We start from the raw sequence: 112,249 nt of genomic DNA, 5'->3' as shown, positions 1-112,249 counted from the left end.
CCGAACTGAAGACCACCTGGATCAAGCTGCGCTGATCCTGACCATTCCAGCCACCTATGTCTCCCCCGCCGAAGCCCGGCGGGGGCAATGGAGTAGCCATGCGCGATCCCCGCTTCGATATACTATTCGAGCCCGTGAAAATCGGTCCGCATATCGCCAGGAACCGTTTCTACCAGACACCGCACTGCAACGGAATGGGCAACCTGCGGCCGCAGGCACATGCCAGGATGCGGGGAATCAAGGCCGAAGGCGGATGGGCGGTCGTAAATACCGAACATTGCTCTGTTCACCCCACCGGTGACCTGATGCCGGAAGTGCTGCAAATGCTGTGGGACGACGGGGATATCCCGCCCCTCGCGCTGATGTGTGATGCGGTTCACGAGCACGGCTCTCTCGCTGGGGTGCAACTGGCCTATCCTGCCAATTACAATGGCAATCGCCTGACCCGGGAGGTGCCATTGGGGCCGATGGACCGCCCCGTCAGCGGCTATCATCCCGTCCAGGTTCGCGCGATGGACAAGAGCGATATCCGCAATCTGCGGGACTGGTGGAAGGCGGCAGCCATCCGGGCCCGCAAGGCTGGCTTCGACATCATCAATGTCGATTCGAATTTCTCGACCATCGCCTTTCAGTTTCTTTCCCCGCGCAACCAGCGTAGCGATGAATATGGTGGCAGTCTTGCGAACCGGGTGCGCTTGCTGAAGGAGCTGATTGAGGTTTCACGCGAGGGTGCCGGCGAGGGAGTGGCGATCTCGGTCCGCCTGATTGTGGATGAGCTGTTTGGTGACCAAGGCCTTCGCGTCGCCGATGAGGGGATCGAGGCGATCTCGATGCTGGCCGAACTGCCCGATCTCTGGGACCTGGTGGTCGGAACCTGGGCCGACGACTCCCCCACCTCGCGCTTTGCCCCCGAAAACGACCACGAGCCGTTCATGCTGGGTATCAAGAGCGTGACCACCAAGCCGGTGATCGGTGTCGGCCGCTTTACCTCTCCCGATACGATGGCCAGCCTCGTGCGCCGAGGCGTCCTGGATATGATCGGCGCGGCGCGTCCGTCGATTGCGGATCCGTTCCTTCCCAAGAAAATCGAGGAAGGACGCTATGAGGATATCCGCGAGTGCATTGGTTGCAACATCTGTGTCTCCAGCCACTTCGCGATGGTGAATTTGCGATGCACGCAGAACCCGACGATCGGAGACGAATGGCGACGTGGCTGGCACCCAGAACGCATCGGACCGGCGAAATCCGAGAAATCCGTTCTGATCGTCGGAGGAGGGCCGGCAGGGCTGGAATGTGCCCGCGCCTTGGGACAGCGCGGCTATCGAGTGACGCTGGCCGAGAGCGAAAAGCGGCTGGGAGGGCGGGTGACGCTGGAAGCTGAATTGCCCTGCCTGCGCGAATGGCTGCGGGTCCGCGACTGGCGCGTGACCCAGATCGGTAAGATGCCAAATGTTGACGTTTATCTGTCCAGCGAATTGAGCGCCGAGGATATCCTCGAGTTCGAGGCCGATCAGGTCGTGCTGGCAACCGGATCGTCTTGGCGCAAGGACGGCATTGGCCGGGCCTCACATCGGCCTCTGCCGCTCTCTTCCCTGATGCCGCTCTACACGCCGGACGACATCATGCGCGGCCGCTGCCCGCCGCCAGGCGATGTGCTCGTTTATGACGATGACCATTATTACATGGGTGCGGTGATTGCCGAAAAGCTGGCCTATGAGGGGGCGCAGGTAACGCTCGTAACACCCGCAGCGGATATCTCAGCATTCACCCTCAACACGCTGGAGAATATCCGAACGGTTCGCCGTCTTCAGGGACTGGGTGTGCGGATGGTGACTCACACCGGCTTGAACGGCACCGATGGCGACAAGGCCACGTTGTATGACGTCCGTACTGGTGTCGAAACCATCCTTGACACGGACGCGGTTGTGCTTGTCACAGCGCGCCAGCCGCATGGCGGCCTTTTCGCTGAACTCTCAGACATGTCGGGCGGACCGGCGGTCTCCCGTATCGGTGATTGCGAGGCGCCAGCTGCCATTTTCCAGGCCGTCTGGTCCGGCCGCCGCTTTGCTGAAGAGTTCGAGGTCGGAGCCACGTTCCGGCGCGAGCGGATAGATCTGGCACCGTCTTCTTCCTTTGACCTCGTCCCGTGAAAGGCTGACCAAACATGTTCGAAACCTCGAAATCCGCTACACTTTATGATCGCGCAAAAAAGGTGATGCCAGGGGGAAATACCCGTCACACCGTTTTTCGCCAGCCTCATCAGGTTTACGCCCTGCGAGGCCACGGTTGCCGCATCACAGACATCGACGGAGATGATCGTATAGATGCGGTCGGCAATTTTACTGCGCTGATCCATGGCTATGGCAGCGAACGTATCCGCGAAGCTGCACGGCGCCAGATTGACGCGGGTCCGTGCTTCGGAATGGCTACCGAGGGTGAGATCAGGCTTTCCGAGATGCTTTGCGAGCGCCTGCCGTCGGTCGAGCTTTTGCGCTATACGAACTCCGGAACCGAGGCCGTGATGAACGCGATCAAGGTGGCGCGAGCCTTCACCGGGCGTTCGAGATTCGCCAAATGCGAGGGGGCCTATCACGGCACCTACGACCCGGCTGAAACCAGCCAGGAAGCCCGCCCGGAATCCTGGGGTGAGATTGACAATCCGGCCTCCGTGCCGACCGCAAAAGGTACGCCACAAGGCGTGCTGGACGATGTGGTCGTCATACCTTTCAACAACACGCCCGTTGCCGAAGCGATCCTCCGGGCAAAGGGCAATTCCCTGGCGGCAGTTCTGGTCGACGTGATGCCGAATCGTGCCGGTCTCGTGCCGGCTAAGCCTGAATTTCTTCAGATGCTGCGCCGCGTGACGCGCGAACTCGGCGCACTTCTGATCCTGGACGAGGTTATCACCTTCCGGTTGGGCTATCATGGTGCGCAAGGGCGGTTCGGTGTAGATCCCGATCTCACCACCTTAGGGAAGGTGATCGGTGGCGGGTTCCCCATCGGCGCGATCGGAGGGCGGCGGGAAGTCATGTCCGTCTTCGACCCGACAATAGGCAGCCCGGCTGTGCCGCATGGCGGAACCTTCAGCGCCAATCCCATGTCCATGATGGCCGGCATCGCGGCACTGGAAGACCTGACGCCAGTTTCGTTTGAACATCTCGAAAGCCTTGGCGAACTTTTCGATGCAGGTATCGGCGACTGTTTCCGCCGCCATGGCATTGAAGGCCAGGTGACGGGACTAGGCTCGCTGCGCCGCATGCACCTGAGCAATGCCGAACTGACCGATTTCCGCTCGACCTTCGCCGCAGGGGACGGACCGAAGCGTGTAGCAGCCTTGGCCCGTTCCTTGTTCGACGAGGGCGTGATCATTGCAGCAAACGGCCTGATGGCCTTTTCGACAGCCATGACGCCCGATGACATCCAGGAAATTATCGATGCCTTTGACCGGGCGTTGCCCAAGGCATTTTCGAAGGAGTGACAGCCATGAGACAACAAGTTGAGGTCACCGGCCACTGGGGTGCCGCCATCGGTTATTCGCGGGCGGTGCGCGCAGGCAATTTGGTGGTGGTATCCGGCACTGCAGCTTCGGGGCCGGACGGAGCGATGTATCCTGGAGATGCCGAGGCGCAGACCCGCGAGGTTCTTTCGCGGATCGGAGCCGCGCTAACGGAGGTCGGTGCGTCTTTGGCTGACGTAATCGAAACGCGGGTGTTTCTGAAGCGCATGGAGGATTGGGACGCCGTTGGACGTGCTCATGGTGCAGTGTTCGGGGATATCCGTCCGGCGACGACGCTGCTGCAGGCGGGTGCCCTGATTGCCGATGACCTGCTGGTCGAGATTGCGGCAACGGCTGTTATCGACAGCTGATCGACAATTTGCGGATCAGTCGGGAAGATTGGGAGAGAGGTGATGGACAAGATTGTAGCGAATTTGGCCGACGCAGTTTCCGGTATCGAGGATGGCATGACGGTGATGATCGGCGGTTTCGGCGGCGCGGGGTCACCCCTTGAATTGATCCATGCGCTGATTGACCGCTTTCGGGCGACCGGGCATCCGGGTGAGCTGACCGTGGTGAACAATAACGCAGGCAACGCGCATCTCGGCCTTGCTGCGCTGATCGAAGTGGGGATGGTTCGCAAGATGATCTGTTCGTTCCCCCGCTCAGCTGACGCAAGCGTGTTCAATACTGCCTGGCGCGAGGGCAGGGTGGAGCTTGAACTCGTCCCGCAGGGCACGCTGGCCGAACGCATTCGCGCGGGGGGTGCGGGTATTCCTGCCTTCTACACTCCAACCGGAGTCGGCACCGATCTGGCGCGCGACAAGCCGGTCGCCGAGTTCGAGAAACGCGTCTACCTGCAGGAGCGCTGGCTGAAGGCCGATGTCGCGCTGATCAAGGCAGATATGGCGGACCGCCATGGTAACCTGACTTTTCGGATGGCCGCACGCAACTTCAGCCCATTGATGTGCATGGCTGCGGCCGAGACTATTGTTCAGGCGAGGCGTATTGTGGCCCCTGGAGGCATCGATCCCGAGGCCGTCGTCACGCCGGGAATCTTCGTTCAGAAGGTCGTCGATCTTTCCAGGCCTCATCAGGAAGAGGACCTGGTGCGCGCAGGTGCTGCCTACCCATTGGAGAACTGAACCATGGACAAACTGACAAACAACCAGATCGCCTGGCGTGCGGCACAGGACATTGCCGATGGTGCTTACGTCAACCTCGGCATCGGGTTTCCCGAGATGGTGGCTCGATACCAGCCTCCTGGACGCGAGGCGATCTTTCACACCGAGAACGGGATCCTGAATTTTGGCGAGGCTCCTGCAGCCGGAGAGGAGGACTGGGATCTCATCAACGCCGGGAAGAAGGCGGTGACCCTTAAACCCGGTGCTTCGTTCTTTCACCATGCCGACAGCTTCGCAATGGTTCGCGGCGGTCATCTGGATGTGGCAATTCTTGGCGCCTATGAAGTCGCCGCGAATGGCGATCTCGCGAACTGGTCTACCGGGCCAAAGCATGTTCCGGCGGTGGGCGGCGCGATGGATCTGGTTCATGGCGCGAAGCAGGTCGCCGTGATCAGCGATCACGTGACCAAGGACGGCCGGCCAAAGCTGGTCGAGACCTGCACTTTGCCGTTAACCGGGTTAGGCTGTGTGACCCGCGTCTACACGTCGCTGGCAGTCGTGGACATACGGGAAGGGCATTTTGTGCTGCGCGAGAAATTGACCACGGTTTCCCTTGACGAACTGCAAGCTCTGACCGGCGCACGGTTGCATCTGGATGGTCCAGTTGATGACCTGATGGTCCCGGAGTTGCCATGACCGACACCTTCATCCGCGATTACAATCTCGAAGTTGTCAACATCTAGCCCCTGCCGGGTCGATTTCCAGTAGGTCGATGAGGAACATCTTAGCGATACCTCCAAGATCGAGATCAGCCGCATCGGGCCTTGCCTGGTATGGACTTAGGACGAACGGCATCTGCCTGTTCTGCAGCGCCGCACCCCTGCAACGGACTGCTATTTCCCGCAGGTGCTGTGATTTCAATTGCCTGACAGCCAGGGCGCGGTGAGTAAGGCAATTAGCCCTCCGCTGAAGTGTCAAATCTATCTCCCATTGCCCTCCGCTCAATCCGCGTACCCTGGCCCGCTGGCGTAAGTGGATTGGCGTGAAAAGTGTGGAAAGGCTGCTCAGGAAAACCATCGACGCTGGGCAGCAGGCCGGCGTGATTGATGAAGGCAACACGAGGCGCGTGGCGGTTGTGGAAAAGGCCTTCACTCAGTTCATTCCCTGCCTGGCCATGGGAGAGCCACAGCAATCGAAACCTGTGGATTACGCGCACACACTTGTTTCCAGCAGCATTTACGGCACTATTATTCCTGTCGGCTTGTTTAACCGGAGTGCCGACAAGAATGACAATCAATGATCGCAATTTCCTGCAGCGCGGGCATCTCGATGCCGCGCCTGTTTTTCCCGCCTTTCCCAACACGATCCCATCTCGCAAGGACCATGATCCTTCCCAGACCGTTGTGGTCGGTGACTGCCTTGATCTCCTGCGCAAGATCGAAGCAAACAGTATTGATGCCGTGGTCACCTCCCCGCCATATAATATTGGCATCAGGTATCGCACGTATCACGACAGCAAGCCTCGTTCCGAATATATGGAATGGATGGAAGAAATTGCCTCGCAGATTACGCGGGTGCTGGCGGATGACGGATCAGTCTTTATCAATCTCGGTGCGGGGCCGGATCCGTGGATTTCGTCGGATGTCGCGGCGGAGTTTCGAAAGCACCTGATGCTGCAGAATCGGATTTCATGGGTCAAGAATATCAGTATCGGAGAGAAATCGATCGGCCATTTCAAACCGGTCAACAGCCAGCGATATCTGAACCGCACTCACGAAGAGATCTTCCATTTTACGAAGCGTGGCGATGTGAAAATTGATCGTCTCGCTGTCGGCGTACCCTACCAGGACAAGAGTAATATTGACCGCTGGAGACATGCGAGATCGGACAGGAGATGCGCTGGAAACTCCTGGTACATTCCTTACGAGACGGTTCGCAGCAGGGCCGGAAAGTTCAATCATCCCGCAGCTTTTCCCGTCGGCCTTCCGCTGCGATGCCTTCGCATGCACGGCAAGGCAGGTGTCGTTCTGGATCCATTCGTGGGGTCAGGCACCACGCTGGTCGCGGCCCAGATACTTGGCTGGCACGGGATAGGCATCGAGATTGATGAAGCCTACGCTGAGCTTGCCAACGCGCGACTTGATGAGCTGCAGGACCCCTGATCCGAGTCTTTCATTTTCAAGCTCAAGACGTTCCTGCTTGGCAGAATTAAGCCTCTGTCCACCCCAAGGGCTTCGAAAACTGCCCGGGTCTGGAAAAACGAAGTAGGTCCCGCACCACCACATACGGGCTATCTCGCTGCCAGCATCCTGTTTGAATCTCAGACCTGATCCACCCCCAAAATCTTGCAAGCAGTCGAATTAAAGACCTCGCGCCGGTCGGCGCGAGGCAAGTCCAACAGGGAGGTGGTCAAAATGACCAAGGATAGTTTGGTCGGCGCATATGTCATGGTCAAGGCGAGCAGACATCTATCGCCACCAAAGGAGTAATCTTGTTCGAATGACGGCATTTCGGCTCGCGACGCTCAGAATCATGGAAAGACGGGCGATTTGGGTAAATTATGGCCGAACCGCTGAAGGCGCCGCAAGGAAAGCAATCCCATCCGGCATCGATCTTCGGAATGGCGCAGGTATCTCGGACAGATGAAATCCGAGATGCATTCCGCATCTATGGCATCCGTTCCCACCTTCGCCACTGTGATGATCTGCTTCTATCGCTCATCCGTGTCGGCATGGGATAAGATGATCGTGAGAGAGAGGAGGCGCATCATTTCCATGGTCGCCATGTCCGACCTAGTTTAGGCTGGGTCAAGGTGGCGGATGTTCAGGAGGAACGTTGGCCGCGAGAACCGGAAGAGAGATTGGACCCGTAGGGAACCGATAGAGCATGCTGCTTGAGATCCTGATCGTTTTTACCATGACGCTTGTTAATGGCGTTCTGGCCATGTCCGAGCTTGCCGTCGTCTCTTCGCGCACTGCGCGTCTCAAGGTCATGGCCGATAATGGCAGCCGCGGGGCCGGGATCGCCATGCGCCTTGCGGCGGACCCCGGCAGGTTCCTGTCCAGCGTGCAGATCGGCATCACCCTGGTCGGTATCCTGTCCGGGGCCTTTTCGGGGGCGACGCTCGGCGTGCGCTTGGCCGATGCCCTGACTGCGGCCGGGTTGAGCGTCGCCCTGGCACAGACCATCGGTGTCGGGGGTGTTGTGGTCGCGATCACCTATCTATCGCTGGTGTTCGGGGAATTGGTGCCCAAGCAGATCGCGCTTCGTGCCCCCGAAAGCGCGGCCGCGCGGATCGCGCCGCTTCTTCAAGCCATCTCGATTGCCGCCGCGCCGGTGGTTTGGCTGCTCGACAAATCTGGCAAGATCGTGCTTGCGCTTCTCGGTCAGTCCGGCACCCCGGATAACGGCGTGACGGATGAGGAGATCAGGCTGGTTCTGTCGGAGGCCCGCACCGCCGGCGTGATGGAAGTGGCCGAAACCGAGATGATCGCCGGGGTAATGCGGATTGCCGACCGCACGGCGCGGGGGCTGATGGTGCCGAGGCACGAGGTCGAACTCGTGGATATAGCGGATGATCCGGCGGCCGTGGTCGCGCGCTTTCGGGAAACGGATCATTCGCGTCTTCCGGTGCGAGGTGGCGGTCCCGACGATATTGTCGGTGTCGTCAAGTCCCGCGATTTCCTTGATGCCGGAGCATCCGGTGTAGCGCCGGAACTGCGCGATCTGATCGTCGAAGCGCCGGTGGTTCGCGACGGGATGGCTGCGCTTGATGTGCTCGAGATGCTACGCAAGACCCCTGCGCATATGGTTCTCGTATATGACGAATACGGTCATTTCGAGGGAATCATCACCCCGATGGACGTACTCGAGGCAATTGTCGGTGAATTCCACGAGGGCGAAGGAGCCGAAGCGAAGATCGTTTCCCGCGAGGACGGCAGCCTTCTGGTGGCAGGTTGGACCCCCGTCGATGAATTCGCGGAACGAATAGGATTGTTGCTCGACGGGGATCGCGACTACGCGACGGTGGCTGGCCTCGTGTTGGAAAAGCTGGGGATGTTGCCGCAACCGGGCGAACATTTCGAGCTTGGCGGCTGGCGGATCGAGGTTGTGGATGTGGACGGGCGCCGGATCGACAAACTCCTCGTGCAGCGTAAGAATATGTGAGATCGGGCCTTGAAGCGCGAACTCTTTCGGGAAGTCGGTCCGGTTGCGGCTTTTGTGACATGGTTGCCAGCGATCTTCACAATCCCAAGTTTTGGGTGGTTGCCAATCGGCCACGATGCTGACCCCATTCATACGGTTCTTCAGCATATCCGATGTCCGGATGTCCATCAGAACGCGGGATTTCGCCGAGTCAGCGAAGAAAGGGCGGGTAGTTGCGCAGACCAGAAAAGCGCTGGCCAACAGAGATCGCATGAAATTCTCGTTCGATAGTGTATCGCGATTTCATGTCCGGCAATTTCCCGGAATGCAGTGTCGACGAAACCAGCAATGATCTCCGGGATGTGTTGGCGAGATTATAAAGTATCCTTGGACTCGCCATCGTCTTCGGCGTTTCGTTGAAGATAGGAGGGTAGGGGGGTGACCAAACTGCGCATGTCATAGCGGGTAAGGCGGATTTGGACTGATAGTGTTGCATCCGATATGTCTGCTCAAAAGAAAACAGGGTGGGCGGATAGTATGACTCCGCTGCAATTGCTCGGGTCATGCCTCAGCAAAGCGAAAGCAAGTCGTTTACTGGCCGAATCAGAGCTTTCCTGCCAGCCCGGCGAAGGCATATGGAACTGACTATTCACCTTTTCCAGCGGGGTAGGGCCTTACAATCGGAAGGGCTCAGGTCACGCATTCGGATGAGAATAGCCCAGAACCTCTGCTGAGCTGTCCACATCGCAGATATGCCGCCGGTCGCTGTCCCATGCTTCGACTTTCGCCACGCCCCCTGTCTCGGAAAGCCAACGAGAGGCGACGGAGCTGGCGGGACGCCGAACATGTGCGGCGATGACGGCGGTGCATGCGGCCTCCTGCCGGTCGCGCAGGATCGCCGGTGATTCAGCCTCGACGCATGCCGAGAGTTGGGCGAGGAAAAGGATTGGCAGGAGAATGCGCATGATGATCTCCGGATGTGGGGGTGAGATGACCCTAACACCGAAGGTATATTTCTGGCAAAACCCGCTTTGAACGGCGGTCTGATCCTGATCGGGACGCTGGTGACGAAGCAAGGATATTCGCAACGCCCATTTCGGGTGTAAACATGTCAACATATTCTGGGCATCTCCATGCCCCAGCTCCGCATAATGTGCAGCTTCAGATCGACTAACTCGGGATCTACTGTTCAGATCTACGCCAGGCACGGAGCGAGGGTGCATTTCGGAGATGTTCAGCAGATCATGCAGCAACTGCAAACAAGCGAAAGGATTGGCAAATGAAAATCATCCGCCCGGGGCAAACGCCCTCCGGTGCTGGCCCGGCTGACTGGTTTACCGGTCCTGTCCGTATCGATCCGTTGTTCTCGGCGGAGGCTCCGGGCCGTACCAGTGGCGCTCATGTGACATTCGAGCCGGGCGCGCGCACGGCATGGCACACCCATCCGGCCGGTCAGACTTTGATCGTGACCTTTGGCTGTGGCCGCGTCCAGCGTGAGGGCGGGCCGGTCGAGAAAATTCGCGCCGGTGATGTCGTCTGGTTTGCGGCCGGGGAAAAGCACTGGCACGGCGCCGCTCCCGACACCGCCATGAGCCATATCGCAATACAGGAATCCATCGACGGATCACCTGTTACGTGGATGGAGAAAGTCACGGACGCCGATTACTTAAATTGACGACAGCTTGGCTGAATACGCATTTCCTGATCACTGACCTGTTCCGAAACCCCATCCCGAAAGGGCCATCATGTATTTCCTGCTTTCCAACCCCTGGCTCCCTATCATCATCTTCCTGGTGATCCTCCTGCTCCCATCGATGATTGTCATCACCAGTCAGCAAAACGTCCGGCTGATCGAGACCTTCGGGAAATTCAGCTCGGTTCGTCAGGCGGGGCTTTCTTTCAAGCTGCCCTGGCCCATCCAGTCCGCCACGAGCAATTTTTCGATGCGCGTCCGCGAGATCGGCGAAGACGTGGGCGTGAAAAGCTCGGACAACGCGTTCGTGGTCGTTCCGATCCGTGTCCAGTTCGCGGTGAAGGAGGGCGGCGCGCAGGATGCCTTCTACCGTCTCGATGACCCGGAAACCCAGATCCGCTCATATGTCGTGAACCAGGTTCGTGCCACAGCCTCGAGCATGACATTCGATGATCTGTTCAAGTCCCGTGACGCGTTCGAAACGGATGTGGAGCAAACTCTCGCTGCCCGGATGGGCGAGTTCGGCTTCAAGATCGAGAACGTCCTCGTGGATGACCCGCAGCCCTCGACCGAGCTTCGGGAAGCCTTCGACCGGGTGATCGCCGCCCAACGCCTGAAAGACGCCGCGACGAATGAAGGCGAGGCGCTGCGGATCAAATCCGTTGCCGCGGCGAATGCCGAGGGAGAATCCCTGCGCATCAAGGGTGAGGCCTATGCCAAGTTCCGCAATATCATTGCGGAAGGGAATGCCGAGGCTTTGAAAAAATTCACGGCCACCACGGGCCTGACAGACAAGGACGCGCTGGATTTCTTCACCTCCGTGAACGAGATGGAGGCCGTAACGACTGCCGCCGAAGCCGGGGGAAATATCGTTTTCGTCGCCGGGAACACGAAGAGCGGAGTCGAACACGCGCTGCTCGGCGCCATGGCGCAAATCAAGCAGAATGAAGGCTGATAACACTTAATCCATTAGCCTGATCTCAGACTCCACATCACCCGCAGCTTTGGACTCCCGTTACCGGATCCGGCTCATCGCACACCGTGGTTGGCACCGGATCATCTTCTCCCATGCAGCCTGCAAGCAGCAGGCATACGAGGATGGCGGTGATCTTTGTCATATGTGTTTCATACCCATTTCTGATTTTCGCCTATGGAACCGTGTTGATACCAACCTGATCGGCCCAATCCGATTGATCCGGTTTAACTGTTTGATCAAGCGATAAATCGCTTCTTCAATTCCACGGGCGGTATCATACAGTTGGAACGGCGCCCAAACACGCGATAACGATTTCTTGCCAACCAGCTGTATATCTTTTCCTTGAATGGCAGGTATCGCAATAGCCTGCCCAGATGCAGCCAGCTGATGGGGAGTCGTCTGATGGTCTCGGCGAAACCATCGAAGCCTGTGAACGCTTCACCGTCAGCGATCACGAGCTGCGCTGTAAACTCAGTGGAAGGCAAACCGTAATGCTTGAAGAACTCCTTCCCAAGCTCAGATTGACCGCTAACAAAACGAACGCGGTCGAATTTGTCACGTTTTGCCACCATTTTAGCGCCACCCGAGCAGAGCACACAAACGCCATCGTAAACGAAGAGAAGCCTGTCTTCCGGAAACTTGCCGACGAGGCGTTCATTGCTTCGGTAATGAAATTTCGGGAAATTCAGCTTTGATAGAGGAATACGCTCTTCGCTGCTTGGTGTGCTTGTCACAAAAGGCCTCCAGATCAGTTCAGGAGTTGGTTGATCTCTGTTGCTCTTGCTTGGGCAGCTTGCCATCTAACTGCTATACGCATTTTCTTGCCATTGAATGCCAATAGAGCGGTTGGTGCTGCGTCGCGTCAATCTGATATTTCCCAATTCTATGTTGACGCGGACGGGAAGAACGCCACATCGAACGATCCTGCCAAGTTCTCTCTCGGACTGGTCATTCATTTTGCAGACACATCGGCGGTGGCGGTCGGCAGTCCACGTTTGAAGGCGGAGACACGTCTAAGGGCAGGGTTGAACCAGGCGCAACCGGATGGATCATCGCACCAGGGATCGTGGGTGTTACATCATCCCGACCCATTTCTCCCAGACAAGTCATCAGCCTGATCGATCGATTTGCGCGTCTCGGCCGTCAAATGAATGTCCTGAGCGGCCGGGAGATGGCCAAGCCGAGCCGAAGGCACCTCTTAAACGGAACCCCGCTGAGCCTTTGTGTCGAGCCTAGCTGCTCCTTTCAATACCCTGGAATTGGGATGGCAAACATGGCAATTGGAAGGTGACGGGGCTCAGGTTGTTCGGTAGACAAGACGCGCCTTGGTGAAATCTCGCCGTCGAAGGTCTTCGCGTTTGATCCAGACGTGATAGAGCCCGTCGAAATCATTGTAAGGCGTGTCGTAATCGCCGAGCTGGATCAGGTGAACCCATTGTTCCGCCAGGGGTTCGATGGCCCGCGCGGCAGGTAGGAACGCGTCGCCGTAAGGCAGTTCAATACCGGCATCATCGGCTGCCAGTTCAATTGCCATATCGCCTTGTATGTTTTCCGGCCAACCACCCAATTGGATTGCGCTTCCAAGGCTGAAACGGTCACTGTCCAGCCATTCGTCATGCGGCAATGGTTTGGTGATGTCGTAATGAAGTAGAAACGGAGAGGAGCCTGAGTCCGGCAATGTGTATGTGGGCACGGGATCGAGGAGCGCCGATGGCAGCCGATCCTTGAACTCCTCCATGGAACCGAAAAGGGGATAGCCGATCTCTGGAGGTTCCCGCCGCACAAGCATCGTCTTTTCGGCTGTGACATGCAGAAGCCGGAAGACGGCATTCCCGCTTGATTCATGACCATACCAAGGCCGGAATACGAGGTCGTAAAAGAGCAGGAATATTCCTTCCGTTGGAATGTCGGGATCCATATCGCCTCCCGTTGCGGCACAGGCCACAAGATCGACTTGCGCCATGAAGGTGAGTGGCGCAGCTGCTGATGCGAGGGGCGCTTTCAGAGACAACTCGCCTTCCAGATAATCGCTGGGGTTTTCTGCGAGCATTTTACGCAGCTGTGCCACCTCTCTCATTCCGACTTCGGTTGCCTCCCGAAAAGGCCAGCCCATACCCCGCGGCATATCAGGAGCACCACCAATCTTGCTGGTGCCTGTTGGTATGTTGCTGTCTTCCATTACCGTTGACGGGAAGGCCATGGCGGGTTTGGCCAGTTTGAGAAGCATTTGTCGATCTGCGCCGGAGACACCACGAGATGCCAGTGATGCATCCAGATCTAGCAGCGTGGGAAACGCACCGTCATGCTTCATCGGTCTTTCCTGCGATAATGATCTTGATGAACTGAACCTGGCTAGAAAGCCTGCCGAACCAAGAGTGGTTAGCAAATGTCGTCGACTGAAGGTCGAAAGAGCTGGAGCAATGTTGTTGTTACCTTCCATATTGTTGATTCTCTGACGTTCAATCCGTCAAGATTTCCGCGGGCATGAAACGGACGAAATGGATAATCCGGCTGTCGAGGTCCAACCTGATATTCACGGTCAGTTCGGGAAAGAGACCGTCATAGGTCAGGAAAAACCCACCGAGGAATTCCATGCTTGATGTCGGTTCGCCCAGTAGCGCGACAACCTCGTCTTGCATCATGTCCAACCGGAGTCCCAGGGGGAGGTTGCCCGTGATTGGCCCGATCCCCTCTTCAAAACGCGAGTTCTGAACCGTCACGTCCTCCAGGATCAGTGACCCCTCACTACGGGGCGGGCCATAGCTATGCTGATAGGCTGTGGTGAATTGCAGTATGACCGCGCCTTTATCTGCCTCAACTTGTCTCAAGGTAAAGTCGTCGCCGTCCTCAGGCAGCTTCTCGATACCGGCGTCGAGAAGCAACCTCTCCAGACTAGGGTGATCCGACGAATGCCCGATCAGCTTGATGGCGTTATCGATGTTGAGTGCCATGCGGGCTCCCCTGTTAATCGATTTCTTGTGGCACGTTATAGCTGACACATCGTATGGATTGCGTGTCCTCGATGTAGTTGACGACCAGTTCGAGGTCACCCAAGTCCCAGACATCGGCCGCAGCATCTTCAACGGTCATCTCTACCGTCACTCGCTCCCGAACTTCCTGTCTTGTCATGTCGAACTGGATGCCGAATGGTTTTGCTCCTGCATAGGGCTGCCCGCTGGCCGGAATGTTCCAGAAAATCACCTCAGTGATTAGCCAGGGGCCTTTCCCGATGCTATAGTGGATGTACGCCTCTCTGGCGCCGACATCTTCGAACCCAAGCTGAACTCCCTGATTCATGTCGCCCCATATCCGTAGCTCGGCCACCCCCTTGGGATGTTTCTGAAAATCCGCCTCCGTGATTCCCAGAGCATCAAAGAGTGCCTGTCCTTCGCGGGATATATGCGTTTTGCCAATGGCCTTCGCAAAGATTTCAGGATTGGGAAAATATTGGGTTCGGTCTCCATTGCCGTTGGGAACATAGACGCTACTGCCGGTGTCCGGGAAAACCATGCGCACCGGCATCACTAGAATAGCCTGTCCGGCTTTCGCCGCCTCGCGCTTCCTTTCTGGCGTCCAATCCGTCGCGTTCATTACCAGGGCGACTTCGGATAGGGTGGACAGGTTGAGTGTGACATGGTTCAGTTCAGGAAATAGGGCGTGCAGCTTTGGTGTCGCGTTGGTGACCCGGCTGCGGATATGGCTCTCACCGTGATGGCGTGAATTATGCCATGCCGTTTCCGCCACGACGGGCAGGTTGCCCGCTCCGATCATCACCAATAAGCCAGCTATCATGATCCTTGTATTCATTATCCGCGTTTCTATGTCAGCGCGACGGAGATGAGAGAACAGGGCGGTCCTGATCTTTCAAGGACGCAAAGTTCTTCTTTCCACGGTCCCGTAGCCTTCCTCTCCGAAAACGAAGGCTGGCAGGCCGACGCCCTCGAGCTGTTGCCACAGTGCCTCGATCCACTCCATGCATGTATCCACGATGGCATCGTTCACAGAAAACTCCGGTTCATCTGGATCAAACATGGGAACATCGGGTTGCATGCGGCCATCGACACATCGGATTTCAAACAGTGACCGATACGGCGCTATTGCCTTGTTGAGCACATAGATATCCGGACCATCCAGATGAACCATGACGTCAAAGAAACCTTCCCCGTCCTGACCCGGATGAACTCCGACCAAAAGCTGTCGAGTCTTTTCTGGAAGTGATTGCTTGATGGCATGGAGCTTTTCCAAAGCTGAGGATGTATGCGTTAGCAAGATGCTCCCGAGCACAACTTTGTAGTCGGCTTCCGTCAGCGGCTCAGCCATTGTCATCCCCAACCCCTGTTCTCATCGTCCGCGTTCCTCGCCTTATCCAAAGCAGGGTGGCCTTGATCCCGATGCCAACGATCACTGCGATGGTAAACGCGGCCACCAGCCAATCGACAAAAGCCGCACCCGGTTGATAGTTCGGCGGCGTTGTGGCTGCCTCGAAGCAGAACCATGTTACCAAGCCGAGCAGTATCACGGCTGCGACCGTGAACGACTTCCAGCCCGGCATCCACATCAACAGCGCGAATGGCGCCACGACGAACACGAAAACGAGTACAATCAGAACATCCATATGAGAAATATCAGTTGCTCAAGTGTCTAGCTAAGGCGGTAATTACATAATGATATTGAACCGGTCCCTTCTCCACGTCTCCGGGGCAATGCCATCTGACCCAAAGAACGGGACATCACTCCAGGTCATCATGGCCTACGCCAACAAGATGGTCCAGTTCCGATCTGGAAGTAACGCATGAAGGCTTGGCGTGCGGGTGTGCCAAAAGTCGCGACGAACTCGCACGCGAGGAAGGCTTCCGAAACGATGCCGACAGGGCTGCAGGAGGTGCTGTGTTGGCTCAGAATGCAGCCAGGATGCTCGAGGATACTGACGCTGTAACCCCGAAGTGATAGGTCGCTTGGTAAAATGCACGGTTTGAAAGGCTAGGCGGCGTCTGCATTTAAGCGAGCCATGCCATAGCGCAGGCGAGATCGACGAAAGCCTTGAATGAGGAGATGGTCTTTTCGCAGCGCAGGGCGATCCTCCGGAACCGTTTGATCCGATTGAAGAAACATTCAACCAAATGGCGCTCCTTATACAGCACCCAGTCAATCGGGCGATCTTCACGCCGGGTTGGATTGCGCTTGATATGCGCCACCGCACCGAGGTCATTTGCAATGAAATCGCGAAGATAATCGGCATCATAAGCGGCATCCATGATGACATGGCCCACGTCAGACAGCCCGTCGATCAAGCCTTGCGCCTGCGGGCAATCGCCCCATTGTCCGGGCGTAATGGTGAACCGGACCGGCAGGCCCAAGGCATCCACGGCCGCATGGACCTTTGTGGTCAGGCCGCCTCTGGAGCGGCCAATACCGGCAGCTTCAAGCCCCCTTTTTGAGAAGTCGCATCGGCATGCGCTTTACAGATCGTCGCATCCACCAGCACATACTCGAAATCCGGGTCTTTGCGTAAGGCTTTGAAAAGATTCTCCCACACACCCGCCAGGGTCCAGCGGCGGAAACGCGAATGCACCGTGCGCCAGTTACCGAGTTCGGGCGGCAGATCGCGCCAGGGCGTGGCTCCCCGTGCCAGCCAGAGGATGGCGTCGACGAAAAGCCGGTTGTCGGCACCCGTGCGGCCACGATCACCCTTCTTGCCGGGAACCAATGGCTCAATGATCGCCCATTGTGCGTCACTCAAAGTTCGTCTGCTCAAGATCGCCTCCTGTTTTCGATCTTGAATCAGACAGTTGAAAAATTGGGAAGCCACTGAATGCAGACGACGCCTAAGGGAATGAACAGGATTTTTGCGATTTTCGCATTGTTAGCGGCCACCGGGGCGGCGATTGCAGATGAAGCCAAGCCCCCCATTCGCGCCAATTCTGTTCAGGAATGTCTGGAACTGCAATGCACCGAACTGTCCATCTATCCATATGAGATGGATAATCTCAATGGGATCGAGACGTTGGCGAGTCTGGAAGGGTTGTCGGTACTCAGTATCAGCTCGTCCAAAATCACTGACATATCAATGATCGGCAGCCTCAAGAACCTGGAATTCCTGAATCTCTCCTATACCGGCGTTGATGACATTTCGGTCGTCAGCCAGCTTCCGAAGCTGGAGAGATTACATCTCTCGAATACCTCGTTATCCGACTTTGAAGCGTTGCGGGATCATCCGACACTGCGCGATATTCGGGCAGATGGCGTGAAGATAGATGATCTTTCCCCGCTTTCGACATTGCCCAGGCTCGAAGAATTGCTCATGACGAACCCCAAGCTTTCCGATCTGACGGCATTGGAAAATGTGGGCACGCTTCAAAGCGTCTACTTCTTGCCATCCTCGATTGAGGATATTAGCCCGCTTGCCAATCTACCAAATTTAAGAACGGTTTATATCTGCAGTCACGAATTAACGGATCTGTCTCCCATCGCCTCTGCACCTATGTTGTCGGACCTGACCCTGTCCTGTAGCGCGCTCGAAGATATTTCGGGAATCGATGGAATGTCCAGCTTGACCCGTATTGATTTTTCGGGCGCGGGTCTGACATCGGTGCCGGAAACGCTTGCCCTGCCGTCCCTTGAGGTGGCCATTCTGGACGGCACGGGCATCGAGAACATTGATTTTCTGAGAAACAGTCCAAATCTGCAAGCCCTGTTTATCTCCGGCACGAAAGTCGACGATCTGGCAGCTGTCATGAAACATGAAGACCTGTATGACTTGAGAATTGATGCTGAAGCATCAACGTTAATGGCTGATCAGATCGAAACACTGCAGGCGCGTGGTGTTCAGGTGACTGCCCAGCCATGACCGCGCCTTGCCCATATCTGGCGATTAGCCTGACACCCTTTCCGCCCATCGTCGCCAATTTTCTGTCAGTCTTGCCCAAATTTGCCGGGGAGATCTATATAATACTGGCTTCCCAGATGTGCCGGTGAAGCCGGAATTTCTGGATGCCTGATCGCGCATGCTTCTCCTGATTGGTGGCCTGACAAAATCACCGCCCTTGCCCCAGCCTATGAGCGTGAGATTCTGTGTCGGATACTTCTGGGGCCACCACTCGGCTGGATGCTGCGCGATATCGCGATGCCTGACCTGGCATTGTCGCGTATCGCCGCTGCGATACAGTGGATCCGCGAACATGTTTCCAGACCACTGCGCGTAAAGGCTCTGGCTAGAATGGCGGTGAAATGTTAACGCGCCACTTGCAACATTGCTCCCCTATACCATATTCTGTGTCGATAGGTCGTAGGTGGAGCCGATCTAGTGACTCCGGAAAGTATAGCCTGGCCGTGCAAGGAGTTGCAATGATGGGCAGCAACGATGGAACAAAGAAGCTGACGGAACCTAAAAGTAAGGGTTGGAAAAAAGCCGCGCGTGGGGCGCTGCAAGCAGCCGGGGCAGTTCCATTCGCCGGAGGCTTGTTCTCAGCTGCTGCTGGATTTTGGTCCGAGCAAGAACAGGGTCGCCTTAATGAGTTCCTTAAGCAGTGGATTAAGATGCTTGAGGACGAACTGCGTGAGAAGCAGCAGACGATTGCGCAGATCGCAGCTAGGTTAAATCTACAGGACGAGGAGATCGCGACTCGCGTGCGCTCAGATGAGTATCAGGCACTGGTCAAGAAGGCATTCCGAGACTGGGCTGGAACCGAAAGCCAGAAGAAACAAAAATACGTGAGAAACATCTTGACGAACGCCGCAGCGGCAAGCCTCACGTCAGACGATGTCGTGCGCCTCTTTCTCGACTGGCTCCACACCTACTCCGAGTTGCATTTCGCTGTGATCGGCGAAATCTACAATAACGACGGAATTACACGCGGTCAGATTTGGGATCGACTGGGCAAAGGACGCCCACGGGAAGATTCGGCGGAGGCCGACCTTTACAAGTTGCTATTTCGCGACCTCTCGACGGGTGGTGTTGTTCGCCAGCACCGGGACACGGACTACGCAGGTAACTTCGTCAAGAAGCAACACCCTAAACGAACCAATCGCGCTGACCCCCGCATGAAGTCTGCCTTTGATGATGGAGATGGGTATGAACTGACTGCATTGGGACAACAGTTTGTTCACTATGCGATGAACGAAATCACTCCAAAGCTCGAGTACTACGATGACACCCAAGGCGCTGAAAGCGCCGATCAAGAGGGAGTAGATGCCAATGCGTGACGATATATTGTTCTTTAAACACGATTGGAATCGCGTTGTTGAGGCCCAGAAACTGGCGGCGAGAAGAGACGCAGACAAAAAAACAAACTCAGACTTTAACAGCACGAGCATCGAAGAACTCGCTAGCCATCTTTGCGAGAAGTACTCATTAGAGGTCCCTAAACTCGACCCCGACAATACTTCGATCAAACAGCGAGAAATTGAGATCGACATTAGCCATGACCGAATGCGCCACTTCTCGACTGGTGGACCGCATTACGTCAAAGGGACGGCTATTGACGTTCGGGTGCCATTTCACGGCGATCCTGACATGTTCGATGTTAAGCCCAACACCTGGACTACCAGAATTCCACGCGGGCGAGTGGAGGCCAACTCGATCGTTTTCACAATCAGTGGCACCGATTTGTCGCAAGAAAGGGTCAAATCTGAGATCGACCGTCAGATCAATGAAATTCAGCAATGGTTGAGCTTTCAAGAGAAGAGCGTCGTTAATTTTCCAGACGAACTGGCGCATGTCGTCAAGCAGGCGCTGGAAGCACGGAATAGTAAACTTGATGCTGATTCCAGTCTCATTTCCGGACTTGGGTATAAAGTCGAGGATTAGGCTGCTTTTTGTGGAAGCGCCATGTCGCCCACTTCCGGATATTTTGGGGTGACTCAAAGCTACGCCGGATGGTTGCAAAAGTGGCTCTTACCGCAAGCGATTGAATATTGCGCGTCGGAGCAACAATCCGCTTCGCCTCTTATGTTGGTGAAGCGGCTTTGATTCGCTTTAATATCGCCTCTAGACCAGCTTTAATTGCATCTTCACCGCCGTAAGCCTTGAATTCTTGATGCAACTGTTCGTTCAGCCCACCTTGAGTGGCATGGGCATCGCGAAGTGTTGAGACAGAAGTAGGGTTTTCAGCTAGTGTCGCTGAGAGATTGGAGAAAAGAGCTCCAATGTAGGTCGCAGCGTTCATTTCAGGAATCCCTTGCGCCTCCATCCACGCAACTGTGCTTTCAATCATTCCAAAATATGTGGCCATCAACGCGCTACCGGAGGCGTATGCGTCAAAAGACGTAAGATCAGTAACCGGTAAGGCTTGCCCAAGGGCGTTGAAGATTTCTATAGCTTCGGGAAGAGGTGGAAATACAGGGATAACATCGCAGCGACGCTCAACGAAGGGCAAAGGGATCGCACGGCAAATACGGGACGCGCTAGTCCAGCCACGTAGTGTCTCTATCGGTAACGTGGCCATGAGGCTTATTATTGGAATTTCACGGGAAAAGGATATCGGTCGCAGGACATCTTTCGCTATCTGGGGACGGACGGCAAGAATGATAATATCTGCACGGTCTATCACCGCCTGATTAGTCTTTGCGACTTCAACCCTTTTAAAGTCCCGAGCCAATTCTTGTGCAATTTTTTTACTCCTTGGTGACAAGGTAATTGGCCGGTCTCTCAAGTTCGAATTTTTTAATCCTCGAACTATGTGTGCGGTTATCGTACCAGTCCCGATGAAGCCAATACAGGAGGGTGAACTCATGGTGAATCCTCTCGCTTGATCGATTTGTTTGACATGGCGACACACAAGAAGAATGAACTGAAAACAGCCGCCGAGAAGTGGAGTTTACCTCTCTCGACGGAGAAGGTAATCAAGAAAGGTGGCCTTTATTTTAATTTTATCGTGGCTTCCTGTGATGTGGTTTGGTGAGGTCAATTCATACAAGAATAAGATCTGACTACGCCTTGCGTTGGCAAAATGTGATCTGCAACTATAGAGAATGCCATCTATATCCTCGCCTGCAGATATATTGTCCTTGTGCGAATATCTGGGATTTATAAGCTTATCTCCTTACCATTTCATTCAGTGTTGTCAGCATGTCATCCAAGTCAGCGCACGGAATCGCGCCCAACGCTGCGATGTCAGTTGAGACATCGATGGGTAAGTCCGAGTTCGAGTCTAGTGGGACTTCGTTGAGCATACCGCCAACCAAGACGGGCAGTTCGCTCCCTTTTTCGGCAAGAGCATTTCGAACATCAGCAACATATCTACGAGCAACACCATTGTAGGTGGATATGGCGATTGCGTCGGCCCTGAACGACAGTGCGCGCTCCACAAGAACTTCCGCATCAACGGAAACGCCGCCGTCGCATGCCTCGACACCAAGGCCAGTGAGGGCGCGTTCGACCAGATACTTGCCGTGCTCGTGAACGTCGGAGGTGCCGACACATACCTTCAGAGCAGCTCCTTTGAGCAAACCAACTTCGCCCCGAGTGGCGAGCCAGTCCTCGGCCATCTCGTCCAGCTCGTAAGCCCATTCCGCACGAATTTCGGGAGTTCGAAATGAGTCGGTGAGCAGGCCGGGGCCGAAGTTGGCTTCTAGCGCTCGCGGGCCAAGACGGCGAATAGCAATAAAGATTTGGGCGGGATCGTCCATATCGATGCCTAACGCTTCAAGACCCGACAGCAGATTGCTTGCAAAGCGACGGCCACCAGAAACCATCCGTTCAGCCAAATCCTCAACGACCGTCCAGTTCACCAAAGCCGCGTGCTTCGGTGCATGTTGATTGAGCCGGTGAGCGAAAATTTGTGCGTCGATGATCTCACTCACATCAGGGATGCGCTGGTTTTCGGTCACTGGAACCGGGTTGACAGCGTGTCCTGTGGGCCATCGACCCAAGGCCATAATGTCCGGTAGAAGGTAGCTGGAAAGACTAGCGTAGTTCCCGGCCTCGGTGGACTGATAACCCACGGTGTTGCCGTAGATCATGGTGCCAGGTGTGGTGCTGACAGACGCCAATGCCGCCTGGAAGGCCATACGCGATAATGGGTCAGAGAAATGGTGGCCGTAACAATGTCCCAGCGGTGCACCGATTAGACCTTCAATAAGGTGTTTCTCTACCAAAACCATTCCGAAGCTACAGCACATATCCTGAAATAGGCCGGCAAATCCGTCATCAATGTTGGAGTGGACCAATACTGCACCATTTTGGGCCGCGATAAGGCCAAGTGCGGTTACGGTCGCCTCCGTCGTAGCTACATCATCGTCCCAGCCAGGAAGGCGAAAAGTGAAATACTGTCCTAAGTTGCCGAGGGCGGTTGCTCCAGCAGCAATCGCGGCCTTCGTATTGTCGAGCGCGCCTGGTAGGCCCAACATGAAATCGCCAAAGTGCATCGAGGCATGGGCAGCACCCGTGAAGCGTGCAAAATCGTCAGGGCCAGACAGGACGATCCCCGTGCCCCGGGTGGCCTTTTCGCGCAATGCCTGCGGATACCCCATCGACCAATCGAGGATGATTCCAAACCGATCCACTGTCACGCCTTGTTCTTCACAGGTGCCGTGTACCTGCTTTAATGCTTCTAGCGTGCGGTCAACGCTTCGAAAGCCTATGACAGCGTGCTGCATGACACGAGATGTAACGGAGGTTTTGTACTCAACTTCTGAGGCAAAGCCTGTGGCTTCCATGAAAGCCGAACGTCCGAGGGGCCAATCTTTGGCCATCTCTCTACCCTCAGCCAACAGCTCCTCGCCGGGTCGCATGCGGGACGGAACAAGTTCTGATAGGCGTGACAGCTCATGCATTTTTATCCTCGCAATGTCGACACTATGCCTTCAGTTACATTGTTGTCGACACAATGTCGTCTTGTCAATCGGTGGGTAGGTAGAGACCTGCGCCGAGCTGGTTTTGTCGGCACTGGCGGTAACACATCCAACGCGGAAATAGGCTCAGTCGATATAACTGTTAACCTCGCGCTTGGGCCCCGCAGCGTCCGAGCGATCAGCCGGAAGAGTCATGGCGCCGTTCGCGCCGGAGAGCAGGATTGTCTGTTCTTCCAGCTCCATCGCTCAGCCGCCCCAGGTGTCGGAGAGGGTGAACCCCTCCGGGAAAGGGTCAGTCGGGTCGAGGCCGATCTGCGTTATCGCATAGATCCAGCACTGGCCCGAGATCCGGCTAAGCGCGGCGGGTACATCTCCGACGGTCGTTTCCTCGATGAACTCGGTCACGAACTCTCCGCCGATGATCGAGCGTGACACAATCCGGTCACCCGGCCGCGCTATGCCAGCGGCATGCCGCACCGCCATGTTCGCGTTCGACCCAGTGCCGCAGGGCGACCGGTCGGCCCGCCCTGGGCGCAGGGTTGTGCAGGTCCGGATCGCCCCGTCAGGGTCGTTTGCGCGGAACATCACGTAGGCAAGGCCATCAAGCTCCGGCACGGTCGGATGCTTGGCCGCGCAGGCCGGCGCGATGAGGTTGCGCAGCGCGACGCCCTTGGTCGCAATCTCCCGCGCGTTCTCGGGTGTCAGCGTCAGGTCCAGTTCCGTGGCGTCGACCAGCGCGTAGAAGACACCACCGAAACAGAGATCATAAGTGACGGCACCCCAAGCCCTGGTCTCGATCGTCGCCCCGCGTACCGCGACGAAGGCGGGCGGCATGCCGATTGCGACGCTCGTTACCTTGCCGCCTACGCAGGCGCAGGTGGCGCTTACCAACCCGGCGGCAGTATCGAAGGTGATCACGGTTTCCGGCTCAATCATAGGCACCATGCCGGTCTCGAGCACTGCCGTGGCGGCACACATAGCGTTCGAACCAGACATGGCATGCGCCTGATCTGGTTGCAGGATGATAAGACCCATGTCGGCCTCCGGCACCGTCGCCGGCACCAGAAGGCAGAACGACCCCGCCGGCGCGGCACGGGGTTCGGAACACAGGAACCGGCGCAGGCTATCGTCCACGTGGTTCAGGTGATGTAGTTTCGCGGTCATGGTGACGCCGGGGACGTTCAGGACTCCCCCGGTGATCACGCGACCGATCTCGCCCGCGCAATGCACGTCCACCGTCTGAAGCATTCTTGACCAGCGCATGGCTTACTCCTTCAGATACCAACCCCAGGGCCTGTGACGGTCCCAAGTCGTGACCTGCTTGACTTCAAGATAGTTGTTTAAGCCCCATTCGCCGAGCTCACGGCCGAGGCCGGATTGCTTGTAGCCACCCCAAGGCGCTTCGGTGAATGTGGGCTGCGAACAGTTAATCCAGACGATCCCTGCACGGAATGCCCTTGCCACGCGGTTTGCGCGATCGAGGTCGTCCGACATGACCGCCGCAGCCAAGCCGAAGCGTGTGTTGTTTGCAAGGCGGATGGCCTCCTCCTCGGTCCGGAAGGTCTTCACGCAAACGACGGGCCCGAAGATTTCTTCGGTCCAGATCGTCGCTTCCTCGGGCACGTCGGCGAAGATCGTCGGCTCCACATAGCAGCCGCCTTCGAGGCCCGGGGGCACACCACCACCAGTGACGAGTCTGGCTTCTTTCTTTCCCGTCTCGATCCAGTTAAGCACCTTCTCGTGCTGCACAGGGCTGACGAGCGGGCCGAGTAGGACCCCGTCCTCCAGCCCGTGGCCGATCCTGATCTTCTGCGCCTCCGCGACAAGGCGCTCCATCAGCGCTTCAAACGCGCGCTCCTCGATCAGCACGCGGGAAGTGGCGGAGCAGACCTCGCCTTGGTTCCAGAAGATGCCGAAGAGGATCCATTCTACGGCGTCCTCAATGGGCGTATCGGCGAAGATCACTAGCGGGGATTTGCCGCCAAGTTCGAGGCTCAGAGTCTTGATATCCTTCGCCGCCATCGCCATGATCCGCGATCCCGTCGGCACCGAGCCGGTGAAGGCGAGCTTGTCGACCAACGGATGCTCGGTCAGGGGTGCACCAGCGTCGGAGCCAAAGCCCGTGATGATGTTCAGGCATCCGGCAGGCAGGCCGGCACGCTCAGCGATCCCGCCGAGTTCCAACGCACTGACCGGAGTCAGTTCCGAGGGTTTGAGCACCACCGTGCATCCCGCAGCGAGGGCCGGGGCGACCTTCCACGCGGCCATCAGTAGAGGGAAATTCCATGGGATGATTGCACCCGCGACGCCAACGGGTTCTTTCACGGCCTTCGAACTGAAGCCCTCCATGCCCAGTTCGACTTTCTGCTCCGCCTCTTGGTCGAAGCGCTCAGCGAGGTCGGCGTAGTAGTGGAAGACGCCCGCCGTGTCCTCGATGTCCCAGACGGCCTCGGGCAGCGGCTTGCCGTTGTCCTGTACCTCGATGCGCGCGATCTCGCTGATGCGCGCGGCGATCTCGTCGCCCATCTTGCGCAGTACTGCGGCGCGCTCGACGCCCGACATGCGTGGCCAGGGGCCCGCGTCGAAGGCACGGCGCGCGGCCCTCACGGCGCGGTCAATATCTTCGGCGTTGCCGGCCGGCACCCGGTGGAACACCTCACGGTTCGAAGGGTCGATGACGTCGAACATCTCGCCCGAGGCTGATGCGACATACCTGCCGTCGATGTATATTTGATCCCTCATGCTGGCCTCACATCGCCCGCGTCACGCCGCCGTCGACCCGGAGGCTCTGGCCGGTGATGTAGCTCGAGTCCTCCGATAGCAGGAAGGCTGCAGCCTTGCCCTGCTCCTTAGCGTGGCCAAGGCGTCCCAAGGCGGACATGTCCGCGTATTTCTGCGGAAGATCGAGGCTGTCAGTGAAGCCCGGCAGGATGCAGTTCATGCGGATGTTTGAGGGGCCATAGCGATCAGAGTAGAGCTTTGTGAAGGAGGAGACCCCGGCGCGGTAGACGCTGGACGTCGGGAAGATCAGCGAGGGCTCGAAGGCTGAGAATGTTGTGATGTTCACGATCGAGCCGCCGCCCTGTTTCTCCATCACTGGCGTGACCAGTTTAGCCATGCGGATCACCGGCTTGATGACCATCGCGTTCGCCTTATCCCAATCCTGTTCGGAAATCTCCAGAAGGTCCCCCTTGGGCGGTCCGCCGACATGGATCAGCACCGCGTCGACGCGGCTCCATGCGCCCATGGCTAGATCGAAGATGCCTTGTATGTCCTCGGCATTCTCGGCTTTGCCGCGACGCGCGACGCCGCCGAGTTCGGCGGCCAGTTCTTCGCAACTTGTCGACGGGGACATCAAGGCCAGCTTGTAGCCACGTCCATACATTTCTCGGGCGGTCGCGGCACCCATGCCGCGCCCCCCACCGACGATGAGGCATACCTTGTCGGTCATGTCTCGGCTCCTTTCAGAAACGGTTGATACGATAGGGATGAAGGTCGATCTCGGGCCTTTCCCCGGTAATCAGCTGGCCCATCAACCGCCCGCAGGTGGCGGCATAGGTCAGTCCGAGGTGACCGTGGCCCGTCGCGTAGTAAACGCCCGGAATCTTCGCGGAGGCGGACATCACCGGAACTGTGTCAGGCAGCGCGGGGCGGTGGCCCATCCATTCGGTTGTGTCCTCAACGGTAAGGTTCGGCAGAGCCTCGCAGGCGCGCTTCACGGTGATCTTCGCCCGACGATAGTCCGGGGGTGCCTCGAGGCCCGCCATTTCGACAGTGCCTCCCACGCGGATGCCACCGGCCGTCGGCGTCACCATGAAGGCGCGTGCCGGCCAGATGATCGAATGGCGTATCGAGATACCTGGCTTGGCGATCTGCGTGTGATACCCGCGCTCCGTCTCGAGCGGGATCGGTTCGCCGAGCTTTTTTGACAGCCGCGCGGTGAAGGCGCCGGCGCAGAGCACAACCTCGTCTGCCGCGAGGCGCGTGCCATCGACCAGCCGCACCGCCTCGATACGTGCGCCCCTTTCGAAATCAGCCACGGTCCCGCGCAGAACGGTGCCGCCGAGCCCTTCGAACCGTTCCACCAGCCGGGTGACATAACGATACGGATCCTTCAGTGAGCGGTTGTCGGGGAACAGTACGGCCCTGTCGATCTTCGCGGTGATCTCGGGTTCGAGGTCGCGAATGGCGTTGTGACCAAGGATTTCGTGCCGGAAACCGAAGCGTTCGAGGATCTCTATATGGTCGCGGTCCGCCGCGAACTCGGCCTTACCGGTATAGAGCGAGAGGCAGCCTTCCTGCGACAGGTCGTCCGCTGCGCCGATCTCCAGCAGGAGAGCCTGCGTGTCGGGCAGGGCGCGCTTGCAGAGCGCCGCCCCTTGCGCCTCAAGGTCGCGCAGTTTGCGCGGTCGGCTTGCCGCGAGAAACCGTAGGAACCACGGCGTCAGCCTCGGCATGTAGGCGGGGCGCACGCAGACCGCACCTTCCGGGTCCATGAGCCAGCCAGGGATCTGGCGCCACACGGACGGGCGTGAGGATGGCATGAACTCGGTCACGGCGATAGAGGCCATGTTGCCATAGGAGGCACCCCGGCCCGGCGCATCCCGGTCGACGAGGATCACCCGTCGACCACGCTTTTTCAGTTCATGCGCAATTGCCGCCCCGATCACGCCAGCGCCGATGACAAGTGTTGTCCAGCCAGTGTCAGTCACGATGCCTTCCACCTTATCAGGGTAAAAGATCGGGACGGTCGGGGCCGCCCCAGTTGAGGAGGCTACCAGTTCAGGATGGGTTCCATCGCCGTGCGGAACGCCACCTTTTCCTCGTCGCTCAACGGCCCAAGCGGCAGACGGCATTCGCCGACTGATGTGCCCTGAAGCTCGCAGCCGTATTTCAGCTTCTGAACGAATTTTCCGGATTCGAGAATGTTCATTGCGTTGTAGAGTGTCGCCATCTGCTCTTTCGCCCTGCCGAGGTCGCCGGCCCGGTAGGTCCGGTCGAGATCGCAGACCGCCTTGCCCATGCAGTTGGCCGGTCCGCAGATCCACGAATCCGCGCCCCAGAACATGAAGTCGAGCGCAATGTCGTCCGAGCCGGAGACAAGCTGGATGCGATTCTTGTAGCGGGTTGCGATACCAATGGCGCGCTGCAGTGAGCCTGAGCTTTCCTTGATCCCGATAACGCGAGGGTGGTCGGCTAGTGCATCCAATAAGTCATAGCTGATCTCGATCCCGTCCTTGTCTGGGTAGGAATAGAGCACGATATTAACATCCACCGCCTCAAGCACCGCCTTGAAGTGGCTCACAAGCTCCGCGTCGGTGGGCTTGGTGTAGAAAGGGGGCGCTAGAAGCACCGTGTCAAAGCCGATCTCCTTGGCGCGGCGCGTATTTTCGATCACGCCCGCCGTATGCGGCGCGTTGGTGCCAGCGATCAAGATCTCGTCCTCGCTGGAGAAGTCCTTGACGAACTTCAGTACCTCGTCGCGCTCAGCATCGCTCATCAGGTTGTATTCGCCAGACGACCCGCAGGGCACCCAGCCCGAGACGCCTGCAGCACGCAGGTTCGTCAGGTGAGTTTCAAAGGCCTTGAAGTCGATCTTGTTGTCCTCGCCGAAGGGCGTGACGAGGGCAGGCATGACACCTTGAAGTTTCATGGTGGGAGTCCTTTTTTCTTGTCCTGTGTTCGTGGCCGCCGGGTCGAGCCAGTGCAGATCAGTGCCCCATCACTTGGCCGATGAAGGCTCTCGTGCGGTCGTTTTGCGGGTTGTTGAAGAAGTCCTCAGGCGGAGCCTGTTCGACGATTCGGCCGTCGGCCATGAATATAACCCGGTCCGCTATCTGCCGCGCAAAGCCCATCTCGTGGGTCACGCAGACCATGGTCATTCCTTCCCTCGCGAGGCCCACCATGACGTCCAGAACTTCTGAGATCATCTCGGGGTCGAGGGCCGAGGTTGGCTCGTCGAAGAGCATAATTTTGGGGTTCATGCACAGCGCCCGCGCGATCGCGACACGCTGCTGCTGTCCACCGGACAGCTCGCCGGGGAATTTGTGTGCCTGCTCGGGGATCTTGACTCGCGCGAGGTAGCGCAGCGCCGTCGCTTCGGCATCGGCCCGCGGTGTCTTCCGGGCGAGCACCGGAGCGAGCGTGCAATTATCCAGCACGCTCATGTGCGGGAACAGGTTGAAGTTCTGAAAGACCATGCCCGCCTCGCGCCGGATTTCGTCGATATGGTCGACGTTGTCGTCGAGGCAGGTGCCCATGACCTCAATAGTGCCGGACTGGTGTTCCTCCAGCCTATTGATGCAGCGGATGAGGGTCGACTTGCCCGACCCGGAGGGGCCACAGATGACGACCTTCTCGCCGCGCTCAACGGTCAGGTCGATGTCATGGAGCGCATGGAACTGGCCGTAGAGCTTGTTCATGCCGGAGATGCGGATGGCGGGGGCTGACATGGTAGCCTCCATTATCGGACGCCCACGCCAAGGCGGCGTTCGAGATACGCGCCATAGCGGGAGAGCGAGAAGACGAAGACGAAGAAGATAAAGGCGACAAAGACGTAGACCTCGACCGTCGCGAAGGACCACTCGCTGGTACCGGACGCCGCCCGCCCCGAGGCCAGGATGTCGAAGAACCCGATGATCGTCACGAGCGAGGTTTCCTTGAAGGTGATGACGACCTGGTTGATTGTGGGCGGCAGGGCGTTGCGGAAGGCCTGCGGTAGGACGATATGGCTGATACGCTGCCAGTATCCAAGGCCGAGCGCCTTGGCCGCTTCCTCCTGCCCGGCCGGCAGAGATTGCATCCCGCCCCGGATGATTTCGGCTTGGTAACAGGCGAAGAAGATCGCGTAGCCTACGATTACGCGATAGAGCTGCTGGCCGCTCATCCAGTGCGGCGTAGCGAAGGGCAGCACGATCGCGAAGGCGAACATGATCGTCAGAAGCGGCAGAGACCGGATGGTGTCGATGACAAGCGCCATTGTCCGGGAAATCCACGGCAGCTCTGATCGGCGTAGTAGCGCAAAGACAATGGCCAGCGGCATTCCGATCAGCACGACCGCTGCGAAGATGAAGAGGGTCAGCGCCAGCCCGCCCCAGTCGCGTTCGTTAACTGGGGTCAACCCGAAGACACCCCCGCGCATCAGGATATAGAAAGCGGCGAAACCAGCGATCCAGAGCATTGGAAGGCGCTTGGCGTTCCAGAACCACGGCAGGCAGCTTAGCCCGACGGTCAGGATGATGGCAAGGCAGGCAAGCCCCGAGCGCCACTGCTCCTCGAAGGGATAGAGCCCGAAAAGGACGATCCGCCAGCGGGCCGAGACCACGGCCCAGCAGGCACCTTTGGACTGTACACAGGCATCGCGGTTCGCGGGGTCGAAATAGGCATGCAGTACTGCCCATTCGAGGATGGACCAGAGGAACCAGAGCGTAAGAAGGCCGAAGCTGACTGTGACCACGGTGTCGACCTTCGTCGCGAAATAGTGATCCTTCAGGATCTGCGGCAACGGCTGGCGGGGGATCTGGTGGGCGGAGAAACCGACAGTCATTGGATCACATCCTCAGCTGTGTGCCGCGGAGCGCGATCGCGTCGTTGACACGGTTCAACACCCAGGCGAGCGAGTAGTTAATGGCGAGGAAGCCGGCCATGAGAATTCCGATCAGTTCCAGGGTCTGACCCGACTGATTGATCGAGGTAGAGATAACCATGAAAAAATCGGTGAAGCTGATGGCGATGCCGATAGTCGTCGCCTTGAACAGCCAGACGAACTGGTTGATCATTGTGGGCATGACGATCCGGATGGCCAATGGCAGACGAATGCGTGCAAAGACCTGGAAGCCCGAAAGCCCGAGCGCGCGGCCGGCTTCGCTCATGCCCTTCGGTACGGCATTGAAACCGGAGCGGATGATTTCGGCAATGTAGGCCCCGCCATAAACTGAGATCGCGATCACGCAGGCCATGAGTTCGGGCGAGATGCTGATGCCGCCGTCGAAATTGAGGCCGCGTGCCTCGGGTAGCGAGAGTAGCGGGGTCCCGGGGAGGCGGCCCAGCCAGAAGCACATTACGGTGAAAAGGCTGGCCACAGCCCACAGGAAACGTTGCTCGCGCCGAATCTGACCGCGGTCGGCCCGGGCCCATCGGGTTTTCCGGCCCCGGAGATGCAGGGCTGCACCCGCAAGCAGGATCAGCACGGCGACAAGAACCGACGCCCCCGACACGTTAAGGCCAGGGATGTAGATGCCGCGCCCAGTCAGAGCAATCGATCCCAGGATCGGATCAGCGTTGCGGGGCGAGGGAAGCGCCAAGAGGAGCGCGTACCAGAAGAAGAGCTGAAGGATGATCGGCACGTTCCGGAAGATCTCGACATAGATCGTACCGAGAAGTTCGGCCATGCCGTTGCCCGACGTGCGCATAACGCCGATGCTGATACCGATCAGAGTTGCCAATGGCAGCGACAGGACCCCCAAAAAGAGCGAATTCAGTAGGCCGACAAGGATGGCACGCGCATAGGTGGACGAGGTTGAATACTCGATCAGCGAGAAACTGATCCGCCACCCGGTGGTGCGCTCGAGAAAGCCGAACCCCGAGGTCAACCCCTGCGCGGCGAGGTTCGTTCGGGCGGTGAGCACCATCATCAGGATCAGCAGGATCAGGCCCCCAACGAAAACAATCTGCAGTCCAGTGTCGCGGATATATTTGTTCTTCGGTATCGCGGACATAATTGGCGTTCCTCAACCATTTGCAGGTTATAGGTTTTTCTGATTGGCCGGGAAAGATCGCCTCCTTTCCGACCGAAGATGGATCAGTCGATGATCATCGGATAGAAAACGCCCCCATCCTTGTAGAGCGCGTTTAGCCCGCGTTCGAGGCCGTAGCGTGAACCTGAGCCGATATTGCGATCATAAATCTCGGAATAGCTGCCCACTTCCTTGATCATATTGTAGGCCCAGTCGTCGTCGAGGCCGAGACGCTCACCGTAGCCGGGCGTTACGCCGAGAAACTTGGCCACCACCTCAGAGGGTGGGTTGGCGCGGATGTCGTCGACGTTCTCTGACGTGATGCCTTCCGCCTCGGCGAACCAGAGTGACGACAGCATCCAGTTCTGAATGTCCAGCCAGTCATCATCTCCTTCTGGCACTACGATTCCAACTGCTTCGAGTGCGATAACGTCAGGTAATATCACATGGTTCTCAGCTCCATTCGGAGCGTCGACGCGACCAGCCGCTAGGCCTGGCGCAATCTCGACCTGACCGTCGCAACGGCCTTCGTAATAGGAGTTGCGGAGTTCGTCCCCGTTCTCGAAAGTCAATAATTCCGCTTCGATGTTATTGGCCTCGAGATACGTTGCTGCGGCGCGTTCCGTCGAGGTGCCGGCACCAACGCAAAGGGTGCCGCCTCCAAGGTCCGCCAAAGTTTCCGCGCCGAGCTCGGCATGCGCCATCGTTTGGTAAGTGGAGATGAAATATGGGCGGCTGAACGCGAGGTTCAAATCAGTATCGCGGCTTTGCGTCCAGCCAGACGCTTTAATAACCACGTCTATATCCCCGGACTGAAGCGCGGGCCACCGTTGCGCCCAGGAGATCGGCACAATCTCGAGGTTGTCCTTTGCGGTGCCGAAAAGACCCGCAGCCAGAGCGCGGCATAGATCAATATCGATACCCTTCCAGTTGCCCTCATCATTCACCTCAGCGAAGCCTAAGAACGAGCCGTTATGTCCGGAACATTGGAGTAATCCACGGTCGAGAACCGTCTTCAGGCGGCTGTCATCGGCAACCTCTGATGAGGCTGCGGAGGCGAGCCCCGCCAAAGCCGTGGTTGCCAGCATGAATTTTTTTGCGAGTTTCATCGATGTCTCCCTGTCGACAATCTGCATTCAAATGCTTGTCGACATCATGTCGTCTTGTCAATAGATTTCCCGTTGAGAGTTTGGTAAGCTCGAAACGACACTCACGAGACAGGTTGAGAAAGATGAACGAAAAGAACTCGGCGGCAGAAAAACAGGCGCGCGGAAAAGGCGCGCGCTACATCTACGAGGAACTTAAGCGGGAGATTCTGACGCTCGAGCTCGAACCTGGCGCTCCACTGGACGAGACAACCATCTCGCACAGATTCGCAATGTCGCGATCGCCGGTCCGAGAGGCGCTTGTCCGGCTCTCGGGCGACGGTCTTGTGGAAATGCTATCGAACCGCTCTACACTTGTAGCTCCGATCGACCTTGTGGGTTTCCCGCGGTATGTCGAGGCGCTCGACTATTTGCAGCGGATCAACACGCGCCTCGCGGCACGCAACCGAACCGAAGCCGACCTCGCCGCCATGGAGGCCGAAGCACAGGCTTTTGACGCCGCGTGCCGCGAGAACGACTATCTCGCGATGTCAGCAACGAACCGTGACTTCCACATGAGCGTTGCCGCGGCGGGCAAGAACCCATATCTCGCGCGCTCCTACGAACGGCTTCTCGACGAAGGGCGACGGATGCTGCATATGCATTTCGACTATATCCACTCGTCTTCCTCGGACCGACTGCTCTCCTCTGATCACTACGACATCATTGAGGCAATCCGCGCCCGGAATGCGGGTGAGGCCGACAAGCTCGCTCACGAACACACGCGGCAGTTCCACTCCCGGTTCATGGAGTTCTTGCACGCGCGCTATGACAATGACTTTGACTTCGACGTCATTGCGATGGCGCAACAATCGTAGTCCGCCAGTCTAAGCGGGGTTGAGCAGTTACGTGATGTATAGAGAAAAATTGCGCAAGGCTCGTGCTCCGGTTGGCTTAGCTCCGTCATATCAAATCCCGAGAGGCACATGTTTATCGGGCGCTTTCTGCTTGCCGTTTAGATGGTTTCGTAGGCTCTATTTGATTGATCTTGTTCCGGATCATTCGACGTTCTCCAAGAACCGCCACGGCCGTTTCCGCGAAGACGAACTGTTCCGACTTTTCTCCGAGACCCTCAAGCGCGCGATGTGCGGAAGAGTCGAGCCGAATATACTCAGAGCCCGAATGCTGCCCCTCCGCCACACAGAGTGAGGTGGAACCCAATTAAGGACTACGCGACACTTGCTATCTGCCAATTCGCGGGTGCGCACTGTGTCGAGCTGACCGCTGAGGAAGCGGCGAGTCTTGGCCGGTTTGGCCTGGAACTGGTCCGCTAGGGCCATCACCCAAACGACTGTGAGGACACGCGGTGCGGAACTAGCGGAGAGCTGGATTGGTTACAGGTTGAGCTGATAGGAAGCTGGCAGCCAACGGTAACCCGCCCCTCTCTTCTCGACAAAACCGACAGAGGGGAATGATGTGTGATACCCTATGACCGGAAGTCGGTCCGTTGCTGCCATATCGTAAATGCGTTTCCTGGTTTCCGCCCCCTTTTCCTTGTCCATATCGAAATAAGCATGCCATTCGGGGTGCGCCAGCGAAGCTACCTCATGATGTGCACAGTCTCCCCATAAGAGAAGCCGTTTGCCTTCGCTCTCAACATGGAAGGCCAGGTGACCGGGAGTGTGGCCAAAAGCTTCGACAGCATGAACCCCCGGGACTATCTCGTCGCCAGGCTTGATGAAGCTCATCCGATCTGCATGAGGCGCCACATTCGCCGCAAACAGCTTGGCAGATATATACTCATTGTCGTTGGGAGAAGCCGACAAGCGATCCTCGGAGGACCAAAAATTGTATTCCACGTCGCCTATCACATAGCGAGCGTTGGGAAACAAAGGCTTACCCTCTTCCATCAGGCCGCCGATATGATCCGGATGGGCATGGGTCAGAACAACAATGTCGATCTGCTCGCGTTTAAAACCCGCCGGACCTAGTAGTTCCGCTAGCCATCCGCCTTCCGGCCGCGAAACGAAACCGTTGGCGCCATTACCTGTGTCAAAGAGGATGAGTTCCTTGCCAGTGTTTATGAGCGTGGACGTGAAACCGGGCTGAAACTTGTCTTTGGGCAGAAAATTTTCATGCATGAACCGCTCAACTTCGACCTGTGGCTGATCTTCCCCGACAATCGGCCATGGTCCGTCGAGCATGGCGCCAGCGTCGAGGATATTCGTTACCTCGAAGGTTCCAAGCGTGAAGCGATAATATTCTGGCATCGAGGGACCAAGCAACGCTGCCGCAGCGTTCGCTGACGAGGTGAGGAGACCAGGTAAGACTGGTGCAGCCATCAGAGTGCCTGCCGATACAATTAACTGACGGCGAGATAAATTAGTATAATGCTGAAACATGACGCATTTCCTTCGGGTGAGCGTGGGTATGTGCTGGTACCTTCGTCCTGCTGTTCGACATACTTTGTGGTGCTAAGCTGCGATTCATGCGCTGCAATGAGGATCCCAGACCAGACAGGAATGGAAGTTACTCACGATGGCTGGATGTCGCTTGTATGAACATGCTACGGCAGGTTCAGAAACGCTTGGTCCGCTTTGGTTTGTGGACGAAGGCCGGACATTTTTTGTTGGCCCACTTGAATATAATGGGCTTCATCAGCACGGTGCACCGGTCTATCTTGCTGGGATTTATGGATCTTTCAGTTTGCGAGTTCAAGGCGGCGGCTGGCAGTTGTGCCGTGCAGCAGTCATCCCAGCCGGCGTATTGCACGAGCTCAATCTTGGCGGCAACCCACTGGCGGTGCTTTACATCGAACCAAGTGTGGACGGTGTTGAGGCCCTCACACCGCTGATTAATGATGCCTATGAAGTGAACGGGGCTGTCATCGGACGCACCGGCGAGTTTTCCACCATGCGCGATTTGTGGGAGGATAGTACCAGCGTCACATGGACTGGCGAAGCACTGGACGATCTGCTGGCCTTCTCCAGGCGGCGGGCGGCGAGGCGCATGGACTCGCGGATCTCAGCCGCGCTTGGCGGTATACAGACCTGCATCGATGAGTGTGAGCCGGTGGCACAGCTCGCTAGAAGTGTGGGTATATCCTCCTCCCGGTTCCAGCATTTGTTCACTCAGGAGGTGGGGGTTCCTTTCCGTCGCTATCGCGCCTGGAGCAGGATGAGGATAGCTATCAAGGCGATCACACAGGGGAGCAATTTCACAACCGCAGCTCACGCTGCCGGATTTGCAGACCAGGCACATTTTACCAACGATTTCCGCCGGACGTTCGGTGCTCCGCCGTCAGGGAGCCTTCTTGGGGTGCGAGTATAGAATCAATTAAAAGGATCAACCTCAACCTATGGCTCGCCCCGTTTGCAAGTAGGTTCTACGGTTTTCCTGAGCAGTCTGCGTCACCGTATACGGTCTCGTATGCATAGCACAGGGCCAAGATGGGCCGGTCTCGCTCATTGCACGGCACAAATGTTCTGGTTATGTTTCTCCTTGGTCGATGGGGGGATGAATGGCACATGTGAACTCTCGGGATAAATACGCTGACAACATTCCCTTGGCGGTCGGCGTCATTATTCTGACCGTTTTGGCACTTTCTCTGGGCGACGCATTGATCAAGTTGACGAGTGGAAACTTTGTCATCTGGCAGATATTCGTGCTCCGTTCTCTTATCGCGATCCCGAACTTATTGCTGGTTCTGGCGATAACCGCGCCCTTCAACTTGCGTGTGCCGGACGAAAGTATCTGGATTGTTCTGCGAAGCGGGCTGCTGGTGGCGATGTGGATTTTCTACTACCTCTCGCTACCCAAACTGACGTTATCGGCCGCCGCTGCCGCATATTACACGCTGCCGATCTTCATTACCCTGTTTTCAGCCCTGTTCACCGGTGACAGGATTTCCCGGAACGGCTGGATTGCGGTTTTCGCAGGATTTCTGGGTGTGGTGCTGATCCTGCGGCCCAAGGCAGGCGATTTCAATGTCTATGCGATTCTGCCGCTTATTTCGGCCATGCTCTATGCAGGAGCGATGATCCTGACGCGCAGTAAGTGCCGCGCCCAGAACCCCCTTGTCCTGTCGCTGGCGCTGAATGTGGCATTCGTCATTGCCGGAGTCGCGGCGTCAAGCCTGATTGCGTTGCTGCCCGGTGCCATACGACACGGTTTCCTGTTCGCACCATGGGCCGCAATGGGAGGTGCCGAGTGGCTTTCGATGGGACTACTCGCGACGGCGATCCTGATCGGTAGCATCGGCGCTGCCGTCGCTTATCAGAACGGCCCACCTGCTATGATAGGCGCCTTCGACTTCGCCTATATCGGGTTTGCCGTCATCTGGGGGCTGATCTTCTTTGCCGAGATACCTGACATGATCTCGACGCTTGGCATGATACTGATCGTCGCGGCAGGAATTCTGTCTTTGCGGCAATGAGCGGTGAGAGCTCACTATAACTCGTGTCGGGCAAATGCATAACAAGTGTCGTGGCGGCAAAGGAAGTGAACTACCGTCATGTTTACTATTTGAATAATATGTAACGTCTATTGGTGCCTGGACTCCGTGCCGATCCAAACTCGGCTCGATAGCGCCGTTCATGTCACTGCCCATGCGCCAGATAGAAGAATCCGGTTTGTATCTCTTCCAGTCTCACCCGTACCCCTTCGGAATACGCTTTCAGAACCTCAATCAGGTTCTGCTCGATCAACGCATTTGCCCAGAACACATCTGCGCGCGCCAGTGGGTAAAGTGCTGCGAGTACCGTACGATGCCCTTCCGGCCCCGGCACTTGATCCAAGAATGCTTTCACAAGCCGCTCAGCCTCCTCGGCATTGCCTTGCTCTGCCAGGTGCTTCAGTTGCGCCCCTAGAATCTGGGGCATCTTTGGGGAGTCCTCCATTCCGAGAAAGCCGAAAACTTCAGTATAGGCCTCGAAAGCAGATTCGAACCTGCTATCTCGTGCTCGATGCAGAGTGAGCAGCCCATTCCTCGCGAATATCGCTTCCATATCGTTGTACTCGCTTCTTTCCTCCACGGCTTTCTGTACAGCTGCGTAAGCGTCATCTGCATCGATTCCATCCAGATACGACACTGCTTGCTCGAAGGCATAGAGGTCGCTGACGTCAAGATTGCTGGCCTGAATGATCTGAAAGAAGGCGTTTGCTTCGGTCGGTCCTCCCGCATCCAACTGGTCCAATAGGATATTTGCCAGAATATCCGCAGTGATGCTTTCTCGCCGAATTTCTTGCGTTTGCAGCAGCGCAGTGGCCATGTCGAAGGCCTCCTTGTACTGCCCGTGACCGGCCACCGCCTCCGCCAGTGCAGACAGGCCATGGAACTTGTTGTAGTCGCGATTGTCACCTTGCGCGATTTCCGTTGCGAGTTTTTTCGCCATAGCCGTGACCTGCGGACTGGAACCATCTCCTAGCGCTATCGCGAGCGCAGGCACATAATCCGGATCTTCGAACCCATAGCCAGTGAAGACCTTGCAACCGATAGTCGTATAAAGCGCCTGCACACAACTCAGATCTGTGGCGCATACCTCCGCTGCCTGCGCATCCGCAGGCTCCGGTGCAGGCGGACAGGCCACGACTTGCGCCAGGGACGGTTCTGAAAAACCGGAAAGAACGCCCAGAAGGAGTAAACACGAGAAGCGACGGACTGGTATATAAGTACTGATGATCTGGGTGATTTTAGGCATGAGGCATCTTATCTTGTGAGCAAGTGTCGAAATGGGACCTCTCGTCGGAAAGGCTCAACGCTTTGATTGTGGAACGATTCTCGCGTATGATGAACATCATGATTGCAACTTCAATAACGTGATGAACCTATAGGCGTCGAGAGCCAGCGCCAACCCAATTGATGCTCCATTCACGGTCACGTCGCCTCGTTCGATGAAGTTCTCGAACGGCTCGCGCAGGGTCAAGTCGATTTGGTCATCGGCGAACTAAGCCGAACCTGTTCAATGGACCCATCATCCGGTTTTCGATCATCAAGCTGCGGTCACCACGTATCGTCGCAACCGCAATCCTCAGGCTGTTGCCAATCGGCTGCTATGCTAACACCGCCCAGCACGTCTTCCAGCCTGTCCCAAATCGGCGCGCCGGTCAAAAACACTGCTGCGATATCCTGTGGCGCGAGGCCGTTCTCCGTCGTCAGGCGGAGATGCATGGCGCCTTCAGGATGGGGCAGGGTGTCCACCATTGCCGCCAAGGTATCACGACTGTCCGTGATCACCAGGCTGCCGGGCAGTTTGTTGATCTGGTCCCGCAGCCATATCTTTGTATTCCCAACAGCTAGTTCCGGCGTATCACCGAAACGAGGGTAGACTAGGGGAAGCCAGAGCTGTGCCATGCCCTCGAAAAAGCCGGTATTGCGCCATTTTAAGTCGAGATCGTCCAGCCGGATCTGCATCAGCCGGTCCGCCTGCAGTGGTCGGGCGGTCAGGGCGGAAAAGTCGAAATTTCCGAGCTGCGCACTCACGGTCAGCCGATTTCCCGAAGTTTCACGGACATCCAGGTTGTTAAGGTCAAACCGTCCGGTCTCGGGGTCCAATGTGTAATCCAGGAGCAGGTCGGTGCTGTTCAGCTCGGAGACCAGTCGAATCTGGTAGGCGAGTTCTTCAAAGTCGTTCACCTGTGTCGACAGCCATGCATCCCGCACATCCAGACCGAGGGCTTGCGGGATTAAGTCCTCCGCTCTGTCTGCCCATTCCGCCTTCCAACTGATCGCCTCCACGTGCAGGACCTGTTCGGGGCCGCTTCCCGGAAGCGCGAGCTCCAAGTCGCGTAGCACGCAGCGACCCTCCTCGAACGCCGGCGCCAGTTCGGCCAGCGCGCCGTCAAGCACTGGATTGGTGGCTTCCAGATCGGCGACACATGCCGCCTTGTCAGCAAAAACCGGGAGGGCGGTTGCGCAGACTACGAAACCAGCGGTCAAATAGGAGTTCATGATATTCTCGTTCGATAGTGTAACGCGATATTGTGATCGGCAATTACCCGGTATGTCGTGTCGACGAAACAAGTAATGATCTCCGGGATATGATGGCGAGACTGCAGGTGCACCGACGGCTTCGTCTTCGGCGTTCGCGACAGATAGGCGGGTAGGGGATGGCTGACATGCTGAAGGTCACCTTACCATCGTGGCAGACCTCTGCCAGCGAACGCGCGATATCGGTCAACCGGCGTAAAATGCGGTCGACCTCCGTTGCCGATCAGCAGACCCTCCCGCGCCTCGCGACGCCATCGCGTCAGAAGCGAACGGGATATCTCGTGTCACCTTCGACATGGACGAGTACTTCGAGCCCTACCGAACGCGTCAGAAGGCTCAGGGAAAGGCCTATTTCGAGGCTATGAACGTCATGCGCGCGGACACGGACGGCCGGCACCGGGCCGCGGCCAAGAACCTGTCATTCTTCGGCGCTCCGCAGGTCGCTTTGTTGTTCATGCCCTCCTTCGGCGACGATGTCCGAGTGGGTGGAGATATTGGCATGTACGGCCAGACGTTCCTGTTGTCGCTCGCGGCGCGGGGTTTGGGTGGCATCCCCCAGACCATGCTGGGCTTCTTCGCCGGGACGGTCCGAGAGGTGCTCGACATTCCCAAAAACCACAAGATGCTCTTCGGCATCTCGTTCGGATATCCTGACGAGGAAGCACCAGGGAACCGTATGCGGATGGACCGTGTGCCCGTTTCTGAAAGTGTCACCTTCCACGAGTAACTGGGGCTGGCTCTGGCCAATCACACCGCTGAAGCCGGCGGCTGGTCGCTCATGACGCAAACCATCGAGCGCGTTCTGCACGTCGCAGAAGGGCTCGAAACTGCCGCTCACCGCCGGTTGTGTGGCCTGTCGCCAGACGGCACCAGGTGGGTCGCCTGCAAACCAGGGTTCTTCCTGCATGTGCGAGTTCTCTCGCGACTGTTCCGCCGCCTGTTTCTGGAGGGGTTAATGGCCCTGCACCGGGCCGGTCAGCTGGCCTTCTTCGGCGCTCTGGCCGAACTGGCCCACGCGGAGACCTTCACCGCCTGGCTCGCCCCATTCCGCAAATCCGAATGGGTGGTCTATGCCAAACCGCCCTTCGGCGGACCCGAAGCCGTGCTGGCCTATCTGAGCCGATACACGCACAGGGTCGCGATCTCCAACACCCGCCTGGTCAGCGCGGATGCCGATACCGTGGCGTTCCGCTGGAAAGATTACCGCATCAAATCCGGCGACCGGCAAAAGGTCATGCGGCTGGCCACGCCTGAGTTCATCCGCCGGTTCCTGATCCACGTCCTGCCCAATGGCTTCCATCGCATCCGGCATTACGGCCTGCTGGCCAGTTCGATCCGCAAGGCCAGCATCACCAAGATCCGCGCCTTGCTCTGCGTCCAGCAGATTGAACCGCCCGCCACTCCAGAGCCAGAGATCACCCCGCTCACCCTGCGTGAGCCATGCCCCTGCTGCGGCGGGCCCATGCGTATCATCGAGATCTTCAGGCGGGGACAGAAACCGATGTCGCGCGCCCCACCGATGGAGCAGGCAGCATGACATATCGCCCGTCATCCGTCACGAAACAGCACCGGCTACACTCCGCTGACCCGGTCCGAACAGCGCGTGCTCCTTTACTTCCAACGCGCCACAAGGCGGCAGTATCTCCAGAACGCACAGCCTCGTCCGGATCATCAGCCGGGTTTGAGACCGTATCCGGCGCCTGCCTCGCCATCAGCCGCGCCCCGGATGCAGCCGCCGCCGCGACCGTTCGCACACTTTGCCCATAGCTTGATCCAAGACCCCCGCGGCTTCCACCTTGGGAGGTTTTCCAACCCGGGTCGTCGTCGCGCCAATGAACAGCGTTCCAACGCGACCCGCATCGGAAAACCTTCACCTTTCACGACATTCATGACGGGGGCACCAAGACACGGAATCATGATCCGAGGGGCGGTAAGCGGACTTGCGGCGACGCGGCATAGCGGCCGCAGCATTTCGCCAGAACGGACATCCGTGCGGCAATCTCTATCACCTATTGGCATTGAGCCTATTCGCTGGAAGGCAAACAGCAAGTTGTCACCTGGCAGTTGTTGCGGCCGGTGCTCCTGAGAATACTATCTGTCCGCCAGCCTGTATCCGATGCCGGGCTCCGTAAATATCCATCGCGGATTCGCCGCATCATCGCCCAGTTTGCTGCGCAGGTGGCGGATATAGACCCGCAGATATTGACTGTCCTCCGCATGTGCCGGTCCCCAGATCGCCTTGAGGATCATGTCATGCGTTACCAGCCGCCCGGCATGCGAGGCAAGCAGCCAGAGCAGGTCGAATTCCTTTCGCGTCAGGTTCAGGTTTTCTCCTTCCAGCACGGCCCGGTGATCCGCGACATCGATCTCCAACGGGCCGAGCTTCAGCGATGCCGGCGCCGCTTCACGCGCATGATCGCGAAGCAGGCCGCGCAGCCGGGCAAGCAGTTCTCCGGTCGAGAACGGCTTTGTCACGTAATCCTGCGCGCCTGCATCGAGCGCCGCGATCTTGCCTACGTCATCGCTTCGCACCGACAGGACCAAAACAGGCAGATGAGACCATTCGCGCAGCTTCTCGATGACCGTGACGCCATCCGCATCCGGCAGGCCCAGGTCGAGTATCATCGCTGCCGGTGCATGTCTTGCCGCGCTGGCGACGGCCTCATGCGCCGTTGCAGCCTCGGAGACGGCATAACCCTCGGCTTCGAGTGCGACTCTCAGAAAACGCCGGATCGGAGTCTCGTCATCGACAATCAGGATATGTGCGGTCACAAGAATGTCTCCGGATTCGACAGGGGCAGCTCTATCACGATGCGCGTTCCTTGTTCGCCGCTATGGGCGGATCCCGCACGGATACTTCCTCGATGGGCTTCAACAATTCCGCGGCAGATAGCAAGACCCAGACCGGTTCCGGCCTGCCCTCGATCCCCCTGCTCGGCGCGCCAGAACATATCGAAGACCCGATCCGCCGCGCCAGGCGGCAGGCCGGGGCCGTCATCCTCGATGGACAGGAGCGCATGGGCACCTCGCACCTCTGCCGATATCCGGATAGGGGTAGCCGGTCCGGAATATTTCGCCGCATTATCAAGAATGTTGACCAGGACCTGTTCCATCAGAACCGGATCGGCATGGACCGGCGCCATATCCTCGGGCATTTGCACGCTTACCGGGTGATCGCGCAATGGCCCACGCAACCGATGACGCGCCATACCGACAAGCTCGCGCAGATCGGACGGGATGGCGTTCGGCTTCAACGCGCCATGGCCCAACCGCGTCATGTCCAGTAGGTTCTGGATATAGCGGTCAAGCCGTTCGCCCTCTTCTCGAACGGTTTCGACCAGGATCCGCTGCGCATCGGGAGACAGTCCAGGATTCTCCAGCCCTTCCGCCGCGCCGAGGATCGAAACCAGCGGTGTGCGCAAATCATGACTGACCGAGGACAGCAGTGACGAGCGCAACCGTTCCGCTTCCGAAACCACCCGCGTCTGTGCGAGATCCTCGGTCAGCCGGATACGCTCAAGCGCCAATGCGACCTGATCGGCAAGCGCCTCCAGCAGTCGCCGGTCGCTATGGGCAGTCTCTTGTCCATCCGGGAAGAAAATTCCAAGAACACCGATGCGCCGATCCGAGGCGCTGAGCGGCAGGAACAGCCACCGGGAGGTCGGCAGCGTGCCCGATCCATGGCCTGCCGCCTCACCATGGGTGAAACAGTAGCGGGCAGCGGAGATCTCGCGATCCGCCAACCTGTCCTCGGGTGGGAATGCCCCGACGATTGTAAGCCCTACGGCTTCCTTCGGAACGAGCAGGATCGACTGACAATTGAGGACGGTTGCCACATGGCTGACGGCAGCCCAAACGACATCATCGAACGATGCCGCTGCCGCCGCCCGGCGCGAGAACTCGTAAAGCTTACCGGTTCGTTCAGCGATCGCACGTTGAGCTATCGCTCGATCACGGAGGCGCGCTGCAAGATTGCCCGTCAGGATCGACGCGGCGAGAAACAGGACCAGTGTCAGAAGCTGGCTCTGATCCCAGATATGGAAGGTATATACCGGAGTGGTGAACAGGAAGTTATAGGCCAGGAAACTCAGCCCCGCCGTGGTAATGGACGGGCCCCTTCCGAAGCGTGTGGCTATGGCGACGACCGTCGTCATGTAAAGGAGCGACAGGCTGACCACGGGAATGAAAAGCTCGGCCGCCTTGGCCAGCAAAGTCGTCCCGGCAACGGCAAACAGCACGATCCCCAGCATGCGCAGCATATCCGGCATCGGAGGCGGTTTCGGGCGCAATCGCCGCCGCGCGGGGCGCTCGTCGTCGGTGACCAGGGTCAGTTCGAACTTGGTCGCCCATCTCACGAGGTCCGAGACCAGTTGCTCATGTTGGGTCGGGGCGAAGTGACGCAGCAAAGAATTGCGCGGCGGCGGGCGCGGCACGACGATCCGGCGGATGTTTAGCCGCTCGGCAAAGCTCACCACTTCTTCAGCCTGGTGCCGTTCTGCCTGCTGAGTCGTGACTTCGGCCCCAAGCCGTTCAGCCAGCCGGAGCGCATCAGCTCGGCCTTGCTGCACCGTCGTGGTTCGGATCTCGTCGCGCAGGCTGGTCAGCGCCATCGCGAACCACTCAACGCGCGCACGGTCCGCCGAACGTTTGCCGATCCGCACCGCGTCACGCCCCACCGCCTCCTCGGGCAAGACGACCAGGATGCGTTCCTGCGTCGGCCAGGGCCCGGCGATGGCATTGGCCGCCATATGCTGTTTGAGTTCCGCATCGACCCGGTCGGCGGCTGTGCGCATCGCCAGTTCGCGCAGAGCGGTCAGGTTTCCCTTGGCAAAGAAATTCGTCACTGCCCGCGCCGCCTGGTCCTGGATATAGACCTTCCCCGCCCGGAGCCGTTCAAGCAACTCGTCAGGCGGAAGGTCGATCAGCTCGATCTCGTCGGCTATCTCGAGGACGCGGTCGGGAACTGTCTCACGCACCCGCACCCCGGTAATCCGCGCGACGGTGTCGTTCAGCGTTTCAACATGCTGCACGTTCAAGGTGGTATAGACGTCGATTCCGGCGGAGAGGACCTCTTCGACATCCTGCCAGCGTTTCTCGTGGCGGTTGCCCGACAAGTTGGAATGGGCCAATTCGTCGATCAGCGCCAGATCCGGCTTGGCTGCGATCAGCCCCTCCAGATCCATCTCGTGCAGGATACGGCCCCGGTGATAGAAGGGCTGGCGGGGCAAGACGCGAAGTTCGCGCAGCATGGACTCGGTCTCGGCCCGGCCGTGGGTTTCCACCACGCCCGCCAGAACATCCTCGCCATCGGACGCGCGTCTCCGCGCGGCCTCAAGCATCGCATAGGTCTTGCCGACGCCCGGCGCCGCGCCCAGGAAGATTTTCAGCTTCCCCCGCCCCTCGCGGCTGGCTTCTTTCAGCAATGCGTCGGGTTCGGGGCGGGGCGCGTCGGACATTCGTCACTCCATCGGGGCGGATTGTGCGGGAAGTTCCGCGTCGAGAGCCAGGTTAGTCATCAAGACATTGACGCGCGGCTGACCGTAAATTCCCAGTAACGGATTGTGTATATGCGCGTCGATGATCGCAAGCACCTGCTCGGGATCGACCCCGCGCGCCTCGGCAATGCGCCGGGCTTGGCCCCGCGCGTTCTGCGGCGAGATGTCGGGATCGAGACCCGAAGCGGATGCCGTGACCGCATCGATCGGGGCGATGCCGCTGTTCTCGGTTTCCCAAGCATCGCGGCGCGCCTTGACACTTTCACGAAGCTCGGCCGAACTCGGCCCCAGATTCGAGGCACCCGAGGCCGCCGCGTCGTAATCCACCGCTGAAGGACGCGGATGCAGATAGGCGGGTTGCGTGAAACCCTGCCCGATCAGGGCGGAGCCTACCGGCACGCTATCGTCCCGCACAATCAGGCTTCCGGTTGCGGATCGCGGCGCGATGACCGACGCGATTCCCGTCATGGCGAGCGGATAGGCGAGCCCGGTCAGCAGCAGCATCGTGGCAAGCATCGCGCATGCCGGACGGATATGGGTAAGCATGGTCATGGCTCCTTATACGAGACCGAGGAAGGTCACGGCCATATCGATGGCCTTGATGCCCAAGAAAGGCGCGATCAGTCCGCCAAGGCCGTAGATTGTCAGATTGCGGCGCAGCAGGGCGGCGGCGCTCGCGGGGGCGTATTTCACGCCGCGCAGGGCAAGTGGAATCAGCGCAAAGATGATCAGTGCGTTGAAGATCACCGCCGACAGCAGGGCGCTTTGCGGAGAGGACAGGTCCATGACGTTCAGAACACCAAGCCCCGGAAAACCCGCGACGAAGATCGCGGGCAGAATGGCAAAATATTTCGCGACGTCGTTGGCGATGGAAAAGGTGGTCAGCGCCCCGCGCGATATCAGCAATTGCTTGCCCACCATGACCACTTCGATCAGCTTGGTCGGATCGCTGTCGAGATCGATCAGGTTTGCGGCCTCCTTGGCGGCAGGCGTGCCCAGGTTCATCGCAACCCCGACATCTGCCTGCGCCAACGCCGGCGCGTCGTTCGAGCCGTCGCCGCACATGGCGACAAGCCGCCCGCCTTCCTGCTCCTTGCGGACATAGTCCAGCTTCATTTCGGGCGTGGCCTCGGCCAGGAAATCGTCCACCCCGGCCTCGGCGGCGATGGCCGCGGCCGTTAGGGGGTTGTCTCCGGTAATCATCACGGTGCGAATGCCCATTGCCCTGAGTTCGGCGAAACGCTCGCGCATGCCGGGCTTGATCACGTCCTTCAGATGGATCGCACCCAGGATGCGGTCGTTTTCCGCCACCAGAAGCGGCGTGCCGCCGGACCGGGCGATTTCATCGACCTTCGCGCGCAGCGCCTGGTCTGCCGGGGCTCCGACGAAGGCCTCGACCGCATCGGTTGCCCCCTTGCGCAGGCGGGAGCCGGAAAAATCAACCCCGGAAAGCCGGGTCTGGGCCGAGAAAGCGACGGGTTCCGCACCGGGTTCGGGTTGTCGTTCCACCGGGCCCATCAGTTTTTCTGCCAGTTCGACGATGGATTTTCCCTCGGGCGTCTCGTCGGCAAGCGAGGCAAGAAATGCCGCCTGCGCAAGCTGCCTTTCGCTGATGCCCCGACCGGGCAGCAAGGCATCGGCCATCCGATTACCGAAGGTGATGGTCCCGGTCTTGTCGAGCAACAGCGTGTCAACATCGCCAGCTGCTTCGACCGCACGGCCCGATTTGGCGATCACATTGGCGCGGACGAGGCGATCCATCCCGGCGATCCCGATGGCGGAAAGCAGGCCGCCGATTGTCGTCGGGATCAGCGTAACGAAAAGCGCGGCCAGTGTGACCACCTGGATCACGATCCCGGAATAGCGGGCAAAGGGTTCGAGCGTGACCACGACCAGCAGGAAGATCAGCGTCAGGCCCGCCAGCAGGATGTTGAGGGCGATCTCGTTCGGTGTCTTCTGCCGCTCCGCGCCTTCGACCATCGAGATCATGCGATCGAGGAAACTCTTGCCCGACTCGGCCATGATCCTGATAATCAAGCTGTCAGACACGATCCGCGTACCACCGGTGACGCTCGACCTGTCACTGCCGCTCTCGCGGATCACCGGGGCGCTTTCCCCGGTGATCGCGCTTTCATCGACAGAGGCGACGCCGCGAATGACCTCTGCATCCGTCGGGATAAGATCGCCGGCCTCGACTAGGACCAGTTGCCCCTTGCGCAGCGACGAAGATGCGATCTCCTTCGGCGAGCTGTCATCCTCGTTTGCAAGCAGCTTGACCATGGTCTCTGCCTTGGTGGCGCGCAGGCTGTCTGCCCGTGCCTTGCCGCGACCCTCGGCCAGCGCCTCGGCGAAATTCGCGAACAGCACACAGACCCAGAGCCAGAAGGCGATTTGCAGGCTGACAGTGGCATCATTCGCGCCAAGTGCGGCATCGCGCAAGGCGAGAAGGGTAGTCATCGCGGCCACGATAGCGGTCACGAAGATCACGGCATTCCCCATCAACTGCCTGGGGTCGAGCTTGGTAAAAGCGGTTTTCAGCGCCGCCAAGTAAAGCCCCTTCGGGGCAAGTTCGCTGCGGGACATCTGTCTTGTCCTTGAATTGGGAAAGGTGTCGCGGCCACGGAAGCGGGCCGCGACGAGGTCTAGTAGCTTTGCCCGGCGATCACGGCCGTATGCTCGGCAATGGGACCAAGGGCGAGGACCGGAAAGAATGTCAGCGCCCCGAAGATTGCCACTGTGATAATCAGCAAGGTCACGAATAGCGGCCCATGCGTGGGGAAGGTTCCGGCGGTGGCCGGGCTTTGCTGTTTGGCAATCAGCGATCCGGCGATGGCCAGCATTGGCACGATGATCGCATAGCGGCCAAGAAGCATCGCAAGGCCGAGCGCCGTGGTCTGCCATGGTTCGGCCGCGCCCCAGCCCGCGAATGCCGAACCGTTATTGCCGACCGCCGAGGAATAGCCATAGAGGATCTCGCTCAGCCCATGCGGTCCGGCATCCTGCACCGATTGCAGCGCCATCGGCACCGTGGCCGAAATCGCTCCGCCGACAAGGATGCCCAGTGGCATCGACAGAAAGGCCAGTATCGCCAGCGTGACCTCGCGCGCCTCGATCTTGCGGCCCAGATATTCGGGCGACCGCCCGACCATTAGCCCGGCCAGGAACACGGCCAGCACGACATAAAGCAGCATCCCGTAGAACCCGGCCCCGACGCCGCCGAAGATCACCTCGCCGATCTGCATGTTGACCAGCGTGACAAGGCCGGACAGCGGCATGAAACTGTCATGCATCGAGTTGACCGAACCGTTGGAGGCGGCGGTCGTGGCCTCGGCCCAAAGAGCCGACAGGGCGGCGCCGAAGCGGAGTTCCTTGCCTTCCATGTTCGGCCCGGCACCGAGCAGCGGATTGCCCCCAGTTTCGCCGAAATGAATCACTGCAAGCCCCAGCACAAACATTGCCGCCATGGCGGCAAAGATCGCCCAGCCCTGCCGCCGGTCCTGCGCCATCCGACCAAACAGGAAACAGAAAGAGACCGGGATCAGCAGGATCGCCAGCGTCTGGAACATGTTCGAGACGATGGTCGGGTTCTCGAACGGATGGGCCGAGTTCACGCCGAAGAAACCGCCGCCATTGGTGCCCAATTGCTTGATGGCGATCTGGCTGGCCGCCGGGCCGCGCGCGATCACCTGATCGGCGCCTTCAAGCGTTGTGACATGAGCCGCGCCCAGCAAAGTCTGGGGCACCCCTTGAAGGATCAGGATTAGCCCCAGGATGATTGAAAGCGGCAGCAGGACATAAAGAACTGAGCGCGTCATATCGCACCAGAAATTCCCCAGCCCACTGTTCTTCGCTCCGGTAAAGCCCCGGATCACCGCGACCGCCACGGCCATGCCTGTCGCCGCCGAGACGAAATTCTGCAGTGTCAAACCGGCCATCTGGGCAAGATAGGAAAGCTGAACCTCGCCGGAATAGGCCTGCCAGTTGGTATTCGTGACAAAGCTGACCGCTGTGTTGAAGGCCAGGTCGGGAGACATCGCGCCGATCCCATCCGGGTTCAGCGGCAGCAATCCTTGCAGCCTGAGAATGGTATAGAGCAGGCAAAAACCGGCAAGGTTGAAGCCCAGCACCGCCAACACGTAGCCTCGCCAACCTTGCGAAGCGCCGGGTCGAATGCCGGCCAGACTGTAAAATCCTTTTTCGACCGGTGCGAGAACTGGCGAGAGCAGGTTCCGCTCTCCCGCGTAGACGCGGATCATATGGGCGGCGAGCAGATAGCCGCTCCCGGTCAGGACGGTCGCGTAAAGAATGTATCCGATCAGGTCGGGCATGGTCGTCTCCTCAGAAACGCCCCGGACGCGTCAGCGCCAGGATCAGAAAGACAAAAATCCCCGCCGAGACGGCGAGGCCAAGAATGAGATCCAGCATCACAGCCTCACAATCGGTCGATCAGGCGGGTTATCGCGGCAAAGGCAGCGAAACTGCCGATGCCGAGCGCCAGGTAAATCAGATCAGCCATTTCCAGCTCCTGCGTTTTCAATCGCAGCAGCCATCGCGCGAACCCGCGTTAAGGCGATATGTGAGTTTTCCCGGTATCGCGTAAAAACCGCGTAAAAGTAGCGAACGCGATACCCCTCGTGCCAGCACAATGATTGCAAATTCGGGGATTTGTGGACGGCCGACATAAGAATGCTGAATTTCCGCATCGTCGCAAGTCGGCCCCGAATTCTTCTACGACATCCGCGAACCCGATCACACAGCAGTGGCCAATGGATCACATTGCGGTCCTGAAGAGTGGTGGATCCGTGCGTGAAATCCCGGACCTGAAAACCTGTGACCCTCTCAAACAGTTGACCGGTTCTCTATGGGCTTCTAAGGGTCACCCCCTCGTGAAGCATTGAGGCTGCGATGAAATTTGTGACGTTCGTCAACGGATCAGTGCTTCTGTTCATGTCAGCGCTCATGTTGCTGGACGCGGCGATCTTTCCCGTGACCGGTTGGACTTTTCTGCTGGCAGGATTGACATGCGGGACGATGGGGAGTGCCGTCGCTCTCGCTGGAGGATCGCACAGGTCACAGCTTCACCGGCTCCACGGTTTTCTCATGACCGCAACCGTCTGGATTACGGCGGCTCTCGCAGGTGCAGTGCCACTCTATATGTGGGGTTTATCCCCGGTCGATGCCGTCTTTGAAGCAATGTCCGGCATCACGACGACCGGCTCCACGGTCATGGCCGGTCTCGATGACACTTCGAAAGGCATCCTGTTCTGGCGTTCCGTTTTGCAAGCTGTTGGGGGTATTGGCTTTATCGTGACTGGAATTGCCCTGCTACCGATCCTTCGCGTTGGCGGGATGCAGTTGTTCCGGACGGAAAGTTCGGAGCAGAATGAAAAGGAATTTGCAAGCGCCACACGCTTCGCGATTGCAACGCTGTTCGTCTATCTCGGGTTGATGCTGCTATGCGGGGTCGCCTATGCATTGGGTGGCATGAGCCTATTCGAGGCCGTGAATCATGCCATGACGACCTTGGCGACAGGTGGATACTCGACATCTGACTCGTCCTTCGGACATTTCGAGAGTCCCTTTCTACAATGGTCGGGAACCTTGTTCATGCTGCTGGGCGGGCTGCCTCTGGTTTGGTATATTCGGTTCTATACTCGCCGCTCTCTGCGGAACGAACAGGTCCGGCTGATGATCACCAGCCTCGTCGCGGTCATTCTCTCCATGTCGCTTTGGTTGAGCATTTCCGCAGATTTGAATTTTCTAGTGGCAGTGCGACTGGTCGCATTCAATGTGGTCTCCGTTGTCACCACAACAGGCTATGCGACAACGGACTATTCGACCTGGGGGACCATTGCGGTCGCGGCGTTCTTCATTCTCACCGCTGTGGGCGGCTGTTCCGGATCAACCGCCGGAGGCACCAAAGCAATGCGCTGGGTCATCTTGGGACGAGCAATAAAAGCTGAACTCGCCAGAATGCGGCATCCAAATTCTGTGAATACTATCCGCTATGATGGGCAAAAGGTTGAACCTGATGTGCTAAACGGTGTGATTTCGTTTGTCGCAATCTTCTTTGCGACATTTCTGCTGGGAGCCGCAGTGCTGAACCTGCTGGGGCTAGATTTCACGACTGCAGTCAGCGGGTCCCTGACAGCACTGGCCAATGTTGGTCCGGGTCTTGGCGAAATCATTGGGCCCGCAGGCAACTTTTCCATGCTGAGCGATCCAGCGAAACTAACGCTGGTCGTTGGCATGTATTTGGGACGGCTGGAAATCCTGACCGTGCTGATCGTTCTTGCTCCGAATTATTGGCGAGCGCTCTAATAAAACCTGCCGAATGGTGATCAACAATACCTGGTCTTTTATGGCCCTCTCGTAGATGGCGCTTTCGGAGGCGTGGTACTGGATGTCTGTTTCGTTCCGCGTTGTCTGCATCCGAGCGACGCTCGACCTTTACAATCGCAGCGAATGTCCACTCTCACGGGACGCACCGCAGCATGCTACTGCGCTCGCAAGGTTCGGTCAGGGCAGGACTACCTCTGCAACCGGGTCTTCGCCCGCGGGCGGTGACGCCGGAGGATCAATCGGGCCGCGCGACGGTGACGTGGGTGACGTCGGTCGTCTCGTAGAGGAAGCAGGCCGCGCAGGAGGCCAGATAGAAGTTCCAGACCCGGCGGAATTGGTCATCGAATGACGTAGATCTCGCGTCGTTCCCGAACATGGGATCGGACTGATCACAGTCGTGACCGTATGAGCCCTTGTCTGACGGCGTCGTCTTGCTCGAGGGACAAGACCGCTGCAAGACTCCGCTGTCCACGCTTCCTGCGGTTCTCAATGGTGATGGTGGCACAGCCGCACATCGCGGCTGCCTCGTCATAGGAGAACCCCGCTGCTCCGACCAGGACCAGCGCTTCGCGCTGCTCAGCGGGGAGAGTGTTGAAGGCGCGGCGGAAACTGGCAGGCTCAAAAATACCGTCGTGATCGGGCTCGATCGCCATTCGTTTGCCACGGATGCCGTTCTCGACGACAGTCTCGCCAGCTGCCTCTCGAAACTCCGAGTAGAAACTGTTGCGCAATATAGTGAAAAGCCAGGTGCGCATGTTCGAACCGGGTTCAAGTCTGTCGATGGTTGCCCAGGCCGTGACCACGGTGTCCAGCACAAGATCGTCCGCCCGCGCGCGATCCCCTGTGAGGGACCTTGCGAAGGCGCGCATCGACCGAAGTTGCTTGACGATATCTTCGCGAGGATTGGCGTGAGCTGCCTTGTTCCTTGCCGGTTTCGCGGGACATCTCTCAAGAAAACGCAACTTTGTTGCTATCTGATGGGTCATGTTCTCTCCATGCGTCATTCCGGCAGCGGGCATGCGACAGCTCGCTCAGAAGGTGATGTGAGATATCGCGAAGGAGGTGCGCGTTCGGATGAAACGGGTGACGCTGATACAATGTAAGCGTGCCGTGTTTGCGTTGCACTGATCCACGTTAGCCGAGCATGCGGTATCGTTTTCGAGCGATGAATCACAACAGGCATCCGAAATCGATGGGTCCTGAGCCTTGCCCCTGCTTTGGTCCCAAGCCAAGCTGGGCGGCTAGGGGTAGTGTGCATCCTTCGACTGTCGTATAATCAGGAAAAGGTTTCTTAAATGTGCTGGAGCGGCGAAGCGTCGGCGGTTCTGGCGGTAGCTGGATTCGCAACAACCGGATACGTGGTCTGGAAAGGCGAAAGTCCGCGTCTTTATACGGCGCTGGCTTATTTTTCGCTGATGGAGCTCCTGCAGGCCGTTACCTATTCCGTGATCGGCCAGTGCAGCCTCCCGGCCAACCAGATCGCCACTATTCTCGGCTACCTCCATATCACCTTTCAGCCGTTTTTTATCAATCTTATGTCGATGTATTTCATCCCCGATCACATCCGGAAAAAGATTGAATATCCTGTTTATGCGCTGTGCTTTGCCTCTGCGGCGATGATGATCCTGCAGCTCTACCCCTTCGAATGGGCGGGGCGGTGCATGATTGGTGAAGCTCTCTGCGCCCGAAATTTATGCTCGGTGCACGGCAACTGGCATATCGCCTGGAATGTCCCGATCAACGGCCTGACCAATTTTGTAGTCGGAAACGTCTGGACGGATTTCCTCACTCTGTATCCAACCTACATGATAACGGGCCTGATATTGCCGTTTCTCTACGGCTCGTGGCGCTTTACGCTCTATCACTTTTTTATTGGACCGCGGCTGGCCATGCTGTTGACAGATAACCCGAATGAGGTGCCCGCGATCTGGTGTTTGCTGTCAATCGGCATCCTTATCCTGGTGGTGAAAACACCAATCAGGAAGTATATGCATGTCAAGAAATGGCTGCTGTGGCCGGAAACGATCCGAAGCATGAAGAAACGGTCAGGCCGTTCGCGGTCACAGCCAGGCCCGGGTAATCGCTGACTTGACGGCGATCATGAAGAACCGGTTCGATCCGGGTCCTTTCCAATGATCGTCAAACAGATAACGCACGCGACCGCCCGTCGCATGCACAGCTCAGATCTCTACCTTTAGCTTGCGGAACTTCCTTCCGATTTTTCCGCGTGATGCGATCTCGCGTCATAGATATAGTTTCGGCGGAATGGATAAACGGATTGGGCTCCCGGCATTTCGGGTGTCACGATTTCATGATCCGGGCGGACAAGCAGAATTTGATAGAGCGCCATCCACCCCTGCTCAAAAGCCAAGGCACAGCCAGCGAGATAAAGCTCATAGGCGCGGAGCATCTCTGCTGCCCGAGCAGGACCCATGCTGCGCGCAAGCACGCGGCCGGCTTCCGTCAAGTTGGCTTCAAGTGCATCTGACCAGGACCAAAGTGTTTTTGCATAATGCGGCCGCAAATTTTCGGTATCGACCATTTCCAGCCCAGCCTGTGAAAGCACACGGATCGCATGACTGACATGGATCAACTCGCCGCCGGGAAAGATGTATTTCTCAAGAAAATCCCCGAGTCCTCCGGCGACCATGGCATTGTCCAGGCCTGTCGCAGTGATGCCGTGGTTCAGCACCAGGCCTCCTGGTCTTACAAGACGGTAAAGGCACTGAAAGTAAGGTCGCATATTGGCGCGCCCGACATGCTCAAACATTCCGACAGAAGCGAGTTTGTCGAAGGGCTGTTCCGGATCGAGATCCCGGTAATCACATAGCAGGATATCGACACGATCGCTCAGCCCTTCGGCGGCGATCAGGGCTTTCACATGGTCGAACTGGTTCCGAGACAGGGTGATGCCTGTCACATTCACGCCGTAATGGCGCGCGGCATGAAGCATCAAGCCGCCCCAGCCCGCACCGACATCAAGAAAGCTCTCGCCGGCCCGCAGATCAAGTTTACGGCAGATGAGGCCGAGCTTGGCTTCTTGGGCCTCGGCAAGGCTCATACTCGGCTCACGAAAATAGCCGCAGGAGTATATCCGCTTGGGGTCGAGCCACAGTGCGAAGAAGTCGTCAGAGATATCATAGTGAGATTGGATGTGGCCGACATCCTTCGAACGGCTGTGCCGCAGAAAGGATCGCACGCGAGTAAATGCGCGTGCCCACGGACCTTGTTGAACCGGACGACCGCCATCGGAAACCATCTCGGCAACTGCTGACATCAAATCGCGCAACGAGCCTTCGATCCGAACCCGATCCTTGACGATCGCCTCTGCCAGTCGTTCCAGACGGCCTGTCGCCAGAGGCACCAGCGCAGCCGCATCCGCAAATACCAAAGTGACGCGGGCCTCGCTACTTCCCAGCCGCTCACCAGAAGGAAGCCGAATAGCCAGTGGCATTGTGAGCTGATCCAGTTTGCGCGCGACGATGACCTTCAGTTTCGGCATTCGCAACCTCGAGATGTGCTAAGTAAGGCTCCTCAAAGAAAAACAAGGCCCGGCAGCTCGTCATTGGAAGCTGCTGCAGCCCTCGGGGCGGGCATGTCGCATAATAACCTACCTCTGCGGTAAAGTGCCAGAGGCGTCAGATTTGCGCCTCAGCCACCATTATCGTGGTTCTTCTTGCCGCGACCTTCAATGGCAGTAATGTCCAGCACTGCCGTTATTCGGCCTCCTAAACTGCTACGGGATGCACGAACGGCAGGAATGCGAAAGCTGCACTGCGGCGTCATTACCGTCGGGCAATGGCAGGTCTGGGCCGTCCATGTCGATGCAGTCGTCGTCCAATGCAAACGGCGCGTTCTGCATCGCCTTGAGCCGCTATTCAAACGCATCCTTTAGGTCAGCAAGGTGATCTGCCAACTCATCAGGGTATCCCCAGCCGATTCGACCATCAACGCGGTCAAGCTCCGTCTCAAGCGAAGGCATAAATTCCTCAAAAAGCCCCTGATCTTGCTGTTTCAGCAGAGTTTGGACAACACTTGAGAACATTGAACACAAACTATCATAGAAGCCCTCGTCGATATCCCCGAACTCGAGCGTGAAATCATTTCCGCATTTGACGTAGTAGATCATGAGGGTCAGCGTATCGCGGATGTTGCCATTGGCTTTCTTGAATTCACTGATGGCTTTTCTGCCTTCGGCCAGTTTTACATCCTGCTTCCAAGGTTTCTTTGGGCTGATGGCATGCTGAATTCTTGTCATGTAGGGGGTAAGATGACACTGCGTTGTATCTTCACTCAATAAACGAGCATGAATGAAGGACGCGTTCTCTGCATTTAAACGATATAGGTCCTGCACAAGCCCAAGCAATTGGATCGAAGAAAACCCAGACAGAACTGGCTTGACGTCTTTCCATGAAATTTTCGCACTGCTCATCGCCTCTCTCCCCCACGAAAACGCAAATTGGGGTAATAATACGCACGAGATTTTCCGGTGGAAACCCATTTGTAAACAACTGCTTGGGTCGCAGCCGTCAACACATCAAAGCCACGCGGCGCAAGTCCGCATTGACGGACTGCGCCGCCGCGTCGAGGTGAAGAGTTCAACGGCCACTCTGGGCCGGAACGCTTTTGGTAGGTCGTGCCAAAGGGTATTTTTAATCCCGATCTTCAGGATGGCTTCCAAAATTGGAAACCTGACTACGAGTCTTCGGCGGCCACGCGCCAAAATTCGACGGCTTTTTTGAACTCTGCCGCGTAGAAGGCTGGGTCCTCCGATCCCGAAGGGTCGCCGTCGAAGCACCCAACGCGCCGCGCGCAGTCGAAAAAGCCCGGCGCGGGCAGTCCATGCCGTGCCTTGCTGACCACGAGCGCTGCGATCAACGGGCGGGCGGCGGCGGCGTCCTCCTCAATCAGGTATTCCAACGCGACGGTCAGTTGATGGATCGTATTCGGCGGCGAGAGATCCAAGGCCTTGGCAAGTGCTTGATAGGTGATGGGAACTGCATGACCGGCAATTCGGCAGAGATAACTCCGGATCCGTGGTGCCAACAAGTTGGCCGTACACGCACCATCGCCCGTAGTCGAAACAACAAGTCGCAATTAGTCCCTCCCAGTTTATATCAACCTGCGACGTCCTTTCTAAACAGTCAACTTCCGAAAGCGGACATGCGAAGCGCGCCCTACCAGGTATCCCAGTTACGCAGTTGCAGCGAACGGCGGTTTCAGCGGGCAGCGTTGCAGCACTGAGGCGCACCAGCAAAGGCAGCTCTGGTCCGAGATGGCAGGTTGACCCGACGCTGTCACCCTAACTTTGCAAAGGTCTCTATCTGCGCGCTTTCGCCGTTCGTGTTTCTGAAATGCTACACGAGGAACTAACGGCCGGTTCTACGGGCTGCACCGCAGAGTAGCGAGGACACGACGAGTGGCCGGTTTGGGCCGGCCTTTCCACCTTCCCTGTGCTGCACCCGCGAAACGCTGCACCCGCGCGGTGTGGCAAGACGGGCTCGAACCAGACTTGCGGCAGCGCAGCACCCCGACGGTGGGCCCGACTTGAAGCAACATTCAAATTCGGCCCACCACGGAAATTCAAGGTAAGGGTCTCCGGCTCAGTGCGGCTTCACCGAACCGGCTGTTTGTGCGTCGCGCAGCATTATCATGCGCCTCATGACCGTAGCGGGACCTTCCTGGCATTCTGTGAACCTGAACAATCGCTGTAGCGGCGGTAAAGCAGCCGTAAGGTAAGACGGAACGCAGACCGACACGAACAGCCTTGGCCATTTCAAAACCGGCCAAGGCAGAAATTTGCGCGAACCCCCATCAAGTCAAGGCCACGGGAGTACCTTGGGGCCTGATTGCATCGTACTGCATGACCGACACATTCAGAACAGACGACAACCGTTGCAAACCAACGATCAGGTCCTCGCCCGCCTGCAGCAAAGCTTCAATCGGCATCGGGTCCAGGCGTTCCAGTACGAACCACATGTCTCGCGAGCCTTCGGTGATCTGCGTGCGCGGGCCTTGCCGCCAGTTCCAGCGGCGACAGGTGACACCAGTGTTGTCGCGCCAGATGACCTCGCCCGGATCGGGTGCTTCAACGACGGGCTGGCCGTCCACTGTGGTGTGGAACGGTTCTGACCCGGTCGCCCTGCACAGGTGTGGCGTACCGTCATAGGACGTCGCGTCTTCACCGCCGACCGGGATGGCGAATCGAAGGCTGATCGCATTGTAAAGATCGACCACGGCGTTCAGCGGGCGCATCTGCCCGTCCTTGAGCGCTCGCTTGCGCAGTGCCTCGGCCGACGAGGGCGTGCGCTTCGGTTTGGCTCCAAACGCGCGATAGGCTTCGCGCCAAGCGTCAAGATGTGCTTCGGCCCAGGGATTGCCTTCGAGGGCCGCGATGGCCTGCGCAAGCTGGGCTTCACTGTCCGACATGCTGGCGATGTTGCGCCCATTCTCAACGGACAGGCTGAGGGCAATGAAGTCAGGGCGCAGGGTGAAGATTTCAGGGTCGATGATGGGGTGAAGGGGCATCGGAGCCTCGCGGTTTCCGGGTCCACCACTCTCTGACAGGGCGCCCTGCATATGTCAATAAAATGACCGAAAAGGTAGATTAGACATGCATTGACAGGGAAATGTCGGAAGGCTATGCGATCATAATGACCGAATCCACAGCCACACCTCTGAATGATATCGCAACCGCGGAAGAGGCGGCCATCGCTGCCTTGGTGGCGGAACGTATTGGGTCTTTGCGGAGGGAAAAGAAGCTGTCCTTCGATGGGCTGTCCCAGCTGGCGGGGGTCAGCAAGGGCACGCTGGTGCAGATCGAGCAGCAGCGTGCAAATCCGAGCATCTCTACCTTATGTCGGCTTGCCGCCGCGCTGGAGGTCTCAGTGGCTGATCTTGTCGCTCCGCCGGGCATCGGGGCGCAGGCTGTGACGCTGGTGAACCGGGCGCAGGCGCGGCGGTTGTGGGCAGGCCCCGAGGGGGGTGCAGCAGTGCTTCTGGCCGGGACGACTGGCCCGGACATGCTGGAGATCTGGGACTGGGTTCTGATGCCCGGCGAGCGTTTCGAGGCGGCGGTGCATGGCCGTGGCACCCGTGAGCTTTTGCACGTGACCGAGGGCAGCCTTGTGCTGGAAGTCGATGGCGCCAACCATCTGATCGCTGCCGGAATGTCGGCCATCGCGCTGACCGACCGCCCCCATGCCTATGCCAACCTTACCAATGAACTGGTCCGGTTCTCCATGACCGTTCATGAACCACCCAGGGAATAGACGCGATGTATCAACCTGCCCACCACCGCGAAGACCGCCTTGAGGTTCAGCACGACCTGATCGAGACGCACCCCTTCGGCCTGTTGATCTCGACCGGCGCCGACGGGTTGCTGGCCAATGGCCTGCCGTTTCTGCTGCAACGGAGTGAGGGCGAATTCGGGCGGTTGCAGGTGCATCTCGCGCGGGCGAACCCGCAATGGCGGGGGCTGCATGGCCAGGATGTGCTGGTCGTGTTTCAGGGGCCGCTGACTTATGTCACGCCAGCCTTCTATGAGACCAAGCGCGAGACGGGCAAGGTCGTGCCGACATGGAATTACGTCATGGTGCAGGCGCGGGGGACCGCGCACGTACGGGACGATCAGGCCTGGCTCGATACCCAGATCGCCGCGCTGACCGATCGGCATGAGGCGGCCCGCGCCGAGCCGTGGGAGGTTTCGGATGCGCCCCGCCCTTATATAGAGGCTCAACTGCGCGGGATTGTTGGAATCGAGATCGACATCCGCCAGATCGAGGGCAAGTGGAAGGTCAGCCAGAACCGATCAGAGGCTGACCGCACGGGCGTGGCGCAGGGCTTGGCCGAAGCGCATTCCGACATGGCCGCAGTGGTGCGGCGCTATGGCGATCTGGACGGATAGGCGTCCAGATCCAGACCCTGGCAATCCAAGCGGGCGAAGCGGTCGATCCGGAGACGCGCGCTTCATCGCCCGATCTGACGATAGTGGCTTCCGGAAGCTTGTTTCGATTTTGTTCTCGTCAACTTGAGTGAGGACAGACGACACCAGAATGACATGAACGGGGAGAACGATGCCGGACAACAATGTCGCAACCAACGCTGCGGCGTATTCGGCCTCTCCGGAACGCCTTGGCCGCGGGGCTCTCCTTCGCTGGTTTATATCGTCCGCAGCACTGGCTGTCCCACAAGCAGCAAGTCCTGTGGCGTTTTCGCTTCTGGCATTGAGTGTGATTGGCGATGCCAGAGGCGGTGCCGCTCTGATCCTTGCGATGACCCTGGCCCAAGTCGTTGGCGCGGTTCCGATCACCCGTCTTGGAAAAAAGCGTTCAGAGGCAACCTTTCTGAAATTTCTGGTGATCTTCCGAACGCTGGCCCTCTTCGCGCTGGCCCTCTGCGCGTATTTCGAGGTTTCATTTGTCTTGCTCATCATTTCCGCAGCTATTGCCGGGCTGGTCAACGGAGCGGCCTACGGATACCTTCGCTCTTTGCTCAACCACCTGACGACAGAATCCAAATTGCCCCGTGCGCAGGGGATTGCAGCCACTCTGAATGAAGTAACTTTCGTTCTTGGACCAGTAGTTGCTTCGGGGCTCGGTACCATCTCTCCGGTCTTTGCGATAGTCGTACTTGCGATAGTCGGGGGGACACCAACCCTTCTGATCCCTAAGGTGGACGCAAAACCGGCAGATGTTACCTTGCAGGTCAGCGGATCAGTTTTGACCCCTGCCATTTTGCTGTGGCTCACCTGCGCAGGGACTGCCGGCGCGACCGTCGCCGCTATTGAAATCGGAGCCGTCGCCCTTGCCTTGAAGTTCGGTTACGAACCCGCGCTCGCCATTCTTTTTACAGTTCCACTGTGTTTGGCTTCCGTTGCCGGCGGCATCTGGATCAGCATCAGGAACCGTTTATCTAGCCGAAAAGCCGTATTCGCCCAGTTGTCCATTATGACATTCGGGATGGGCTTGGTGGCGTTGGGCGTTTCCCTGACTGTCACCATAATCGGCGCCGTCATCATAGGTCTGGTGCTGGCCCCATTGGGAACCTACTATGCGCTTATCTTGGACAGGCTTGCTCCACCAGAGAAGCGACCAGAGGTGTTTGCTCTGCTTCGCACCTCCTATTCGGTCGGAATTATATTCACGAGCGCTGTGTTGACAGCGATAACCTTGGAAGCCGCGTTGATTGTGATTGCGGGATCAATGTTAGCCATCACTCTTTATGTAGGCTTCGTCGATCGGTCGCGCCACGAAGGCGAAGACTACGGTTCTACTGGCGATACAAATTGATTGGCGAAAAAGGGTATGTCTGGGCCCGTTGCAGTCATACGGCCGCGGAGTGAATCCTCTCGATTTGACACTATCTGAATGTCCGCTGCCGCCAAACTGGCTCGATCCACCCGCAGGTCGGCATGCCATCCGACGCCTCATCATGTTGGGCGCAGAAAGCTTTCCCGCGCCCTTTTCACGTCTTCATGCAGGACACAGCCTTCGACGTGATCGTTTATCAATCCCATGGCTTGCATGAAAGCATAGACCGTAGTCGGGCCGACGAATTTCCAGCCGCGCTTCCGCAGTTCCTTCGACAGGGCTACCGAGGCGGGCGACGTCGACCGACTTTGTGGTCGTGCATCGTCATTTTGCGGTTCGAAACCCCAGATGAAGGCCGCGAGCGATCTCCCATTCCCCAAGCAACCCAAGAAGATCAAGGACTACGTGGCCGCTGAGTTCATTGCTGATTTTTTGGCGGGTAGCAGCTCGCGTGTGACGTTGTCGATTATGGGCCGAGCTGGAGCAACTGCCCCGCGACGTGATGCTGTTCCTGAACCACGGGGCAGGGCGTCCATACAAGCCCGAGAGCTTTGCCAATTGGTTCAAGGATCAGTGCATTGCGGCGGGGCTGCCCCATTGCTCCATTCACGGGCTGCGGAAGGCTGGCGCGACTCGGCTGGCCGAGCATGGGGCATCGGAATACGAGATCATGGCCTTCCTCGCCCACAAGACGCCGCATGAGGCTGCGACCTATACCAAGGCAGCCGGACGCGCCCGATTGGCCGATGGCGGTATGAGTAAATTGCCCTCATACCAGAAATTGCAGGGCAATCATGATCTGCAAGCATCTGAAAAGAAAGGGAAATAAGCGATGGAGTGGCAGCCCGTAGGGGAATCGAACCCCTCTTTCCAGGTTGAAAACCTGGCGTCCTAACCGATAGACGAACGGGCCACTTTTTTGGCTGCCAAGGCTGTCCCGGCGGCGTGGAGCGGTGTTTAGGCGAGCATCCTTTCGGGTGCAAGTGGAAAAATTCAGCCGATTGGCAAATTTTTCAGGGGGCCGGGTTCACACGGACAAATGGCTGACCATGATCAGCCACAGGGAAAGCGTCAGGGCCGACAGGACAGTCTGCCATGTGAACATATCGGCATAGAAATCCGCGTCACCACCCATTTGCCGCGCGAGGATGAAGCCGACCGAGGCCGCCGGAGCCGCAGTCAGCAACACACCCGAGGCGATCTGGTCGGCGGGAAGGCCGAGCACCAGTGCGATTGCCAGGAACAGCATCGGGCACATCACCAGCCGCATCGCCACGCCGATCCACATCGCCGGGTCACTTTGCCACAGGCGCTTGATCTCGATTCCCGCGCCGACCGACAGCAAGCCGACGGCCAGCGCGCCCTGGCCCAGCCAGTCGAGAGGCGCCAGCACCCAATCGGGCAGGGCCGCGCCCGAGATGTTCAGGGCCAGCCCGGTCAGGCAGCCGAGGACAAGCGGATTGCGCGCGACCTCGCGCGTGATTCGCTGCCATGTCTGGCGGCGGCTGGATGCCTGTCGGTTGTGGTCGTCCTCGGGCGGGAACAAGGTCAGCATGACGATCGACGAGATGTTGAAGGCCGGGATCAGGAAAGCCATGGCGACGGCGAGGTCGCTCAACGCGGCCGGGCCGAGCCCATTCGCAGCGACTGCCAGCACCAGCAGTGAATTGAAGCGCATGGAGCCCTGGAACATCGAGGTAAAGCGTGGGTTCGTCAGTCTTAGCGAGCCGCGGGTCAGGATTGCGGCGAATGCGGTTGCGGCGAAGGCTGCCGCGAGGGCGAAAACATAGGTGCCAAGCGAACCCAGGGACAATTCCGAACGATAGATCGACGTGATCAGGATCGCCGGAAACAGTAACCTGAAACCGAGTTGTTCGACTCCCGGCCAGTTCTCTGCCGCGATGATCCGAAAGCGTCGTGCGAGATGCCCCAATGCGACAAGGGCGATGACGGGCAGGATCGCAAGGGCGGCTTGCATGCGGTTCTCCGTGCAGTGCATTGCTTCGGCTTCTTGCAGCCTCGCGCACAGACTTGTAAACCGCCGGACAACGAAAGGGAAAGCCATGTCGATCACCGAAAACGAGGCCCGCAAGGTCGCGCATCTGGCGCGGATCGCGGTCGAGGACGAGGCGCTGCCGGCGCTTGCACGAGAGCTGAGCGGCATTCTGCAATTCATGGAGCAGTTGAAAGAGGTCGATGTCGAGGGCGTCGAGCCGATGACCGGCGTCACCCCGATGCGACTCAAGCGGCGCGAGGATGTCGTGACCACGGGCGGGATGCCTGAGAAAATCCTCTCGAATGCGCCCGATGCGCGCGAGGGCTTCTTTGCCGTGCCGAAGGTGGTGGAATGAGCGATCTGAACAAACTGACGATCTCCGCAGCCGGAGATGCGCTGCGCAAGGGCGATGTGACCTCGGTCGAACTGACCGATGCCTGTCTTGCCGCGATCGAGGAAGCAGGGGCACTGAACGCCTTTGTCCATGGCACGCCAGACAAGGCGCGCGAGATGGCGGGTGCTGCCGATGCGCGGATCAAATCGGGTGATGCAACCCCGTTGACCGGGATCCCGCTTGGCATCAAGGACGTGTTCTGCGTCAAGGGCGTGCCGTCGCAGGCGGCCAGCAGGATTCTCGATGGCTTCAAGCCCGAATATGATTCGACGGTGACGCAGAACCTGTGGGATGCAGGCGCTGTCATGTTGGGCAAGCTGAACATGGACGAATTCGCCATGGGCTCGGCCAATGAGAACAGCTGCTATGGCAAGGCGGTGAATCCCTGGAAAACGGCGGATGGGCGTGAATTGACGCCGGGCGGTTCCTCGGGCGGTTCGGCGGCTGCGGTTGCGGCCGATCTGTGCATCGCGGCGACCGGCACCGATACCGGCGGTTCGATCCGTCAGCCTGCGGCGTTCACCGGGACGGTCGGCATGCGCCCGACCTATGGCCGGGTCAGCCGTTGGGGCGTGATCGCCTATGCCTCCAGCCTCGATCAGGCCGGGCCGATGACCAAGACTGTTCGCGACGCGGCAATCATGCTGGGCGCGATGGCTTCGGTCGATGAAAAGGACTCGACCAGCGCCGATATCCCGGTGCCGGATTTCGAGGCGGCGCTGACCGGCGATATCCGCGGCAAGAAGATCGGCATCCCGCGGGAATATCGCGTCGAGGGCATGCCCGCCGAGATCGACCAGCTATGGCAGAAGGGCGCAGACATGTTGCGCGATGCCGGGGCCGAGATCGTGGATATCAGCTTGCCGCATACGAAATACGCTTTGCCTGCCTATTACGTGATTGCGCCGGCCGAGGCGTCCTCGAACCTCGCCCGTTATGATGGCGTGCGCTATGGGCGGCGCGCGAAACTGGGGCAGGGCGACGGCATCACCGAGATGTACGAGAAGACCCGCGCCGAGGGATTCGGTCCCGAGGTGCAGCGCCGCATCATGATCGGTACCTATGTCCTGTCGGCGGGTTTCTACGACGCCTATTACAACCGCGCCCGAAAGGTGCGCGCGTTGATCAAACGCGATTTCGACGAGGCTTATGCCCAGGGAATCGACTCGATACTTGCGCCCGCCACCCCTTCGGCGGCCTTCCCACTGGGGGCGATGGATCAGGCCGATCCGGTGCAGATGTATCTCAACGACGTCTTTACCGTGACCTTGAACCTTGCCGGTTTGCCGGGGATCTCGGTTCCCGTGGGGCTGGACAAGCAGGGTCTCCCGCTTGGATTGCAACTGATCGGACGGGCCTTCGAAGAGGGCGAATTGCTCAATCAGGCACTTGTTCTGGAACGGGCGGCGGGATTTGTGGCCAAGCCGGAACGCTGGTGGTAGGTTGCGGACGACATAGATATCTGACGGAGGCACAATGCGCGGCTGGTTGGTGATTTCGGTGCTGGCGCTAGCCAGCTGTGGTGAGCATCGGGGCTGGAACCCGAATTATCAGTTCGGCGCGGGCCCCTATGGCGAATACCGTGCCGAGCGCGAGGCCGCGCTGGTCTCGGACAAGGAGTCCCCGCAGACTATCCCGGTCGCCCGCCCCGCCAAGGCGCCGACGGCCGAGGCGATCGCCGGACGCTCGCCGGTGCCGGCGCCGGCAACGATGGGGGTTCGCTCGGGCTCCCGGACCGATGGGAATGCGCCGGTCCGGATCGTGCCGGACGACATGCTGCCCAAGACTGAATCCGGACCCTATCCGGGCTCTACCCCGGCCCTGGTGCGCTATGCGTTTGAGGCGGATCATCAGCCGGGCACCGCAGCCTATTCCCGTAACGCCGGATCATCTGCGCAAGCTGCCCAGGCATGCGCCAGCTACGAATCGACGGATGCCGCCCAGACAGCTTTCCTCGCCGCCGGCGGGCCGCAGCGCGATCCGCGCGGCATGGACCCGGATGGCGACGGCTTTGTCTGCGGGTGGGATCCTGCGCCCTTCCGTAAATCGCAGCTTTGACTGACGGCGCTTATCCAAGCCCCAATCACGGCGACAGGCGCGGCTATCGTCCCGAATTGATCGTGTTGCACTATACCGGCATGAGCGATGCGCCTTCTGCCCGTGCCCGCCTATGCGATGCCCAGGCCGAGGTCAGCGCGCATTGGCTGATCGGCGAGGATGGCGGTGCCGAGGCGCTGGTGTCCGAGGATCGCCGCGCATGGCATGCCGGGGCGGGGGCGTGGCAGGGGCGCGAGGATGTGAATTCCCGCAGTATCGGGATCGAGATCGCCAATCCCGGAGACCGCCCTTTCACCGCCCGGCAGATGGATGCCCTGACCGATCTGCTTCGCGGGATCATGGCGCGCTGGCGGATCGGCCCGGATTCGGTGATCGGCCATTCCGACATGGCACCCGGCCGCAAGATCGACCCCGGTCCCCGGTTCGACTGGCAACGTCTTGCCCACGAGGGGCTTGCCCTCTGGCCGGATGACGGCCCCGACCGCCCATTGGCCGAAAGCCTTGACATCATCGGCTATCCCGGCGGCGATCCGGAACTTCGCCTTGCCGCTTTCCGCCTGCGATTCCGCCCATGGGCCCATGGACTGGAAACCGCCGAGGATCGCCGCGGCGCCGCCGGGGCAGCGGAACTCTATCAGAGGGAACGGAAACATGCCGGTTGATTTCGACATGACAGAGGCGCGGGCCGCTTGCCATTGCGGCACCGTCCAGTTGCGCCTGTGCCTTGAAGAAGGCTTGCACAGTGCCCGGCGCTGCGATTGTAGCCTTTGCCGGATGCGTGGCGCGGTGGCCGTTAGTGTACCGCTTGATGGGCTGACCGTCCTGTCTGGCGGGGACGCGCTCAGCCTCTACCAGTTCGGGACCCATGTGGCAGAGCATTATTTCTGTCGTCACTGCGGCATCTACACCCATCACCGCCGCCGCTCGAATCCCAATCAATACGGCGTCAATGCGGCTTGCATCGAAGGTGTGAGTCCTTTCGATTTCCCATCGCTAGAGGTTCTGGACGGCCAAAATCATCCCGAGGATGGCGGTGGCGGTATCGTCGGCACACTTCATTATCGCCCCGCCGAATAGCGCTTCTTGCATACTCCTGAGCGGGCAGAAACACTCAACCCTATATTTGCAGACCTCGGAAAAGCCTGAACTCGTTTCGAGAGCATGTCGGGCCTGACCGGATTCGCACCTGGCACCTTCTTCTTCATCCAAATATCCCGGGGGTCCGGGGGCAGCGCCCCCGGCCGTCGCGGGACGCAAATAAACAGGTTTTCCGATTCAACGCGATGCGCTCTAGGAAGAACCGAAATGTGGAGATTCCGCAATCTGCCGGGGCTTCACAGCCATCAAGACCCGGTTGATGTGCGTTTCAGCAGGCATCTCCGCATCGACAAGTCCCGAGACAGCGAGGCGCTTCCCGGATGTGGCCACATAACGCGTCTCTTCCCTCTGGCACATGTCTGACGGTCAGGCTATGGCGCGCGCATGGCGAATTATCTCTTCCCCGCATTGATCCTTGTCACCACCGGAGCCTTTGCCGGCATGTTGGCCGGCCTATTGGGAATCGGCGGCGGAATCGTGTTGGTACCGGCCTTCCTGCTGCTGTTCACGCAGGCGGGATTCGGCGGGCCCGACGTGATGCAGCTTTCCCTGGCGACCTCACTGGCGACGATCATCGTCACCTCGATGCGCTCGGTCATGGCGCATCATCGCAAGGGGGCGGTGGATTGGCAGGTGCTGCGAAGCTGGGCCGCGGGGATCGGGATCGGTGCGCTGATCGGTGTGCTGACGGTCGGAGCCCTGCGGACGCAGGTATTGCAATTGATATTTGCCGGGCTGGTCATCATCATCGCCAGTTATATGGCGATCTCGCGCGTGCATTGGCGGCTGGCCGAAGAGATGCCGGGCGGTTGGCGCCGCATCGTGATCTCGCCGCTGATCGGGTTTGTCTCGGTGCTGTTGGGGATTGGCGGAGGCAGTATCGGTGTGCCCCTGATGACCCTGCACGGCCGCTCCATTCATCGTGCCGTGGCGACGGCGGCAGGCTTCGGACTGCTGATCGCCGTACCCTCTGTCGTGGCTTTCCTGTTCCTGCCGGTGTCCAACGCGCCGCCAATGACGGTCGGTTCGGTCAACCTGCCGGTATTCCTGCTCACCATCGCCATGACGCTGATTACCGCGCCGCTCGGGGCCAATCTCGCGCATCGCACGGATGCGCAGCGGCTCAAGCGGTATTTCGCGGTTTTCCTGCTGCTGGTCGCCTTCAACATGCTGCGAAAGACATTGATGGGGTAAAGCCCCGTCTTGTGCCTGTCCGGGCATCGTGCCAGATCAGCGGCGAAAGGATTTTTGCCATGAGCGATCTGCCCGTCATCCGCCTGCGCCCGAAATCGAAGCCACAGGCCATCCGTCACGGTTTTCCGTGGGTTTTCGCGGACGAGGCAGTGCTGGATCGCCGCACGCGCGGCTTGCCTGCGGGCGGATTCGCGGTGCTCGAGGATGCCGAGCGTCGGCCCATGGCGCTGGTGACGGTGAATCCGGCCTCCAAGATCATCGCGCGGGTGATGGATGCCGATCCGGCGGCGCTGATCGATGGCGACTGGCTGCGGGCGCGGCTGACACGCGCTTTGGCGATGCGCGAGCGGCTGTATGATGCGCCTTTCTACCGGCTGGTTCATGCCGAGGCGGACGGGCTTCCGGGACTGGTCGTCGATCGCTTCGGCGATGCCGCCGTGATCCAGCCCAACGCGGCCTGGGCCGATCGCATGGCGGGCGAGATCGCCGATGCGCTGGCGGATGTTACTGGCGTGAATACGGTGATCCTGAACGGGCAGGGGCGCGCGCGCGGATTGGAGGGGCTGGACGAACGGACAGAGATCCTGCGCGGCACAGCTCCCGAAGCGCCCGTGCAGGTTACGATGAACGGCGCGGTCTATCTGGCCGATCTGATGGGCGGGCAGAAAACCGGGCTCTTCTTTGACCAACGCCCGAACCATGCCTTCGCGCAGAAATTGGCGCAGGGGGCAGAGGTACTGGACGTCTTCAGCCATGTCGGTGGCTTCGGGCTTGCGGCGCTGGCGGCGGGGGCCTCGCGCACGACTTGTGTCGATGGCAGTGCACCTGCCTTGGAACTGGCTCAGGCGGGGGCGCGGGCGATGGGCGCGACGGACCGGCTCGATATCCTGCAATCGGATGCCTTCAAGGCGATGGAAGCGCTGGCCGAAGAGGGCCGCCGTTTCGATCTGGTGATCTGCGATCCTCCTGCTTTCGCACCCTCGAAGCAGGCATTGGAACCGGGATTGCGCGCTTATGAACGTGTAGCCAAGCTGGCCGCGCCTCTGGTCGCGCCGGGAGGTTATCTGGTGCTGTGCAGTTGCAGCCATGCCGCCGACCTGACCCAGTTCCGCAATGTCAGCGCCCGCGGCATCGGTCGCGGCGGGCGTCGCGGGTTGTTGATCCATAGCGGGCAGGCCGGGCCCGATCATCCGACGCTGCCGCAACTGGCCGAGACCGGCTATCTCAAGGCGCTGTTCTTCCGGCTGGACGGATGAAGGCGGTTCTGGACGCCAATGTGCTATTCCCTACTATCCTGCGAGAGATCCTGACCGATCTGGCCGCAATGGGCCTCTATCAACCTCTCTGGTCGGCGCGGATACTGGCCGAATGGCGTCATGCCGCAACTCGCCTTGGCCCGGATCAGGAGGCGATGGCCGGTGCCGAGATCGCGCTTCTGGCCGAACGTTTTCCCGATGCCGCCATGCCCGACGATGGCACCCGCGCCATCGATCTGCATCTGCCCGATCCCGCTGACCGTCATGTGATCGAGGCGGCCCTGGCCGGTGGCGCCAAGCAGATCGTGACCGCGAATCTGCGCGATTTTCCGCGTCCCGTCATGGCGGGGTTGGGATTGCGGGCGATCCATCCCGATGCATTCCTGCTGGATCTGCATCGCCGCGATGCCGCCTCGATTGCCAATGCCGTGCAAACCGCCCGTGACAAGGCAGCCCGGATGGGAGGTGAAATGACCGTGACCGAAATGCTCAAACGCAGCCGCCTGCCACGGCTTGCCAAGGCGCTGAAAGGTTGAAACGAGTTGCTGTTATCGCTAACAAGAGATATGGCGGATGCCGGTGATAAGGAGGACAAGATGGTCTCGCGCGTCATTCCGGTCGATGATTTCGACCTTGTGATTTTCGGAGCAACCGGTGACCTGGCGCATCGCAAGATCCTGCCGGGGCTGTTCCGCCGCTTCGTTGCGGGGCAGATCCCCGAAACCTCTCGCATCATCGGCGCGGCAAGGACCGAGCAGGACGATGACGCTTTCCGGGCCGAGACCGCCAAGGCGATCACCGAATACGCGGGCGTCGAGAAGAACGATCCGGATCTGGCCAAGTTCCTGGAGCTTCTGAGTTATACCGCGATCGATGCCAAGGGCGAGGGCGGCTGGAAGGAACTCAAGGCGCGGATGCGCAAGGGGGCGGTCCATGCCTTCTATTTCTCGGTCGCGCCCTCGCTGTTCGGGGATATCGCGGAACGCCTGCACAGCCATGGCATTACCGACAAGCACAGCCGCATCGTCGTGGAAAAGCCCTTTGGCCGCGACCTGGAGTCCGCCCGTGCGCTGAACACCATGCTGGCCCAGCATTTCCATGAGCAGCAAATCTATCGCATCGATCATTACCTGGGCAAGGAGACCGTCCAGAACCTGATGGCTGTGCGATTTGCCAATATCCTGTTCGAGCCGCTCTGGAACGCGCAGTTCATCGATCATGTCCAGATCACCGTGGCCGAGACCGTCGGCGTCGCGGGACGGGGCAGCTATTACGACAAGTCCGGCGCGATCCGGGACATGGTGCAGAACCACATGATGCAGCTTTTGTGCCTCATCGCGATGGAGCCGCCATACCATTTCGATCCGAACGCGGTGCGCGACGAAAAGCTAAAGGTGATCCGCGCCTTGGAGCCGGTCGAGGGTGCCGATATCGTGCGCGGTCAGTATCAGCCCGACGGCACGGAGCCCGGCTATATCGAGGATTCCGAGAACCCCGATTCCCGGACCGAGAGCTATGTCGCGATGAAGGTGCGGATTTCGAACTGGCGCTGGCAGGGAACGCCTTTCTACCTGCGCACCGGCAAGAAACTGCGCGCCCGCACCTCCGAGATTGCGATTACCTTCAAGGAGCCGCCGCATTCGATCTTTGACGACACCGGCGCGCCCAGGGCCAACGAGCTTGTCATCCGGCTGCAACCGAACGAAGGTATGAATCTCAAGGTTATGATCAAGGAACCGGGGCCGGGCGGAATGCGTCTGGTTCAGGTGCCGCTGGACATGTCCTTCGCGGATGCCCTGGGACCGGAGGGGGCCGATATGCCGGACGCCTATGAACGGCTCATCATGGATGTTATCCGGGGCAACCAGACCCTGTTCATGCGTGGCGACGAGGTCGAGGCGGCATGGGCATGGACCGATCCGATCATCAGCGTATGGGAAGACAGCAAGCAGCGCCCCGAACCCTATGATGCCGGCTCCTCGGGGCCGGAAGAGGCGCTGCGCCTGATGCATCGCGACAACCGTCGATGGAGGGAGATTCGCGCATGAGCATTGATTTCAAGGAATATCCCGATCGCGAGATGCTGGCCCTGACGCTGGCCGACCGGATCGCCTCGCAGCTTGGGCAGCATCTGCGCTCTGCCGACACGGCGAGCCTTTGCGTTCCGGGCGGCACCTCTCCGGTGCAGGTTTTCGATACTCTGAGCGCGGCCGATCTGGATTGGGATCAGGTGACCGTTTTTCTGGGCGATGAGCGGTGGGTCGATGGCGATCACAAGCGCTCGAACAGCCGGTTGCTGCGCCGTCACCTGCTGAAAGAGCGGGCGGTGGCGGCCAATTATATCGATCTCTATACCGGCGATCCGCAGCCCGAGGATGCGACGGATAAACTGGCCGAGGCCCTGGCACCGCATCTGCCGGTGACCGTGGCGCTTCTTGGCATGGGCAATGACATGCATACGGCCAGCCTCTTTCCCGGTGCCGACCGGCTGGCCGAGGCGCTGGCGAATGACGCGCCGCCGCTGATGGCGATCCGCGCCGACGGGGCCGAGGAGCCGCGCATCACCCTGACCCGTCCGATCCTTTCGCAGGCGATTCATGTCCATCTGCTGATCATGGGGCCGGAAAAGCGCGAGGCATTGGAACGGGCGCAGAAACTTGACCCCATCGAGGCGCCGATCCGCGCCTTTCTGGACGCCGCGACCGTGCATTGGGCGGAATAAGAGGAATACATATGAGCGATATCTGGACCCGGCTGAAAACCCATCGCGATGCACAGGGCGAGGGGCGTATCTCTGATCTTTTCGATGCCGATCCTGCCCGCGCGACGGCGTTCTGCACCGAGGTGGATGATGGGGCCGAAGGGCTCGTCTTCGACTGGTCCAAGACCATGATCGATACGGGCGCACGCGATCTGCTGATCGAGTTGGCGCGCGAAGCACAGGTCGAGGCGCGGCGCGAGGCGATGTTCTCGGGCGAGAAGATCAACGAGACCGAGGGCAGGGCGGTGCTGCATACGGCGTTGCGCAACCTGGATGGCGCTGTCCGCGTGGACGGGCAGGACGTGATGCCCGCCGTGCGCGAAACGCATGAGCGCATGAAGGCTTTTGCACGCGATATCCGCTCGGGCGCGTATCGGGGGCAGGGCGGCAACATCACGGATGTCGTGAATATCGGCATCGGTGGCTCGGATCTTGGGCCCTATATGGCGGCGCTGGCACTGGCACCTTATCATGACGGGCCACGCACGCATTTCGTCAGCAATGTCGATGGCGCCGATATCGCCGATACGCTGAAAGGGCTCGATCCGGCGACAACGCTTGTGATCGTGGCCTCAAAGACCTTTACCACCATCGAGACGATGACCAATGCCCGGACCGCCCGCGACTGGATGGCGGCGACTGTGGCCGAGCCCGCTGCTCAATTCGCGGCGCTGTCCTCGGCGCTCGACAAGACGGCGAATTTCGGGATCGATGCCAGCCGGGTCTTCGGTTTCGAGGATTGGGTTGGCGGACGTTACTCGGTCTGGGGGCCGATCGGACTGTCGGTCATGCTTGCCGTGGGGCCCGGGCGTTTCGACGAATTCCTGGCGGGTGGCGCCGCGATGGACGCGCATTTCCGCGCTGCTCCGCTGGAACGGAACCTGCCGGTGTTGCTGGCGCTGACCGGCATCTGGCATCACCAGATCTGCGGCTATCCGACCCGCGCCGTGCTGCCCTATGACAACCGGCTGCTGCGCCTGCCCGCTTACCTGCAGCAGCTCGAGATGGAATCCAACGGCAAGCGCGTGGCGATGGATGGCAGCGACCTGACCTTGCCCTCGGGGCCGGTGGTCTGGGGAGAGCCGGGCACCAATGGTCAACATGCGTTCTATCAACTGATCCATCAGGGCACGATGCCGGTGCCGTGCGAATTCATCCTCGCCGCACGCGGCCATGAGGAGGAACTGGCCCATCACCATGTCCTACTGGCGGCGAACTGCCTTGCGCAATCCGAGGCGCTGATGCGTGGCCGTACATTGAAGGAGGCACGGGCGTTGATGGCCGCCAAGGGGCTGGAAGGCGCCGAACTGGACCGGCAGGCGCGGCATCGCGTTTTCCCCGGCAACCGGCCTTCGACGACCCTGTTGATCGGGCAGCTGACGCCATTTGCCCTAGGACAGATCGTTGCGCTCTACGAGCATCGGGTTTTCGTCGAAGGGGTCATTCTTGGCATCAACAGCTTCGACCAATGGGGTGTGGAACTGGGCAAGGAGCTTGCGCTGAAGGTCGAGCCCTTGCTGAAGGGCGAGGGGGCGCCCGGCCATGATCCCTCGACCGAGAATTTGGCGAGCCGGTTCCGGCAGATGCGCGGATAGGCAAGGCGGGGGGCTGTCTGCCCCCCGGTCCCCGTTCCGGGGACTCCCCCCGAGGATATTTGGATGAAGAAGAAGGGGGCGGCGATTCCCTTGTTGCTCGACCTTTCCCTCGCTTTCGCGAGCGACTAGGTTCAAGCGGATGGAAAGGATGCGGATATGTCGTTTTTCTCGAAATTGCGCGAGCGGCTGACCCGCTCTTCCTCGAAGATCGGTGAGGGGCTGGACGATATCGTCGGCGAGGGTGTCCACGAGGAGCCGGCGGCGAAAGCCGAGTCGGTGGCTCGGCCGAAGTCTGAAGCGGAAGCCGTGTCGGAGTCGGAGCCTGAGGCGTTTGAGCCGGCACCATCCACGCAACAACCCGCCGGGGGGCTGGTGGGCCGCCTGTTCGGGCGCGGGCAGGCGCGGGCGGATGAGCCGCGGCGGGCGCTTGACGACGAGATGCTGGAAGACCTGGAGGATATGCTGGTCCAGGCCGATCTTGGCGTCGATACCGCATTGCGGGTCAGCGCCAATATTGCCGAGGGGCGAATGGGGCGGCGCGTGTCGGCCACCGAGTTGAAGGAATTACTGGCGGCGGAGATCACCCGGATCATGACCCCGGTTGCGCGGCCCTTGCCGCTTTACCCCAAGAAGCCGCAGGTGGTGCTGGTCGTCGGAGTGAACGGCGCGGGCAAGACGACCACCATCGGCAAGCTGGCCAGCCAGTTCCGCGCGGCGGGAAAATCGGTCGTGATCGCCGCCGGGGACACATTCCGGGCGGCGGCGGTCGAGCAATTGCAGATATGGGGGCAGCGTGCCGGGGTGCCGGTGATGGTGGCGGCGCAGGGATCAGATCCGGCCAGTCTTGCCTATGACGCGATGACCCGGGCCGAGGCGGATGGCGCCGATCTGCTGATGATCGACACGGCGGGGCGTTTGCAGAACCGCCAGGACCTGATGGAGGAACTGGCCAAGATTGTCCGGGTGATCCGCAAGAAGGACCCGGAGGCGCCGCATAATACCTTGCTGGTCCTGGATGCGACCACCGGGCAGAATGCGCTCAACCAAGTGGAAACCTTCCAGAAGCTGGCCGATGTGTCAGGGCTGGTGATGACCAAACTGGACGGAACCGCGCGCGGCGGCGTACTGGTGGCGCTGGCGGACCGTTTCGGTCTGCCGATCCACGCGATCGGGGTGGGAGAGCAGATCGACGATCTGGACGCTTTCGAGCCGGAGGAATTCGCCCGTGCGCTGGTGGGGCTGTAACTCGGCACAAGGAATGGAGAGGTCGAGTTTGCGTGGTCCCATCCGGAACCTGGAAGGGGCGTGACAAGTAGTCAGGCTGTTCATATAAATGATTTATATCAGTATATTGCAGTTAAGAATTCGATTTCTTCAAATGTCCTGAGTATCGCCTGATCCGGTGATTTCAACCAGCCTGGCGCACCCGTTCCTCGACGATCTCGAAAGGCACAGAAGGTTCGTCCTTGGCGCCGCGGATCACCAGCGACGTCTTGACGCTGGCCACGTTGGGCGCGGCGGTCAACTGGTCGGTCAGGAAGCGTTGGAAGCTGGACAGATCCGGAGAGACGCATTTCAGGATGAAGTCGATCTCGCCATTCAGCATGTGGCATTCGCGGACGAGGGGCCAGTCTTGCACGACCGCCTCGAAGGCCGACAGGTCGCGTTCGGATTGCGAGGCGAGACGCACCATCGCAAAGACCTGAACCTCGAAGCCCAGTTCCCGGGCGTCGATATCGGCGTGATAGCCGCGGATGAAGCCCATTTCTTCGAGCGAGCGGACGCGGCGCAGGCAGGGAGGGGCGGAAATGCCGACGCGACGCGCAAGTTCGACATTCGTCATCCGGCCATCCGCCTGCAGCTCGGCCAGGATTTTACGGTCGATCTCGTCCAGTTTCGTGCCGGTCATGCTGGCCTTCTTCCCTGTTCATTTTTGATTGCCGGAAACTACAATGCGCCCCGCCATTGCGCAACATTGTTTCTGCATATCGCGCAGCCATTGCGCCGGGGGCCTGGGGCCATTACCTAGGCACGGATATCAAGATCGAGGCGCAAGATGACCGACAGCACCCATACCAAACTCCTGATCGTCGGCTCGGGTCCGGCGGGTTATACCGCCGCCGTTTACGGTGCGCGGGCGATGCTTGAGCCGATGCTGATCCAGGGATTGCAGCCGGGCGGGCAGCTGACCATTACCACCGAAGTCGAGAACTGGCCGGGCGAGACCGAGATCCAGGGCCCCGAGCTTATGGTGAAGATGGAAGAGCATGCCCGCGCCATGGGCGCAGATGTCGTTACCGACATGGTGACGCGGCTGGATCTGGGGCAACGGCCATTCGTCGCGGAATGCGACAGTGGGCGGCGGGTCACGGCGGATGCGGTGATTCTGGCGACAGGCGCGCAGGCGCGCTGGCTTGGCCTACCTTCGGAAGAAAAGTTCAAGGGCTTCGGCGTCAGCGCCTGCGCTACCTGCGACGGGTTCTTCTATCGCAACCGCGAGGTGCTGGTGATTGGCGGTGGCAATACCGCGGTCGAAGAGGCGCTGTTCCTGACCAAATTCGCTTCCAATGTGACGCTGGTGCATCGCCGCGACAGCCTGCGGGCCGAGAAAATCCTGCAAAACCGCCTGTTCAAGAACCCCAAGGTCGAGATCATCTGGGATCACGAGTTGATCGAGGTGAAAGGTGCCGACGATCCCCTGGGCGTGACCGGCGCGGTGCTGCGCTCGACCAAGGATGGCGGGACGCGAGAACTGCCCGCCGACGGTGTTTTCGTGGCGATCGGCCATGCCCCGGCCAGCGAATTGGTCAAGGACCAGCTTGAACTGCATCACGGCGCCTATGTGAAGGTCGAACCGGGCAGCACGCGAACCTCGGTTCCCGGTGTTTTCGCGGCGGGTGATCTGACCGACCATTTCTATCGCCAGGCGGTCACCAGCGCTGGAATGGGCTGCATGGCGGCGCTGGATGCCGAGCATTGGCTGTCTGCGCAGGAAGAGGCCGAGGACGGCTTCGCCAAGGCCGAGCCGGAAAAGACCCCGGCGGAGTAATTCGCCTCCACCGGCAACAAGGAGTGCAATCAGGCTGGCCAGTCGCGCGCCGTCTTGGCCAGCTCCGTGCGTAGCCAGTCGCGGAAGCGGGCGATGGCGGGCTTTCGGCGAGCTTCCGAAGCGGTCACGAACCAATAGCTGTCCCCGGTGCCCGAGCGTCCGGGCAAGGGGGTAATGATCTGCCCTCGCGACAACGCGTCCGAGGCCAATGTTTCCCAGGCCATGAACACGCCTTGGCCGGAAATCGCGGCGTCGAGGCATAGCCCGCCATCGGCGAAAACCGGGCCATCCGGGATCGACTCGGGGTCGAGGCCATGCGGTGCCAGCCATTCCCGCCAACCGGCGAGTTGATCGTTCTCGCGCAGGATCGGCAAGTTCAGCAGATCGGCCGGTTGGCGAATGCGTTCCGCCAGTGCCGGAGTGCAGACCGGCATGACTCGTTGATCCAGCAGCTTCTCGGTCTTCAATCCGGGCCAGTCGCCACGCCCGACACGCAGCCCGACATCCACCCCGCCGATGCCGGGGGTAACCATGCGGCTGACGGGTTCCAGCCGGACGCGGATGGCGGGATGGGCGGCGGTAAAGCCCGGCAGGCGCCAGATCAGCCAGCGGCTGGCGAAAAGCGGCGCGACCGACACATTCAGCAGATCGTCCTGTGCCGGGTCCGCCAGCATGGCAGCGGCGGATAGCTCGGCCATGCCGCGCGACAGGCGGGTGGCCATGTCCCGGCCAAGAGCGTTCAGCCGGAGTCCGCTGCCGGTGCGTTCAAAGACCGGACGGCCAAGCTGGGCCTCTGTCCGGCTGATCCGCTGACTTAATGCGCCGGGGGTCACGCCAAGTTCCTCGGCGGCGGCCGAGAGGCTTCCAAGACGGGCAACCGCCTCTATGGCGCGCAGGCCGGTCAGCGGGATGCGATTCAGTGGGTTCATTTAGAAAAGCTTAACTAGATTGTCGTTAATCTCAATAGGTGATGGCCATTTCTGTCGCTATATTCAGATCATGTTACATCATCTTCGCCTGTTGTTGCGCCGAAACAAGGGTGCACTGGCCCCGTATCCGCCGGTCCGCGAACCGCTGGACCATCCTGAAATCAGACAGATGAACGCGCGACAGCTGGATGATTTGCCCATGCCGCGATGGTCTGCAGGGGAAGGCTCCGCCGATTGTCGCGGTTGATCCCGAAGAGGCAGGGGGTTACGGGCGGGGCACCTGTCACGAGGTTTGCCCATGACCAAGCTGAATCAGATCCCGATTCCCGAATTGTTCGTCTCGCCCGAGGCTGCCGAGAAACTTTCCGATGAGGGCGCGAAACTGCCCGGTTGGAGGCTGGCCTCCCGGCAAATCGGCGACCTGGATCTGCTGATGAATGGTGGCTTCTTCCCGCTCAAGGGTTTCATGGCGCAGGCCGATTGCGACAATGTCGTGGCGAATATGCGGCTGACCTCGGGGGCATCCTGGCCTCTGCCGATCACGCTGGAGGTGGGCGAAGAATTCGCGGCGCGGATCGAACCGGGCGATGATATCGGATTATTGGGCGGGCAGGGAGGCTTGCTTGCGATCATGTCTGTCACCGATCACTGGCAACCCGAGGCGGGAACCACAGGTGCCGTTTGCCTGGGCGGTAAGGTCAAGGGGCTGCGCGCGCCCGCCGGGGAAAAGACGAGGCCTAACCAGATGCGCGCCCTGTTCCGGGCGAATGACAGGGACCGAGTGGTGGCGATGAATGATGCTGAAATGCTGCCGGAACCCGAGGACGGGACGGTACTGATGCTGATGCCGGTCATAGAGCCAGTTCCGGCGACGGGGTGCGCCGGGATATTGCAGCACTGCGAGGCCGCGATCGCCGGGCGCCCCGATGCCTATCTCGTGCCGATCAACCTGGCTGTACGAGAGCGTGGGCCACGAATATCGATCCTGCAAGCGTTGGTGGCCCGGAATTACGGCGCGACCCATATCCTCGCCGAGGATCAGCCGGCATTAAGGCAGACGCTTGAGGAAGCAGGGCTCGAACTCGTCCCCCGCCGGAAATAGTTCCACCGGGTTCGCGAGTGCTCTTTCTTCTTTGTCTAAATACCTTTCAGGGGCGGTGGCATGCTGCGCCACCGATCCGGAGATGAACCGGCCGCGGAGAGGAGCGATCCTCCCCGCGGCCCGTCAATCGAAATCAGATCAGTGAACGCTGACCGGCGTCAGCTCGTTCTGACGGGCCAGAGAAAAGGCCATCTGGCGATCGCGCACCAGTGCCAGACGCTCGCCCTCGGCGTCGTGGACAGCATAGAGGCTGTCGACATCGGGAAGCTGGTCCTGCACTTCCTGCGGCAAGGTGCTGGTCGCGACTTGCCGGATATAAACGATATTTTCGACCGGATTGTCGCCGAAATCGAATTTGGTATCCATGATGATCCCCTTACTTACGGCTGATCGGAATGGTCTGGACGACCTGTTCGGGTTGAACCCGTCGCAGATCGATATGCAAAAGCCCGTTCTCCATCTGGGCCGAGACGACCTCGACCCCGTCGGCCAGAACGAAACTACGCTGAAAGGCCCGCGCGGCGATCCCGCGATGCAGGAAGACCCGATCTTCGCCCGTCTCTGCCATGCGCCCGCGGATCACGAGCTGGCGATCTTCGGTCGTGACGCTCAGATCCTCTTCGGCAAAGCCTGCAACGGCCAGCGTGATGCGAAACCCGTCGGAGGCGTTATGCTCGATATTGTAGGGCGGATAACCCTCAGAGCCTTTCGCGGCCCGTTCGGCCATGCGCTCAAGCTGATCGAACCCCAACAGATAGGGATGTGCCCCTAACGAAATCTTGCTCATCTTCAGCCCTTTGCTGCAAGCGACTGTGGTTTGCGGGCCCCGTTTCGGCAACCCGCCTGCAAACAATATGTGAACGCGAATTGCCGGGTGCAAGACCCGTATTGAGGCTCTTGTTGACCGGGAATGCGGTAAAATACCCGGCATTCCCGAACATGACGATATTAACAGAGCCGAAACAACCGGCTATACTCACGCGACCAGCGTCACTGTTCGATCGGACATCGCCAGATGAATATGCACCATGAACCAACCAGCCACGAGATGTCGCATGACGAGATCATTCGCGCCGAATTAGCGGTGCTGCGCGTCACCCATCGCGAGTTGGATCAGGAAATCACGACACTTTCCGAACAGAAACTGACCTCGACGCTGACCCTGCAAAGGCTGAAAAAGCAGAAGCTTGCGCTGAAAGACCAGATCGCCCGGCTCGAGGATGAGGTCACCCCCGATATCATCGCCTGATTGCGGGTGCCGCGCCCGCGCGTTATGGGAACCCGACGTGACGAAAAGGGGCAGGGCATGGAAAAACCGGTCGGAATCATCATGGGCAGCCAATCGGATTGGCCGACCATGCGCGAGGCCGCGCAGATCCTGGATGAGCTGGGCGTGGGCTATGAGGCAAAGATCGTCAGCGCCCATCGAACGCCGGACCGGCTATGGGACTATGGCAAGACAGCGGTCTCTCGAGGGCTGAAGGTGATTATCGCCGGGGCCGGAGGGGCGGCGCATCTGCCGGGCATGATGGCCTCCAAGACGCGTGTGCCGGTGATTGGCGTGCCGGTGCAGACACGGGCGCTGTCCGGAGTCGATTCGCTTTACTCCATCGTGCAGATGCCCAAGGGCTTTCCGGTGGCGACCATGGCCATCGGTGCGGCGGGGGCTGCGAATGCCGGGTTGATGGCGGCGGGAATCCTGGCTGTCAGCGACCCGGAACTTGCCGAACGGCTGGACCAGTGGCGGGAGGCTCTGTCGGCCTCGATCCCTGAGGAGCCCGTCGATGAGTGAAATCCGCGATATCGGTATTCTGGGGGGCGGTCAGCTGGGCCGGATGCTGTCGGCTGCCGCAAGCAGGTTGGGATTGCGCTGCCATATCTATGAGCCGGGTGCCGCGCCTGCCGGCGACGTGGCGCATGCCCTGACCACCGCGCCATATGATGACGAGGCGGCCTTGCGTGCCTTTGCCGAATCCGTGGATGTCATTACCTATGAATTCGAGAACGTGCCGACCTCGGCGCTGGATCTGCTCGAATCGATCCGGCCGATCCGCCCGAATCGTCGTGCCCTGGCAGTGTCGCAGGACCGGTTGACCGAAAAGACCTTTCTGAACGAGATCGGCCTTGCGACCGCTCCCTTCGCCGATGTGCCCGCCGAGCGCGATCTGGCGGCGGCGGTGGACCGGATCGGCGCACCTTCTATCCTCAAGACCCGGCGCATGGGTTATGACGGCAAGGGCCAGGTCAGGATCACCGATCCGGGACAACTGGAATGGACCGGCGCGGCTTCGGTATTGGAGGGGTTCGTCGATTTCAGTGCCGAGATAAGCGTGATCATCGCCCGTGCGGCCGATGGCCAGGTCGCGGCCTTTGACCCGGGGCTGAATGTCCACCGGGATGGAATTTTGCGGACCACGACGGTGCCCTGCGGGCTCTCGGGTCAGGTGACGACCGACGCGGTGCTGATCGCTGCCAGAATCGTCAATGCGCTGGACTATGTCGGCGTGATGGGGATCGAGCTGTTCGTGACCCCGACCGGGCTGATCGTGAACGAGATCGCGCCGCGCGTGCATAATTCCGGCCACTGGACGCAGGCGGGCTGCGCCGTCGACCAGTTCGAGCAGCATATCCGCGCCGTTACCGGATTGCCGCTCGGCGATGGCAAGCGTCATGTCGATGTCGTGATGGAAAACCTGATCGGAGACGATATGGACCGGGTGCCGGAACTGCTGGTGGATTCGCGAACGCAGCTTCATCTTTATGGCAAGGGCGAGGCCCGGCCGGGACGCAAGATGGGGCATGTGAACCGGATCGGGTGACTGCTTCCCGGGCGATGCGGAAAACCACCAGTTGCCGGAACACATGTAATTCCGCAGTACCCTGTGGGGCTTCTTTGCCGTGATGTGGTACCCGAGGCCGGACTCGAACCGGCATGGATTGCTCCGGCGGATTTTGAATCCGCTGCGTCTACCATTCCGCCACTCGGGCACTGGAAAACCGGGTAAGACGGAACGCGGGAATTTGCAAGACCTACGACGCCTTATTTGCGCAGTTTGCGGGCTGTTTCCAACACTCCTGTCAGCAGGTCATGCCTGCCCAAGCTTTGCCAGTCTTGCAGAGCGAAGACGCGCGAAATCGTCGCCCGCGTGATATGAAGAGCGCGTCAGAGGTGTGGCCGATACCATCAGGAAGCCCTTGCCATAGGCCGATTTCTCGTAACCCGCGAATTCTTCGGGCGTGACGAAGCGATCGAGCCGGTGGTGTTTCGAGGTCGGCTGCAGATATTGTCCAATGGTGATGAAATCGACATCGGCGGCGCGCATGTCGTCCATCACTTGCAGGACGCTCTGCCGATCTTCGCCCAACCCGACCATGATCCCGGACTTGGTGAACATCGCCGGGTCCAATTCCTTCACCCGCTGCAACAGCCGCAGGGAATGGAAATAGCGCGCGCCGGGACGGACCGAAGGGTAAAGGCCGGGGACAGTTTCCAGGTTGTGGTTGAACACATCGGGTCGCGCCTCGACCACGGTTTCCAGCGATCCGGGTTTGGATTTCAGGAAATCCGGGGTCAGCACCTCGATGGTCGAGTCCGGCGAACGATGGCGGATGGCGCGGATTGTCTGGGCGAAATGCTCGGCCCCGCCATCATCCAGGTCGTCGCGGTCCACGCTGGTGATCACCACGTGGCTGAGCCCCAGCTTCTGTACGGCATGGGCGACCCGTCCCGGCTCGAACACGTCCAGCGCATCGGGTCTGCCGGTAATGACGTTGCAGAATGAGCAGCCGCGCGTGCAGATCTCGCCCATGATCATCATGGTGGCGTGGCCCTGGCTCCAGCATTCGCCGACATTTGGACAGCCTGCCTCTTCGCAAACCGTAGAGAGGCGATTCTCGCGCAGGATGTCGCGGGTCTGTTTGTAACCCTCGGACGTTGGGGCCTTGACCCGAATCCAATCGGGTTTCCGGGGCTGCGACTGATCGGCGCGATGAGCTTTTTCCGGATGGCGCTGGCGGTGTGGGATCGTCGTCTCGGTCATCTCCGACCTTTCGATGAGTTTTCTTCTACCTAATCGCAAACAGGGGGTTGATCAACGGCACTCTCCATGCTGCATCCGCATATCTGTGCTGCGGCGCGGCACGGATATGAGGGGGGAGGCACTCATGATGGAAAAGGACAAGACAAATGAAGATCGGTGACAAGCTTCCCCATGTGACCTTCCAGACCCGCATTCGTGACGAAGCGGTCGGCGGTCCGAACCCGTTCCGCTGGCAGGCAGTGACGACCGACGATTATTTCAAGGGCAAGCGCGTGGTGCTGTTCTCGCTGCCCGGCGCCTTCACCCCGACTTGTTCGACTTACCAATTGCCGGGATTCGAGAAATCCTTCGGCGAGATGCGTGAGGCGGGTATCGACGCGATCTATTGCCTGTCGGTGAATGACAGTTTCGTCATGAACCAATGGGCCAAGTCGCAGGGGCTGGAGAATGTGAAAGTCATTCCCGACGGCTCGGGCGAATTCACCGAGAAGGCCGGCATGCTCGTGCGCAAGGACAATCTGGGCTTCGGCGCGCGGTCGTGGCGCTATGCGGCTGTGATCGATGATGGCGTTGTCGAGGCATGGTTCGAAGAACCGGGCCGCATGGATGACTGCCCCGAGGACCCTTATGGCGAAACCTCGCCCGAGTCGGTCCTGGCTTGGCTTCAGAACGCTCGCGTGGCCGAACCGGCCTGAGCCAATTCATCGAGACGGTGAAGGGCCGCCAATCTGCGGCCCTTTTTGCATCCGGCTCGAACTCGCCGGTCCGGATCGCCTAAGCGACGATTCGCTGCCGCGCGACATCGAATTGCTGCAGGGTCGCCTCAAGGAACCGGTTCCGCAGATCGGGAACTTCCATGACGACTTCGTGGCGGCAATCCTCAAATTCCAGCAGGCGGGAATCGTCCCAACGTCCCGCGCGGTCGCGGATGGCCTGGGACGACACGATTTTCTCTTTGTCCCCGACCGATACCGTCACCGGCAGATCGGGCGAGGGCAGCGCCGACAGCCGCGCACATTCCCGCAGGGCTTCGCCGAGCCACTGGAAACTTGCCCCGCCGATGGTCAGGTCGGGCCAAGCTGCGGCCTCGTGCAAGAGCCGTGTCCATTCACCGAGATCACCTGTCAGCAGATTCGAACCGAAAGCCTCGTCCAGGAAATAGGTGCCTTTCGCGCCGGTGCCGGGAGTCGGACGCTCTCCAAGGCCGAGCCGTTTTGCCAATGAGGTCACCGCCAGGGCGACGGGCCGGGGTATCCCATGCGGCTCGATCCCCCACATCGGGGCGGAAAACACCGCGCTGGAGACCGGCAATTCGTCGAACAGCGCCGCCAGCCCGATACAGCCGCCCATCGAATGGGCCAGCAGGTGCCATGGTTTCGGCAGATCGACCTGCGAGGCCGCGACCACCATTTCGATCACGTCGCGCTGGTAATCCTTGAATTCCCGGATGTGACCCGGCCTCGGATCGTCGAGCAACCGGTCCGACAGCCCCTGGCCCCGCCAGTCGATCGCCAGCACCTCGTAGCCCGCATCGGTCAGCTTGCGCGCGAAGGGGGCATATTTCTCGATATATTCGGTGCGGCCGGGAAAAAGCAGCACCCCGCCCACCGGATCGATGCCCTCGCAGCGCCACAGCGCGAGCCGCAGCCGTATGTCATCCTCTGCCTTGACCCAGAAAGCCGAGCCGGGTGACAGGGGATCGCCGGGAAGCTGGTGAAACGGTGCCTGTTCGATCATGCGTCAGCCGTTCACGACAGGGCCTGGCCCAGTTGCATGGCCACGCTCATGTCGCCGTCGAGCTGGAGCTTGCCGCTCATGAAGGCGGTGGTCGGGTTGACGCTGCCATCCAGGATACCCTCGAATGTCTCGCGGCTGGCCGTCAATGTCACCTCCGCCTCGTCGTCGCCTTCGCGCACGCCGTTGTCGTCGATCATGATCGATCCTTCATTCTCGATCACGAATTTGGCGGTCGAGGAAAAGCTGCCGATCTTCTCGTTCAGCTTCTCGACGGCGGCGTTCACGATGTCGCTCATTTCTTTGCGTCTCCTTGCGCTATGTCTGGTGCCCGGCGGGCTCTGTGGTTACATTCACGATATGCGCCCGGTTCGAACTTTTTTCCACCTTATCGTTACGGCATGCAATCGTGCAATCACCGCATGCGTGATCGTGATATGGGCGGGATTCGCCGCTGCGGCGCAGGATACCGATCTGGACGACCTGTTCGCGCAGCTTGCCCGGCCCGACAACGACGCATGGCGAATCGCCGAAGCAGATATCCTGCGGGAATGGTCGAAATCCGGCTCGCCTGCCATGGATCTGCTGCTCAAGCGCGGAGAGGAGGCATTGGACATGGGTGATCTGGACGCCGCCATCGGTCATCTGACCGCGCTGACGGACCACGCGCCGGATTTTGCCGCTGGCTGGCAGGCACGGTCGGCGGCCTTTGCCACGGCCGGTTATTTCGGTCCCGCCGCCGCTGATCTGGCCCGCACGTTGGAGCTTGAGCCGAGGCATTTCGGCGCCCTGACCCAGCTTGGTGTGATTCTGGAAGAGATGGAGGATGAGGAGGGGGCATTGGCCGCCTATCGCGAAAGCCTGAAGATCCATCCTCATCAGCAAGAGGCCATCGACGGGGTGGCAAGGCTGGAAAAGCAACAAACCGGCACCGATATCTGACATCATGAACATGCAATCACGCGGCCAGATCACCGCGGTCCTCGGCCCGACCAACACCGGCAAGACCCATTACGCCATCGAACGGATGCTGGCCCATCGGACAGGGGTCATCGGCCTGCCTCTGCGGCTGCTGGCGCGCGAGGTCTATGACCGGATCGTCAAGGCCCGTGGGCCCTCGGTCGTGGCGCTGGTCACGGGCGAGGAACGGATCGTGCCCGAGAGGGTGCAATACTGGGTCGCGACAACCGAGGCCATGCCCGCGATCGGTGCCGATTTCGTCGCCATCGACGAGATCCAGCTTTGCGCCGACCCGGAACGCGGTCATGTCTTTACCGACCGGCTGCTGAATATGCGCGGGTTGCACGAGACCCTGCTTCTGGGCAGTGACACGATGCGCCCGGCCATCTCGGCGCTGATCCCGGATGTTCAGTTCCAGCGGCGGGAGCGGTTTTCCACTCTTGGCTGGGCGGGGTCCAGGAAATTGTCGCGCATGCCCGCACGTTCGGCCATCGTCGGCTTCAGCGTCGATGACGTCTATGCGATGGCCGAACTGATCCGGCGACAAAAGGGCGGCTGCGCGGTGGTCATGGGGGCGCTCAGCCCAAGGACGCGCAATGCCCAGGTGGCGATGTATCAGGCGGGCGAGGTCGATTATCTGGTCGCGACTGACGCCATTGGCATGGGGCTGAACCTCGATATCAGCCATGTTGCCTTCAGTGCGACGCATAAATTCGATGGGCGCCGCGTCCGCCCGCTGTTCCCGCATGAACTGGGCCAGATCGCGGGCCGGGCGGGGCGGCATACCGACGCGGGCACGTTCGGCGTGACCGGCGAGGCGCAGCCCCTGGACGAGGGACTGATCGATGCCCTCGAGAACCACCGTTTCGCGCCGATCCAGCGGCTGATGTGGCGCAACCCGGATCTGGAATTCGGGACGATGGACCGGCTGGTCTCCAGCCTCGAAGTGGCGCCGGGGCACGAGCGCCTGTCGCGGGGGCGCGAGGCCGACGATCTGGCGGCCCTGAAAACCCTGCGCGACCTGCCCGAGATCCGGGATCGTGTGCAGGGCGGGCGCGATGTGCGGCTGCTTTGGGATGTCTGCCGGGTGCCGGATTTTCGCAGCATATCCCCCTCCGAGCATTCCGGCCTGCTGGCCCGGATCTTCGGGTTTTTGCAGGAAGGGTCGATTCCGTCAGACTGGTTGTCGCGGGCGATCGAGCGAATCGATCGCACCCATGGCGATATAGACGCGCTGTCGAAACGGCTGGCATATATCCGCACCTGGACCTATGTGGCGCAACGAGGTGGTTGGGTCGAGGACGAAAACCATTGGCGTGACGAGACTCGCGCGGTAGAAGACCGATTGTCGGATGCGCTTCATGCGGCTCTGACCCAAAGATTTGTGGACCGGCGCACATCCGTGCTGCTGCGCCGGCTCAAGCAGAAGGAGAGCCTTGTGGCTGAAGTGAATGACAAGGGCGAAGTGACGGTCGAGGGCGAGTTTGCCGGCCGGTTGGAAGGTTTCCGTTTCCGCCCCGACCAGACCGCGACAGCGGATGAGGCGAAGATGCTGAACCGTGTCAGCTACGAGGCATTGCGCCCGCATTTCCATCTGCGCGCCGACCGTTTCTACAATGCGCCCGATACAGAGCTGGATTTCACCGAACAGGGTGGGCTCATGTGGGGCGAAGCCGCGGTGGGCAAACTGGCCAAGGGCGCGGATGCGTTCAATCCCGGCGTCGAGGTTTTCGTCGATGACGAGGCCGGTCCCGAGATCACCGAAAAGGTTCGCCGCCGGTTGCAGCATTTCATCGACCGCAAGGTGGCTGCGCTGTTCGAGCCGTTGATGACCATGCAGAAGGACGAGGCGCTGACCGGACTGGCCAAGGGCTTTGCCTTCCGCCTGGTCGAATCGCTTGGCGTGCTGCCCCGCGAAGGCGTGGCCGCCGAGGTGAAGGAGCTCGACCAGGAAGCGCGGGGAATGCTGCGCAAGCATGGCGTCCGTTTCGGCCAGTTCACCATTTTCATGCCAGCCCTGCTGAAGCCCGCGCCGACGCGGTTGCGGCTGGTGTTGTGGTCGCTGGTCGAGGGGCTGGAGGAGTTTCCCGAAAGCCCGCCGCCCGGCCTGGTCACGATCCCGCATATCCCCGAGGTGCCGGAGGGCTATTACACGCTGTCCGGCTATCGCCCCGCGGGCGAACGTGCGATCCGCATCGACATGCTGGAACGCCTTGCCGATCTGCTGCGCGCCCAGGATACGCGCGGCGGGTTCGAGGCGAATGCCGATATGTTGTCGATCACCGGCATGACGCTCGAGCAATTCGCCGGGCTGATGCAGGGTCTTGGCTATGCTGCCGAGAAGGGCGAGCGGGAGAAGGTGAAGGCAGCAGAGCCGGTGCCGCCCACAGCCGCCGCAGCCGCGCCCGAACCCGAGGCATCGGATGCGCCGATGACAGAAGAGGAAAGCGTCCTAGCTGCCGAGACCCGTGCAAAATGGGAGGCCGAACAAGCCGAAAAGCGCCGTGCCGAGGCAGAGGCGGCGGGCGAGGCTGCCCCGGACGAAGAGATGCCGGTCGAGATGGAAGTGTTCTATACCTTCCGTTGGGCTCCCAAGCCACGCGGCAATCGTCGTCCGCAAGGTGAAGGGCAGGGGCGTCGCGGCCCCCGCAAGGAGGGACGGGCCGAGGGTGGCAAGCCCGGTCGTGAAGGCGGCAAGCCTCGCGGCAAGGGCGGCCCGAAGAAGGGCGGCAAGCCGCAAGGCCCCAAGACTTTCCATTCACGGCCCGAGAAGAAGGCTGATCCCGACAGCCCCTTCGCCGTCCTGGCGGCGCTCAAAGACAAGAAGTGACGGCTGATCCCGGCAGTCTGCGGCTGGATAAATGGCTGTTCCATGCGCGGCTGTTCAAGACGCGCGGGCTTGCTGCTTCGCGCGTCGAGGCGGGGGGTATTCGTCTGAACGGTCAGCCCTGCCGCAAGCCGGGACGGGCGGTCCGGCCGGGGGATCGGCTGGTCGTTTCTGCCCATGGCCGGGTGCGGATATTCGAGATCGTCGCGCTCGGAACACGCCGTGGACCGGCAAGCGAGGCGCAAGCTCTTTATGTCGAGCAGGAACCAGCCGGACCCGGCCAGCCTCGCCATGATTCGAGCGGTCTTTGCGGTTGATGTCGCCCATATCCGGTCATGAAAAAAATACCGCGCGGCTGTGATGTTCTTAGGTGAGCGGAATTTTCGGAACGCCATCGGGATGAGGGCGGGCGGATCACAACCGATTTGTCGCCGGGTGGGGTAGACCAGAACGCTATTCCGGTCAGGGGCATTCGCCGACCGGACAAGCAGGTCCATTATGAGGCCGGATGGGTTGATTGATCCCGGTGAAGGGACTAGGTGAAGTCCACAAAACCAATCCAAGAGCCCCGCGATGACCTATGTGGTGACCGACAACTGCATCATGTGCAAATACACCGACTGCGTGGAGGTGTGCCCCGTTGATTGTTTCTACGAGGGTGAGAACGCGCTGGTCATCCATCCCGATGAATGCATCGATTGCGGCGTCTGCGAGCCGGAATGCCCCGCTGACGCGATCCGCCCGGATACCGAGCCGGAGATGGAACAATGGGTCGAGTTCAACCGGAAATATTCCGAGCAATGGCCGGTAATCACCCAGAAGAAGGATCCGCTGCCCAAGGCCGAGGAAATGGATGGTCAGGAAGGCAAGTTGGAGAAGTATTTTTCCGAAGCGCCGGGTGAAGGCGATTAAGCGGGATTGTCACAATCGACTGAAAAACCGGTTGCAACCCGGGGCAGATTACGGGCGATTCGGGTTCGCGTTTGCGTGAACCGTTTAGTTTGATTCCCCTAACGTTCTGAATAAAAATAGAAACAACCTTTCTGCGCTGCGGCACGGCACCGCTGCGTAGCCGCTTTTTTTAACGTCTTATTTATGTTATGTTCAATTCAAGTCGCATCTGATGGGAGTCAGAGGCCTGGATGATGTGCGCCCACCGCTGCCGTTCCCGCGCCCTCTGCCGGGCACGGGCAATTAGAATGATCAAAACGAACCGAAGGCGGCCTTTGCCGCTTCCGGTTTTTTGTGCCCTCGGCCCGGAGGGCGCCACCTAGAGGAAGCCATATGTCGAAAGCCAAGAAGAATGAATTCCGCCCCGATGACTTTGTCGTGTATCCGGCTCATGGAGTCGGCCGGATCGTGTCGATCGAAGAGCAGGAAGTTGCGGGGCTGCGGCTGGAAATGTTCGTCATCTCGTTCGACAAGGACAAGATGACCCTGCGCGTGCCGACCGCCCGCGCGACCGAGATCGGGATGCGCGGCCTTTCTTCGCCGGATCTGGTCGACAAGGCGCTGGAAACGCTGAAGGGCAAGGCTCGCGTGAAACGCGCGATGTGGTCGCGCCGCGCCCAGGAATACGAGCAGAAGATCAATTCCGGCGACCTGATGTCGATTGCCGAGGTGGTGCGCGACCTGCACCGCAATGACGAGCAGCGCGAACAATCCTATTCCGAGCGTCAGCTTTACGAGGCCGCGCTGGATCGCCTGACCCGCGAAGTCGCGGCAGTCGGCGGCCTAGACGAAGGCGCGGCGCAAAAACGTGTTGGCGAAGTGCTGACGGCGCGCGCCGCCTGAACCCGCTCAAACCCATTCGCAAGGGCGTCCCGTTTCGGGGCGCCTTTTTCTTTGAGGTGACTTTGATTTTGTTGTTGGCTATGCGGGGCAAAACGAACCCCGCCACATTGTCACTCATGCAAAAGGCAACACCATGTCTTCGATATTCGATCATGTGACACTCGGAGTTTCGGATTTCCAGAAGGCACGAGGTTTCTATAACCGAGTGATGCCAGCGTTGGGATTGCCGCTTCTTTGGGAAAATTCAACCATGCTCACCTATGGTGCCGGGAACGAGGTTTTTGGTTTGCAGCTTGACGGCGCTAGTCCACGCAGAGGAACGCATGTGGCGTTCCGCGCGCGTGATCGAGAGAGCGTGAACCTCTTCCATTCCGAGGCTTTGGCAGCCGGTGGCATCGATGCGGGCGCCCCCGGTATCCGCCCCGAGTATCATGAAAGCTATTATGCCGCATTCATCAACGATCCCGATGGCAACCGTATTGAGGCCGTTTTCCATGATACAAAGAAGTGAGCACGGCATCATCCCGACCTCTCACCTGCACAAGCCAAACCGCGTGGACGGTTCCTGACCTCCCCGCCTCCCCGCTTTGTGACAGCGACACGGCAACGGCCGGGGCCACGTGGACATCCCCCGTCCGCCCTCCTATAACGCCGGCAAATTTCGAACCAGCAGAGGCTCTGTATGATCAAGGTATTCGGCCACACCGCCCCCGACACAGACTCGACCGGCTCGCCCATCATCTGGGCCTGGTATCTTAACGAGATCCGCAAGACCCCGGGCAAGCCCGTCCTGCAGGGCGAGCCCAATACCGAGGCCGCCTGGATGCTGGAACGGTGGGGGCTGGACAAGCCCGAGATCATCTCGGACGTGGCGGCGGACGAGAAATGCGTTATCGTCGATACCAACAACCCGGCGGAACTGCCCGCCTCGATCAACGAGGCTGAGGTGCTGGAGATCATCGATCACCATATGCTGGCCGGTGGCGTGAAGACCCGCGCGCCGATCAATATCACCATCCGCCCGCTGGCCTGCACGGCGACGATCATGCACGATCTGATCGGTGAGGATTTGGCTTCCGCCCCAGAAGGGGTGAAGGCTGCGATGCTGACCTGCATCCTGTCCGATACGCTCGAATTCCGCAGCCCGACCACGACTCCGCATGATCGCGAGGTGGCCGAGAAGCTGGCGGCGGAACTGGGGATCGAGATCGCCGACTATGCCGCCGAGATGTTTGCCGCCAAATCCGATGTCAGCGCTTTCAGCGACGAGGAATTGCTGCGGATGGACAGCAAGGAATACGAGTTGGGCGGCAAGAAGCTGCGCATCTCGGTTCTGGAGACTACTGCGCCGCAGGTTCTGCTGGATCGCAAGCAGGCGCTGATGGATGCCATGCCGGGCGTGGCCGGGGCAGATGGCGCGGATGACGTGCTCCTGTTCATCATCGACATCCTGAAGGAAGAGGCAACTCTGCTGATCCCCAACGATTTCGTGAAGCAGATCGCCGAGAAGAGCTTTGACGCTTCGGTCGAGGGCGACACGGTCGTCCTGCCAGGCGTCATGAGCCGCAAGAAGCAGATCATCCCGGTTCTGGCCGCCTGATGACCCAGATCATCGAAAACCTGTCGCAGATCGGCGGCGATTACGACGCGCTGTTCTGCGACCTTTGGGGCTGCCTGCATAATGGCAAGCAACCCTATGCTTCGGCAGTCAGCGCCTTGCAGAAATTCCGCCAGGCGGGCGGCAGGGTCTGCCTGATGACCAACGCGCCGCGGCCCAATCAATATGTGATCGCGCAGCTTGACCGGATGGGTGTGCCGCGCGATGCTTGGGACCTGGTTGTCAGTTCCGGCGATGCTGCGCAGGACGCCATGTTCGCGGGGGCCGTGGGCCGCAAGGTCTGGCATATCGGCACCGAAAAGGATGACGGTTTCTTCACCGATATCCCCAAGGAATGGGCGGATGCCCCGGCGATCACGCGCGTCTCTCTGGAAGAGGCCGAGGGGATCGTCGCAAGCGGCCCCTTCGACGAGGCGAACGAGGCGCCCGAGGATTACCGGGCCCGCCTGATGATGGCACGCGAGCGAGGGTTGGTTTTGCTTTGCGCCAATCCCGATGTCGTCGTCGATATGGGCGAGACGCGGATATACTGCGCGGGAGCACTGGCCGAGTTTTACGAGGATCTCGGCGGTAAATCGCTTTACTTCGGCAAGCCGCATCCGCCTATCTATGATCGCGCGCGCCGCCTGATGGAATTGGGTGACGAAGCCCGCATCCTGGTCGTGGGCGACGGTATCCGCACCGATGTGAAGGGTGCCCAGCAAGAGGCGCTCGACTGTCTCTTCGTGACCGGCGGGCTGGCGGCCGAGGCCTTCGGATCGGATGTCGAGAACCCCGATGCCGATTTGCTGCGCGAATGGCTTGCGACGCAACAGTTGGCACCGCGATACAGCATTGGTCGTCTGCGCTGATCAAATTGATCTCGGCAAGGCAAAACACCCGCGACCAGTCGGCGCGGGTGTTTTTCGTTTCTGCTTGTTGAAGTGACATTGCGGCTCGGTAACAAAATTATAATTTCTCGGCATAAAATAGATATTTTCTTGCGTACAGGTTTGATTGCTGCTATGCAGCATTACTGGACTTGGACCCGGCTAAAGCTATGGAACGCGAGATGTTTGATAATCTTCCCCGCGGCACTATCGTCATCGAGGATCTGGAAGTCGGTATGACCCGCTATCTGCAAAAGCAGGTCACCGATCACGATATCGAGCTGTTCGCCGAAGTATCGACCGATCACAATCCGGTGCATCTGGATGAAGAATACGCCCAGGAGACGATCTTCGAGGGGCGGATTGCGCATGGTATGCTGACCGCGGGGCTGATTTCGGCGGTGATTGGGGAACAGCTTCCCGGCCATGGCACGGTCTATCTGGGCCAGACGCTGAAATTCATGGCTCCGGTCCGTCCCGGCGACATGGTTCGCGCCGAAGTCACGGTCGAGGCGATCGATCACGCGAAACGCCGCGTGACGCTTGCAACCCGCTGTCTCGTCGGCGATACGGTCGTTCTGAAAGGCGAGGCTGTCGTGTTGGCACCAAGCCGCAAGTTCGACTGACGGGGCATGGGTGGCCCCGATAGGGGGCGCATTGCAGATCCATCGTGACTGGACCGGCCTGCCAGCCAATAGCCGTGGTGCGACGGTTGCCATGGGCAATTTCGACGGCGTGCATCTGGGGCATCGCGTGGTGATCGAGACGGCGGCAAGGGCGGCCGACGCACCTCTCGGTATCCTGACATTCGAGCCTCATCCCCGTGAGTTCTTCGCACCCGATGCGCCGCCCTTCCGGCTGATGAATGCCGAATCCCGCGCCAATCGCCTGGCACGCTTGGGCGTGGAGCAACTATACGAATTGCCCTTCAACGCCGTGCTGGCCGGGCTGACGCCCGAAGGCTTTGCCCGCGAAGTGCTGGTCGAAGGGCTGGGAGTTCGCCATGTCACGGTGGGTGCCGATTTCTGCTTTGGCAAGGATCGTGCGGGGGACGCGCAGACGCTGATGGATCTGGGAGCAGAACTGGGATTCGGCGTCACCGCCGTTCCACTGGTGGGAACCGGTGGGCAGGATTACAGCTCGACCGCGATCCGCAAGGCCCTGACCGACGGTCGTACCCGCGATGCCGAGAGGATGCTGGGCCATTGGCACCGGATCGAGGGCGAGGTCGTCCATGGCGACAAGCGCGGCCGTGATTTCGGCTGGCCCACCGCGAATATGCGCATGGAGGGGCTGCATCTGCCGCGTCTCGGTGTCTACGCGGTGCTGGTCGATGTGCTGACCGGTCCCGACCGGCTGTCCTGCCAGGGCGTGGCAAGCCTTGGCGTGCGCCCGATGTTTGGCCGGAACGAGCCAAACCTCGAAGTGCATCTCTTTGATTTCGATGGCGATCTCTATGGCCAGCACCTGTCGGTCGCACTGGTCGAGTTCCTGCGAGACGAGGCGAAATTCGACAGTATCCAGGTCCTTATCGACCAGATCTCCGACGACGCGGATCAGGCGCGCGCGGTTCTGGCGGGCGCGTGATGCGCGAGAGATTCTGGGAATTGCCGCTTTCGCAACTGACCCCCGGCGAGTGGGAGGCGCTTTGCGATGGCTGCGGCAAATGCTGCCTGAACAAGATCGAATACGAGGACACGGGCGAGCTGGCCTTCACCCGCGTTGCCTGCAAGCTGCTGGACGGTCATGCCTGCCGCTGCGGCTCTTACGAGAACCGGCATGATTACGTGCCTGAATGCGTGGTGCTGACGCCGAAAAAGCTGAAAGAGATCGCATGGTGGCTGCCCGTGACCTGCGCATACCGGCTGCGCCACGAGGGTAAGCCTTTGTACGAATGGCATTACCTGATCTCGGGCGATCCGGAATCGGTGCATCGGGCCGGGGTCAGCGTGCGTGGCTGGACCGTCAGCGAGGCGGCCATGTCCGAAGAGGATTGGGAAGAACATATCATCGAGGATTTGTCATGAATTTCGCCTCCGACAATACATATGGCGCGCATCCGGCGGTTATGGCCGCGCTGGCGGATTGCAATGACGGCGCGGTGATGGGTTATGGCGCTGATCCGGTGACGGCCCGCGCCGAGGCCGCGATCCGGGACGCGCTGGAGGCGCCGCGCGCGGTGGTCCGCTTCGTTGCGACCGGGACGGCGGCGAATGCGCTGGTTTGCGGGCAGCTCGCGCCGCGCTACGGGCGGATTTACTGCCACCGGGACGCGCATATCGAGACCAGCGAATGCGGCGCGCCCGAATTCTTTACCGGCGGCGCCAAGCTGGTGACGCTGCCCGGTGAGCACGGAAAGATGCAGCCCGACGCATTGGCCGATGCCATGTGGCGCGGCGCGGCGGATGGGCTGAACGGCGGGCGCAACGGGTTGATTTCAATCACGAATGCGACAGAATGGGGCACTATCTACACGCCTGAGGAGGTCTCGGCGCTGGCGCGTGTGGCGCATGATGCCGGGCTGCCCCTGCATATGGACGGGGCGCGATTTGCCAATGCGGTGGCGGCGTTGGGATGTTCGGCGACAGATGTGACATGGCGCGCGGGCGTCGATGCGCTTTGCTTTGGCGGCACCAAGAATGGTGCGATGGGGGCCGAGGCGGTGGTGTTCTTCGATCCCGATATGGCCAAGGAATTCGACTATCGCCGCAAGCAATCGGGGCATGTATTCTCCAAGCAGCGTTTCCTTGCCGCGCAGATGTTGGCGCTGGTCGAGAATGGGCTGTGGCTGGAACTGGCAGGCCATGCCAATCGTATGGCAGGATTGGTCGCAGACGGAATCATAATGATGGGCGGTTCGCTGCTGGCTCCGGTCCAGTCCAACGCGGTGTTTGCGACCATCCCGCCCGAGGCGCATGAGCGGGCGAAACAGGCAGGCGCGATCTATTACCTCTGGCCCGACAAATCCGCCGAAGGGCTGGACCCGGTGCCGGTCCGGCTGGTGACGGCATGGGATACCTCCGAGGCGGATGTAGAGGCGCTGATCGGGGCTCTGGCGGGCTAAGATCCGCCACGCAACAGGGGCGCTCGTTGCTAAACGCAACGGCCCGGCGCTTGTCGCGATTTCAGCCTGTAAATGCTGGGTTTTTGGCCGTGACATCCGTACACGAGATGTACACCCTCTGTACACAGAGCGTACACCGGCAACGGGCGCTCCCTCGGTTATTTCATCGTTAACGCGGCGTAGAGGCGAGCTGGAGCCCGTCGCGTTGAGCCGGAGATGCCGGGCATTTGCGTCCCGCGATGGCTGGGGGCGCTGCCCCCGGACCCCCGGGATATTTACATGAAGAAGAAGCAGGGAGAGTGAGGTCGATAAAGCGCGACTCGCTTTAGACCGCGATCCCGCGATCATCCTTCAGCGTCTTGAGGACGATCTCGGACCGGACCTGCGAGACTTGCGGATGCGGCAGCAGGTGACGGTGGACGAAATCGGCGAAGGCATCCAGGTCGCGCGTGCGGATATCCAGCACGTAATCGGCATCGCCCGAAACCGAAAAGGCCGAGCGGATCTGCGGATGGCTGGCGACGAAACGGGCGAAGTCGTCCTCTTTGCTTTGCCCATGGCTGGACAGGTTCACCCTGATGATGGCGCGCAGCCCGTAGCCGAGTTGGGCCGCGTTCAGACGCGCCGAATACCCCTCGATCACGCCCGCCTGTTCCAGCGCGGAGCGCCTGCGCGAACATTGCGAGGCCGACAGGTTCACCACCTCGGCCAGAGCGGCATTGGTCATCGCGCCGTCCCTTTGCAATGCGGCAAGAATTGCAATGTCAAAGCCATCCAGATGCATTTCGCGCGCTACTCCGCATGATCGTGCATGTTTCATGCGATAATGCCGCGAAGATGACATAACTTGCAACCTTCTTGCAGCGATCCGAAGGCATTCTGGAGACAAGACAGATCATTCAGTCACAGGAGGAGCAAATGGGTCCTTTCCCGCATGATGCCCCGAAAGCCACGATCAGCAAGGCCAACCCGGCCGGGACCGACGGTTTCGAATTCGTCGAATATGCCCATCCAGAGCCGGAAAAGCTGGATACCATCTTTCGCCAGATGGGTTTTACCCCGGTGGCAAAGCACAAGTCGAAGAACATCACCCTCTATCGTCAGGGCGATATCAACTACCTGTTGAATGCCGATCCCGACAGTCATGCGGCGGGCTTTGTCCAAAAGCACGGCCCCTGCGCGCCCGCCATGGCGTGGCGGGTCGTCGATGCGCAGGCGGCGCTGAAGCGCGCGCTCGATCTGGGGGCCGAGGAATATACCGGACCCGGCAAGTCGATCGAGGCGCCCGCGGTGTTCGGGATTGGTGGCTCGCTGCTGTATTTCATCGATACCTATGGCGATGAGGGCAGCGCTTACACAGCGGATTACGACTGGCTGGGCGAGGCGAATCCCTATCCCGAGGGCTTTGGCTTTTATTATCTCGACCACCTGACCCATAACGTGATCCGCGGGAACATGGATACCTGGTACAAGTTCTATCACGACACGTTCAATTTCCGCGAGATCAAGTATTTCGACATCAAGGGCAAGCAGACCGGCCTTGTCAGCCGCGCGCTGACCTCGCCCGATGGCAAGATCCGTATCCCGATCAACGAATCCACCGACGATCACAGCCAGATCGAGGAATATCTCAAGGAATACAATGGCGAGGGCATCCAGCATATCGCCATCGCCAGCGAGGATATCTATGCCGGCACCGACCGGATCTCGGATGCGGGGATGGCGTTCATGCCTGGACCGCCGGAAACCTATTACGAGATGTCGCGCAAGCGGGTCAAAGGCCACGAGGAACCCATCGATCAGATGAAGAAACACGGCATCCTGATCGACGGCGAAGGGGTGGTCGGCGGCGGAGAGACGCGGATCCTGCTGCAGATCTTCTCGAAGACCGTGATCGGCCCGATCTTCTTCGAGTTCATCCAGCGCAAGGGTGATGACGGCTTCGGCGAGGGCAATTTCCGCGCCCTGTTCGAGTCGATCGAGGAAGACCAGATCCGCCGTGGCGTGCTGAGCTCTGAACCGGCCGATTGATCGACAGTATTATAGCTGCGTTTTATTTTGATCTCTGAATCGATGGGCTACCATGATGTGGGTGAGGCCATGGATGTCGGGATTGTCTGTCGAGAGAACGCTTGAGCTGTGGGCTTCGAGAGCTTTCGCGAGCCTTCGGGATGTGAAGGCTCGCATACGGATGCTGTTCACGCAGGAACGGGTTACGGCGGATCGGGATGACCGCCTCGAGCCTCCGGCGGGAACTGCGCCGCGATGCGTGCCTGGCGTCGGCACCGCGTCGAGAAATCTGGAACTGGCCATTCGAACCCCGCTTGCGCAACGAGGCGTTGTAGGCTGACCAGTTCGTCATATGGCGACGGTGGTTTGCTCAGCCTCTAGGCGTGTTCTTGGATAGAATTCAACGTTTGGTTGCAAGCACTTGACCGTTAACCATTAATGTGGTTCACGCACTGACAGTATTTCATATACCGTTTTCTATCCTCGCATGGTTTTCATTCCGGCGGGGAGAGGTGCGGCAAATAGTTTAACCAGTACGGGAACCGATATGTCCGGAAACCACTTCTTGCTCTCGATGACAGAATTCAACCGGTTCGTTGAGCCGAACCCGTCCTATCCGACGGAATACAGCGGCTTCCAGTTCAAGGCGAACTGGGAAAGCGACACCGTAGAAGTGACCGCCGATGCTGCGGGTACGGAGTCGCGACTGCCTTATACCAACGATCCTGCCAACCCGTATAACAATACGGGGGAACAGGACCCGCACGAATACACTGACGTGCCTGTCTATGTGGACGGCGAGGAACATCTCGCCCGTAACATCAAATATGAGGACACGGGAAACCAGGCCCCGTATTACGCCGCTGGCGGGGGCACGAACTATATGTTCGTGACCTTCGAGGATGGCGAGCGGGTCTATATTCCCGGATCATGGCAATTCGCGATCGTGAGACCGGCCTCGGGTGGCCCCGAGGAGTTGCTGATCGAATATAACCAAGAATTCATGGATAATCTTGCAACGGAAATGGCCATACATGGCCAGCCGGCCAGCCTGGATGCGGGTTATACATCCGCTGACGGAGAGTTTCCTCTCAATGGAGGAAATGGGGCGCTTCTTGCGTCGACCATCATGGATTCGGATTCCGGTGCGCCTGTCCCTTGCTTTGCCCGAGGCACGCTCATTTCGACGGATCGCGGTGCGGTGGCGGTCGAGGAGCTTCGCGAGGGCGATCTTATCCTGACAGGGGACAATGGCCTGCAACCGATTCGCTGGATCGGTTCACGAAGGCTGTCTGCCGCAGAGTTGCGGGCGAGACCGAATATACGCCCGATCCGCATCCGCGAGGGGGCACTGGGTAAAAATACGCCGTCGCGTGATCTGCTGGTCAGCCCGCAGCATCGCGTGCTGGTGCGCTCGAAGATCGCGCAGCGGATGTTCGGCACGATGGAAATTCTGGTCGCGGCAAAGCACCTCGTGGAAATCGAGGGGATCGAGATCGCCGAGGATGTTCATGAGGTCGAATATTTCCACATGCTGTTTGACCGTCACGAAGTCGTATTCGCGAATGCCGCCGAGACCGAGAGTCTCTACACCGGGCCGGAGGCATTGAAATCGGTGGGCATGGCTGCCCGGGAAGAGATCTTTACGCTGTTCCCGGAGTTGCGCAATCGCGATCACGCCGGACAACGCCCCGATTCCGCGAGACCGCTGAGTTCAGGCAGGACCGCGCGGCAGCTGGCCATGCGGCATCTGCGCCAAAATCAGCCGTTGCTGATCGCGGGCTGACAAAACCGCTTTCAGCTCAGGTGATCCGCCGCGCCCCATCAGGCGGCGCGGCGTTCGGTTTCGCGTTCCAATGCCCGCCGTTCCGCCTGGTCCAATACCACCAGAGCCTCATCGACCGAGGCTCCGGCGCGTCGCGCGCGTGTCCATAGCCGTCGGCAAGACGCTGGCGACCACGGGAGTGCCGCTTTGGCCATCCAGCGCCTGACCGGAGCGGGCAGGGAATCGAAGCGTGCCATGGGGTCGCCGGTTCTGCGATGCGGGTTTTGCGTCGTCGCGCCCAGATTACCACCCTTGCAATGGTTCGACCGGTTCAACATGAGCCCGCCTCGTCGACCGGATCTATGACGGCCAGCAGTCGCGTTTGTCCATTGTCGGCCGGTGGCGAGCGATGCAGGATTCCCGATATTTCATCTCCTGGCCAGAGCCGGCCACGGAACATGCCGACATCTCCGGGTCGCATTTGGTGGATATGGGTAGGCTCCTCTCCGGTACGGGTGGGGCCGAATTGCGTGCCCGCGCCCCGCAATGTGCATAAAAGCCGTGCGGGAACCGCATCCAGATGCCATTTCGGACAGGGCTGGCCGCTGCTGACATCCAATCGCAGATCGACCATCAGGGAATTGGTGACATCGGCGGCGCGCCGGGACAGGTCGGTGATATCGGCGATCAATATCTCGCGTTGCGGGCCGGGCGGAGTACCCGCCTCCACGCAGGCTTGACGCACGGCATCCGGCACTTGCGGCAAGGCTGCGCGGCAGCGCAGGCGAGGCAGTCGCGCGCTGTCCAATCCGTCCAGCCATTCCTGAAAATCAAAAGGTGACCGCCGCTGCCAGAGCGCGACCGCAACGCCGCTCATCGTCACCGAACCCAATATGCGCGGATCGGATGAACTGTTCATGGCGGTGGCCAGGCGATTGATCAGCATCGTCATGCTGCCACTTCCTCGGCTCGGCGCCATTCGGGGAAGGGATCAGGCATGCCGGTCCATCGCGCTGGATCGTCCCCCGCTTCCTCGCCGATCAGGCAGGCCTCCAGGCGCAGGCGGATGCGGTCCTCGTCCATGCCACTGCCGATGAAGACCAATTCCTGTCGCCTGTCTCCCCATGGCTCGGCCCAGTGTTGGGCCAGGTATTCCCGCGCCTGCGCATGTCCGGGCCAGCGGTCGCGCGGAACGGAGGCCCACCAGGTCCCAAGCGGGCGGACACTGGACATCGCTCCGGCCAGCGAGAATTCGGCCACCCAATCGGGGCGCGTGGCGATCCAGAAATGCCCCTTGGCGCGGATCACGCCGGGCAGGGGACTGTTCAGCACCTCGTATATCTTGCGCGGCTCGAAGGGGCGGCGGGCGCGGTAGACAAAGGATGTGACGCCATATTCCTCGGTCTCGGGCGTGTGATCGGCGAAACCGTAAAGTTCCTTCATCCACATCGGGTGTTCATGCGCGCGGTCGAAATCGAACAGCCCGGTATTCAGGATATCGCCGGGCGCGACGCGGGCATAGTCGGTCTCGACGATCCGGGCATCGGCATTCAGGCTGCGGATGATCTTGCGCGCGGCATCGACACGTTCGGGCCCGGCATCGGTGATCTTGTTCAGTATCACCACGTCGGCGAACTCGATCTGCTCGGTCAACAGGTTCACGAGGCTGCGATCATCGCCGACACCTGCCACCTCGCCCCGATCGGCCAGGAAATCATGGCTGGAAAAGTCGTTCAGCAGGTTTACCGCGTCCACGACCGTGACCATCGTGTCCAGCCGCGCCACGTCGGACAGGCTCTGCCCGTCCTGATCGGCAAATTCGAAGGTGGTGGCGACCGGCAGGGGTTCGGAAATTCCCGAGGATTCGATCAGCAGATAGTCGAAGCGCCTGGCCTCTGCCAGTTTGCGCACCTCGGCCAGCAGGTCCTCGCGCAGCGTGCAGCAGATGCAACCATTCGACATCTCGACCAGCGTTTCCTCGGTGCGGGCCAGCCCGGCCCCGGTTCCGCCCAGACTGGAGTGGACCAGGTCGGCATCGATATTCACTTCGGACATGTCGTTGACGATCACCGCCACGCGCAGTCCCTCGCGGTTGTTCAGGACATTGTTCAGAAGCGTGGTCTTGCCCGCGCCCAGAAAGCCGGAAAGCACGGTCACGGGAAGGCGGTTGGCTTGGGTCATGGCATCGTCCTGCATTTGTTTGAGGTTGAAGGTGTCGCGACAAGTACTGTTATAATATCACATAACGCTATGCAACCGGCTTACAGTGTTGCTGCGACTTCCGTCGGGCCATTGACGCGCGGTGCTGCTTGGGTCATTCCGCACCCATGCTGCGTATCGATGACATATACTTCGCCATTCAGGGCCGCCCGCTGTTCGAGCACACGTCGGCCACCATTCCCGAGGGCCACAAGGTCGGCCTTGTCGGTCCCAACGGGGCGGGCAAGACCACCCTGTTCCGGCTGATCCGGGGCGAGTTGGCCCTTGATGGCGGCGAGATCACCCTGCCGTCGCGCGCCCGTATCGGTGGCGTTGCGCAAGAGGCGCCGGGCACCTCGGTTTCTGTTCTGGACACGGTTCTGGCCGAGGACAAGGAACGCGCGGCGCTGATGGCCGAGAGCCAGAGCGCCACCGATGCGCATCGGATTGCCGAGATCCAGACGCGGCTTGCCGATATCGACGCATGGTCGGCAGAGGCGCGGGCGGCCTCGATCCTTGACGGGCTGGGCTTTTCAACGGCGGACCAGGCCCGCCCGACCAGCGATTTCTCGGGCGGCTGGCGGATGCGGGTGGCGCTGGCCGGAGTTCTGTTCTCGCAGCCCGACCTGCTGCTGCTGGACGAGCCGACCAACTACCTGGACCTCGAAGGCGCGTTGTGGCTCGAGACTTATCTGGCCCGCTATCCGCATACGGTCATCATCATCAGCCATGACCGGGGGCTGTTGAACCGCGCGGTCGGCCATATCCTGCATCTCGAACACCGCAAGCTGACACTCTATACCGGCGGATATGATGATTTTGCCCGGTTGCGCGCCGAGAAACGGGCGCTTCAGGCCGCCGAGGCCAAGAAACAGGCGGACCGGCGGGCGCATCTGCAAAGTTTCGTGGACCGGTTCCGGGCCAAGGCCTCCAAGGCGCGGCAGGCACAGGCCCGCGTCAAGATGCTGGCCAAGATGGAGCCTATCACCGCGCCCGAAGAGGCCAAGTTTCACCGCTTCAGCTTTCCACAGCCCGAGGAATTGTCCCCGCCGATCATCGCCATGGAGAATGTCGCGGTGGGTTATGGCGACCGGGCCGTGCTGCGGCGGCTGAACCTGCGCATAGATCAGGATGATCGGATCGCGCTTCTGGGCCGGAACGGGCAGGGGAAATCGACGCTGTCGAAGCTGTTGGCGAAGCGGCTGGCAGAGATGGAGGGCAAGGTTACCGCTGCGGGCAAGCTGCGGGTCGGCTATTTTGCCCAACATCAGGTCGACGAGTTGTCGCTGAACGAAACCCCGCTGGATCATGTCCGCCGCCTGCGCCCCGACGAGGCGCCCGCAAGGCTGCGTGCCCGGCTGGCCGGTTTCGGGCTGATGGAGGCGCAGGCCGAAACGAGGGTCGCGCGCCTTTCGGGCGGCCAGAAGGCCCGGCTGTCATTGCTGATCGCGACCATCGATGCGCCGCATCTGCTGGTGCTGGACGAGCCGACCAACCACCTGGACATCGAAAGCCGCGAGGCGCTGTCACTGGCGCTGAACGACTATACCGGCGCGGTGGTGCTGGTCAGTCACGATATGCACCTTCTGGGGCTGGTCGCCGAGCGGTTGTGGCTGGTCAATGATGGAGGGGTTGCGGGATATGAGGGGGATCTGGACGATTACCGTCGCTTCCTGCTGACCGGAGACCAGCCATCAAAGCCGAAACCGGCCGAAGCCCCGAAACCGGCACCCAAGCGTGCCTCCCGCGATGAATTGCAGGGGTTGCGGGCCGAAGTGCGCCGGGCCGAGGAGCGGGTGCAGAAACTGACCGAGATGCTGGAGAAGCTTGACAAGAAACTGGCTGATCCTGAGGTATACGAAAGCCCGGTGGAATCCCGGAAATGGGGGCGCAAACACGCAGAGGCGGTCGGGGCCATGGCGCGGGCCGAAACTATCTGGATGAACGCGTTGGAGAATCTCGAACGCGCGGAAAAGGGCTGAGGCACTGTTGCCGAAATGCGTATCACGCAAAACTGTGATATGGAGGGGGTAACCACCGCTTGCGCGCTGCGCCGATTCGCCACTAGTGAGAGCGTATTGACTCTTCCCACCCGAAACCCGGATCGCTCCATGAAACGACTTCTCGCCATTGCCCTTCTTGCCATGCCCATGGCGACTGCTGCTGCTGCCCAGGACTTTTCCGTCGATCTTGGCCTCGGTGTGACGGGCAAGCCGGTCTATCCGGGGGCCGAGGATGCCGAGGCCACGCCGTGGCTGATCTGGCGCAACGCCCGTTTCGGCGCCGCGGGAGAGGGTGAGAAGCAGGGCTTCTCGGTTTCGCCTTCCTTCGGAATGGTCGGAGAGCGCAAGCCCGAAGACGATGCCGCGCTGGCAGGTACGGATAAAATCGAGCGCGCCTATGAACTCGGCGGCAAGGTCAGCTATGGTGCCGGGCCGGTGACGGCTTACGGCTCGGTCCGCAAGGGTTTTGAAGGGCATACCGGTCTGACCGGCGAGCTGGGCGCAAAATACCGTACCGATCTGAGCGACCGCATTACCCTGTGGTCCGGGCTGGAACTGGGTTATGGCGATTCCGACTATAACAACACCTATTTCGGCGTTTCTCCGGCTGAAGAAATTGCTCGCGAATATGGCGAATACAAGCCGGGCGGTGGGATCAACTCTGCCGCGGTCAAGTTCCAGGCACGCTATGCGATCAACGACAAGACCGCGATTCTGGGCGAGGTCGAATATGGCAAGCTGATCGGCGACGCCGGGGATTCGCCCATCGTTCAGGAAGAATGGCAGCCTTCCTTGCGTTTAGGTGTCGTGCGCCGGTTCTCCTTCGGCTTCTGATTTCCCTTGCTATACTTGGAAAGAGGGCGGCCGATCGCCCTTTTCCCAGAGTTATTATTTCAAGCCTAAAATAATTTCTTGACTTTGAACCTCCTGTTGATGCGTTCTAGCGTGGAACAGAACGCGCTGCGGTCAACGCGGCATGTCCCAACAGGAGAGTGACCATGACCCATTCCCGGAACATCATTGCCCTGCTTGCCGCGACTACCTGTCTTGCAGGTCCGGCCATGGCGCAGGATGACGATACGTTGAAAATCGGATTGATCCTGACCCTGTCCGGCCCCGGCGCGGTTCTAGGGGAAATGTCCCGCGACGGATTCCAGCTTGCAGCCGAGGAGATTGGCGATATCGGCGGCATGAAGACCGAGATCGTCATCGCCGACGCCGAGCAAAAACCGGATATCGCCGCCAACAAGGCGCGCGAACTGGTCGAGCGCGACGAGGTCGATATCGTGGTCGGGCCGATCTTTTCCAATATCCTTGGCGCGATTCACAAGCCGGTGACCGATTCCGGCGCGATCCTGATCAGCCCCAATGCCGGGCCTTCGGTCTATGCCGGGGCAGAGTGCAATCCGAATTTCTTCGCGACTTCGTATCAGAACGACCAGATGCACGAGGTCATGGGCGCCCATGCGCAGGAAGAGGGCTACCAGAACGTCTTCCTGCTGGCACCGAATTACCAGGCGGGCAAGGACAGCCTCGCCGGGTTCAAGCATAGCTATGATGGCGAGATCGCGGGCGAGATTTATACCCAGCTTGGCCAGTTGGATTATTCGGCCGAACTGGCTCAGATCGCTGCCATGCAGCCGGACGCCGTCTTCGCCTTCATGCCCGGCGGGATGGGGGTGAACCTCGTCAAGCAATACCGTCAGGCGGGACTCGAGACGATCCCCTTCCTTTCGGCCTTCACGGTGGATGAATCGACCCTGCCGGCCCAACAGGACGCGGCACTTGGGTTCTTTGGCGGATCGAACTGGGCCCCGGATTTGGACACCCCGGAAAACAAGGCGTTTGTCGAGGCTTACGAGGCAAAGTTCGACCAAGTTCCAGCCAGCTACGCAATGGCGGGATATGACACCGCCTATCTGATCGACGCGGCTCTGCGCGAGGCGGGCGGCGTGGCCGACAAGGATGCACTGATCGCGGCGCTGGAATCGGCCCCCTTCACGTCCGTTCGTGGCGATTTCAGCTTTGGGCCGAACCACTTTCCGGTGCAGGATTTCTACCTGACCGAAGTCGTCAAGCGCGAGGACGGCAAATTCGCCACCTCGGTCGTCAAGAAGATCTTCGACGACTACCAGGACAACTACGTCGCCGATTGTCAGATGAACTGAGACGGCACGGCGCGGCATCGTCCGCGCCCTGTCGTCAGGGCCCTTGCGCATGACCAGTCTGTTTTTGCTTCAGCTTCTCAACGGGGTGCAGTTCGGCATCCTGTTGTTCCTCATCGCCGCCGGTCTGACGCTGGTTTTCGGCATCATGGACTTCGTGAACCTCGCCCATGGCGTGGTCTATATGGTCGGTGCCTACCTTGCGGTCACGTTCACCTCGATGACCGGCAGCTACGGGCTTGGGCTGCTTTTGACTTTACCCGCCACATTGCTGCTCGGGCTGGCGCTGGAACTGTCGGTTTTTCGCCGCCTCTATGACCGGCCGCATCTGGACCAGGTTCTGGCAACTTTCGGGTTGGTGATGATCATTACCGAAGGGGTCGAGATCCTCTGGGGTGCGGCCCCCTTGTCGGTGCAGATGCCGGAAATGCTGTCGGGGTCGTTCCCATTGATCGGGGCCATGCGCTATCCCGTCTACCGGCTTGTGATCATCGCGGCCGGGTTGCTGACGGCGCTGGGGCTTTACCTGATCATCAGCCATACGCGGATCGGGATGCGGTTGCGCGCCGGGGCCAGCAACCGGTCAATGGTCGCGGCGCTCGGTGTCGATATCAGCAAGCTGTTCACCGTCATTTTCGCGTTCGGCGCGATGCTTGCCGGTTTCGCGGGTGCCATGGTCGCGCCGGTTCTGACCGTGAATCCGGGAATGGGAGAGCAGGTCTTGATCCTTGCTTTTGTCGTGATCGTGATCGGCGGTATCGGTTCGGTCCGAGGCGCCTTCGCGGGGGCGCTTCTGGTCGGGCTGGTCGATACGCTCGGGCGCAGTTTCGGCCCGATCCTGCTGCGTGCCGTCATGGAGCCGGCAGCGGCAGGACAGGCGGGCAGGGTGCTGGCCCCGATGCTGGTCTATATCCTGATGGCAGTCATCCTTGCAGTGCGGCCCGCGGGGCTGTTCGGAGCGAAGACATGACCCGATTGACCCCCACGCGCGCATGGGCCGCGACAATCCTCTTCACCGCCTTCGCCGCATTACCGCTGATCGCCGGAGCATTGGACGACAGCTACCTGATCGTGATCGCCACCCGGATCCTGGCCTATGCCATTGCCGCATTGGCGCTGGACCTGATCCTCGGCTATGGCGGCATGGTCAGCTTCGGACATGCCGCCTATCTGGGGATCGGTGCCTATGCGGTGGCGATCCTCAGCCGCGCGGGTATCACCGATCTGGGCGCACATTTGCTGGCGGCCATCTTGGTGGCGGCGGTGTTCGCACTGATCACCGGCGCGATCTCGCTGCGGACGCGCGGGATCTATTTCATCATGATCACGCTGGCTTTCGCGCAGATGGGATATTTCTTCTTTGTCTCGCTTTCGGCCTATGGCGGCGATGACGGTGTGACGCTGAACGCGCGCTCCACCATCTTCGGCCAGCCGCTGCTAGAGAACAACACCGCACTTTACTATACCGCGCTGGCCCTGCTGATCGGGCTGTATCTGCTGGCGGTCGCGATCACCCGCTCGCGTTTCGGTCGGGTGCTGACGGGAACGCGTGAAAACCCGATCCGCATGCAGGCCATCGGCTTTTCGCCCTTCCGCTACCAGCTGACCGCCTATGTGATCTCAGGCTGCATGGCGTCCATCGCCGGGGTGATGTTGGCCAATCAGGCCAGCTATGTCTCGCCCAGCTTCATGGACTGGCATCGCTCGGGCGAGTTGGTGGTGATGGTGGTCTTTGGCGGCATCGGCAATCTGCTGGGGGCCATCGCGGGCGCGACCATCGCATTGCTGCTCGAAGAATGGCTGGCGATTCTCACCGATCACTGGCCGATCCTGTTCGGCCTGATCCTTGTGCTCGTCGTGCTGTATTCCCGCGATGGCCTGAGCGGCCTCTTCCGCAGGAGCAAGTCATGAGCCTTCTGGATATTCGTGGATTGCGCAAGGCTTACGGGGCGCTGAAGGTGACCGATGATCTTGACCTGAGCGTCGAGGAGGGAGAACTGCATGCCATCATCGGCCCCAATGGTGCGGGAAAATCCACGCTGATCGCGCAGCTTTCGGGACAGACCCCATCGGATGCCGGGGCGGTGCGCTTCAACGGGGCCGAGATGATGGGCAAGCCGATGCATGCGCGGGTGCGGGCGGGCATGTCGCGCAGTTTCCAGATCACCTCGATCCTGCCGGGCTTTACCGCGCTGGAAAATGTCGCGGCGGCGGTGCAGGCACGGCAGGGAAGCAGTTTTCGCTTTTTCAGCCCTGTGGCCGGGGAACATGCGCTGAACGAAGTGGCATTGGAAATGCTTACCCGTGTCGGTATTGCCGAACGCGCGTTTTTCCGTGCAGGCAGTCTCAGCCACGGCGAGAAGCGGCAATTGGAACTGGCAATCGCGCTCGCCACTGCGCCGAAACTCTTGCTGCTGGACGAACCGCTCGCCGGAACCAGCGGGCAGGAAGCCGACCGCCTGGTCGAGGTGATGCGCAGCCTCAAGGGTGAAATTACCCTAGTGCTGATCGAGCACGATATGGATGCGGTGTTTTCACTGGCCGACCGGATCAGTGTGCTGGTCTATGGCCGGATCATTGCCACCGGCACGCCAGACAACGTTCGGAGCGATCCCAGGGTGCGCGCCGCCTATCTGGGTGAAGAGACGGCAGAGGAGGGCGCGTGATGCTACAGGTCGAGGCACTCCAAGCCGCCTATGGCGAAAGCCAGGTGCTGTATGACATCGGACTGCAGGTCGGCGACGGAGAATTCGTCACGCTGCTCGGACGCAATGGCATGGGCAAGACGACGACGGTGAACACGATCTTCGGGTTGCTGAAGGCGCGTGCGGGCAGGGTCGTTGTGGATGGTGTGGATCTGACCAATGCCGCCCCGCATCGCATCGCCCGCGCAGGTCTGGGGCTTGTCCCCGAGGGGCGGCAGGTCTTTCCCACGCTGACCGTGCGCGAGAACCTGGTCGCCATGGCTCGGCCCGGGCAATGGTCTCTGGACCGGGTTCTGTCGCTGTTTCCGCGCCTGGCCGAGCGGATGGGGCATATGGGGAACCAGCTTTCAGGGGGCGAGCAGCAGATGCTGGCGATTGGCCGCGCGCTGATGACCAATCCCCGGTTGCTGGTGCTGGACGAAGCGACAGAGGGGCTCGCCCCGCTGATCCGCGACGAGATCTGGGCCTGTCTTGCGCAGTTGAAGGCGGTGGGTGAATCGATCCTGATCATCGACAAGAATGTCGACGCGCTGACCCGTATCGCCGACCGTCACGTGGTGATCGAAAAGGGTCAGGTCGTCTGGACCGGCACCAGCGACCAGTTACGCGGCACGCCGGAGATCAAGGAGCGCTTTCTGCATGTCTGAACATGGAAGCGAGTCTGGCCTGTCGCGTTCCGTCATGGCTCGATCTCGCTTTTAGGTATCCATGCTCCTATGTTCGTATTACCAATCCTTTAGCCAACACAGGCGATGACAAGAGGCCGCCCTCCACCGTGATCCGCAAGCTGGGCTTTAGGGGGGTGAAAAGGCAAAATTCTCGTATCAAGTTGAAAATGCACGAATTTTATTTGTGTGTTGGTGCGGGTGGAGGGACTTGAACCCCCACGCCTTGCGGCGCCAGAACCTAAATCTGGTGCGTCTACCAATTTCGCCACACCCGCAACGGATGCCCTCTTAGCAAAGGTCGACAGCGGGCGCGAGAGGAATTTTGCTACTTCTTGTTGGGAACGGCATATGCGCCGATCTTGCTGGTGACCAGTCCGGAACCCACTAGTGCTTCGGCGAATTTGGTGGCGACGGTAACCCCGTCGATAACCGGCACCCCGGCTTCCCGGCTCAACCACTCCGTCAGATCGGACATTCCCGCGCAACCCAGAACCACCGCTTCGCAACCATCCTCGTCTACGGCGCGCTGGATCTCGTCGCGAACCAGTTGGCGGGTGTTCGAACCGGGCTCTTCCAGTGCCAGTACCGGAATCTCGGCCGAGCGGACGCGTCGGCAAAGATGGTCGAGGCCATATTGACGCACCAATCCCTCGATGATCGGGACTGAACGGGGCAGGGTGGTCACGATGGAGAAAGAGGTGGCGATCATGCTGGCCGCTTTCACACCGGCCTCGCAGATTCCCAGCACCGGGCCGGTCGCGATCTCGCGGCATGCGCCGATGGCTGGGTCGTCGAAACAGGCGACGATGATCGCATCGGCCCCGTTCGTTTCGGCGTGCTGCACCTCGCGCAACAGGTGGGCGGCGCACATCACCTCGTCGAAATGCCCCTCGATGCTGGCCGGAGCACCATGAGCCGTGCGGCCTTCGATCTCGACGGCATGTCCTGCCGCAGCCTTGGCTGCGACGGTGATCTTGTCCGTCATCGATTGGGTGGAGTTGGGATTGATAACAACCAGTTTCATGCGAAGGCTCCTCGAATCTCATCATTGATAACAGAAATTGTTAACAATCCAAGCAAATAGTTTAATCGGACGAAATGCGGAGAGGACGTTATTAAAGTATTTAAAAACAATCATATACCGAAGTATTTTCCGTCAGAACTTCCGTTTCGACATCAAATTTTGCACATGCTTAAAGCTTAATCATCCATATCTTGCCAACAAAAATTGTGAACAAATTAGTTGACAATTACTGAGATGGCTTCATTCTTGGGGTCAACGATGAGGAGGGTGCAATCTATGAATAAGGTGTTTCTTGGAGCATCGCTGGCGGTCATGATCTCGCATGGCGGCATGGCCACAGCCGAGAATGTGCTTCGGTGGGGCGGTGCTCGGGATATCTATTCACTTGATCCCTATTCCCTGGGCTCTACCTCCAACCTGGCATTCCTGAACCATATCTATGAGGGGCTGGTACGCTACACTCCGGAATTCGAGGTTGAACCCGCCCTGGCCGAAAGCTGGGAGCTGATCGGTCCGGCGACCTGGCGGTTCCATCTGCGCAAGGGGGTCACCTTCCAGAATGGAGCAGAGTTCAACGCCGATGACGTGCTGGCCTCTATGGAACGGGTCAGCGATCCCGAATCGCCCTTGCGCGGTAATATCCCGACCTATGTGAGCACGACGAAGGTTGACGATCATACGGTCGATATCGAAGCCACGTCGGGCAGCACGCTCTTTTTGCGTGACATGACGAATATCTTCATGTTCGATGCGGATTGGCTGACGGACAATGATGCCGAAGCGCCGACCAGCGTTGGTGCCCAGACCGAGAATTTCGCGACCTACAACACCAACGGAACCGGCCCGTTCATGCTGGAAAGCCGGGTGCCCGACAGTGAAACCGTGCTGGTTGTCAACGAGGGCTGGTGGGATGAGCCGAAGCATAACCTTGACCGGATAGAGTTCACGCCGATCACCTCGGCACCGACACGGGTGGCGGCGCTGCTTTCGGGCGAGATCGACCTGACGGAGGCGGTGCCGGTCCAGGATCTGGAACGTGTCGAGGCAAGCCCGGAGATCGAGGTGATCCAACGCAGCGATCTACGCACGGTGATGCTGTCCTTCAATCGTCGCGAGACTTTGGCGGATGGTCGTCCCAATCCGTTCAATGACCTGCGTTTGCGCCAGGCGATAGACATGGCCGTGGATCGCGAGCTGATCGGCAAGCGGATCATGCGCGACAAGGCTCATATTGCCGGAACCATGGTCGCGCCTGAAATTCCGGGTTATGACGCCGATCTGGATGTACCGACGCCTTACGATCCCGACAAGGCCAGTGCGCTGATCGAGGAAGCCGGGCTGACTGGCACCGAATTCACCCTGACCTGCGCCAATGACGAGACGGTCAATGAAGAGGCGATGTGCCAGGCCGTCGTGTCGATGCTGACCCGTGTCGGGCTTGCGCCGCGGCTGGATATCGGTCCCCGCGCCGTGCAATCGCCCAAGCGCTCCAGCGGCAAGGCCGACATGTTCATCACGAGCTGGGCGAATGAGCCGACGCTGGATGCCTATTCCCTGCTGGTGCAGGTGCTCTCCAGTGCCGACGAGGCGCAGGGTGTGGCGAATTACGGCGATTGGTCCTATCCTGAAATCGACGAGCTCACCACGCAGATCAGCATCGAGACCGACGAAGCCAAACGGCTGGAATTGGAGAGCGAGGCGTTGAAGATTGCGAAGGACGAAGTGGTTCTGGTTCCATTGTATCAGCAGCCGATGGCCTGGGCGATGGGCGCCGATATATCCGAGGTGACAGTACGGGCCGACAACAAGCCACGTCACTGGCTGACCGGCATGAGTGAGTAACGGATGAAAGCTTAACCGGGCGACCTCGCCGCAGAAGCTTGGCGTCAAGATGAAGTTCAACAAGGGAGTATCAAATGAAACCGACACAAGCCGGATTACTGGCCACGGCGGCGCTGATGACAGCCGTTTCTGCCCAGGCAGAGACACTCCGCTGGGGCTCGGCGCGCGACATATATTCGCTGGATCCCTATTCCTACGGTGACAGCTATACCATCGCTTTCATGAACCATGTGTACGAGGCGCTGGTTCGCTATGACGAGAACCTGGAAATCGAGGGTGCGCTCGCCACGGAATGGGAGATCGTCTCCCCCGCGGTCTGGCGCTTTCATCTGCGCGAAGGGGTGAAGTT

The 112,249-nt window shown here is 59.8% G+C and carries 114 protein-coding genes, 3 tRNA genes and 2 pseudogenes (2 of these 119 cut by a window edge); 68 read left to right on the top strand and 51 right to left on the bottom strand.

Annotation, left to right across the window (positions count from 1 at the left end; translation table 11 throughout):
* The 10 genes from JHX88_RS10640 to JHX88_RS10595 all read left to right on the top strand — a co-directional run.
* Positions 1-35: the end of an aldehyde dehydrogenase gene (locus JHX88_RS10640; RefSeq protein ID WP_076523993.1), read on the top strand. Its footprint begins 1,459 nt before the window's first position; 35 of the gene's 1,494 nt are visible here — the last part of the coding sequence; its start codon lies off the left edge, out of view; it ends in the stop codon at positions 33-35.
* Between the two features lie 63 nt (positions 36-98).
* The gene (locus JHX88_RS10635) at positions 99-2,150 is read left to right on the top strand and encodes an oxidoreductase (RefSeq protein WP_076523995.1); all 2,052 of its coding nucleotides are present in this window, start codon (positions 99-101) and stop codon (positions 2,148-2,150) included.
* Between the two features lie 14 nt (positions 2,151-2,164).
* Complete coding sequence (locus tag JHX88_RS10630) at positions 2,165-3,478, top strand: aspartate aminotransferase family protein (RefSeq protein WP_076523997.1); 1,314 nt, start codon at positions 2,165-2,167, stop codon at positions 3,476-3,478.
* 5 nt (positions 3,479-3,483) lie between these two features.
* A complete protein-coding gene (locus tag JHX88_RS10625; protein WP_076523998.1) occupies positions 3,484-3,867 on the top strand; it encodes a RidA family protein in 384 nt (127 codons plus the stop codon).
* A gap of 42 nt (positions 3,868-3,909) precedes the next feature.
* On the top strand, positions 3,910-4,641 hold the full coding sequence (locus JHX88_RS10620; RefSeq protein WP_076523999.1) for a 3-oxoacid CoA-transferase subunit A: 732 nt from the start codon (positions 3,910-3,912) through the stop codon (positions 4,639-4,641).
* Between the two features lie 3 nt (positions 4,642-4,644).
* A complete protein-coding gene (locus JHX88_RS10615) occupies positions 4,645-5,316 on the top strand; it encodes a 3-oxoacid CoA-transferase subunit B (protein ID WP_076524001.1) in 672 nt (223 codons plus the stop codon).
* Between the two features lie 346 nt (positions 5,317-5,662).
* Positions 5,663-5,920 carry a hypothetical protein gene (locus tag JHX88_RS10610; protein WP_141225771.1) on the top strand — a complete coding sequence of 86 codons (258 nt, stop codon included), beginning with the start codon at positions 5,663-5,665 and terminating at the stop codon, positions 5,918-5,920.
* Positions 5,907-6,782, top strand: a complete 876-nt coding sequence (locus JHX88_RS10605) for a DNA-methyltransferase (protein ID WP_084202919.1) — start codon at positions 5,907-5,909, stop codon at positions 6,780-6,782. Before JHX88_RS10610 ends, JHX88_RS10605 begins: the two co-directional genes overlap by 14 nt.
* 398 nt (positions 6,783-7,180) lie before the next feature.
* Positions 7,181-7,360, top strand: a complete 180-nt coding sequence (locus JHX88_RS10600) for a hypothetical protein (protein WP_076524009.1) — start codon at positions 7,181-7,183, stop codon at positions 7,358-7,360.
* A 146-nt stretch (positions 7,361-7,506) separates the two neighbouring features.
* Positions 7,507-8,787 (top strand): hemolysin family protein, encoded by a 1,281-nt coding sequence (locus JHX88_RS10595; RefSeq protein ID WP_076524012.1) that lies wholly within the window; start codon positions 7,507-7,509, stop codon positions 8,785-8,787.
* A gap of 674 nt (positions 8,788-9,461) precedes the next feature.
* On the opposite strand, the gene JHX88_RS10590 is transcribed toward JHX88_RS10595, so the two are convergent.
* On the bottom strand, positions 9,462-9,731 hold the full coding sequence (locus tag JHX88_RS10590) for a hypothetical protein (RefSeq protein WP_076524014.1): 270 nt from the start codon (positions 9,729-9,731) through the stop codon (positions 9,462-9,464).
* 314 nt (positions 9,732-10,045) lie between these two features.
* On the opposite strand from JHX88_RS10590, the gene JHX88_RS10585 reads away from it, so the two are divergent.
* Together JHX88_RS10585 and JHX88_RS10580 are read left to right on the top strand one after the other, a co-directional pair.
* Complete coding sequence (locus JHX88_RS10585; RefSeq protein WP_076524016.1) at positions 10,046-10,441, top strand: (R)-mandelonitrile lyase; 396 nt, start codon at positions 10,046-10,048, stop codon at positions 10,439-10,441.
* A gap of 70 nt (positions 10,442-10,511) precedes the next feature.
* Positions 10,512-11,414 (top strand): SPFH domain-containing protein, encoded by a 903-nt coding sequence (locus JHX88_RS10580; protein WP_076524018.1) that lies wholly within the window; start codon positions 10,512-10,514, stop codon positions 11,412-11,414.
* 37 nt (positions 11,415-11,451) lie between these two features.
* On the opposite strand, the gene JHX88_RS10575 is transcribed toward JHX88_RS10580, so the two are convergent.
* From JHX88_RS10575 to JHX88_RS10540, 8 genes are all read right to left on the bottom strand, one after another.
* The gene (locus tag JHX88_RS10575) at positions 11,452-11,577 is read right to left on the bottom strand and encodes a hypothetical protein (RefSeq protein ID WP_272847992.1); all 126 of its coding nucleotides are present in this window, start codon (positions 11,575-11,577) and stop codon (positions 11,452-11,454) included.
* Positions 11,578-11,671: 94 nt separating this feature from the next.
* A complete protein-coding gene (locus JHX88_RS10570) occupies positions 11,672-12,169 on the bottom strand; it encodes a thiol-disulfide oxidoreductase DCC family protein (protein WP_176011411.1) in 498 nt (165 codons plus the stop codon).
* A 563-nt stretch (positions 12,170-12,732) separates the two neighbouring features.
* Positions 12,733-13,746, bottom strand: coding sequence for a DUF1963 domain-containing protein (locus JHX88_RS10565; RefSeq protein WP_076524020.1), 1,014 nt, complete (start codon positions 13,744-13,746; stop codon positions 12,733-12,735).
* Positions 13,747-13,894: 148 nt separating this feature from the next.
* The gene (locus JHX88_RS10560; protein ID WP_076524022.1) at positions 13,895-14,386 is read right to left on the bottom strand and encodes a hypothetical protein; all 492 of its coding nucleotides are present in this window, start codon (positions 14,384-14,386) and stop codon (positions 13,895-13,897) included.
* Between the two features lie 13 nt (positions 14,387-14,399).
* On the bottom strand, positions 14,400-15,242 hold the full coding sequence (locus JHX88_RS10555) for a hypothetical protein (RefSeq protein ID WP_141225772.1): 843 nt from the start codon (positions 15,240-15,242) through the stop codon (positions 14,400-14,402).
* A gap of 57 nt (positions 15,243-15,299) precedes the next feature.
* Positions 15,300-15,755: a DUF6389 family protein gene (locus JHX88_RS10550; RefSeq protein WP_076524026.1), complete on the bottom strand. Its 456-nt coding sequence runs from the start codon at positions 15,753-15,755 to the stop codon at positions 15,300-15,302.
* On the bottom strand, positions 15,748-16,050 hold the full coding sequence (locus JHX88_RS10545; RefSeq protein WP_076524028.1) for a hypothetical protein: 303 nt from the start codon (positions 16,048-16,050) through the stop codon (positions 15,748-15,750). Before JHX88_RS10545 ends, JHX88_RS10550 begins: the two co-directional genes overlap by 8 nt.
* 382 nt (positions 16,051-16,432) lie before the next feature.
* A protein-coding gene (locus JHX88_RS10540; protein ID WP_419182368.1) for an IS5 family transposase occupies positions 16,433-17,193 on the bottom strand; the annotation gives its coding sequence in 2 pieces (ribosomal slippage) (positions 16,433-16,875 and positions 16,875-17,193; 762 coding nt in all).
* Between the two features lie 54 nt (positions 17,194-17,247).
* Between JHX88_RS10540 and JHX88_RS10535 the strand changes: the two genes are divergently transcribed.
* The 3 genes from JHX88_RS10535 to JHX88_RS10525 all read left to right on the top strand — a co-directional run bounded on the left by JHX88_RS10535 (position 17,248) and on the right by JHX88_RS10525 (position 20,241).
* On the top strand, positions 17,248-18,282 hold the full coding sequence (locus tag JHX88_RS10535; protein WP_141225774.1) for a leucine-rich repeat domain-containing protein: 1,035 nt from the start codon (positions 17,248-17,250) through the stop codon (positions 18,280-18,282).
* A gap of 497 nt (positions 18,283-18,779) precedes the next feature.
* A complete protein-coding gene (locus JHX88_RS10530) occupies positions 18,780-19,637 on the top strand; it encodes a hypothetical protein (protein WP_076524036.1) in 858 nt (285 codons plus the stop codon).
* Complete coding sequence (locus tag JHX88_RS10525; RefSeq protein ID WP_076524038.1) at positions 19,630-20,241, top strand: hypothetical protein; 612 nt, start codon at positions 19,630-19,632, stop codon at positions 20,239-20,241. Before JHX88_RS10530 ends, JHX88_RS10525 begins: the two co-directional genes overlap by 8 nt.
* A 139-nt stretch (positions 20,242-20,380) precedes the next feature.
* Here JHX88_RS10525 and JHX88_RS10520 read toward each other — a convergent pair whose 3' ends face one another.
* The 11 genes from JHX88_RS10520 to JHX88_RS10470 all read right to left on the bottom strand — a co-directional run bounded on the left by JHX88_RS10520 (position 20,381) and on the right by JHX88_RS10470 (position 33,069).
* The gene (locus tag JHX88_RS10520) at positions 20,381-21,166 is read right to left on the bottom strand and encodes a pyrroline-5-carboxylate reductase (RefSeq protein ID WP_076524042.1); all 786 of its coding nucleotides are present in this window, start codon (positions 21,164-21,166) and stop codon (positions 20,381-20,383) included.
* A 301-nt stretch (positions 21,167-21,467) separates the two neighbouring features.
* Entirely contained in the window at positions 21,468-23,126 is a 1,659-nt protein-coding gene (locus JHX88_RS10515) for a cobalamin-dependent protein (protein WP_272847991.1), read from the bottom strand.
* Between the two features lie 345 nt (positions 23,127-23,471).
* On the bottom strand, positions 23,472-24,488 hold the full coding sequence (locus JHX88_RS10510; RefSeq protein WP_076524046.1) for a proline racemase family protein: 1,017 nt from the start codon (positions 24,486-24,488) through the stop codon (positions 23,472-23,474).
* 3 nt (positions 24,489-24,491) lie between these two features.
* Complete coding sequence (locus JHX88_RS10505; RefSeq protein ID WP_076524048.1) at positions 24,492-25,967, bottom strand: aldehyde dehydrogenase family protein; 1,476 nt, start codon at positions 25,965-25,967, stop codon at positions 24,492-24,494.
* A 7-nt stretch (positions 25,968-25,974) separates the two neighbouring features.
* Positions 25,975-26,676 carry an SDR family oxidoreductase gene (locus JHX88_RS10500; protein WP_076524050.1) on the bottom strand — a complete coding sequence of 234 codons (702 nt, stop codon included), beginning with the start codon at positions 26,674-26,676 and terminating at the stop codon, positions 25,975-25,977.
* Positions 26,677-26,689: 13 nt separating this feature from the next.
* A complete protein-coding gene (locus tag JHX88_RS10495; RefSeq protein WP_272848244.1) occupies positions 26,690-27,937 on the bottom strand; it encodes an NAD(P)/FAD-dependent oxidoreductase in 1,248 nt (415 codons plus the stop codon).
* Between the two features lie 62 nt (positions 27,938-27,999).
* Positions 28,000-28,878, bottom strand: a complete 879-nt coding sequence (locus tag JHX88_RS10490) for a dihydrodipicolinate synthase family protein (RefSeq protein ID WP_076524052.1) — start codon at positions 28,876-28,878, stop codon at positions 28,000-28,002.
* Positions 28,879-28,936: 58 nt separating this feature from the next.
* The gene (locus JHX88_RS10485; protein WP_084202929.1) at positions 28,937-29,677 is read right to left on the bottom strand and encodes an amino acid ABC transporter ATP-binding protein; all 741 of its coding nucleotides are present in this window, start codon (positions 29,675-29,677) and stop codon (positions 28,937-28,939) included.
* A gap of 11 nt (positions 29,678-29,688) precedes the next feature.
* Positions 29,689-30,771, bottom strand: a complete 1,083-nt coding sequence (locus JHX88_RS10480) for an amino acid ABC transporter permease (RefSeq protein WP_076524056.1) — start codon at positions 30,769-30,771, stop codon at positions 29,689-29,691.
* Between the two features lie 4 nt (positions 30,772-30,775).
* Entirely contained in the window at positions 30,776-31,858 is a 1,083-nt protein-coding gene (locus JHX88_RS10475; RefSeq protein ID WP_272848243.1) for an amino acid ABC transporter permease, read from the bottom strand.
* Positions 31,859-32,025: 167 nt separating this feature from the next.
* The gene (locus JHX88_RS10470; RefSeq protein ID WP_076524506.1) at positions 32,026-33,069 is read right to left on the bottom strand and encodes a transporter substrate-binding domain-containing protein; all 1,044 of its coding nucleotides are present in this window, start codon (positions 33,067-33,069) and stop codon (positions 32,026-32,028) included.
* A gap of 122 nt (positions 33,070-33,191) precedes the next feature.
* On the opposite strand from JHX88_RS10470, the gene JHX88_RS10465 reads away from it, so the two are divergent.
* Together JHX88_RS10465 and JHX88_RS10460 are read left to right on the top strand one after the other, a co-directional pair.
* Entirely contained in the window at positions 33,192-33,923 is a 732-nt protein-coding gene (locus JHX88_RS10465) for a GntR family transcriptional regulator (protein WP_076524060.1), read from the top strand.
* A 130-nt stretch (positions 33,924-34,053) separates the two neighbouring features.
* Positions 34,054-34,191: pseudogene (locus JHX88_RS10460) on the top strand (transposase); the annotation flags it as partial.
* Positions 34,192-34,439: 248 nt separating this feature from the next.
* Here JHX88_RS10460 and JHX88_RS10455 read toward each other — a convergent pair.
* Positions 34,440-35,447, bottom strand: coding sequence for an MBL fold metallo-hydrolase (locus tag JHX88_RS10455; RefSeq protein WP_076524062.1), 1,008 nt, complete (start codon positions 35,445-35,447; stop codon positions 34,440-34,442).
* A gap of 151 nt (positions 35,448-35,598) precedes the next feature.
* Between JHX88_RS10455 and JHX88_RS10450 the strand changes: the two genes are divergently transcribed.
* Positions 35,599-36,375: a helix-turn-helix domain-containing protein gene (locus JHX88_RS10450; protein WP_272848242.1), complete on the top strand. Its 777-nt coding sequence runs from the start codon at positions 35,599-35,601 to the stop codon at positions 36,373-36,375.
* 190 nt (positions 36,376-36,565) lie between these two features.
* Positions 36,566-37,480 carry a DMT family transporter gene (locus JHX88_RS10445; RefSeq protein WP_076524066.1) on the top strand — a complete coding sequence of 305 codons (915 nt, stop codon included), beginning with the start codon at positions 36,566-36,568 and terminating at the stop codon, positions 37,478-37,480.
* Positions 37,481-37,643: 163 nt separating this feature from the next.
* Here JHX88_RS10445 and JHX88_RS10440 read toward each other — a convergent pair whose 3' ends face one another.
* Together JHX88_RS10440 and JHX88_RS10435 are read right to left on the bottom strand one after the other, a co-directional pair.
* Entirely contained in the window at positions 37,644-38,744 is a 1,101-nt protein-coding gene (locus JHX88_RS10440) for a tetratricopeptide repeat protein (RefSeq protein ID WP_076524068.1), read from the bottom strand.
* 302 nt (positions 38,745-39,046) lie between these two features.
* Positions 39,047-39,994: a hypothetical protein gene (locus JHX88_RS10435; protein WP_076524070.1), complete on the bottom strand. Its 948-nt coding sequence runs from the start codon at positions 39,992-39,994 to the stop codon at positions 39,047-39,049.
* Between the two features lie 334 nt (positions 39,995-40,328).
* Here JHX88_RS10435 and JHX88_RS22315 point away from each other — a divergent pair, with 334 nt between their 5' ends.
* Together JHX88_RS22315 and JHX88_RS10425 are read left to right on the top strand one after the other, a co-directional pair.
* Positions 40,329-40,760 (top strand): nitroreductase family protein, encoded by a 432-nt coding sequence (locus JHX88_RS22315; protein ID WP_419182365.1) that lies wholly within the window; start codon positions 40,329-40,331, stop codon positions 40,758-40,760.
* 123 nt (positions 40,761-40,883) lie between these two features.
* A pseudogene (locus tag JHX88_RS10425) lies at positions 40,884-41,570 on the top strand (IS91 family transposase); the annotation flags it as partial.
* A 554-nt stretch (positions 41,571-42,124) separates the two neighbouring features.
* On the opposite strand, the gene JHX88_RS10420 reads toward JHX88_RS10425, so the two are convergent.
* Genes JHX88_RS10420 through kdpA form a run of 5 tightly spaced genes read right to left on the bottom strand, consistent with a single transcriptional unit; the run spans position 42,125 to position 49,856 of the window.
* Positions 42,125-42,805, bottom strand: a complete 681-nt coding sequence (locus tag JHX88_RS10420; RefSeq protein WP_084202932.1) for a response regulator — start codon at positions 42,803-42,805, stop codon at positions 42,125-42,127.
* Positions 42,802-45,489 carry a sensor histidine kinase gene (locus JHX88_RS10415; protein ID WP_076524074.1) on the bottom strand — a complete coding sequence of 896 codons (2,688 nt, stop codon included), beginning with the start codon at positions 45,487-45,489 and terminating at the stop codon, positions 42,802-42,804. Before JHX88_RS10415 ends, JHX88_RS10420 begins: the two co-directional genes overlap by 4 nt.
* 3 nt (positions 45,490-45,492) lie before the next feature.
* Positions 45,493-46,074, bottom strand: coding sequence for a potassium-transporting ATPase subunit KdpC (gene kdpC, locus JHX88_RS10410; protein WP_076524076.1), 582 nt, complete (start codon positions 46,072-46,074; stop codon positions 45,493-45,495).
* A 12-nt stretch (positions 46,075-46,086) separates the two neighbouring features.
* Positions 46,087-48,111 (bottom strand): potassium-transporting ATPase subunit KdpB, encoded by a 2,025-nt coding sequence (kdpB, locus tag JHX88_RS10405; RefSeq protein ID WP_076524078.1) that lies wholly within the window; start codon positions 48,109-48,111, stop codon positions 46,087-46,089.
* 59 nt (positions 48,112-48,170) lie between these two features.
* Positions 48,171-49,856 carry a potassium-transporting ATPase subunit KdpA gene (gene kdpA, locus JHX88_RS10400; protein ID WP_076524080.1) on the bottom strand — a complete coding sequence of 562 codons (1,686 nt, stop codon included), beginning with the start codon at positions 49,854-49,856 and terminating at the stop codon, positions 48,171-48,173.
* Between the two features lie 577 nt (positions 49,857-50,433).
* On the opposite strand from kdpA, the gene JHX88_RS10395 reads away from it, so the two are divergent.
* Positions 50,434-51,849 (top strand): TrkH family potassium uptake protein, encoded by a 1,416-nt coding sequence (locus tag JHX88_RS10395; protein WP_076524084.1) that lies wholly within the window; start codon positions 50,434-50,436, stop codon positions 51,847-51,849.
* A gap of 256 nt (positions 51,850-52,105) precedes the next feature.
* On the opposite strand, the gene JHX88_RS10390 is transcribed toward JHX88_RS10395, so the two are convergent.
* Together JHX88_RS10390 and JHX88_RS10385 are read right to left on the bottom strand one after the other, a co-directional pair.
* Positions 52,106-52,246, bottom strand: a complete 141-nt coding sequence (locus tag JHX88_RS10390) for a hypothetical protein (protein ID WP_176011413.1) — start codon at positions 52,244-52,246, stop codon at positions 52,106-52,108.
* Positions 52,247-52,259: 13 nt separating this feature from the next.
* Positions 52,260-52,739, bottom strand: coding sequence for a sigma-70 family RNA polymerase sigma factor (locus JHX88_RS10385; protein ID WP_272848264.1), 480 nt, complete (start codon positions 52,737-52,739; stop codon positions 52,260-52,262).
* Positions 52,740-53,165: 426 nt separating this feature from the next.
* Between JHX88_RS10385 and JHX88_RS10380 the strand changes: the two genes are divergently transcribed.
* Entirely contained in the window at positions 53,166-53,957 is a 792-nt protein-coding gene (locus tag JHX88_RS10380; RefSeq protein WP_076524088.1) for a DUF5765 domain-containing protein, read from the top strand.
* Between the two features lie 107 nt (positions 53,958-54,064).
* Here the strand turns inward: JHX88_RS10380 and JHX88_RS10375 are convergent, their stop codons facing one another.
* The 4 genes from JHX88_RS10375 to JHX88_RS10360 form a co-directional block, all read right to left on the bottom strand.
* The gene (locus tag JHX88_RS10375; RefSeq protein WP_076524090.1) at positions 54,065-55,372 is read right to left on the bottom strand and encodes a class I SAM-dependent methyltransferase; all 1,308 of its coding nucleotides are present in this window, start codon (positions 55,370-55,372) and stop codon (positions 54,065-54,067) included.
* Between the two features lie 372 nt (positions 55,373-55,744).
* Positions 55,745-56,302: a hypothetical protein gene (locus JHX88_RS10370; RefSeq protein ID WP_076524092.1), complete on the bottom strand. Its 558-nt coding sequence runs from the start codon at positions 56,300-56,302 to the stop codon at positions 55,745-55,747.
* 263 nt (positions 56,303-56,565) lie between these two features.
* Positions 56,566-56,967 (bottom strand): hypothetical protein, encoded by a 402-nt coding sequence (locus JHX88_RS10365; protein ID WP_272848241.1) that lies wholly within the window; start codon positions 56,965-56,967, stop codon positions 56,566-56,568.
* Positions 56,968-57,684: 717 nt separating this feature from the next.
* Positions 57,685-58,398, bottom strand: coding sequence for a B3/B4 domain-containing protein (locus tag JHX88_RS10360; protein ID WP_076524096.1), 714 nt, complete (start codon positions 58,396-58,398; stop codon positions 57,685-57,687).
* Positions 58,399-58,523: 125 nt separating this feature from the next.
* Here JHX88_RS10360 and JHX88_RS10355 point away from each other — a divergent pair, with 125 nt between their 5' ends.
* The 3 genes from JHX88_RS10355 to JHX88_RS10345 all read left to right on the top strand — a co-directional run bounded on the left by JHX88_RS10355 (position 58,524) and on the right by JHX88_RS10345 (position 61,160).
* Positions 58,524-59,141 (top strand): helix-turn-helix domain-containing protein, encoded by a 618-nt coding sequence (locus JHX88_RS10355; RefSeq protein WP_076524509.1) that lies wholly within the window; start codon positions 58,524-58,526, stop codon positions 59,139-59,141.
* A 5-nt stretch (positions 59,142-59,146) separates the two neighbouring features.
* On the top strand, positions 59,147-59,776 hold the full coding sequence (locus tag JHX88_RS10350; RefSeq protein WP_076524098.1) for an FMN-binding negative transcriptional regulator: 630 nt from the start codon (positions 59,147-59,149) through the stop codon (positions 59,774-59,776).
* 169 nt (positions 59,777-59,945) lie between these two features.
* The gene (locus JHX88_RS10345) at positions 59,946-61,160 is read left to right on the top strand and encodes an MFS transporter (RefSeq protein WP_141225775.1); all 1,215 of its coding nucleotides are present in this window, start codon (positions 59,946-59,948) and stop codon (positions 61,158-61,160) included.
* Between the two features lie 140 nt (positions 61,161-61,300).
* Here the strand turns inward: JHX88_RS10345 and JHX88_RS10340 are convergent, their stop codons facing one another.
* The gene (locus JHX88_RS10340) at positions 61,301-61,561 is read right to left on the bottom strand and encodes a DNA-3-methyladenine glycosylase I (RefSeq protein WP_419182367.1); all 261 of its coding nucleotides are present in this window, start codon (positions 61,559-61,561) and stop codon (positions 61,301-61,303) included.
* A 122-nt stretch (positions 61,562-61,683) separates the two neighbouring features.
* On the opposite strand from JHX88_RS10340, the gene JHX88_RS10335 reads away from it, so the two are divergent.
* Positions 61,684-62,010, top strand: a complete 327-nt coding sequence (locus tag JHX88_RS10335; protein WP_084202936.1) for a tyrosine-type recombinase/integrase — start codon at positions 61,684-61,686, stop codon at positions 62,008-62,010.
* 9 nt (positions 62,011-62,019) lie between these two features.
* Here the strand turns inward: JHX88_RS10335 and JHX88_RS10330 are convergent.
* Both JHX88_RS10330 and JHX88_RS10325 read right to left on the bottom strand, forming a co-directional pair.
* Positions 62,020-62,094, bottom strand: a tRNA-Glu gene (locus tag JHX88_RS10330).
* A 114-nt stretch (positions 62,095-62,208) separates the two neighbouring features.
* The gene (locus tag JHX88_RS10325) at positions 62,209-63,159 is read right to left on the bottom strand and encodes an AEC family transporter (RefSeq protein ID WP_076524102.1); all 951 of its coding nucleotides are present in this window, start codon (positions 63,157-63,159) and stop codon (positions 62,209-62,211) included.
* Between the two features lie 85 nt (positions 63,160-63,244).
* On the opposite strand from JHX88_RS10325, the gene gatC reads away from it, so the two are divergent.
* The 12 genes from gatC (at position 63,245) to ftsY (ending at position 74,778) form a co-directional block, all read left to right on the top strand.
* On the top strand, positions 63,245-63,532 hold the full coding sequence (gatC, locus tag JHX88_RS10320; protein WP_076524104.1) for an Asp-tRNA(Asn)/Glu-tRNA(Gln) amidotransferase subunit GatC: 288 nt from the start codon (positions 63,245-63,247) through the stop codon (positions 63,530-63,532).
* The gene (gatA, locus tag JHX88_RS10315) at positions 63,529-65,013 is read left to right on the top strand and encodes an Asp-tRNA(Asn)/Glu-tRNA(Gln) amidotransferase subunit GatA (RefSeq protein WP_076524106.1); all 1,485 of its coding nucleotides are present in this window, start codon (positions 63,529-63,531) and stop codon (positions 65,011-65,013) included. Before gatC ends, gatA begins: the two co-directional genes overlap by 4 nt.
* A 34-nt stretch (positions 65,014-65,047) precedes the next feature.
* Entirely contained in the window at positions 65,048-65,629 is a 582-nt protein-coding gene (locus JHX88_RS10310; RefSeq protein WP_076524108.1) for a hypothetical protein, read from the top strand.
* A complete protein-coding gene (locus JHX88_RS10305; protein WP_076524110.1) occupies positions 65,626-66,291 on the top strand; it encodes an N-acetylmuramoyl-L-alanine amidase in 666 nt (221 codons plus the stop codon). Before JHX88_RS10310 ends, JHX88_RS10305 begins: the two co-directional genes overlap by 4 nt.
* The gene (locus JHX88_RS10300; RefSeq protein ID WP_141225777.1) at positions 66,281-66,706 is read left to right on the top strand and encodes a GFA family protein; all 426 of its coding nucleotides are present in this window, start codon (positions 66,281-66,283) and stop codon (positions 66,704-66,706) included. Before JHX88_RS10305 ends, JHX88_RS10300 begins: the two co-directional genes overlap by 11 nt.
* 405 nt (positions 66,707-67,111) lie before the next feature.
* Positions 67,112-67,921 carry a sulfite exporter TauE/SafE family protein gene (locus JHX88_RS10295; RefSeq protein ID WP_076524112.1) on the top strand — a complete coding sequence of 270 codons (810 nt, stop codon included), beginning with the start codon at positions 67,112-67,114 and terminating at the stop codon, positions 67,919-67,921.
* Between the two features lie 59 nt (positions 67,922-67,980).
* Positions 67,981-69,177: an RSP_2647 family RNA methyltransferase gene (locus tag JHX88_RS10290; protein ID WP_076524114.1), complete on the top strand. Its 1,197-nt coding sequence runs from the start codon at positions 67,981-67,983 to the stop codon at positions 69,175-69,177.
* Positions 69,174-69,713 carry an RSP_2648 family PIN domain-containing protein gene (locus tag JHX88_RS10285; protein WP_076524116.1) on the top strand — a complete coding sequence of 180 codons (540 nt, stop codon included), beginning with the start codon at positions 69,174-69,176 and terminating at the stop codon, positions 69,711-69,713. Before JHX88_RS10290 ends, JHX88_RS10285 begins: the two co-directional genes overlap by 4 nt.
* Positions 69,714-69,773: 60 nt before the next feature.
* Positions 69,774-71,225, top strand: coding sequence for a glucose-6-phosphate dehydrogenase (zwf, locus tag JHX88_RS10280; RefSeq protein ID WP_076524514.1), 1,452 nt, complete (start codon positions 69,774-69,776; stop codon positions 71,223-71,225).
* Positions 71,226-71,227: 2 nt separating this feature from the next.
* Positions 71,228-71,899 carry a 6-phosphogluconolactonase gene (gene pgl / locus JHX88_RS10275; RefSeq protein WP_176011415.1) on the top strand — a complete coding sequence of 224 codons (672 nt, stop codon included), beginning with the start codon at positions 71,228-71,230 and terminating at the stop codon, positions 71,897-71,899.
* A gap of 11 nt (positions 71,900-71,910) precedes the next feature.
* Positions 71,911-73,533, top strand: coding sequence for a glucose-6-phosphate isomerase (pgi, locus tag JHX88_RS10270; protein ID WP_076524120.1), 1,623 nt, complete (start codon positions 71,911-71,913; stop codon positions 73,531-73,533).
* A gap of 156 nt (positions 73,534-73,689) precedes the next feature.
* The gene (ftsY, locus tag JHX88_RS10265) at positions 73,690-74,778 is read left to right on the top strand and encodes a signal recognition particle-docking protein FtsY (RefSeq protein WP_076524122.1); all 1,089 of its coding nucleotides are present in this window, start codon (positions 73,690-73,692) and stop codon (positions 74,776-74,778) included.
* 163 nt (positions 74,779-74,941) lie between these two features.
* Here ftsY and JHX88_RS10260 read toward each other — a convergent pair whose 3' ends face one another.
* The gene (locus JHX88_RS10260; RefSeq protein ID WP_076524124.1) at positions 74,942-75,442 is read right to left on the bottom strand and encodes an Lrp/AsnC family transcriptional regulator; all 501 of its coding nucleotides are present in this window, start codon (positions 75,440-75,442) and stop codon (positions 74,942-74,944) included.
* A gap of 147 nt (positions 75,443-75,589) precedes the next feature.
* Here JHX88_RS10260 and trxB point away from each other — a divergent pair, with 147 nt between their 5' ends.
* Complete coding sequence (gene trxB, locus JHX88_RS10255; RefSeq protein WP_076524127.1) at positions 75,590-76,582, top strand: thioredoxin-disulfide reductase; 993 nt, start codon at positions 75,590-75,592, stop codon at positions 76,580-76,582.
* Between the two features lie 29 nt (positions 76,583-76,611).
* Here trxB and JHX88_RS10250 read toward each other — a convergent pair whose 3' ends face one another.
* Positions 76,612-77,511 (bottom strand): LysR substrate-binding domain-containing protein, encoded by a 900-nt coding sequence (locus JHX88_RS10250; RefSeq protein WP_076524129.1) that lies wholly within the window; start codon positions 77,509-77,511, stop codon positions 76,612-76,614.
* 298 nt (positions 77,512-77,809) lie between these two features.
* Between JHX88_RS10250 and JHX88_RS10245 the strand changes: the two genes are divergently transcribed.
* Positions 77,810-78,613: a bifunctional sulfate adenylyltransferase/adenylylsulfate kinase gene (locus JHX88_RS10245; RefSeq protein ID WP_076524131.1), complete on the top strand. Its 804-nt coding sequence runs from the start codon at positions 77,810-77,812 to the stop codon at positions 78,611-78,613.
* A 138-nt stretch (positions 78,614-78,751) separates the two neighbouring features.
* On the opposite strand, the gene JHX88_RS10240 is transcribed toward JHX88_RS10245, so the two are convergent.
* Both JHX88_RS10240 and JHX88_RS10235 read right to left on the bottom strand, forming a co-directional pair.
* Complete coding sequence (locus tag JHX88_RS10240; protein WP_076524133.1) at positions 78,752-78,979, bottom strand: DUF1150 family protein; 228 nt, start codon at positions 78,977-78,979, stop codon at positions 78,752-78,754.
* A gap of 10 nt (positions 78,980-78,989) precedes the next feature.
* Positions 78,990-79,400: an Hsp20 family protein gene (locus JHX88_RS10235; protein WP_076524134.1), complete on the bottom strand. Its 411-nt coding sequence runs from the start codon at positions 79,398-79,400 to the stop codon at positions 78,990-78,992.
* Between the two features lie 228 nt (positions 79,401-79,628).
* Here JHX88_RS10235 and JHX88_RS10230 point away from each other — a divergent pair, with 228 nt between their 5' ends.
* The 3 genes from JHX88_RS10230 to JHX88_RS10220 are packed head-to-tail and all read left to right on the top strand — an operon-like array spanning position 79,629 to position 81,432.
* A complete protein-coding gene (locus JHX88_RS10230) occupies positions 79,629-79,862 on the top strand; it encodes a YdcH family protein (RefSeq protein ID WP_084202940.1) in 234 nt (77 codons plus the stop codon).
* Positions 79,863-79,919: 57 nt separating this feature from the next.
* Positions 79,920-80,405, top strand: a complete 486-nt coding sequence (purE, locus tag JHX88_RS10225; protein WP_076524136.1) for a 5-(carboxyamino)imidazole ribonucleotide mutase — start codon at positions 79,920-79,922, stop codon at positions 80,403-80,405.
* On the top strand, positions 80,398-81,432 hold the full coding sequence (locus tag JHX88_RS10220) for a 5-(carboxyamino)imidazole ribonucleotide synthase (RefSeq protein ID WP_076524138.1): 1,035 nt from the start codon (positions 80,398-80,400) through the stop codon (positions 81,430-81,432). The genes purE and JHX88_RS10220 overlap by 8 nt, the downstream gene beginning before the upstream one ends.
* Before the next feature lie 85 nt (positions 81,433-81,517).
* Here JHX88_RS10220 and JHX88_RS10215 read toward each other — a convergent pair.
* Together JHX88_RS10215 and lipA are read right to left on the bottom strand one after the other, a co-directional pair.
* Positions 81,518-81,601, bottom strand: a tRNA-Leu gene (locus JHX88_RS10215).
* 98 nt (positions 81,602-81,699) lie between these two features.
* Positions 81,700-82,653, bottom strand: coding sequence for a lipoyl synthase (gene lipA, locus JHX88_RS10210; protein ID WP_076524140.1), 954 nt, complete (start codon positions 82,651-82,653; stop codon positions 81,700-81,702).
* Between the two features lie 146 nt (positions 82,654-82,799).
* Here lipA and JHX88_RS10205 point away from each other — a divergent pair, with 146 nt between their 5' ends.
* Entirely contained in the window at positions 82,800-83,348 is a 549-nt protein-coding gene (locus tag JHX88_RS10205) for a peroxiredoxin (RefSeq protein ID WP_076524142.1), read from the top strand.
* 79 nt (positions 83,349-83,427) lie between these two features.
* Here JHX88_RS10205 and JHX88_RS10200 read toward each other — a convergent pair whose 3' ends face one another.
* Together JHX88_RS10200 and JHX88_RS10195 are read right to left on the bottom strand one after the other, a co-directional pair.
* The gene (locus JHX88_RS10200; RefSeq protein WP_076524144.1) at positions 83,428-84,390 is read right to left on the bottom strand and encodes an alpha/beta fold hydrolase; all 963 of its coding nucleotides are present in this window, start codon (positions 84,388-84,390) and stop codon (positions 83,428-83,430) included.
* An 11-nt stretch (positions 84,391-84,401) separates the two neighbouring features.
* The gene (locus JHX88_RS10195; RefSeq protein ID WP_076524146.1) at positions 84,402-84,686 is read right to left on the bottom strand and encodes an SCP2 sterol-binding domain-containing protein; all 285 of its coding nucleotides are present in this window, start codon (positions 84,684-84,686) and stop codon (positions 84,402-84,404) included.
* Positions 84,687-84,813: 127 nt separating this feature from the next.
* Between JHX88_RS10195 and JHX88_RS10190 the strand changes: the two genes are divergently transcribed.
* The 12 genes from JHX88_RS10190 to JHX88_RS10135 all read left to right on the top strand — a co-directional run bounded on the left by JHX88_RS10190 (position 84,814) and on the right by JHX88_RS10135 (position 95,519).
* A complete protein-coding gene (locus JHX88_RS10190) occupies positions 84,814-85,329 on the top strand; it encodes a tetratricopeptide repeat protein (protein WP_272848240.1) in 516 nt (171 codons plus the stop codon).
* Positions 85,330-85,339: 10 nt separating this feature from the next.
* Entirely contained in the window at positions 85,340-88,177 is a 2,838-nt protein-coding gene (locus JHX88_RS10185) for a helicase-related protein (protein ID WP_076524522.1), read from the top strand.
* Entirely contained in the window at positions 88,174-88,491 is a 318-nt protein-coding gene (locus tag JHX88_RS10180) for an RNA-binding S4 domain-containing protein (RefSeq protein ID WP_076524148.1), read from the top strand. Before JHX88_RS10185 ends, JHX88_RS10180 begins: the two co-directional genes overlap by 4 nt.
* A 256-nt stretch (positions 88,492-88,747) precedes the next feature.
* Entirely contained in the window at positions 88,748-89,086 is a 339-nt protein-coding gene (gene fdxA / locus JHX88_RS10175) for a ferredoxin FdxA (protein WP_076524150.1), read from the top strand.
* 372 nt (positions 89,087-89,458) lie between these two features.
* On the top strand, positions 89,459-89,968 hold the full coding sequence (locus JHX88_RS10170) for a CarD family transcriptional regulator (RefSeq protein WP_076524152.1): 510 nt from the start codon (positions 89,459-89,461) through the stop codon (positions 89,966-89,968).
* A 133-nt stretch (positions 89,969-90,101) separates the two neighbouring features.
* Entirely contained in the window at positions 90,102-90,479 is a 378-nt protein-coding gene (locus JHX88_RS10165) for a VOC family protein (RefSeq protein ID WP_272848239.1), read from the top strand.
* Positions 90,480-90,650: 171 nt separating this feature from the next.
* Positions 90,651-91,568, top strand: a complete 918-nt coding sequence (locus tag JHX88_RS10160; protein WP_076524154.1) for a manganese-dependent inorganic pyrophosphatase — start codon at positions 90,651-90,653, stop codon at positions 91,566-91,568.
* Complete coding sequence (locus tag JHX88_RS10155; RefSeq protein ID WP_076524156.1) at positions 91,568-92,437, top strand: TIGR01459 family HAD-type hydrolase; 870 nt, start codon at positions 91,568-91,570, stop codon at positions 92,435-92,437. The genes JHX88_RS10160 and JHX88_RS10155 overlap by 1 nt, the downstream gene beginning before the upstream one ends.
* A gap of 200 nt (positions 92,438-92,637) precedes the next feature.
* Positions 92,638-93,081, top strand: a complete 444-nt coding sequence (locus JHX88_RS10150; protein ID WP_076524527.1) for a MaoC family dehydratase — start codon at positions 92,638-92,640, stop codon at positions 93,079-93,081.
* Between the two features lie 31 nt (positions 93,082-93,112).
* Positions 93,113-94,042: a bifunctional riboflavin kinase/FAD synthetase gene (locus tag JHX88_RS10145; protein ID WP_076524158.1), complete on the top strand. Its 930-nt coding sequence runs from the start codon at positions 93,113-93,115 to the stop codon at positions 94,040-94,042.
* Positions 94,042-94,482: a YcgN family cysteine cluster protein gene (locus JHX88_RS10140; protein ID WP_076524160.1), complete on the top strand. Its 441-nt coding sequence runs from the start codon at positions 94,042-94,044 to the stop codon at positions 94,480-94,482. The genes JHX88_RS10145 and JHX88_RS10140 overlap by 1 nt, the downstream gene beginning before the upstream one ends.
* The gene (locus JHX88_RS10135; protein ID WP_076524161.1) at positions 94,479-95,519 is read left to right on the top strand and encodes a threonine aldolase family protein; all 1,041 of its coding nucleotides are present in this window, start codon (positions 94,479-94,481) and stop codon (positions 95,517-95,519) included. Before JHX88_RS10140 ends, JHX88_RS10135 begins: the two co-directional genes overlap by 4 nt.
* Before the next feature lie 325 nt (positions 95,520-95,844).
* Here the strand turns inward: JHX88_RS10135 and JHX88_RS10130 are convergent, their stop codons facing one another.
* The gene (locus JHX88_RS10130; protein WP_272848238.1) at positions 95,845-96,246 is read right to left on the bottom strand and encodes an Lrp/AsnC family transcriptional regulator; all 402 of its coding nucleotides are present in this window, start codon (positions 96,244-96,246) and stop codon (positions 95,845-95,847) included.
* A gap of 191 nt (positions 96,247-96,437) precedes the next feature.
* Here JHX88_RS10130 and hppD point away from each other — a divergent pair, with 191 nt between their 5' ends.
* Together hppD and JHX88_RS10120 are read left to right on the top strand one after the other, a co-directional pair.
* A complete protein-coding gene (hppD, locus tag JHX88_RS10125) occupies positions 96,438-97,550 on the top strand; it encodes a 4-hydroxyphenylpyruvate dioxygenase (protein WP_076524165.1) in 1,113 nt (370 codons plus the stop codon).
* Between the two features lie 526 nt (positions 97,551-98,076).
* Positions 98,077-99,315: a Hint domain-containing protein gene (locus tag JHX88_RS10120; RefSeq protein ID WP_272848237.1), complete on the top strand. Its 1,239-nt coding sequence runs from the start codon at positions 98,077-98,079 to the stop codon at positions 99,313-99,315.
* A 38-nt stretch (positions 99,316-99,353) separates the two neighbouring features.
* Here JHX88_RS10120 and JHX88_RS10115 read toward each other — a convergent pair whose 3' ends face one another.
* The 3 genes from JHX88_RS10115 to JHX88_RS10105 are packed head-to-tail and all read right to left on the bottom strand — an operon-like array spanning position 99,354 to position 101,475.
* Positions 99,354-99,632 (bottom strand): DUF6525 family protein, encoded by a 279-nt coding sequence (locus tag JHX88_RS10115; protein WP_272848236.1) that lies wholly within the window; start codon positions 99,630-99,632, stop codon positions 99,354-99,356.
* Positions 99,626-100,246, bottom strand: a complete 621-nt coding sequence (locus JHX88_RS10110; protein WP_076524166.1) for a DUF1826 domain-containing protein — start codon at positions 100,244-100,246, stop codon at positions 99,626-99,628. The genes JHX88_RS10115 and JHX88_RS10110 overlap by 7 nt, the downstream gene beginning before the upstream one ends.
* Positions 100,243-101,475 (bottom strand): GTP-binding protein, encoded by a 1,233-nt coding sequence (locus JHX88_RS10105; RefSeq protein WP_076524536.1) that lies wholly within the window; start codon positions 101,473-101,475, stop codon positions 100,243-100,245. Before JHX88_RS10105 ends, JHX88_RS10110 begins: the two co-directional genes overlap by 4 nt.
* Positions 101,476-101,621: 146 nt before the next feature.
* On the opposite strand from JHX88_RS10105, the gene JHX88_RS10100 reads away from it, so the two are divergent.
* The 7 genes from JHX88_RS10100 to JHX88_RS10070 all read left to right on the top strand — a co-directional run bounded on the left by JHX88_RS10100 (position 101,622) and on the right by JHX88_RS10070 (position 109,013).
* A complete protein-coding gene (locus tag JHX88_RS10100; RefSeq protein ID WP_076524168.1) occupies positions 101,622-103,475 on the top strand; it encodes an ABC-F family ATP-binding cassette domain-containing protein in 1,854 nt (617 codons plus the stop codon).
* A gap of 129 nt (positions 103,476-103,604) precedes the next feature.
* Positions 103,605-104,330, top strand: a complete 726-nt coding sequence (locus JHX88_RS10095; protein ID WP_076524169.1) for a MipA/OmpV family protein — start codon at positions 103,605-103,607, stop codon at positions 104,328-104,330.
* Positions 104,331-104,494: 164 nt separating this feature from the next.
* On the top strand, positions 104,495-105,664 hold the full coding sequence (locus tag JHX88_RS10090; protein ID WP_076524171.1) for an ABC transporter substrate-binding protein: 1,170 nt from the start codon (positions 104,495-104,497) through the stop codon (positions 105,662-105,664).
* Positions 105,665-105,713: 49 nt separating this feature from the next.
* Positions 105,714-106,631 carry a branched-chain amino acid ABC transporter permease gene (locus tag JHX88_RS10085; RefSeq protein WP_076524173.1) on the top strand — a complete coding sequence of 306 codons (918 nt, stop codon included), beginning with the start codon at positions 105,714-105,716 and terminating at the stop codon, positions 106,629-106,631.
* On the top strand, positions 106,628-107,572 hold the full coding sequence (locus tag JHX88_RS10080) for a branched-chain amino acid ABC transporter permease (RefSeq protein ID WP_076524175.1): 945 nt from the start codon (positions 106,628-106,630) through the stop codon (positions 107,570-107,572). Before JHX88_RS10085 ends, JHX88_RS10080 begins: the two co-directional genes overlap by 4 nt.
* Positions 107,569-108,327: an ABC transporter ATP-binding protein gene (locus tag JHX88_RS10075; protein WP_076524177.1), complete on the top strand. Its 759-nt coding sequence runs from the start codon at positions 107,569-107,571 to the stop codon at positions 108,325-108,327. The genes JHX88_RS10080 and JHX88_RS10075 overlap by 4 nt, the downstream gene beginning before the upstream one ends.
* Positions 108,327-109,013, top strand: a complete 687-nt coding sequence (locus JHX88_RS10070) for an ABC transporter ATP-binding protein (protein ID WP_076524178.1) — start codon at positions 108,327-108,329, stop codon at positions 109,011-109,013. Before JHX88_RS10075 ends, JHX88_RS10070 begins: the two co-directional genes overlap by 1 nt.
* 211 nt (positions 109,014-109,224) lie before the next feature.
* Here the strand turns inward: JHX88_RS10070 and JHX88_RS10065 are convergent.
* Together JHX88_RS10065 and JHX88_RS10060 are read right to left on the bottom strand one after the other, a co-directional pair.
* Positions 109,225-109,309: transfer RNA gene (locus tag JHX88_RS10065), tRNA-Leu, on the bottom strand.
* Between the two features lie 50 nt (positions 109,310-109,359).
* Positions 109,360-110,058 (bottom strand): aspartate/glutamate racemase family protein, encoded by a 699-nt coding sequence (locus tag JHX88_RS10060; RefSeq protein ID WP_076524180.1) that lies wholly within the window; start codon positions 110,056-110,058, stop codon positions 109,360-109,362.
* Positions 110,059-110,334: 276 nt separating this feature from the next.
* Here JHX88_RS10060 and JHX88_RS10055 point away from each other — a divergent pair, with 276 nt between their 5' ends.
* Together JHX88_RS10055 and JHX88_RS10050 are read left to right on the top strand one after the other, a co-directional pair.
* A complete protein-coding gene (locus JHX88_RS10055) occupies positions 110,335-111,900 on the top strand; it encodes an ABC transporter substrate-binding protein (RefSeq protein ID WP_141225779.1) in 1,566 nt (521 codons plus the stop codon).
* Positions 111,901-111,974: 74 nt separating this feature from the next.
* Positions 111,975-112,249, top strand: partial view of an ABC transporter substrate-binding protein gene (locus JHX88_RS10050; protein ID WP_076524184.1) — the beginning only. 1,288 nt of this gene lie beyond the right edge of the window; only the first 275 of its 1,563 coding nucleotides appear in the window; the start codon lies at positions 111,975-111,977; the stop codon falls past the right edge of the window.

The organism is Paracoccus saliphilus (assembly GCF_028553805.1).
GTDB lineage: Bacteria > Pseudomonadota > Alphaproteobacteria > Rhodobacterales > Rhodobacteraceae > Paracoccus > Paracoccus saliphilus.
The sequence above is the reverse complement of the archived record's forward strand: the minus strand, read 5'-3'. Positions and strand labels throughout refer to the sequence as shown.

Excerpts from the sequence above, each read along its gene's own strand:
- JHX88_RS10220 (WP_076524138.1), top strand. The coding sequence starts at position 80,398 with ATGAGTGAAATCCGCGATATCGGTATTCTGGGGGGCGGTCAGCTGGGC.
- purE (WP_076524136.1), top strand. The coding sequence starts at position 79,920 with ATGGAAAAACCGGTCGGAATCATCATGGGCAGCCAATCGGATTGGCCG.
- JHX88_RS10155 (WP_076524156.1), top strand. The coding sequence starts at position 91,568 with ATGACCCAGATCATCGAAAACCTGTCGCAGATCGGCGGCGATTACGAC.
- JHX88_RS10070 (WP_076524178.1), top strand. The coding sequence starts at position 108,327 with ATGCTACAGGTCGAGGCACTCCAAGCCGCCTATGGCGAAAGCCAGGTG.
- JHX88_RS10130 (WP_272848238.1), bottom strand. The coding sequence starts at position 96,246 with ATGACCAATGCCGCTCTGGCCGAGGTGGTGAACCTGTCGGCCTCGCAA.
- JHX88_RS10370 (WP_076524092.1), bottom strand. The coding sequence starts at position 56,302 with ATGAGCAGTGCGAAAATTTCATGGAAAGACGTCAAGCCAGTTCTGTCT.
- JHX88_RS10595 (WP_076524012.1), top strand. The coding sequence starts at position 7,507 with ATGCTGCTTGAGATCCTGATCGTTTTTACCATGACGCTTGTTAATGGC.
- gatC (WP_076524104.1), top strand. The coding sequence starts at position 63,245 with ATGTCGATCACCGAAAACGAGGCCCGCAAGGTCGCGCATCTGGCGCGG.
- JHX88_RS10150 (WP_076524527.1), top strand. The coding sequence starts at position 92,638 with ATGTTTGATAATCTTCCCCGCGGCACTATCGTCATCGAGGATCTGGAA.
- JHX88_RS10435 (WP_076524070.1), bottom strand. The coding sequence starts at position 39,994 with ATGAACTCCTATTTGACCGCTGGTTTCGTAGTCTGCGCAACCGCCCTC.
- JHX88_RS10075 (WP_076524177.1), top strand. The coding sequence starts at position 107,569 with ATGAGCCTTCTGGATATTCGTGGATTGCGCAAGGCTTACGGGGCGCTG.
- JHX88_RS10575 (WP_272847992.1), bottom strand. The coding sequence starts at position 11,577 with ATGACAAAGATCACCGCCATCCTCGTATGCCTGCTGCTTGCAGGCTGC.
- JHX88_RS10625 (WP_076523998.1), top strand. The coding sequence starts at position 3,484 with ATGAGACAACAAGTTGAGGTCACCGGCCACTGGGGTGCCGCCATCGGT.
- JHX88_RS10485 (WP_084202929.1), bottom strand. The coding sequence starts at position 29,677 with ATGTCAGCCCCCGCCATCCGCATCTCCGGCATGAACAAGCTCTACGGC.
- JHX88_RS10290 (WP_076524114.1), top strand. The coding sequence starts at position 67,981 with ATGAGCGATCTGCCCGTCATCCGCCTGCGCCCGAAATCGAAGCCACAG.
- JHX88_RS10230 (WP_084202940.1), top strand. The coding sequence starts at position 79,629 with ATGAATATGCACCATGAACCAACCAGCCACGAGATGTCGCATGACGAG.
- fdxA (WP_076524150.1), top strand. The coding sequence starts at position 88,748 with ATGACCTATGTGGTGACCGACAACTGCATCATGTGCAAATACACCGAC.
- JHX88_RS10605 (WP_084202919.1), top strand. The coding sequence starts at position 5,907 with ATGACAATCAATGATCGCAATTTCCTGCAGCGCGGGCATCTCGATGCC.
- JHX88_RS10160 (WP_076524154.1), top strand. The coding sequence starts at position 90,651 with ATGATCAAGGTATTCGGCCACACCGCCCCCGACACAGACTCGACCGGC.
- gatA (WP_076524106.1), top strand. The coding sequence starts at position 63,529 with ATGAGCGATCTGAACAAACTGACGATCTCCGCAGCCGGAGATGCGCTG.
- JHX88_RS10355 (WP_076524509.1), top strand. The coding sequence starts at position 58,524 with ATGACCGAATCCACAGCCACACCTCTGAATGATATCGCAACCGCGGAA.
- JHX88_RS10135 (WP_076524161.1), top strand. The coding sequence starts at position 94,479 with ATGAATTTCGCCTCCGACAATACATATGGCGCGCATCCGGCGGTTATG.
- ftsY (WP_076524122.1), top strand. The coding sequence starts at position 73,690 with ATGTCGTTTTTCTCGAAATTGCGCGAGCGGCTGACCCGCTCTTCCTCG.
- JHX88_RS10200 (WP_076524144.1), bottom strand. The coding sequence starts at position 84,390 with ATGATCGAACAGGCACCGTTTCACCAGCTTCCCGGCGATCCCCTGTCA.
- kdpA (WP_076524080.1), bottom strand. The coding sequence starts at position 49,856 with ATGCCCGACCTGATCGGATACATTCTTTACGCGACCGTCCTGACCGGG.
- JHX88_RS10380 (WP_076524088.1), top strand. The coding sequence starts at position 53,166 with ATGTGCTGGAGCGGCGAAGCGTCGGCGGTTCTGGCGGTAGCTGGATTC.
- JHX88_RS10245 (WP_076524131.1), top strand. The coding sequence starts at position 77,810 with ATGACCAAGCTGAATCAGATCCCGATTCCCGAATTGTTCGTCTCGCCC.
- JHX88_RS10470 (WP_076524506.1), bottom strand. The coding sequence starts at position 33,069 with ATGAAACTCGCAAAAAAATTCATGCTGGCAACCACGGCTTTGGCGGGG.
- JHX88_RS10250 (WP_076524129.1), bottom strand. The coding sequence starts at position 77,511 with ATGAACCCACTGAATCGCATCCCGCTGACCGGCCTGCGCGCCATAGAG.
- JHX88_RS10500 (WP_076524050.1), bottom strand. The coding sequence starts at position 26,676 with ATGACCGACAAGGTATGCCTCATCGTCGGTGGGGGGCGCGGCATGGGT.
- JHX88_RS10375 (WP_076524090.1), bottom strand. The coding sequence starts at position 55,372 with ATGCCGAAACTGAAGGTCATCGTCGCGCGCAAACTGGATCAGCTCACA.
- JHX88_RS10055 (WP_141225779.1), top strand. The coding sequence starts at position 110,335 with ATGAATAAGGTGTTTCTTGGAGCATCGCTGGCGGTCATGATCTCGCAT.
- JHX88_RS10615 (WP_076524001.1), top strand. The coding sequence starts at position 4,645 with ATGGACAAACTGACAAACAACCAGATCGCCTGGCGTGCGGCACAGGAC.
- JHX88_RS10490 (WP_076524052.1), bottom strand. The coding sequence starts at position 28,878 with ATGAAACTTCAAGGTGTCATGCCTGCCCTCGTCACGCCCTTCGGCGAG.
- JHX88_RS10115 (WP_272848236.1), bottom strand. The coding sequence starts at position 99,632 with ATGTTGAACCGGTCGAACCATTGCAAGGGTGGTAATCTGGGCGCGACG.
- JHX88_RS10520 (WP_076524042.1), bottom strand. The coding sequence starts at position 21,166 with ATGAGTTCACCCTCCTGTATTGGCTTCATCGGGACTGGTACGATAACC.
- JHX88_RS10580 (WP_076524018.1), top strand. The coding sequence starts at position 10,512 with ATGTATTTCCTGCTTTCCAACCCCTGGCTCCCTATCATCATCTTCCTG.
- JHX88_RS10105 (WP_076524536.1), bottom strand. The coding sequence starts at position 101,475 with ATGACCCAAGCCAACCGCCTTCCCGTGACCGTGCTTTCCGGCTTTCTG.
- JHX88_RS10515 (WP_272847991.1), bottom strand. The coding sequence starts at position 23,126 with ATGGCCAAAGATTGGCCCCTCGGACGTTCGGCTTTCATGGAAGCCACA.
- JHX88_RS10440 (WP_076524068.1), bottom strand. The coding sequence starts at position 38,744 with ATGCCTAAAATCACCCAGATCATCAGTACTTATATACCAGTCCGTCGC.
- JHX88_RS10530 (WP_076524036.1), top strand. The coding sequence starts at position 18,780 with ATGATGGGCAGCAACGATGGAACAAAGAAGCTGACGGAACCTAAAAGT.
- JHX88_RS10090 (WP_076524171.1), top strand. The coding sequence starts at position 104,495 with ATGACCCATTCCCGGAACATCATTGCCCTGCTTGCCGCGACTACCTGT.
- JHX88_RS10455 (WP_076524062.1), bottom strand. The coding sequence starts at position 35,447 with ATGTTTCAGCATTATACTAATTTATCTCGCCGTCAGTTAATTGTATCG.
- JHX88_RS10335 (WP_084202936.1), top strand. The coding sequence starts at position 61,684 with ATGCTGTTCCTGAACCACGGGGCAGGGCGTCCATACAAGCCCGAGAGC.
- JHX88_RS10395 (WP_076524084.1), top strand. The coding sequence starts at position 50,434 with ATGAAATTTGTGACGTTCGTCAACGGATCAGTGCTTCTGTTCATGTCA.
- JHX88_RS10565 (WP_076524020.1), bottom strand. The coding sequence starts at position 13,746 with ATGAAGCATGACGGTGCGTTTCCCACGCTGCTAGATCTGGATGCATCA.
- JHX88_RS10385 (WP_272848264.1), bottom strand. The coding sequence starts at position 52,739 with ATGCGCGCCTTCGCAAGGTCCCTCACAGGGGATCGCGCGCGGGCGGAC.
- JHX88_RS10240 (WP_076524133.1), bottom strand. The coding sequence starts at position 78,979 with ATGGATACCAAATTCGATTTCGGCGACAATCCGGTCGAAAATATCGTT.
- JHX88_RS10060 (WP_076524180.1), bottom strand. The coding sequence starts at position 110,058 with ATGAAACTGGTTGTTATCAATCCCAACTCCACCCAATCGATGACGGAC.
- JHX88_RS10550 (WP_076524026.1), bottom strand. The coding sequence starts at position 15,755 with ATGGCTGAGCCGCTGACGGAAGCCGACTACAAAGTTGTGCTCGGGAGC.
- JHX88_RS10620 (WP_076523999.1), top strand. The coding sequence starts at position 3,910 with ATGGACAAGATTGTAGCGAATTTGGCCGACGCAGTTTCCGGTATCGAG.
- JHX88_RS22315 (WP_419182365.1), top strand. The coding sequence starts at position 40,329 with ATGGACGAGTACTTCGAGCCCTACCGAACGCGTCAGAAGGCTCAGGGA.
- JHX88_RS10120 (WP_272848237.1), top strand. The coding sequence starts at position 98,077 with ATGTCCGGAAACCACTTCTTGCTCTCGATGACAGAATTCAACCGGTTC.
- JHX88_RS10555 (WP_141225772.1), bottom strand. The coding sequence starts at position 15,242 with ATGAATACAAGGATCATGATAGCTGGCTTATTGGTGATGATCGGAGCG.
- JHX88_RS10205 (WP_076524142.1), top strand. The coding sequence starts at position 82,800 with ATGAAGATCGGTGACAAGCTTCCCCATGTGACCTTCCAGACCCGCATT.
- kdpC (WP_076524076.1), bottom strand. The coding sequence starts at position 46,074 with ATGCTTACCCATATCCGTCCGGCATGCGCGATGCTTGCCACGATGCTG.
- JHX88_RS10295 (WP_076524112.1), top strand. The coding sequence starts at position 67,112 with ATGGCGAATTATCTCTTCCCCGCATTGATCCTTGTCACCACCGGAGCC.
- kdpB (WP_076524078.1), bottom strand. The coding sequence starts at position 48,111 with ATGTCCCGCAGCGAACTTGCCCCGAAGGGGCTTTACTTGGCGGCGCTG.
- JHX88_RS10195 (WP_076524146.1), bottom strand. The coding sequence starts at position 84,686 with ATGAGCGACATCGTGAACGCCGCCGTCGAGAAGCTGAACGAGAAGATC.
- JHX88_RS10510 (WP_076524046.1), bottom strand. The coding sequence starts at position 24,488 with ATGCGCTGGTCAAGAATGCTTCAGACGGTGGACGTGCATTGCGCGGGC.
- JHX88_RS10285 (WP_076524116.1), top strand. The coding sequence starts at position 69,174 with ATGAAGGCGGTTCTGGACGCCAATGTGCTATTCCCTACTATCCTGCGA.
- JHX88_RS10350 (WP_076524098.1), top strand. The coding sequence starts at position 59,147 with ATGTATCAACCTGCCCACCACCGCGAAGACCGCCTTGAGGTTCAGCAC.
- zwf (WP_076524514.1), top strand. The coding sequence starts at position 69,774 with ATGGTCTCGCGCGTCATTCCGGTCGATGATTTCGACCTTGTGATTTTC.
- JHX88_RS10080 (WP_076524175.1), top strand. The coding sequence starts at position 106,628 with ATGACCCGATTGACCCCCACGCGCGCATGGGCCGCGACAATCCTCTTC.
- hppD (WP_076524165.1), top strand. The coding sequence starts at position 96,438 with ATGGGTCCTTTCCCGCATGATGCCCCGAAAGCCACGATCAGCAAGGCC.
- JHX88_RS10110 (WP_076524166.1), bottom strand. The coding sequence starts at position 100,246 with ATGACGATGCTGATCAATCGCCTGGCCACCGCCATGAACAGTTCATCC.
- JHX88_RS10260 (WP_076524124.1), bottom strand. The coding sequence starts at position 75,442 with ATGACCGGCACGAAACTGGACGAGATCGACCGTAAAATCCTGGCCGAG.
- JHX88_RS10585 (WP_076524016.1), top strand. The coding sequence starts at position 10,046 with ATGAAAATCATCCGCCCGGGGCAAACGCCCTCCGGTGCTGGCCCGGCT.
- JHX88_RS10475 (WP_272848243.1), bottom strand. The coding sequence starts at position 31,858 with ATGATGGTGCTCACCGCCCGAACGAACCTCGCCGCGCAGGGGTTGACC.
- JHX88_RS10535 (WP_141225774.1), top strand. The coding sequence starts at position 17,248 with ATGCAGACGACGCCTAAGGGAATGAACAGGATTTTTGCGATTTTCGCA.
- JHX88_RS10185 (WP_076524522.1), top strand. The coding sequence starts at position 85,340 with ATGCAATCACGCGGCCAGATCACCGCGGTCCTCGGCCCGACCAACACC.
- JHX88_RS10095 (WP_076524169.1), top strand. The coding sequence starts at position 103,605 with ATGAAACGACTTCTCGCCATTGCCCTTCTTGCCATGCCCATGGCGACT.
- JHX88_RS10360 (WP_076524096.1), bottom strand. The coding sequence starts at position 58,398 with ATGCCCCTTCACCCCATCATCGACCCTGAAATCTTCACCCTGCGCCCT.
- JHX88_RS10480 (WP_076524056.1), bottom strand. The coding sequence starts at position 30,771 with ATGACTGTCGGTTTCTCCGCCCACCAGATCCCCCGCCAGCCGTTGCCG.
- JHX88_RS10600 (WP_076524009.1), top strand. The coding sequence starts at position 7,181 with ATGGCCGAACCGCTGAAGGCGCCGCAAGGAAAGCAATCCCATCCGGCA.
- lipA (WP_076524140.1), bottom strand. The coding sequence starts at position 82,653 with ATGACCGAGACGACGATCCCACACCGCCAGCGCCATCCGGAAAAAGCT.
- JHX88_RS10505 (WP_076524048.1), bottom strand. The coding sequence starts at position 25,967 with ATGAGGGATCAAATATACATCGACGGCAGGTATGTCGCATCAGCCTCG.
- JHX88_RS10085 (WP_076524173.1), top strand. The coding sequence starts at position 105,714 with ATGACCAGTCTGTTTTTGCTTCAGCTTCTCAACGGGGTGCAGTTCGGC.
- JHX88_RS10165 (WP_272848239.1), top strand. The coding sequence starts at position 90,102 with ATGTCTTCGATATTCGATCATGTGACACTCGGAGTTTCGGATTTCCAG.
- pgi (WP_076524120.1), top strand. The coding sequence starts at position 71,911 with ATGAGCGATATCTGGACCCGGCTGAAAACCCATCGCGATGCACAGGGC.
- JHX88_RS10415 (WP_076524074.1), bottom strand. The coding sequence starts at position 45,489 with ATGTCCGACGCGCCCCGCCCCGAACCCGACGCATTGCTGAAAGAAGCC.
- JHX88_RS10325 (WP_076524102.1), bottom strand. The coding sequence starts at position 63,159 with ATGCAAGCCGCCCTTGCGATCCTGCCCGTCATCGCCCTTGTCGCATTG.
- JHX88_RS10545 (WP_076524028.1), bottom strand. The coding sequence starts at position 16,050 with ATGGATGTTCTGATTGTACTCGTTTTCGTGTTCGTCGTGGCGCCATTC.
- JHX88_RS10235 (WP_076524134.1), bottom strand. The coding sequence starts at position 79,400 with ATGAGCAAGATTTCGTTAGGGGCACATCCCTATCTGTTGGGGTTCGAT.
- JHX88_RS10525 (WP_076524038.1), top strand. The coding sequence starts at position 19,630 with ATGCGTGACGATATATTGTTCTTTAAACACGATTGGAATCGCGTTGTT.
- JHX88_RS10310 (WP_076524108.1), top strand. The coding sequence starts at position 65,048 with ATGCGCGGCTGGTTGGTGATTTCGGTGCTGGCGCTAGCCAGCTGTGGT.
- JHX88_RS10590 (WP_076524014.1), bottom strand. The coding sequence starts at position 9,731 with ATGCGCATTCTCCTGCCAATCCTTTTCCTCGCCCAACTCTCGGCATGC.
- JHX88_RS10465 (WP_076524060.1), top strand. The coding sequence starts at position 33,192 with ATGAACGAAAAGAACTCGGCGGCAGAAAAACAGGCGCGCGGAAAAGGC.
- trxB (WP_076524127.1), top strand. The coding sequence starts at position 75,590 with ATGACCGACAGCACCCATACCAAACTCCTGATCGTCGGCTCGGGTCCG.
- JHX88_RS10390 (WP_176011413.1), bottom strand. The coding sequence starts at position 52,246 with ATGTTCGGGAACGACGCGAGATCTACGTCATTCGATGACCAATTCCGC.
- JHX88_RS10635 (WP_076523995.1), top strand. The coding sequence starts at position 99 with ATGCGCGATCCCCGCTTCGATATACTATTCGAGCCCGTGAAAATCGGT.
- JHX88_RS10140 (WP_076524160.1), top strand. The coding sequence starts at position 94,042 with ATGCGCGAGAGATTCTGGGAATTGCCGCTTTCGCAACTGACCCCCGGC.
- JHX88_RS10560 (WP_076524022.1), bottom strand. The coding sequence starts at position 14,386 with ATGGCACTCAACATCGATAACGCCATCAAGCTGATCGGGCATTCGTCG.
- JHX88_RS10300 (WP_141225777.1), top strand. The coding sequence starts at position 66,281 with ATGCCGGTTGATTTCGACATGACAGAGGCGCGGGCCGCTTGCCATTGC.
- JHX88_RS10445 (WP_076524066.1), top strand. The coding sequence starts at position 36,566 with ATGGCACATGTGAACTCTCGGGATAAATACGCTGACAACATTCCCTTG.
- JHX88_RS10630 (WP_076523997.1), top strand. The coding sequence starts at position 2,165 with ATGTTCGAAACCTCGAAATCCGCTACACTTTATGATCGCGCAAAAAAG.
- JHX88_RS10170 (WP_076524152.1), top strand. The coding sequence starts at position 89,459 with ATGTCGAAAGCCAAGAAGAATGAATTCCGCCCCGATGACTTTGTCGTG.
- JHX88_RS10100 (WP_076524168.1), top strand. The coding sequence starts at position 101,622 with ATGCTGCGTATCGATGACATATACTTCGCCATTCAGGGCCGCCCGCTG.
- JHX88_RS10345 (WP_141225775.1), top strand. The coding sequence starts at position 59,946 with ATGCCGGACAACAATGTCGCAACCAACGCTGCGGCGTATTCGGCCTCT.